We start from the raw sequence: 113,039 nt of genomic DNA, 5'->3' as shown, positions 1-113,039 counted from the left end.
GCCTCGACCGCGTTGCGCCCAAGCCCGCTGGTGGCCCCCGTCACCAGGTACTTCATGGCAGCAGCACCATACCGGCGAGCGTTAATCCCGCGGCCGTGCCGACCAGCATTATCGGCTCGCCCGGCTTCACACGCCCGGTGGTAAACGCCTCGTGGAGCGCGGTGGGAATCGACGCCGCCACCTGGTTGCCGTGCTGGCGGTAGATATCCACCAGCACCTGCGGCTTCACTTTCAGGCGTTTGCGCATATGCTCGAGCGACAAATGGCTCGCCTGGTGCGGCACCACGGTGGCGATGTCATCAAGCGTTAGTCCCGCGGCGTCAAGCAGTCGCTGCCAGAACCCGTCAATCAGCAGCGAAGCCTGGCGGAACAGCGCTTTGCCCTGCATATGGAACAGAAAGTCGCTCTCTTCCATCCCGGCGCGGGGGTTTTTACGCGTGCCGCCGGCGCGGATCTCGCACAGCTCACTGCCCTGCGGGTAAGTTTCCGCTTTCATCGCCAGAATGCCAGAGCGACCGTCACCCGCCTCAACAATGGCGCAGGCGGCCCCGTCGCCGAAAATAAGCGACGACTCTTCATGCTGCCAGTCGATCCCGCGCGAGGCGATATCCGCCGACACAATGGCGATACGGCGATAAGCGCCGTTCGTTAACAGCGCCGACGCTACCTGCATGGCGCTGATAAAACTCACGCAACTGCTGTTGATGTCAAATCCCGCCGTGCCTGCCGGTAAGCCTGCGGCTTTCATCACGTGCACCGCTGAACAGGGCAGCGCCTGAACGGCAATGGCCGAGGCGGAGATCAGCAGGTCGATGGAGTCGGGGTTAATCGCGTGACGCTGGCAGGCGTCATGCAGCGCGGCGGCGGCGAGCGCAGCCTGGCTGTCATCATTCGCGGCATGGTAGCGGTGCAGAATGCCTGAGCGGCGCTCCACATACCCCTCGCGCTTGCCGAGGCGGCTATCAAGTTCGGCGGACGTAATAAGGTGTTCCGGCAGCGCCTTGCCGGTCGCGATGAGTTTCAGCCGTGAAGCGGGCGGGGTGTGAGGTGTAAAGGCCATAAAGCTCTGTCCCTAAGCTTAACGTCCCTGCCGGACAGGGACGCAAAGTATGATGATATCTGACGTTATTATGCGTGCTGCGCACGATAACACGTCAGCAGGGACAAAAAAATTGTCGCTACCTTTTCCTGGTGTGGTGCGTTTATTCCTCTTCGTCGTCTTCAAAACGCGCGACGATGCGATCGCCCTGATGGGTGGCGCGGATCTCCTGCGCCACCTGTGCGATGGCTTCGCCGCTGCTCATGCCCTGCGACATCAGCTCCTGAATACGTTCAACCGCTTGCTGTTGCTGTTCATGGGTGAGAGAAGGTAAACCTGCAAACATCGCTGACTCCTGTTACATTGATGCGTTCAATTATTCCACGCCGTGCGTGCGAGCGCCAGACGCCCTGCGCCGTTGTTAATTGTCGTCCTGATGAATACGAACCTGACTCCTGAACTGATCTCCCTGCCCTGGCGCGCCGATGCGCTGCAACAGACCTTTTCTGCGCTACAACATCAGCCGTGGGCGATGCTGCTGCACTCGGGTTTTGCCGAGCACGCCCACAACCGCTTCGACATTCTGGTGGCCGACCCGCGCGTCACGCTGACCACGCGGGGGGCGCTCACTATGACGCAAGACGCAGAGGGTTGCCAGCAGAGCGACGACGATCCGCTGCGTCTGCTGCATGCGGCGCTGGCGCGTTTTGCATTTTCACCCGCACCAGATGAGGATTTTCCCTTCCAGGGCGGCGCGCTCGGGCTGTTTGGCTACGATCTCGGGCGGCGCTTCGAGCGGCTGCCCTCACAGGCCAGCGCCGATCTCAACACGCCGGATATGGCGGTCGGCATCTATGACTGGGCGCTGATAGCCGATCACCATCGCGAGCGCCTGACGCTGCTCTGCTACGGTGATGCCAGCGCGCGTCTCGCCTGGCTTAACGCACAACTGCCGGTTGAGACCGCACCGTTTCGCTTAACCGCGCCGTGGCGTTCAAACATGACGCGCGAAGAATATGGCGAGAAATTCCGCCAGGTGCAGGCGTATTTGCGAAGCGGCGACTGCTATCAGGTCAATCTGGCGCAACGGTTTTGCGCGCGCTATGAAGGCAGCGAATGGCAGGCGTTTTTAAGGCTCAATGCCGCTAACCGCGCCCCGTTCAGCGCCTTTCTTCGCCTGCCGGATCAGGCGATTTTAAGCCTGTCGCCGGAGCGGTTTATCCGTCTGCATAACGGCGCTATTGAAACGCGCCCCATTAAAGGCACGCTGCCGCGTTTGTCCGATCCTGAGGAAGATGCGCGCCAGGCTTTACGGCTCGCGCAATCACCCAAAGATCGCGCCGAAAACCTGATGATTGTCGATCTGCTGCGTAACGACATTGGCCGCGTGGCGACGCCCGGCAGCGTGAAAGTGCCGGAGCTGTTTGTCGTTGAGCCGTTTCCGGCGGTGCATCATCTCGTCAGCACCATTACCGCGACGCTGCCGCCATCGCTTCACGCCACCGATCTGCTGCGCGCGAGTTTTCCTGGCGGCTCTATCACCGGCGCGCCCAAAGTGCGGGCGATGGAAATTATCGAAGAGCTGGAGCCGCAGCGGCGCAACGCCTGGTGCGGGAGCATCGGTTATCTCAGCTTCTGCGGCGCGATGGACACCAGCATTACCATCCGCACGCTGACGGCGGAAAACGGCGCGCTTTACTGCTCAGCGGGCGGCGGCATCGTGGCTGACAGCGAAGAAGCGGCGGAATATCAGGAAACTTTTGATAAAGTTAACCGTATCCTGCACGCATTAGAGAGGTGACGATGGAGAATAGCCCGCTGACGCTTGACCGGTTTTTATCGCGTTTCCAGCTTCTGCGCCCGCAGATGAGCCGTTCCAGTCTGAATCAGCGCCAGGCCGCCGTGCTGGTGCCTGTGGTGCGCCGCCCGGAGCCGGGCCTGCTCTTGACGAAGCGCGCCGCCACGCTTCGCAAACACGCGGGCCAGGTGGCCTTCCCCGGCGGGGCCGTGGATGACACCGATGCGTCGCTGATTGCCGCGGCGCTGCGTGAAGCGCAGGAAGAAGTGGCTATCCCGCCCGAGGCGGTGGACGTTATCGGCGTGCTCCCGCCGGTCGACAGCGTGACCGGTTTTCAGGTGACGCCCGTGGTGGGCATTATCCCGCCAGATCTGCCGTATCACGCCAGTGAAGATGAAGTGGCGGCGGTCTTTGAGATGCCGCTTGCCGAAGCGCTGCGGCTCGGACGCTATCACCCGCTTGACATCCACCGGCGCGGCAATCATCACCGCGTCTGGCTCTCCTGGTATCAGCACTATTTTGTCTGGGGCATGACCGCAGGCATTATTCGTGAGCTGGCGCTACAAATCGGCGAGAAACCCTGACTATTATTGTGGGTGAAAAGTGCGATCCGCAGCACTTTATTAGGCGGCCTCGCCTTATTCATTAGTTTAATTCATGTGAATAGTTAACTGCGCAGCACAATAACCTTTTACACTATGCGCTGTTTTCACACCGTCATTTGCAGAGCAGATGACTCTGTCAGGAGTTACCACGTGATTAGTATATTCGACATGTTTAAGGTGGGCATTGGCCCCTCCTCTTCCCATACGGTAGGTCCGATGAAGGCCGGGAAGCAGTTCGTCGATGACCTGGTCGAAAAAGGATTATTGCAGGACGTGACCCGCGTCGCGGTGGACGTCTACGGCTCGCTCTCATTGACCGGCAAAGGCCACCATACCGATATCGCTATTATTATGGGTCTGGCAGGTAATGAACCCGCCACGGTCGATATCGACGCCATACCTGCATTTATCCGTGATGTTGAAACCCGCGGTCGCCTGCTGCTCGCGCAGGGCGCTCACGAAGTGGATTTCCCGAAAGATAACGGGATGCGTTTTCAGAGCGACAACCTGCCGCTGCATGAAAACGGCATGACCATCCACGCTTATAGCGGCGAGAAAGAGATCTACAGCAAAACCTATTACTCCATCGGCGGCGGCTTTATCGTCGATGAAGAGCATTTCGGCAAAACCGCCAGCAATGAAGTGAGCGTGCCGTATCCGTTCCACTCTGCTAAAGATCTGCTGGCGCATTGCAAAGAAACCGGCCTGTCGCTCTCCGGCCTGGTGATGAAAAACGAACTGGCGCTGCACAGCAAAAAAGAGATTGAAGACTATTTTGCAGACGTCTGGCAGACCATGCGCGCCTGTATCGATCGCGGTATGAATACCGAAGGCGTGCTCCCTGGCCCGCTGCGCGTACCGCGTCGCGCCTCCGCACTGCGCCGTATGCTGGTTTCCAGCGATAAACTCTCCAACGATCCGATGATCGTGGTCGACTGGGTGAATATGTTTGCGCTCGCCGTCAACGAAGAGAACGCGGCGGGCGGCCGTGTTGTCACCGCGCCGACTAACGGCGCATGCGGCATCGTACCGGCAGTTCTGGCCTACTATGACCACTTTATTGAATCGGTCAGTCCGGATATCTACATCCGCTACTTCCTTGCCGCGGGCGCTATCGGCGCGCTGTATAAAATGAACGCGTCTATCTCCGGTGCCGAAGTGGGTTGCCAGGGCGAAGTGGGCGTCGCTTGCTCCATGGCGGCGGCAGGGCTTGCAGAGCTGCTGGGCGCGAGCCCGGAACAGGTTTGCGTGGCAGCCGAAATCGGTATGGAACATAACCTCGGCCTGACCTGCGATCCGGTCGCGGGCCAGGTACAGGTGCCGTGCATCGAGCGTAACGCGATTGCCTCCGTGAAGGCGATTAACGCCGCGCGTATGGCGATGCGCCGCACCAGCGAGCCGCGCGTCTCGCTCGATAAAGTCATCGAGACGATGTATGAAACCGGCAAAGATATGAACGCCAAATACCGTGAAACGTCACGTGGCGGCCTGGCCATCAAGGTTCAGTGCGATTAATGCCCTAAAGCGCCGCACCCGCGGCGCTTTTTTTATCCCCGCTCGCCTTTTATTCCTCCCGTCGCGTCAACGCCCACTACACTCTTAACATTCCGTCTTAATAACTCAGATGAGTCTGAGAGATAGAGCCTATGCAAAAAGCGCAGCGTATTATCCGGGCTTACCGCCGTCGGCGGCTGATTCTCTGTATTGCCCTCGCCCTGCTGGCGTTAATCGTCACGCTGGGAATACGCTATCTGTCCGACCGCAAACAGTACCAGCACGAAACCACGCGCTACGCCGCCCATGCGGTGGAAACCCTGGAAGAGTTGCTGGTGCCGCTGGATGCCGCACGCACTGCGCTGCTGCCGCTTATCGGTATGCCGTGCCAGCAGGTGCATCGCCAGTTGCGCGAAATGGCCGCCAGCCTCCAGACGGTGCGGACCATTGCGCTGGTGAGCGACGGTACGCTTTATTGCTCAAGTATTTTTGGCGAACGCAACGTGCCGGTGCATCAGTTGCAACCCCATTTACCTGCGGCAAAACCCCTGATGCGGCTCTCTCGTGACAGCTCGTTGATTAAGGGAAGTCCAATACTTTTGCTTTGGACACCGTCCCTCGACAACGGCCAGTCTGGCGTCTTGCAGTCGGTTAACATTGAATTTATCGCCAGCCTTCTGCTGGCACCGGATCCGCCCGTCATTGAGCATGTGCTGTTTGATGTCGCAGGCGCGCATCTGGAGTACGGGCGCGGTCTGACGGCAATGCCGCCTGCCCTCGACGGGCTGACGCAATATCAGCAAACGTCCAGCCAGTACCCGTTCTCAGTGACACTGCTTGGCCCTTCGGCAAACGCACTGGCGCTGAAAAATATCCCCGTGCAGTTGCCGCTCGCGGTGCTGCTGAGCCTGCTGATCGGCTATATCGCCTGGCTTGCGACCGCCAGACGTATGAGCTTCTCCTGGGAAATTAATCTCGGCATCGCCAACAATGAGTTTGAAGTATATTGCCAGCCGCTGGTGAGCGGTAAAACCGGCGAATGCACGGGCGTGGAGTTGCTGCTGCGCTGGAACAATCCGCGCCTCGGGCCGATTGCACCGGACGTGTTTATACCGCTTGCCGAACAGCTCAGGATGATTAACGCGTTGACGCGCTATGTGCTGACGAAAACCGCGGCGCAGCGCCACTATTTTCCGGCATCTGCGGATTTTCATATCGGGGTGAATATCGCCGCGAGCCACTTTCATGACGGCGTGATTATTGACGATCTGAAGCGCTACTGGTATCCGCACTGCCCCGTACAGACGCTCTTTCTGGAGCTCACGGAGCGCGATGCGCTGCCGGAGGTGGATTATCGCGTGGCGCATGATTTGCGCAAACTAGGCGTCAGGCTTGCGATTGATGATTTTGGCACGGGCCAGAGCTCGCTCTCTTATCTCGAAACACTCAGCCCGGACGTGCTGAAAATGGACAAACGCTTCACCGCCGCTATCGGCACCGACGCGGTCAATTCGACCGTAACGGACATTATTATCGCGATGGCGAGAAGGCTGAAAATTGAACTGGTGGCGGAAGGCGTGGAAACCGAAGAACAGGCCGCGTATTTATGCCGCCTCGGCGTGCCGGTGTTGCAGGGATATCTGTTCGCACATCCGATGCCGCTCAGCGCGTTGCCGCAGTGGCTGGAACAACGGCGCACCCATCCGGGTACGCCGTTCTGGCGCCGACAACATCCGGCGCCGATGGTCTGACCGTTACTCTTCTTCGTCGTGCGCTGGCGTGTCTTTCACCACGCGCACAAGATCGACACGGTAGGCGTTCGCCTCAACAATCGTGATACGCAGCGGCGGCATCGCCAGCTCGTCGCCCACGCGCGGGATCTGCCCGTTAATGGCGATGACCAGCCCGGCGACCGTCGCGATGTCCTCTTCGTCATTGACCAGTGACGGAAGGTCCAGCGTCTGTTGCAGCGCGTGGAGATCGGTCGAGCCTTTCACCAGCCAGCCGTCGCCGTCGTGAACGATTTCCGGCGTTTCGTCGGCATCCGGGAATTCTCCGGCAATCGCCTCCAGTACGTCCAGCGGCGTGACGAGCCCCTGCACCACGCCAAACTCGTTATTGACGATAACAAAGCTGCCGCGCGCGCGGCGCAGCACGCCGAGCAGGTTGATCGGGTCCAGCGTTTCCGGCACCACAATCACCGGGGTCGCCGAGGCAATAGCCGCGACGTCAACGCCCTCTTCCAGCGCCATCAGCAGTTCTTTCGCGCGCACCACGCCGATGATTTCATCAAGCTCACCGCGACACACCGGAAACAGGCTGTGCGGCGACGATAATAACTGCTCGCGAATTTCATCCACGCTGCGGTTGGCGTCCACCCAGCTTATCTCGCCACGCGGCGTCATGATGCTGCGAAGCGAGCGGGACGCCAGCGTCAGCACGCCGTTAATCATGTACCGCTCTTCTTCGGCAAACGCCTCGTCATGCACCGGCACCACGGTGTGATGCTCGGTTTCTCTGACCGGGGCCGGGCGACGACGATTGCCCATCAGACGCAGAATCGCCTCCGCTGTGCGTGCGCGCAGCGGCAGATTCGACTGGTGCTTCAGGAAGTTGCGGCGCGCCACCTGGTTGAAGAACTCAATGATGATAGAGAAGCCAATCGCCGCGTAGAGGTAGCCTTTCGGAATATGGAAACCGAAACCTTCCGCCACCAGGCTCAGGCCGATCATGAGCAGGAAGCTCAGACAGAGCACCACAACCGTCGGATGCGCGTTAACGAAGTTGGTCAGCGGCTTCGAGGCGAGGAGCATCACGCCCATGGCAATCACCACCGCGGCCATCATCACCGGCAGATGGTTCACCATGCCTACCGCCGTGATCACGGCATCCAGCGAGAAGACGGCGTCCAGCACCACAATCTGCGCCACCACGACCCAGAAGCTGGCGTAGCCTTTACCGTGACTGTCATTATGCTGGCGGTTTTCCAGCCGCTCATGGAGCTCTGTCGTCGCCTTAAACAAGAGAAACAGACCACCAAACAGCATGATCAGATCGCGGCCGGAGAAACTTAACTCCCACACGCTGAAAAGCGGACGGGTGAGCGTCACCATCCACGAGATCAATGACAACAGCCCCAGACGCATTACCAGCGCCAGAGATAAACCTATCAGACGTGCTTTATCGCGCTGCTTTGGCGGCAGTTTGTCCGCGAGAATGGCGATAAACACCAGGTTGTCGATGCCAAGAACAATCTCCAGCACCACAAGCGTTGCTAAGCCCACCCAAATCGAGGGGTCCATTAAGAATTCCATAACAGGCTCCTGCGCAAGGAATGACTAAACGGCACCCCAACGATGTCGGGCGCTTTGACATTATTTATCAGAGAGTTAAGGCGAAAGCCTTGTGAGATGACGGCTGATGAAAGCCTGGTAAAGAAAAGACGTCGGTGACGGTCCATACGGTGGGCTGCTGCCCGCTACTCCTGTTAGTTAATCGGAAATCTACATTAACAAAGCGTAATAGCCTTTGGCAAAGATTTACCAGAATTTGCAATCGGTCTGACATGAAAAACGCGCATATTTTGCGCATACGCCGAATGCCTTGTTTTGATGGCAAAATTACTGACGCTCATCACATACATTATTTTTTCGCCTTCTAAAATAAATCGTGCTTAGGTTCTGAAAGCTTACAAATCCTTATCTGAATCGATTCGATAAGCGAATCACTGTTAGCGGTGCCTGTAAGGGCATTGACAATAACCACGGAGGTAGCAAGTGACCATTGCTATTGTCATAGGCACGCATGGCTGGGCGGCCGAACAACTGCTCAAAACAGCGGAAATGCTGTTGGGTGAGCAGGAGAATGTCGGTTGGATCGATTTCGTTCCCGGCGAAAATGCGGAAACCTTGATCGAAAAATATAACGCACAGCTCGAAAAACTGGACACCAGCAAAGGCGTTGTCTTTCTGGTTGATACCTGGGGCGGCAGTCCGTTCAACGCGGCGAGCCGCATTGTCGTGGATAAGCCCCACTATGAAGTCGTCGCCGGGGTGAATATCCCGATGCTCGTCGAAACCTTAATGGCGCGCGATGACGATCCTGCTTTCGATGAGCTGGTCGCGATTGCCGTTGAAACGGGCCGCGAAGGCGTAAAAGCCCTGAAAGCCAAACCCGCCGAAAAAGCGGCACCCGCTGCACCTGCCGCGAAAGCGGCGGCGCCTGTTAAACCCATGGGCCCGAACGACTATATGGTCATCGGCCTTGCCCGTATCGACGACCGTCTGATCCACGGCCAGGTCGCCACCCGCTGGACCAAAGAGACCAACGTTTCGCGCATTATCGTGGTGAGCGATGAAGTCGCCGCCGACAACGTGCGCAAAACGCTGCTCACTCAGGTGGCTCCGCCTGGCGTCACCGCGCATGTGGTGGATGTCGCCAAAATGATCCGCGTTTACAACAACCCGAAATATGCGGGCGAACGCGTGATGCTGCTGTTTACCAACCCAACCGATGTTGAGCGCATCGTGGAAGGCGGCGTCAAAATCACCTCTGTCAATATTGGTGGGATGGCCTATCGCCAGGGCAAAACCCAGGTGAACAACGCGGTGTCTGTCGATGAGAAAGATATTGAGGCCTTTAAGAAACTTAACGCGCGCGGTATTGAGCTGGAAGTGCGTAAAGTCTCAAACGATCCCCGTTTAAAAATGATGGATTTAATCAGCAAAGCCACGAAATAACGGCATTGCAGCTTAACGATTACTCAGTTTTTACACGTAAGTTTGATATCACAGGAGAAGTACAATGGAGATTACCACTCTTCAGATTGTGCTGGTGTTCATCGTCGCCTGTATCGCGGGTATGGAATCGGTGCTCGATGAATTTCAGTTCCACCGCCCGCTGGTAGCCTGTACCCTGGTCGGGGCCGTACTGGGGGATATGAAAACCGGTATTATCATCGGCGGTACGCTGGAAATGATAGCGCTCGGCTGGATGAACATCGGTGCCGCCGTGGCGCCTGACGCCGCGCTGGCGTCGATTATCTCAACCATTCTGGTTATCGCCGGGCACCAGAGCATTGGCGCCGGTATTGCGCTGGCTATCCCGCTGGCTGCGGCAGGCCAGGTACTGACCATTATCGTGCGTACTATTACCGTCGGCTTCCAGCACGCGGCGGATAAGGCGGCGCAAAACGGCAACCTCACCGCGCTATCCTGGATCCACGTCTCGTCGTTGTTCTTACAGGCAATGCGTATCGCTATTCCGGCCGTCATCGTGGCGATTTCCGTCGGCACCAGCGAAGTGCAGAGTATGCTTAGCGCTATCCCGGAAGTCGTGACCGGCGGCCTTAACATCGCGGGCGGCATGATTGTGGTGGTCGGTTACGCGATGGTCATCAACATGATGCGCGCGGGCTACCTGATGCCGTTCTTCTACCTCGGTTTCGTTACCGCCGCGTTCACCAACTTCAACCTCGTGGCGCTGGGCGTTATCGGGGCTGTTATGGCGGTGCTCTATATCCAGCTGAGCCCGAAATATAACCGCTCCGCAGCGGCACCCGCGCAAACTGCTGGCGCGAACGATCTTGATAACGAACTGGATTAACAGGTGAGCGACATGGTTGATATGACGAAAACAACTGGTGAGAAAAAACTGACCCCGGGCGATGTTCGCGGCGTGTTTATCCGCTCTAACCTCTTCCAGGGATCGTGGAACTTTGAACGTATGCAGGCGCTTGGCTTCTGCTTCTCAATGGTGCCGGCGATCCGTCGCCTTTATCCGGAGAATAACGAAGCGCGTCGCCAGGCGATTAAACGCCATCTGGAGTTTTTTAACACGCATCCCTATGTGGCAGCGCCAGTGCTCGGCGTGACGCTGGCGATGGAAGAGCAACGCGCGAACGGCGCGGAGATCGACGACGGCGCGATTAACGGTATCAAAGTGGGCCTGATGGGGCCGCTCGCGGGCGTCGGCGACCCGATTTTCTGGGGCACCGTGCGACCGGTATTCGCTGCACTTGGCGCGGGCATCGCCATGAGCGGCAGCCTGCTCGGCCCGCTGCTGTTCTTTGTGCTGTTTAACCTGGTGCGTCTTGCCACACGTTACTACGGCGTGGCGTATGGCTACCGCAAAGGCGTCGATATCGTGAAAGATATGGGCGGCGGCTTCCTGCAAAAACTGACCGAGGGGGCGTCCATTCTCGGCCTGTTTGTGATGGGGGCGCTGGTTAACAAATGGACGCACGTAAACATTCCGCTCGTGGTATCGCGTGTTACCGACCAGAACGGCGCGGTGAAAGTCACGACAGTGCAGACGATCCTTGATCAGTTGATGCCGGGCCTGGTGCCGCTGCTGCTGACCTTCGCCTGCATGTGGTTGCTGCGTAAAAAAGTGAACCCGTTGTGGATTATCGTGGGGTTCTTTGTGATTGGTATCGCCGGTTACGCGGTCGGCCTGCTCGGCCAGTAACGGTTAATATCATGCGCCGGGGGCCAGCGGCTCCCGGCTTTTTTATTTAAGGGAGACGGCATGACGTTGACTGATGGAGTTCTGGTCATTTTTATTATCGCGCTGCTGGGATGGGCCATTTATGACCAGTGGGGCACTGAACGTCGACACGGGAAAACGCTGCTGCGTGTGCCCTTGCTCAAACGCGGACGTGCTGACAGCCTGATTTTCACCGGTCTGGTCGCCATCCTTATCTGGCAGAATGTGGCATCGCACGGTGCCCTGCTCACGACCTGGCTGTTGGGCGCGCTGGGATTACTCGCCATTTATCTTTTCTGGATCAGAGAGCCGCAAATACGCTTCAAGCGTGAAGGCTTTTTCTTTGCTGGCGGCTGGGTGAAATATAACCACATTAAAGCGATGAATTTATCGGAAGACGGCGTGCTGGTGATGCAATTAGATAAACGTCGCTTGCTTATCCGGGTAAAGAATATCGACGATCTGGAGAGAATCTATCATTTTATTGTTAATAATCAATAAATTAAAAATATAGCACAGGCTATTTTTGCGAATAAAAAACAACCATGCTTATAGCCCGTGCTATATTTTTGCCCGGTTCCTTTCCTTAATTCTTAACAAGATCTTCACGTCCTGCCATTAAGCGAAAACCATTCTCATTTATAACCAAAAGGTTATTCTCCAGTTATTGTCTTTGCCGTCTGGAATATGGTAAGGTTGCGCCCGTCATTGGGGAGTAGCCAATTTCCTTAAGGAAATGTACGCATCAACATACTCGTTGCAAAACGTGGTGCGTACGGACTGAAGCCCTTTCAGTCAGGCGAGACCATAGGCACGCGGCCGCTTTTTACTGGGGGCGGACGGCGTGTATATGGTGATCCCGGTCAGGACTGTGCAATGAATCTTTCCGCAACTCTGCTTCTCGCCTTCGGCATGTCCATGGACGCATTCGCGGCTTCCATCGGCAAAGGCGCCACACTCCATAAACCCAAATTTTCTGAAGCGCTGCGCACGGGGCTGATCTTTGGCGTTATCGAAGCGATTACACCACTGGTTGGCTGGTTGCTCGGCCTTCTCGCTACACAGTTTGTGCTGACCTGGAACCACTGGATAGCGTTTGTACTGCTGGTGTTTCTTGGGGGCAGAATGATTATTGAAGGCGTGCGCGGCTGTGAGGAAGCATCCGAGAAAATTCGCCGTCACAGCTTCTGGTTGCTGGTGACTACCGCATTTGCCACCAGCCTTGACGCGATGGCAGTTGGCGTCGGACTCGCCTTTCTGCAGGTGGATATTATTAAAACCGCGCTCGCCATCGGCTGCGCCACGCTGATCATGTCAACGCTCGGTATGATGGTAGGCCGCTTTATCGGCCCGCTGCTTGGCAAGCGGGCGGAAATTCTGGGCGGTGTCGTGCTTATCGGTATCGGCTGCCAGATCCTCTGGAGCCATTTCGCGGGTTAAGCCTCGCGCTGCCAGACGCGCAGGCAAAAATCGGTTTCACAGTCAAACGCCGTTTGTTCTTTTAGCGCCGCCCATACTTCCGGGCGGGCGCGCCAGGCGAAAGGCGTCATCTGTAAAAGCGTCGTCGCCTCTTCGCCATTCAGGCACATCTCATAACGTAATGCCTGTTCTTCGGCGAGCGTAAAGCCGGGCAGCGATTCTTCATTCGGCGCATGCAGCCGCACTTCATCATAAATAAGCCCTTTGAGCTGGATAAGATGACGCGGGCCAGGCGTGACGGTCACCACCACGCCACCGGGTTTGACCACACGCGCCAGCTCTTCGGCCTTGCAGGGCGCGTAAATGCGTACCACCGCATCGAAAAAGGCATCCGCAAACGGCAACCGGTGGCTGGAGGCGACGCAAAACGAGATATCCGTATAACGCTTCGCGGCAAAACGGATGGCGCTTTTTGATACATCAAGCCCAAAACTCTGCCCGCCGTGGGTGGTCGTGAGCGCGGCAAACGCGCTGGTGTAATACCCTTCTCCGCAGCCAATATCCAGCAGCGTGGCACCGCTTTTCGGCAGGCGCTCATTCAACAATTGTGTGGTTCTCTCGCGAAGCGGCGCGTAGTGACCGGCATCGAGAAACGCGCGGCGCGCCTGCATCATTTCGATACTGTCGCCCGGATCCCGCGAGCGCTTATGCTGCACCGCAAGAAGATTCACGTACCCTTCCTTTGCAATATCGAACTGATGATGACTGGCACAGCGAAAGCTGTTGGCCTGCGGCTCCAGCGGCAAATGGCAAAGGGGGCAGATAAAAGACATGCGGACTCCGAAACAGCGCAAAACGCGAAGTGTAACGTGAATCGGCAGTCGGGGAAACGCTGATGCGCCTCAGACATGAAAAAGCCCCGCCAGTGGGCGGGGCTTTAAAATAGCTGGCCGGTGAAACAAGGCACCGGGTCAGTTTAAGTGCGATTAGATAGCAACTACGTTAACAGCTGCCGGACCTTTCTGGCCGTCCTGAATCTCGAACTCAACGTTCTGGCCTTCGGCCAGAGTTTTGAAACCATTACCCTGGATTGCAGAGAAGTGTACGAACACATCTTTGCTGCCGTCAGCAGGAGTAATGAAGCCAAAACCTTTAGATTCGTTGAACCACTTAACTTGACCTTTAATCTTTGCCATTTCGCAAATTCCTTCAATTGTTTTGTTCGCCCGCGGGCGCTGACTTAGATAAAACTGAGACATTACTGCTTGAGGCACTAAAATAAGGTTCGGCAGAGAAGCGGTATTCAACGACAACGTGTTTACTCAGGACTTCTTTACTGAAAATGCCACACATAAACAGAACTGTACCTCGTTTAACCCAAAACTTGTTATCACACACAACGTAAACAATGGCAAGCCATTTTTATACGCTGCACGATCTGCCGCACAGATTCCTCAACAGAACGCTATGTCCCTGACAATAAAGCACAGAATGGACCCGCGAAGCCCTGTAAGGGTTAACTCGCCGCCCGGTTCTGGTATAAAGCCAGAATGCACTTTTTAACAGTAGCTCAATAACTTCGGTTCGTCCAGGCGACGCGGGAAAGCACAGGCATTATTTTTCGCGCTGTTATTATTTCTGCAAAAGCTTATTCATAAATGTGGTTAAACTTCATTTTAACGAGGCTTTATTACAGCCTGAAGGCAGTAAATAATGTACAAATCAAAAGAAATTGTACAAGCCAATTTTCCCCTGCACCAAAATAATGACATTTTAATGAAAGTTGCCTCAAAAAGAGGCAGCGGGAATAAGCAAAGCGTTTAATAAATCATCCTGACAGAAGCAAATATAACCAGTCAGATATATTCTTAATCAGCGTTTATTTGCAGCCAGCGATAAATATTGCCCAATACGGCGCGGCGCAAACATATCCGCTTGTTCGCCACGTTCAGCAAGCGCGTTTATCAGCTCGGCAGGCGGCGTATCCAGCGATTCATCAGCCAGTTCAAAAACGCCCCAATGTATAGGAATGGCAAGAGGGCGACCTGTATCCTGCCAGAGTCCGACCGCCTGTTGCGGATCCATATGATGCGGCGCCATAAACCAGCGCGGCGCGTAGGCACCAATGGGAATGGCCGCGCCCGTGAGCGGCCCGAGGCGGCGCGGGATTTCAAGCAGTTCAGGCGTATAACCGCTGTCACCGCTAAACCAGAAACGCTGCGTAGCGCTTTCAATCACCCAGCCGCACCATAGCGAGCGGTTTCGGTCCCACGGTGTGCGCATGCTCCAGTGCTGTGCCGGAACGGCAGTGATGTTCAGCCCTTCCAGCGACTGAGTGCCCCACCAGTCAAGTTCTGTGACGTTGCGGATGCCGCGTTTCACAAACCACGCCTTCAGCCCCAATGGCACAAAAAACGCCGCATCAGGAAAACGTTTCGCAAGGCGGCGGACCGTGCTGTTGTCCAGATGATCGTAATGATTATGGGAAATTAGCACCGCGTCGATGCGCGGCAGGCGGGCAAGCTCCAGCGGTAGCGGCGTTTTACGAACGGGGCCATAGAAATTCACTGGCGAAGCCCGGCGGGAGAAAAGCGGATCGGTGAGCAAATAGCGACCGTTAAGACGCAGCAGCAGCGTGGCATGGCCGAGCCACCAGACACCGTCTTCGTCGCCGTCAATAACTGCAGGCTGCCACCACTGGCGGATAAACGCGTCGTACCCGCCAGCAGGCGGATGCGGCAGCCCCTCGGCTTTACGTTCGTTCTGCCAGCGGCGCAAATCGCCGGGCTGATGCCCGACTTCACGCGTGTTGCAAAACCCGTCCGGGCGGTGATGCGCTTTTGTAGGGTCGTACCAGGGGTTCTTCCAGACCATGCCCATCACCTCCGGGGCGTTGATGGTTAACGTTCAGCCACAAGGCGGACGAAACCGTCATCGTCATCCTGTGTTGCGTCAGCAGATGCGGCAGGCGTCTGCGCCTCCGGCTCGTTCGCCTCACACAGGCGACGCAACAGTGCGGTCTGACGCTTTTCCTGTTCAAGCAGCGCTTCCAGCAGTTCGACCTGCTGGTTTGCGCGCACGCTTGCACGATTGATAAAGAACCAGGCCACCAGCGCCACGATGGCACCAAAGAGAGAAATCGCCAGGGCGGCGAAATTTAAAGCACCAGAATTGATAATGTCGTTCATGCTAACCACCTCAGGGAAACGCGCTATCTTACCACCGCGGCGGCGCAAGGGCATCGCCTGAGTGACGCGTTACCAGGGAATGAACTTATTGATAGTACAAATGCCGCTGAAAAACTGAACGTCCTGATCGCACATCACATTGAGCGTCTGCATCCACAACAATAAACAGGCCACCAGCACGGCCAGCAAAATAGCCCATCTGAATTTTTTCACTACCTTCTCCGTTACGGCATCTACGGGGCCAAATTATCACGGAAACCTTAAACCAAATATCACTGTAACGTTAACTCACGGAATACGGAATCCTCTCCTTGTAACGCAGCGGCAGCCACGGCAGGCTGTATGCCTGAACGTTAACAAACGGAGCCGTAATGCGCTATTTGATTCGTATTGCCGCACTTTTAGTGGTGGCCTGGGTTGCGCTGCTTTTCAGCGGTTATGGGATATTAATTGGTAGCCACGAGAACGCTGCAGGACTGGGATTACAGTGTCGCTACCTGACGGCAAGACAGGTAGTGAGCACACAGTTCATTCATTCTGACAGCGGACTTATCGGCATTACCGCCTGTCCGGTACTGCGCAAAAGCGAAACCGTCGTGGACAACGGTTAATCAGACGCAGTAAAAAGCCGCAGGCTCGCTGCGGCTTTTTCATCAGAACGAGTCTGTCAGAACGGATAGTTGTTATACCCCATCTGTGCGGAAATTTTCCGCGCGGCGGTATGCAGGATCTCAACATACTCGTGCAAGCGTTCTTCGGAGAAACGCAGCGTCGGGAAAGAGATACTCAGCCCCGCGATAACCACGCCAAAACGGTCGAATACCGGCACCGCGATGCAGCGCAGCCCTTCTTCCTGCTCTTCGTTATCTTCGCCGTATCCCTGCTCGCGAACCTGATCCAGTACCGGCAGCAGCGCGTCGGTAGAGACAATAGTGCGATCGGTACTGCGCTTATACTCGACGCCTTCGAGGATCTGTCGAACTTCATCGCGATCGCGCCAGGCCAGCAGCACTTTACCGATAGCGGTACTGTAGAGCGGGTTACGACGACCGATGCGCGAATACATGCGCAGGTTATACATGGAGTCGATTTTATGGATGTAGACAATGCTGTCTTCATCCAGCGCGCCCAGGTGAATGGTCTCTTTTGTCAGACGCGACAGTTCGCGCATCTGGATATCTGCGCTACGAATAAGGTCGACATTCTGCAATGCGCGCGCGCTAAGCTCAAAGAGCTTGAGCGTCAGAGAATATTTTTCCGACTCGCCTTCCTGAGCCACATAACCCAGTGATTTCATCGTCTGCAAAAAGCGGTAAACGGTGCTTTTTGACATCATGACGCGCTGCGACAATTCGGTGATACCAATTTCGCGCTCTTCACCCAACGCCTGCAAGATACCAAAGACCTTGAGCACCGAAGAGACGGAGTCAGGCTGTTTATCTAATTCTGCGATTGCCATTGATCACCTCGATCGCATTTGTTTTATAAAAATCAGAACCGGTTTTTATTATAAATTCCGCGCGACGGTGCCGCAATGAATCTGTGCGCGCACATGATAAATCTGCGACATCCAACCGCATTGGGCTGCAGGATATCTCTTTCGCACCAGATCAAACGCTTAAGATGAATGTACCACTCGAAAGCGCCCTGCCCGCACCGACAAAAAAAAGCGCGCCACGAGGCGCGCTTTCGTCTTCTATCGCTTACGCGATTATTTCAGGTATTCGCCGCTACGCAGCGCTTCGATACGTTTATCGAGTGGCGGGTGCGTCATGAACAGTTCACTCAGCGATTTTGATTTACCATTGATGCAGAACGCCATCATGCTGCTCGCTTCCTGCGGCTCATAGCTGGTTTTCAGGCGCTGGAGTGCGGCGATCATTTTCTCGCGTCCCACCAGTTTCGCGGAGCCTGCGTCAGCGTGGAATTCGCGGTAGCGCGAGAACCACATGGTAATAATGCTCGCCAGAATGCCGAAGACCAGTTCCAGCACGGTCGCGACCGCGAAGTAAATCAGCGGGTTGCCGTTGCTCTCTTCGCCTTCATCGCGGTTGCCGCCGAGGAAACCGGCCGCCACCTGCGCAATGATGCGCGAAATGAAAATCACAAAGGTGTTTACCACGCCCTGAATCAAAGTCATGGTGACCATGTCGCCATTGGCGATATGGCTAATCTCGTGCGCGATAACCGCTTCCGCTTCATCGCGGCTCATGTTCTGCAACAGGCCGGTACTTACCGCTACCAGCGAGGCATCACGGCGCGCGCCTGTCGCGAAGGCGTTGATATCCGGCGCGTGATAGATAGCCACCTGCGGCATCGCGATACCCGCCTGGCGCGACTGCTGCGCCACGGTATCCATCAGCCAGCGTTCTGTTTCATTACGCGGCGCTTCGATAACTTCACCACCCACCGATTTCAGCGCCATCCATTTGGACATCAGCAGCGAAACGATCGAGCCGCCAAAACCAAACAGCAGCGCCATGATCAGAAGGCCCGTCACGCTGCTTGACTGGATCCCTGTCAGGCTGAGCACCAGACCGAACACCACCATGACGGCCAGGTTAGTCAACAGGAAAAGCGCAATTCGCATCATAATTTTCTTTTTACCTCGGTTTCACAATACGCATTATGCGATTACACACATCGTAGGGGCGCGCGCGCCGTTTTCAAGCATCAACGGCTGGCAAGTCCCTAAAAATACGAAACTTTACATTTTGTAGCATTTCACTGACGGGGGATTAACACGACATAAAAAACCGGCGCCTCAGAGGACGCCGGTTGGGGATTTTACTTCTGAGAGTCAGCGGGCTGCACCGTTTTCTCTTTGGTCATCTTCGCCAGGTCAAGAGCGATATGCACCGTTTCATCGAGATACGGATCGGGCTCCTGATAATCCTTCGGCAGATCCTCGAGCTTCGCCAGCGGCGGTTTGCCGGCACGCTTCAGACGGTCGTTAATACGCGCCAGTCGGGTTGCGTCATCCTCATGGTTCTCTTTTTCACGCTGAGCAAGGTTAAGCGACACAATGTTGCGCTTATCTTTCATCGCGTTATAACGAGCAATATCCTTGATGATGTACTGGAACTCCGGATCTTTCGCGATACGGTCGTTGTGATCTTTCAAAAGCTCAGGGCCGAACGGCTTCAGGTCGCCAGACTTTTCATACGTGGCGGCGTTGATGCTATCCCACGGCAGCGCGTTATCCTCGAATTTCTCGCCGGTTTCCGTCTCTTCATTGCCGGTTGGCATGATGATATCCGGCGTGACCCCTTTACGCTGGGTACTGCCGCCATTGACGCGGTAGAATTTCTGGATGGTGTACTGCACGGAACCCAGCGCTGGCCATTCAGGGCGCAGCATCTGATCGTAAATACGGTTCAGTGAACGGTACTGCTGCACGGTGCCTTTCCCGAAGGTTGGCTCGCCGACAATCAGCGCACGGCCGTAATCCTGCATGGCGGCGGCGAAAATCTCAGACGCCGAGGCGCTGAAACGGTCGACCATCACCACCAGCGGGCCTTTGTAATAGACCACACCGTCGGTATCGCGATCTTCACGGACCTTGCCGTTGTTATCACGCACCTGCACGACCGGGCCGGACGGAATAAACAGACCGGAGAGCGATACCGCTTCCGTCAACGCACCGCCGCCGTTGGAGCGCAGATCGATAATCACACCCGCGACATTTTGTTTCTCAAGCTTCTGGAGCTGCACTTTCACGTCATCGGTCAGGCCAACGTAGAAGCCAGGAATATCCAGCACACCGATTTTTTCTTTACCGACATTTTTCACCGACATCTTCACGGCGCGATCTTCAAGACGAATGCGCTCGCGCGTCAGCGTCACGATGCGGGTTTTGGTACCTTTACCGGCAGGCAAAATTTCAAGCCGCACTTTGCTGCCCTTCGGCCCTTTGATGAGCGCGACGACGTCATCAAGACGCCAGCCGATCACATCCTGCATCTGCTGGCCCACCTGGCCTACGCCGACGATGCGATCGCCAACGCTAATCGCCTTGCTTTTGGCCGCCGGGCCGCCCGCCACCATCGAATTAATGACGGTATAGTCATCATCCATCTGCAGAACGGCACCGATGCCCTCAAGCGAGAGGCTCATTTCGGTGTTGAACTGCTCGGTGCTGCGCGGTGAGAGATAGTTGGTATGCGGGTCAATTTCATGCGCGAAGGCGGTCATCGCCAGCGAGAACACATCTTCGCTGTTGGTTTGCGCCAGGCGGCGAATCGCGAACTTATAACGCTTGGTCAGCGTTTCGCGGATTTCCGCGTCGGTTTTACCGGTCAGCTTCAGGCTCAGCTCGTCATATTTGACTTTGCCGTCCCAGAGTTTATTCAGCTCCGCCTCGCTGGAAGGCCAGGGCGCCTTGCTGCGATCGATATCAAACGTATCGTTACCGGTAAAATCCATCGGTCTTTCCAGCACTTTCAGCGCGTACTGATAACGCTCGAAACGGCGCTGCTGTGCCAGATTATAGAGATCGTAAAACACATCGAGCTTGCCGCTACGCAGTTCATCGCCAATCTCCCCTTTTTTCTTCGCAAATTTCTCGATGTCGCTCGCCAGCAGCACGTTATGGCTGTAATCGAGCAGATTGAGGTAGCGATCGAAGATTTTGGCGGAGAAGGCTTCGTTAAGATCGAACTGACGATAGTGAGAACGGGTGAACCGTGAGGTCACCCGCTCGCTAACGGTGGCATGCTGCGGTTCTTCTTTGAGAACCGGGATCTGGTCAGGACGGGTAATGTCATCCACGGCCAACGCCTGACCCGCCATCAGCAGCAGGCCGGCGACGGCGGTAAGCTTAAAAAAAGTGTTCATGCCCTGGTTGACCTCCGTTTCAGAACACTAAATGTTCTGCGCGTACAATCATCGACATACCAGAAGTCAGCTGTACACGGACGCCATCTTTGGTAATTTCCTGCACGGTGGCGTCCATCGCGTTATTGCCTGCTTTGACCTTGATGGCCTGGCCGACGCTGAGCGCCGTAATGTCAGACACCGGAGTATGGCGCTCTTCGCGCGCAGGGCGCGATGGTTTGGCGGCAGCGGCAGGTTTCGCAGCGCGCGGTTTACGCTCGGCGTTGTCCTTGCGGCGCGGAGCCGGACGCGGCTTACGTTCACGACGCTCTGCGCCGTTCTCTTCGCCTTCAGCGCCTGCCGCTTCGCGTTTTTTCGCCTGCTGTTCAGCGCGCTGCGCCTGGACGCGGGCTTTCGCTTCTTCAAGCTGCTTGCGGGCGTGTTCTACGTGCTGTTCTTCCAGAACGCCGCACGGGTTGCCGTCGAGATCGACACGCGTGGCACCGGGTTTGATGCCGTAAAGATAGCGCCAGCTCGACGTATAAAGACGTAATGCGGAACGAAGTTGCGTTTTGCTGAGGTTCATTTCGCCCTCAACACGCTCTACCAGATCCTGAAAAATGCCGATCTTCAGAGGACGCGCTTCGCCTTCAGCACTGAAACACTGCGGAAAACGTTCGGCCAGAAAGGCGATAACTTCTTTACTGCTATTCAACTTAGGTTGATTTTCCATGAAATTTCCTGATTACAACGGATGTTGCCAACAAGCCGCAGGCATGAACAGGCGTCATTATAATGACGCCATCGGTAAATGCCACGTTATCCGTTGCTTATCATGCGACTGGCGCAAAGAATTTTTTAAAGTCGGTGGCGGCGATAACGGCTTCAAGCTGTTCCACGAGGGTACACAGCCCCTGCTCGTCGTCGGCGTCGAAGCGGTTAAAGACGGTGCTGTCGATATCCAGCACGCCGATAATTTCGCCGTCCGCGCGCAGCGGCAGTACGATTTCGGCGTTGCTGGACGCATCGCAGGCGATATGGCCGTCGAACGCATGCACATCATCCACGCGCTGCACTTCGCCAGTCGCGACCGCCGTACCGCAGACGCCACGGCCATAAGGAATACGCACGCAGGCGATTTTGCCCTGGAACGGCCCCAGCACCAGCGTTTTGTCTTCCAGCAGATAGAAACCTGCCCAGTTCACGCCTTCAAGGCGCTCGAACAACAGCGCGCTGGTATTCGCGAGCGTCGCGAGAAAACTGGTTTCCCCTGCCATAAGGGAGTGAAAATCGCGATTGAGTTCCGCGTAAAATTGTGTTTTGTTCATTAATCCGATCGCTTTGTTGTCTTACTTACTCTGCCAGCCTACTAAAATAAGCATTAAATGCGCTCATGCTCAAGATTAATCATTTCATGAGTTACGATAACAGAATCATATAAAAACATGCTTCGCACATGGCACTCAAAACTCAACAGATTTCTCCTGGCAAAAAACTGAACATTCACGCCATCGGCGAGCCGTTGCCGATGGCACATTATCAGCGTTGTCCGCAATGCGATATCCTTTTTATGCTGCCTGTGGTGAAGTCTAACCAGACCGCGCACTGCCCGCGCTGCGACGCAAAAATTCGCGACGGGCGCGACTGGTCGCTCACCCGGCTGGCGGCGATGGCCATCACCATGCTGCTGCTGATGCCGTTCGCCTATAGCGAACCGCTGCTGCGCCTGTACCTGCTTGGCACACGCATCGACGCCAACCTTTTCCAGGGCATTTGGCAGATGACGCGCCAGGGCGATACGATCACCGCCGCTATGGTGCTCTTTTGCTCGGTAGGTGCGCCCGCGACGCTGGTCGCCGCCATCGCCTATCTCTGGTTTGGCAATATTCTGGGTATGAACCTGCGTCCGGTGCTGCTGATGCTGGAGCGGCTGCGCGAATGGGTGATGCTCGATATCTATCTGGTGGGCATCGGCGTCGCGTCCATCAAAGTACGCGAATACGCCTGGCTTGAGCCGGGCATCGGGCTTCTGGCATTTGTGGCGCTGGTGGTGTTAAGCGTACTGACGCTGATACATCTTAATGTTGAAGAGCTATGGGAGCGCTTTTATCCCCAACGGCCCGCCACGCGCTATCACGAGGATCTGCGCGTCTGTCTTGGTTGTCACTACACCGGTGTACCGGATAACCGCGGGCGCTGTTCGCGCTGCCATATTCCGCTGCGTCGCCGCCGTCGGCAGAGCTTGCAAAAATGCTGGGCGGCGCTCATCGCCTCAATGGTGTTTCTGCTGCCTGCCAACCTGCTGCCTATCTCGATTATCTATATCAACGGTTCGCGCCAGGAAGATACGATCATGTCAGGGATAATCTCGCTGGCACAGAGCAATATCCTGGTGGCGGGGGTCGTGTTCGTTGCAAGTATTCTGGTGCCGTTCACCAAAGTGCTGGTGCTGCTGACGCTGCTGGTCAGTATTCATTTTAAATGTCAGCAGGGGCTGCGCGCGCGCATTCTGATGTTACGTCTGGTGGCCTGGATTGGCCGCTGGTCAATGCTCGATCTGTTTGTGATTTCTCTTACGATGTCGCTGGTCAACCGTGACCAGCTGTTGTCGTTTGTCATGGGGCCGGCGGCGTTTTATTTCGGCGCGTCGGTGATTTTGACTATTCTTGCTGTTGAATGGCTGGACAGCCGCTTACTTTGGGACGCACATGAGTCAGGAAACGCCCGCTTCACAGACTGAAGCGCGAATTAAAACAAAACGTCGCATCTCTCCGTTCTGGATCCTGCCCGTTATCGCATTGCTGATAGCGGGCTGGCTTATCTGGACCACGTATGAAGAGCGAGGCACCACCGTCACTATCGACTTTATGTCCGCTGACGGGATCGTCGCCGGGCGCACGCCGGTGCGCTATCAGGGCGTAGAAGTCGGCACCGTACAGGATATTCGCCTGAGCGAAGATCTGAATAAAATCGAGGTGACGGTCAGTATCAAGAATGACATGAAAGACGCCCTGCGCGACCAGACGCAGTTCTGGCTCGTCACGCCGAAAGCCTCGCTGGCGGGCGTCTCCGGACTGGACGCGCTGGTGGGCGGTAACTATATCGGCATGATGCCGGGCGAAGGCGAGCCGCGCGACCACTTTCGGGCGCTCGATACACAGCCGAAATACCGCCTCAATACCGGCGAGCTGATGATCCATCTGCACGCGCCGGATCTCGGTTCGCTGAACAGCGGGTCGCTGGTCTATTACCGCAAAATCCCGGTTGGCCGGGTGTATGACTACTCTATCAACACCGACAAACAGGGCGTCACCATCGACGTTATCATCGAGCGGCGTTTCACCAATCTGGTGAAAAAAGGCAGCCGCTTCTGGAACGTCTCCGGCGTGAAAACCAACATTGGGCTGAGCGGTGCCAAAGTGGAGCTGGAGAGCCTGGCGGCGCTGGTCAACGGGGCTATCGCCTTTGACTCGCCCGCGGATTCCGCACATGCCGACCAGAACGACACCTTCGGCCTGTATGAAGATCTCGCCCACAGCCAGCGCGGCGTGCTGGTGAAGCTTGATCTGCCCGGTGGTCAGGGGCTCAAAGAGAACTCCACGCCGCTGATGTATCAGGGGCTTGAGGTGGGCACGCTCACCAAACTTAATCTCAATCCTGGCGGCGCCGTCACCGGCGAGCTGACGGTCGATCCAAGCGTCGTGAATCTGCTGCGTGACGGCACACGCATTGAGATGCACAGCCCGAAACTCTCGCTCAATAACCCTGAAATCAGCACGCTGCTGACCGGCAGTACGCTTGAGCTGGTGCCGGGCGAAGGCCAGCCGCGTAACCATTTCGTTGTCCTGCCGGATGACAAAACGCCGTTGCAAAAACCGGGCGTGCTGACGCTGACGCTGAACGCGCCGGAGAGCTACGGCATCGACGCCGGCCAGCCGGTCATTCTGCACGGCATTCAGATAGGCCAGGTGCTGGAGCGCTCGCTTAACGCCAAGGGCGTCAGTTTCGCCGTGGCGATTGACCCGCAGTACCGCGAGCTGCTCAAAGGCGACAGCAAATTCGTCGTCAACAGCCGCGTGGATGTGAAGGTCGGTCTCGACGGCGTTGAGTTTCTCGGTGCCAGCGCCAGCGAATGGCTGAGCGGCGGCATCCGCGTGCTGCCGGGCGATAAAGGCGAGATGAAAAACGAATACCCGCTCTACGCCAACCTGGAAAAAGCGGTGGAAAACAGCTTAAGCGACATGCCGACCACGACGCTGACACTGACCGCCGAAAGCCTGCCAGACGTTCAGGCCGGTTCCGTGGTGCTGTACCGTAAATTTGAAGTGGGTGAAGTCATCACCGTTCGCCCGCGCGCCAACGCGTTTGATATCGAAGTGCATATCAAACCGGAGTATCGCAAGCTGCTTACGCCAAACAGCGTCTTCTGGGCTGAAGGCGGCGCGAAAGTGCAGCTCAACGGTAGCGGGCTGACGGTGCAGGCCTCCCCGCTCTCCCGCGCGCTGAAAGGTGCCATCAGTTTCGATAATCTCAACGGTGCGGGTGCCGGTCTTGGCGAAAAAGACAAGCGCACGCTCTATCCGTCAGAAACCGCCGCCCGCGCGGTAGGCAGCCAGATAACGCTGCACGCGTTTGATGCCGGCAAGCTCGCGCCGGACATGCCGATTCGCTATCTCGGCATTAACATCGGCCAGATCGAATCGCTCAAGCTCATCACCGATCGCAACGAAGTGCAGGCGACGGCGGTGCTCTACCCGGAATATGTGAACACCTTTGCGCGCGCGGGTTCGCGGTTCTCGGTGGTCACGCCGCAGATCTCGGCAGCGGGCGTCGAGAATCTCGACACCATCCTGCAACCCTATATCAACGTGGAGCCGGGGCGCGGACCGGGGCGTCGCAGCTTTGAGCTACAGGAAGCAACTATCACCGATTCCCGTTATCTCGATGGCCTGAGTATTATTGTTGAAGCGCCGGAGGCCGGGTCGCTGAATATCGGCACGCCGGTGCTCTTCCGCGGCATCGAAGTGGGCACAGTGACGGGGATGTCGCTTGGCAGCATGTCCGATCGCGTGATGGTCGCAATGCGTATCAGCAAGCGCTATCAGCATCTGGTGCGTGAGAACTCGGTCTTCTGGCTCGCCTCGGGCTACAGCCTGAACTTCGGCCTGGTGGGCGGCGTGGTGAAAACCGGTACGTTTAACCAGTTCATCCGCGGCGGTATTGCGTTCGCCACGCCACCGGAAACGCCGCTCGCGCCGAAAGCGCAGCCCGGCAAGCACTTCCTGTTGCAGGACAGTGAGCCGAAAGAGTGGCGTCAGTGGGGCACTGCCCTTCCCCGTTAACGCCTGCGCCCCGGTGTCACGCCGGGGCGTTTGTGTTACACTTCGCGCCCTCTTTTTCTGCCCGCTGAGGTGTCGCCGTGGCGCAATTCGGTTCTGTCTGCCTTCCTGAAGCTTTTCTTGATGTTATGCGTGAAGCGATGCCCGCCGGGCTTGCGATGGACGATTTCATCGCCGCCTGCCAGCGCCCGCTGCGTCGCAGCATTCGCGTCAACACGCTGAAAATCAGCGTTGACGCGTTTCTGGCGCAGGTCGCGCCCTACGGCTGGCAGTTAACGCCCGTGCCATGGTGCCCGGAAGGTTTCTGGATCGAGCGCGATGACGAAGACGCGTTGCCGCTTGGCAGCACCGCCGAGCACTTAAGCGGCCAGTTTTATATTCAGGAAGCGAGCTCCATGCTGCCGGTAGCGGCGCTGTTCGCCGATGGCAACACGCCTGCGCGCGTGATGGATGTTGCGGCGGCGCCCGGCTCGAAAACGACCCAGATAGCCGCGCTGATGCAGAACCAGGGCTTTATTCTCGCCAACGAATATTCCGCCAGCCGCGTCAAGGTATTGCACGCGAATATCAGCCGCTGCGGCATTCACAACGTCGGCCTGACTCATTTTGACGGTCGCGTTTTTGGTGCCGCGCTACCGGAACAGTTTGACGCCATTTTGCTGGATGCGCCCTGCTCCGGCGAAGGCGTGGTGAGAAAAGATCCGGATGCGCTGCGCAACTGGTCGCCGCAGAGCAATCAGGAAATTGCCGCCACCCAGCGCGAGCTTATCGACAGCGCTTTTCATGCGCTCGCGCCTGGCGGCACGCTGGTTTACTCCACCTGCACGCTGAACCGCGAAGAAAACCAGGAGACGGTGCGCTGGCTGCTGGCGCGCTACCCGCAGGCGGTAGAAGTGCTCTCGCTTGAAGCCCTCTTCCCCGGTGCCGATGCGGCGCTGACCGAAGAAGGCTTCCTGCATGTCTTTCCGCAGATTTACGACTGCGAAGGCTTTTTTGTCGCGCGTCTGCGTAAAACCGCGAGCGTCGAGCCGCTGCCCGCGCCGACCTACAAAGTGGGCGCCTTCCCGTTTACGCCGCTGAAAACCCGCGAAGCGCAGGCCGTCATCGCCGCCGCCAGAAAAGTCGGCCTCGAATGGGACGAGACGCTTGAGCTGTGGCAACGTGATAAAGAGATCTGGCTTTTCCCACAAGCTTTTACGCCGTTCATCGGCAAAGTGCGGTTCTCCCGTACTGGCATTCGTCTGGCTGAGATCCATAATAAAGGGTACCGCTGGCAGCACGAAGCCGTCGTCGCGCTGGCCGGAAGCGATAATCCGCTCGGCTTTGAGTTGTCTGCCGAAGAGGCTCAGGAGTGGTATCGCGGACGCGATGTCTGGCCGCAGACGGTGCCGGACGCCGATGACGTGATTGTCACTTTCCAGCATCAGCCGCTGGGTCTGGCGAAAAAAGTGGGCAGCCGACTGAAGAACAGTTATCCGCGCGAGCTGGTGCGCGACGGGGTTCTGTTCAGCGCGCCGGTTTAAGGCGTGCAAAAAAACACCAACGCATTTTTTGGCATTTCTTGCGCTTTTGACTACGCTTAACGATGGGGCCTGACTGGTCATACCACCTGTGTACTGTCTGAGGGAGAACGTTATGTCAAAAACCAGCGTAAAAATCGGCACTTTCGAGATAGATGATGCAGAGCTGCACGGCGACTCGCCAGGCGAGCGCAAGCTGAGCATTCCCTGCAAATCAGATCCGGATCTCTGCATGCAGCTTGATGCCTGGGACGCCGAAACCAGCATTCCTGCCGTGCTCAACGGCGAACACTCCGTGCTCTACCGCGAACATTACGACCAACAAGCTGATGCCTGGATCATGCGCCTTGCCTGATTCAAAAAGAACCCGTCGCTGAAGGCGGGTTATTTATTTACACGTCCCGATTCAGAACCTTCGGTTTTCCCTTCCCCCTCGCTTCTCCTACACTTATGACAAACGTTGTCACACAGAGGACGCCATGTTCGCTCTGGTTTTATTTGTTTGTTATCTGGATGGCGGTTGCGATGACATCGTCGTGGATGTGTTTAATACGGAACAGCAATGTCTGAAAGTGATGGATGAACAGCGGATGCGCCACGGGGGCTGCTACCCCGTTGAAGACTTTATCGATGGCTTCTGGCGCCCGGCGCGGGAGTACAGCGATTTCTGATCACTGCACGCGTACCAGCGTAAGCGTATGACCAAAGACCGCGCCGGTATCGATGTAATGCAGGTTCCCGCACGTGAGCGGCTCGCGCAGCGGCGTGTGGCCAAAATAGCACGCGTCCGCGCCCTCAATGTGCTCCGCTTTACCTGCCGATACCCGGTTTACTCTCGCCCGGCTCCACACCACCGCCTGTTCATCGAGAGGCTGACCCCAAACGTAGCGCGACGCCGGATAATCGGCGTGCGCCACCACGATGAGCCTGTCGTGACTTTGTACCTCAATGACCAGCGGCAGTTCACTCACTCTAACGAATTGCGCCTGCGCCTCGTGCTTCTCCTTTTCAGAAAGCCCGAAATACCAGCTTCCGCCGTTCATTGCCCATAACGCGTTGTCGCCGGAATCCAGCGCCTCGACTGCCATCGCCTCATGATTGCCGCGCACCGCGAAAAACCAGCGTTTGCCGATAAGCCGCAGGCAGCCCAGGCTATCCGGACCGCGATCGATTAAATCACCGACAGAAATAAGCGCGTCGACGCGCGGGTCGAAACGCTCGCGCTTCAGCGCGCTGACCAGCGCCTCCAGACAACCGTGCAGATCGCCCACAATAAAGATATGCCGCCACGCCGCGCCGTCGATTCGCTGATACATCGCCTGCCCCTCTGGTTATCAGCCAAGTATAGCGCTGCATGACATAGTGTAATGCGCAGTGCGCCTTGCCAGGCGATGCGCTCGCGTGGGTGTTTGTCAGCAACCATTGTGTCACCCATAAGTATGTTGTAACTAAAAAAGAGATGAATGGCAGCGTTTATCTCGTTAATGCGTAAAGAGACGCTTACCCGGCTAAGGATGTTCTATGCTTAAAGCAAGCAAAGTCGGGAGGTGTCCTGTGACCATTTTTACTCACGAAGCTATCGTCAGTTTTATTGGCTGTGTGGTGGCGGCTATTTTTATGCTCTGGTTGTTTGGCCGCAAACACGATAAATAGGCATGTTTGCGCAGGCCGGTTTACCACAGCCCTATAACGGAAGAGGCGCCGGCCAGTTCACGCAGCGCGTCGAGCGTCAGCAGGAGACCAAAAACATAGATAAACGGATTCATCGGGATTAACTCCTTGTTTTCCTGCTTTTACTATACTTCATCCCTTAGCCTGCTACCGGTTCGCCTTCACAAATCCACCAGATTTAGTGGGAGGAATTTCTGTTCACATAAGGAAGGGATGGTCGGTTCGTTCGCGAAAGAACGGTATGACCTTAATCATCATGAATTCATGATCCAGAGATAATCCTGACTGATATTGAGAAGGGAGCAGAAAGTAACAAGCATAACCAGAGCGTGAATAAACGTTATGCTGAAGGCTTGACGCGAAGTCATTAACTGGCGGCACCCGGTTATAGGATGTCGCCTCAGAAACCCAGTCGAATAATACTATGCGAGTACGCTCATTCAGAGATCGTACTCAGCAATTATTTGTTCTACCTGATGATTTCCCTTATATTTTTTCTTTAGTTGCTCTTGTTGCTGACGCGCCGCTGTACAATATTTATCTACGCCTGCCTCAATTTCCTTTTGGCGGCTTTTAGGTAACGTGCTGTCCCACTCACCAGCAAAGTGCTGGCATTCATCAGCGTTATCCTGAAAAGCTTTCACATCAGGCTGTACGGGTTCAGCCTGTACTGCGGTACATCCTTCTATCAGCAAAAAAGCGACGACCATCATCATTATTTTTTTCATGTTATCTCCCATCAGATGACCAGTGAGGCTTGTCCCGAGCACCGCCATGATATTTTATCACGTTATAATTTCTGCCTACCTGATGGAGTTCTGTATTCATTCCATCTCGCGGCGGTGTCCTGATAATGACAGCGTTATTATCTTTATCGATGATATGCAGATCGCCTGACCACGAAATGTTCATATCAATCGCATTCCCCTCAGTATGACGGCTTTGTAACGCCGGAGCCACATGCAACCCACTCATACCATAGGCCGCGACCATCGCATTCGCTTCACGCAAACTCTTAGCGTCATTGCCATGATCCCATTCAATATCAACGCCAGCCATTGGGGGTACATCGGAAGCTTTGACCAGTCCCCGGCTAATTTTCCAGCACCAGTGCATCAGATAAGCTCTTTCTGGTGGGCGAAGCGTAGCGGCTATAGTTACTACTGCTCCAGCTTGCCGCAAGGCGGCCAAAAATTGTTCAACATTGGTTCTGAATGGATAGCTTAACGTTTCAGTGGAAGCACTACCCTGAAATTTATTAACCCAAGCTGCTCCGCTTAACTCCTTCATTTTATTCTCCTTTTTTGGCACCCCTCTGATAAAAGAAGGCAGTATATGCTAATTAAATCCCCCAGAAATGAACAGCGACTCACCCCCCCTAAAAATAGTACAACCTATTGGATCAAAAAGACTTGAAAACCACTTTCGATCCCTTCAGACCTGTCTGAATCAATAATATTTAAATAAAAGGGTATTTATTAAGGATGATTTAGTTTATTACTTATAAACGAAGGATAAAAAAAGACCGAATACGATTCCTGTATTCGGTCCAGGGAAATGGCTCTTGGGAGAGAGCCGTGCGCTAAAAGTTGGCATTAATGCAGGCTCAGTCGCCTTGCCTTTTAAGAATAGATGACGACACCAGCTTTTCCAGTTTGCGGCTAAAGTCGCAGCAAAAAGCGGTCAGAACGTCATAAAAAAGAAAAACCGCAACGCGCCCTGCCGGGCTGTTGCGGTTTTTTTATGCGTGACGGGAAATTAGCAGAGTTTTTGTGCGCGCTCGATAAACGGTGCCAGGCTCATCTTCTGCCCCGGATGCGCCGGGTCATCAATCTGGATGACCGAGATCGGCTGACCGGTGACTTTGCCCTGCTCCAGCTGTTTTTCAGCCACGTCATTGAGCGGATATTGCATCAGCGTGCTGGGGTTAATCGCAAACAGCGCATCGCCCGGACGGCACGCGAGCATCACTTCTTCACGGTTGAACGCCCATTTGTCTTTGCCGATTTCATAGCGGCTTACCGTAATAATCTGCGGCGCGGCGAGAGCCATGCCGGAACAGGAGAGCATCAGCAGCGCAAGCAGCGATTTCTTCATTATTTTCTCACCAGTTAGAAAGGTTCCCAGGTGGCGAACAGGCTGACGCTTAACAACACCAGCGCACCGAGCGCCACTTCAAGTTTTGTCATCAGGATAAACCGGCGCTGCGCCGTCGCCTGACGTGAAAATTTCGGCACCAGAACATAACGGTTAATCAGCGCGATAGCCACCATCACCGCCACCAGCGCGATTTTCAGCGCCAGCAGACGCACATACCCGCTATGTAACGGCCATGATATGCCGAGGATCAGTACGCTGTTAACGATGCCTGTCGCGATAACACCTGCTACCGCGATGTATCCGTAGCGCGAAAAGCGCATCATGGCGGTAATGGCGTCGGCGCGCCATGTGACCTCTTTCGCCATGCGCATCAGCATCAAGAGCGGTACGAGACCGCCGAACCACCAGGCCGCACACAGCACATGCAGCGCATAGCCAATCCGCTGGAGCGCGCCGGTCAGCCCTTCGTGCATCGCGCCATGCCCGACGCCCGCGAGCAACACGAGCTGCGCGCAAAAGAGTAACAGTAACAGGCCGCCGCGCCGTAATGCCAGCCCGAGACACGGCAGCGTCACCAGCGCCAGCAGGATTTGCCACAGCCACACCGCGCCAAAGCGCGTCGATAACATCGCCTGCCAGATAGCCGGGCGCAGGCTGTCGGCCGCGCCATCGCCCATCAGCCCCGCCTGCACCGCGTAAATCGCCACGGCGCTAATAGCCGTTGCCAGCGCAGCACCGCGCCAGAGCGTACGCAGGCGCTGCGCCAGCGGTTCTGCGATCGCATGAGGCGCAAGACACACGCAGAACAGCGCGCCGCCCGCGCCGGACATCAGCGCGGCGACATGGACAAAACGCAGCGCGACATAAACGCTTTCCAGCACGACGTTACTTCACGCTAAACCGGTAGCTGCCTTTGGTTTTATGGCCATCCACCGACACCACGTGCCACTGCACCTGGTACTCGCCGCTCGCAAGGGGTGCAGCAAGCGGTGCCACCAGCTGTTTGTCATCATTCGGCGCGCGTTTGACCGCGCCGGTAGCCATTTTTTTGCCATTCGGGCCAGTCAGCGTCACGCCGCTGAACGCAGGCTCAATGCCTTCGGAAAAGGTTAAGGTCAGCGCTTCGGGCGAGGCGTCAACCGTCGCGTTCGCGGCAGGCTGCTGGGCTTTCAGATGCGCATGCGCCCAGACGGCAGGCGTGGTCATGACGGCGGCGACCAGCGCCAGCGCACGGCAAAAACGTGCGGTAAACAGTGCCATATCAGTCATTCCTTTTTATTATAAATCAGGCGCAAGAATACCTTCGCGCTGATGGCAAGTCGAGCCGGGAAGGCACATCCCGCCACATAAGGCTTGTCATCCGGCGCGCGGCGCAGTACCTTCACGGCGATTAACAGGAGCACACCATGAACCAGAACCTTGCCCTTCTTCCGCAGGAAGAGATGGATAAAGTGAACGTCGATCTGGCGGCGTCCGGCGTAGCGTTTAAAGAGCGCTACAACATGCCGGTTATCGCCGAAGCCGTTGAGCGCGAACAGCCTGAGCATCTGCGCGACTGGTTTCGCGAGCGTCTTATCGCGCATCGCCTGGCGTCGGTGAATCTCTCCCGCCTGCCTTACGAGCCTAAAATGAAATAATGGCTTTCTGCCTTGCCCGCCGTCCACATCTGACAACGGCGGGCGTCTGTTTTTCCTTCCGGCGGAGCGCATATGCTACGGATTATTGATACCGAAACCTGCGGACTGCAGGGCGGCGTTGTCGAAGTGGCGTCGGTGGACATCATCGACGGCGCGATAGTCAACCCGATGAGCGATCTGGTGCGCCCGGACCGCCCTATCAGCCATCAGGCGATGGCGATACATAAAATTACCGAGGCGATGGTCGCGGATAAACCGTATATCGAAGAGGTGATCCCGCGCTATCACGGTAGCCAATGGTATGTGGCGCATAACGCCAGCTTTGACCGCAAAGTGCTGCCCGAAATGCCGGGCGAGTGGATCTGCACCGTCAAGCTGGCGCGCCGCCTGTGGCCAGGCATTCGCTACAGCAATATGGGGCTGTATAAATCGCTTAAGCTACAGGTGGAAACGCCCGAGGGGTTGCACCATCACCGCGCGCTGTTCGACTGCTACATCACCGCGGCGCTGCTGCTCGAGATAATGAAAGTCTCCGGCTGGACGCCAGAAGAGATGGTGAATATCACCGGCCGCCCGCAGCTTATCGCCACGCTGCCGTTTGGCAAATACCGCGGCGAGCCGGTGGCCGATATCGCCGGGCGCGATCCGGGATATCTGCGCTGGATGCTCAATAACGTCAAACAGCTCAACCCTGATTTACGTCTGACGTTAAAGCACTACCTCGATAACGATTAATCCGCGAGCTGGTCTGGCGGCAGCGTGCCCTGGGCCAGTCCAATCAGAAACGCGTATTCCATCGCCACGCCCTCGTACGATTTAAAACGCCCCGATTTCCCGCCGTGACCAGAATCCATATCGGTACAAAGCAGCAGCAAATTGTCATCGGTTTTAAGCTCACGCAGCTTCGCCACCCATTTTGCCGGTTCCCAGTATTGCACCTGCGAGTCGTGCAGGCCGGTGGTCACCAGCAGGTGCGGATAGCGCTGCGCGCTCACGCAGTCATAAGGGCTGTAGCTTTTCATGTAGAAATAGTATTCCTGGTCCGCCGGGTTGCCCCACTCCTCAAATTCACCGGTGGTCAGTGGAATGGATTCGTCGAGCATGGTGGTGACGACATCGACAAACGGCACCTGCGCAATCACGCCGCGAAAGAGCTCCGGACGCTCGTTAATCGCCGTGCCCATCAGCATCCCGCCCGCGCTGCCGCCCATGCCGAACAGGTACGCCGGATCGCCATAGCCCTGCGCCAGCAGCGCGTCGCACACGTCGAGATAATCGTTGAAGGTATTTTTCTTCTTCAGAAATTTGCCTTCTTCATACCACTGCTGGCCAAGTTCGCCGCCGCCGCGCACATGGGCGATAGCGTAGACGAAGCCGCGATCCAGCAGGCTCAAACGGCTGGCGCTGAAATCGGCATCGATACAGGTGCCATAAGAGCCGTAACCGTACACCAGCAGCGGGTTTTTCCCTTCGCGGAAATGGTCTTTGTGATAAACGAGCGAGACCGGCACTTCGATGCCGTCGCGCGCGGTGATCCACAGGTGTTCACTCCGGTAGTTGGCTGCGTCAAACCCCGCCACTTCCGTTTGCTTCAGCACACGGCGCTCGCCGGTTTCCATGTTCAGTTCAAAGAGCGTGTCCGGCATCGTCATTGACGAGTAGCCGTAACGCAACTTGCAGGTTTCCGGCTCCGGGTTGTAGGCAACCCAGGTGACATATGCCGGATCGTCAAAAGCGATGCCCGTAGATTCATGCGTTTTGCGGTTGATTTGCCGCAGACTGGTGAGGCCACGCTGGCGCTCTTCCACCACCAGCCAGTCGGCAAACAGCGTAAAGCCCTCCAGCATTACGTTCTCGCGTGCCGGGATTATCTCTTCCCAGCGCGCTTCATCGCGCACGCGGCTGCGGTACAGACCGAAGTTTTTCCCGGCGCGGTTGGAGCGGATGTAAAACATATGCTGGAAGTGATCGACGCTGTATTCGTGATCTTTACGGCGCGGCAGAAAGCTTAGCGGCGGCGCGTCCGGGAGATCGGCGTTCACCAGCAGCACTTCTGTCGTGGTGGCGCTGCCGAGGAAAATCAGAATAAAATTCTGCGAGGTGGTTTTGTAGAGGCTGACGTAAAACGTCTCGTCTTTTTCTTCATAAACCAGCTCATCCTGATCGGCGGCGGTGTCGAGAGTGTGCCGCCAGATCTGGTACGGCAGCAGCGTGACCGGATGTTTACGCACGTAATAGAGCGTGCGGGAGTCGTTGGCCCAGACGAAACTCGCCGAGACATTCTCCAGTACTTCCGGGTACCACTGCCCGGTTTCGAGATTGCGAAAGCGCAGCCCGTACTGGCGGCGTGAGAGAAAATCCTCCGCCACCGCCATCACGGTGTTATCTGGCGCAATATCCATCCCACCAAGGGTATAGAATTCGCTGCGGGCGGCGCGTTTATTGCCATCCAGCAGGACTTCCCAGGCTTCCCACTCGCTAAGAACAACCGACTGGCGCTGGTAGATGGCGTATTCGCAGCCGGTGTCGTAAATCTGCCGGTAGCGATAGCCATTTTTGACGTAAGGCGCCGAGACGTCACGTGGCGGAATACGGCTGACCATTTCAGAGAGCAGCCGCTCTTCCAGCGCGCTTTGCGTGGACATCACGCGTCGCCCGTAGTCATTTTCCTGGCGTAAATAATCCAGCACGTCCGGCTGCGAGCGCGTGTCGTCCCGCAGCCAGTAATAGTTGTCGATGCGGGTGTCGCCATGCTGTGTGATGGCGTAGGGGATCTGTTTCGCTTTCGGTGGCATGTCGCTGTTCTTTTTGTTTAACACCCTGTAAGGGTGGCAAAACCCGCGCGCGTTGCAAGCGAAACATGCGTGTTTATGACATTATCTGCTTATCCCGGCAGCGCTTTTTTCTCCTGCTGAATGTCGCGCTCAATCTCCTCACGCACCTCCTGCGGGATTTTCAGGGCGTCGCCAAGCGCCTGCAGATAGCTACGCTCCATAAAGTGATCGATATCGATCGCGGCACAGCTCAGAAAATAGAGCTCCAGCGCTTCTTCTTCGTTTTTCACGTCGGCGGCAAGGCGCATCGGGTCGAGCGGCTGATTAATCGCCTGTTCCACCAGCACGCGCCCCTGTTCTTCAATGCCCGCTTCGCGTAGCTGACGCTCAATGGCCGCACGCTCACTGTCATCAATGTGCCCGTCGCTTTTGGCGGCGAAGACCAGCGCCAGCACAAGACGCTCGGCGCGGCGATCCAGCGGCGTCTGCTGTTGCCCGTATTGCGGCTCATCCTGGTGCGCCGCGCGGATTTTATCTTTGTACTTGTTCCACAGCACCGTGCCCGCCACGGCTCCGCCGCCCACCAGCAGCGCGCCGCCGCCATATTTCGCGAGCAGCTTGCGCGACGATTTGCTGGCCACCAGTAAGCCCGCGAGACCGCCGAGCGCGCCAGGGGTTATCAGGCTGCTCAACCCTTTAGAGCGCAACGCGTCCTGAATACCCGGTTTACCGGATGACATGCCGCCGCTCTGCCCCAGCATCGACTGAAGCTGTGTTAACCAGTTGCTCATTATGTTCCTCTGCGCTGATGAGTAATAACCCAAGCGTAAGCGAGCGGACGTCAAGATGTGTCGGGGAACCGCAAGGAAGGGAAAAGACGCGGCCCCGGAAAGGGCCGCAGAGGATCAGTGCTGGTAATGCGCCTCGCCTGCCGCGCAGTCGACCATGACTTTGTAGTGAATGTCGGTATTTTTACCGCGCACGGTCAGCGGAACAGTCCATTTATCGTCTTTGCCGACGATCTCTTTGCTGTTGATCCAGGCGACCGGATCGGCCTGCCCTAACGTTTTCTGGTCGTCCGCCCATTTCACGATACGGTTTTGCAGATAGTCGCGCTTCACGCTCGCGGCAATGCCTTCCGCCGTCATGCCTTCGCATTTAGGGAAATGCACCTTACGCGGATCGTCAGCGTGTACGGCGCTTGCCGCGCTGAGTAACAGAAAAGAAATCAGGACTCCTGCTGTTTTTTTCATCGTACTTCTCCGAAGACGGGTGATGAAAAAAGCCTGGTACAAAACCAGCGAAGCGCAAGCGAACCACACAAAAGGAAGGGATTAAAAGAAGGAGAACATCAGCAGAAGAGCGAAAAGCGTTGCGTTATATATCCTGGACCGCAGACCGCAGACCGCAGACCGCAGACCGCAGACCGCAGACCGCAGACCGCAGACCGCAGGAAAATATAACAGAGAGGAATTCGCCTGTAGCCACCGCGCCCGCATTTTGCGAACGCAGCACACGCCACTGGTGCGCCAAAGCGGCACCGCAGGAAACCGCAGGAAACCGCAGGAAACCGCAGGAAACCGCAGGAAACCGCACCGCTGGCGAGGTAAACCCGCCAGCGACACAGAGAGAAAGCTATCAGGCCGCTTTGGTGCGTTTACGCGCGCTGTGCAGCGCGACGGTGCCCTCTTCGCTTTCAGCTGATTCTTCAGTCGAAGCCTCGGCTGTGCCGTCAGTCTGCTCGCTGGTTTCCTGCGGCAGACGACCGGTGCGCACGATGGTGCTAAGGTTGTCTTTCTGCTCCGCCATCCACAACGCCAGTTGCTCAACCTGACCTTCCGCAAAACCGACAGGCGCCTGACCCAACCAGCCTTCCAGCGCTTCGGCTAAATCCAGCATTTTGTCCCAGGCGTCAGCTTCCTTCTTACTGGCAAATGACATTTTTTCCACACCCTCACGGATTACGACGTATTTGATTTCTACCGCCATGTTGCAACTCCCATTACTGTATTTATATACAGTATAACGCTGTAAAACGGGAAATGCAAACGGCGCGCGCTGCGCAAGGCAAACGTTTTCGTATATACTGCCGCCAGAATTTCACACAGCAGGAATACCGCTATGGCTATGTTAGGAACCGCACTACGCCCGTCAGCAACCCGCGTGATGCTGCTTGGCTCAGGAGAACTCGGAAAAGAAGTGGCGATCGAATGCCAGCGTCTGGGCATTGAAGTGATCGCCGTCGACCGCTACGCCGATGCGCCCGCCATGCAGGTGGCGCACCGCAGCCACGTCATCAATATGCTCGACGGCGCGGCGCTGAAAAAACTGGTGGCGCAGGAGATGCCGGATTTCATCGTGCCGGAGATTGAAGCCATCGCGACCGACGCGCTTGTGGAGCTTGAACAGCAGGGTCAGCGTGTGGTGCCCACCGCCCGCGCCGCGCGTCTCACCATGAACCGCGAAGGGATTCGCCGTCTCGCCGCTGAAGAGCTTGGCCTGCCGACCTCCGCCTATCGCTTCGCCGAAAACGAAGCGGAATTTCGTGAAGCGGTGGCGGAAATCGGTCTGCCGTGCATCGTCAAACCGGTCATGAGCTCTTCCGGCAAGGGCCAGAGCTTTATCCGCAGCGAAGAGATGCTGGAGAGCGCCTGGCAGTACGCGCAACAGGGCGGACGCGCAGGCGCGGGGAAAGTCATCGTTGAAGGCGTGGTGAAGTTTGATTTTGAAATCACCTTACTGACCATCAGCGCCGTGGACGGCGTGCATTTCTGCGCGCCCATCGGCCACCGCCAGGAAGATGGCGATTACCGCGAATCCTGGCAGCCGCAGCAGATGAGTGATGTGGCGCTCACGCGCGCGCAGGAGATTGCGCAGAAGGTGGTAGAGGCGCTCGGCGGTTATGGCCTGTTTGGCGTGGAGCTGTTTGTCTGCGGCGATGAAGTGATATTCAGTGAAGTGTCGCCGCGCCCGCACGACACCGGGATGGTGACGCTCATTTCGCAGGATCTTTCAGAGTTTGCGCTGCATGTGCGCGCGTTTCTCGGCCTGCCGGTCGGGGGCATTCGCCAGTACGGCCCGGCCGCTTCGGCAGTGATCCTGCCAACGCTGAAAAGTGATGACGTGAAGTTTGGCGAACTCTCCGGGGCGCTGGGCGCCGGTCTGCAACTGCGCCTTTTCGGCAAGCCGGAAATCGACGGTTCACGCCGCCTCGGCGTGGCGCTCGCGACAGGCGAGACGGTCGATGACGCCATCGCGCGCGCGAAGGCCTCCGCCGCCGCCGTGATCGTTAAAGGATAAAAAAACGCGCCGCCCGTGAAGGCGGCGCGCTGCATTTCAGGTCGCGTAAAAAGTTACTGCGCGCCTTCCACCGCTTCGCGGGCAAGTTCGGTAATGCGATCCCAGTCGCCCGCTTCCATCGCGTCCGCCGGCACCAGCCAGGAGCCGCCGATGCACAGCACGCTTTTCAGCGCCAGGTAGTCACGGTAGTTGGCAGGCGAAATGCCGCCGGTCGGGCAGAAACGCACCTGGGAGAACGGCCCTGCGATAGCCTGCAACGCTTTGGTGCCGCCATTGGCTTCCGCCGGGAAGAATTTGAACTCTTTCAGGCCGTAATCCATGCCCAGCATCAGTTCAGACACGGTGCTGATGCCCGGGATCAGCGGAATAGTGCCTTCGGTCGCGGCTTTCAGCAGCGGCTCGGTGAGGCCCGGGCTGATAGCAAACTGCGCGCCAGCCTCGGTGACGTCTTTAAGCTGCTGCGCGTTCAGCACGGTGCCCGCGCCGATGATGGCGTCCGGCACTTCTTTAGCGATAGCGCGGATAGCATCCAGCGCGCACGGCGTGCGCAGGGTCACTTCCAGCACGCGCACACCGCCCGCCAGCAGCGCCTTCGCCATCGGGACCGCGTGCTCCAGCTTGTTAATCACAATCACCGGCACAACCGGACCGCTTTTCAGGATCTGTTCGGCACTCGTTTTCCAGTTTTTCATCTGTGGATCTCTCCCGCCATTTTTAAAAAGGTGTGGTGCGACTGTGCGCACCTGACAGTTAAAATTCGATGCAGGTCGCGCCCTGCTCGGCCCCGGACAGGTTTTCACGCAGCGCGCCGAACAGCTCGCGCCCCGTTCCCACGCGCTGGGCGCTGAGATCCGGATGGTGCGGCTCACGCTGCGCCAGTTCGGCGTCATCCACCAGCAGCGTCAGTTCGCCGGTCTGGCCGTTGACGCGAATAAGGTCGCCGTCGCGCACTTTCGCGAGCAGCCCGCCGTCGTATGCTTCGGGCGTCACGTGGATGGCCGAAGGCACTTTCCCCGACGCGCCGGAAAGGCGACCGTCCGTGACCAATGCAATTTTGAAACAGCGGTCCAATAATACACCAAGCGGCGGCATAAGTTTATGTAATTCTGGCATACCGTTCGCTTTTGGCCCCTGATGGCGTACGACTATCACGCAGTCACGATCCAGCAGACCGGCTTCAAAGGCAGGGAGCACGTCGTGCTGGCTTTCGAACACCACGGCGGGCGCTTCCACCACCTGGTTTTCCACCGGCACCGCAGAGGTTTTCATCACCGCGCGGCCCAGATTGCCGCTCAGCACTTTGGTGCCGCCATGCTTTGAGAACGGTTTATCGATAGTGGCGATGATAGCGTCATCCAGCGAAGCCTGCGCCCCGTCGCGCCAGGCGAGTTCGCCATTATCGAGCCACGGCTCCTGGGTGTAGCGCGTAAGCCCAAAGCCCGCCACGGTGTTGACATCTTCATGCAGCAGCCCGCCTTTCAGCAGCTCGCGCATCAGCACCGGCACGCCGCCCGCGGCCTGGAAATGGTTGATATCCGCCGGACCGTTCGGATAAAGACGCGCCAGCAGCGGCACGACGTCTGAGATCTCAGAGAAGTCGTCCCAGTTGATGATGATGCCCGCCGCGCGCGCCATCGCCACCAGATGCATGGTGTGGTTGGTGGAACCGCCGGTCGCGAGCAGCGCCACGATGCCGTTGACCACCACTTTTTCATCCACCAGTTTGCCAAGCGGCATCCACTCGTTACCGTTGCCGGTAAGGCGCGTCACCTGGCGCGCGGCCGCGGCAGTCAGCGCGTGGCGCAGCGGCGCGTCCGGGTGAACAAACGAGGAGCCCGGCAGCTGCATCCCCATAAATTCAATGACCATCTGGTTGGTGTTGGCGGTGCCGTAAAATGTGCAGGTACCCGGCTCGTGATAGGACGCGGCTTCGGATTCCAGCAGCGCCGCGCGATCCACTTTGCCTTCGGCATAAAGCTGGCGAATACGCACTTTCTCTTTGTTCGGCAGGCCGCTCGACATCGGTCCGGACGGGATAAACACGGCGGGCAGATGCCCGAAAGAGAGCGCCGCCATCACCAGCCCCGGCACGATTTTGTCGCACACGCCGAGATAGAGCGCGCCGTCAAACATATTGTGCGAGAGCCCCACCGCCGCCGACATCGCGATGACTTCACGGCTCAGCAGCGATAGCTCCATACCGTCCTGCCCCTGCGTCACGCCATCGCACATGGCAGGCACGCCGCCCGCCACCTGCGCCACCGCGCCGACGCTGTGCAGCGCCTCGCGGATCTGCTGCGGATAATTTTCGTAAGGCTGATGCGCGGAGAGCATGTCGTTATAGGAAGTAATGATGCCGATATTGTTACGCAGCATGCTTTTCAGCGCCGCTTTGTCATCCGGCTGGCAGGCGGCGAAGCCGTGCGCCAGATTACCGCAGGCGAGGCTGGCGCGATGGACCGTCTGGCTCTTCGCCTGCTCAATGCGGGCAAGATAAGCTTCTCGCGTGGCACGAGAGCGTTCGGCAATACGTTTTGTTACCCGTAACAATTCAGGATGCATAAAAAGTCCTCTCTGTTATGTCTGCCTGAGGCCGCCTTTTCAGGCGTTGCGCAACGCCGCGGGGTTATCACGTATACGCGCCAGCCGCGCCTCACAAGAGCAAAATCGCTTCAGCCAGTGTAATAAAAAAAGCCCCGCTGGTGAATCCAGACGGGGCTTTAAAAAAGAATTTTTTACACAACACCTGTTTCGGATCATGTTACCGGTAAAGTAACACTCCTCCGTACCGGTCGATTATTCGAACTCGTTCCAGGAACGACCGTCGCGGGTAATCATCGCGACCGAGGCGACAGGGCCCCAGGTGCCGGCCTGATACGGTTTTGGCGCGTCGTTGTCCGCCGCCCAGGCTTCGGTGATGGAGTCGACCCATTTCCAGGCCTCTTCCACTTCATCGCGACGCACGAACAGCGCCTGAATACCGCGCATGGTTTCGAGCAGCAGACGCTCGTAGGCATCGGCCAGGTGGCTTTCGTTAAAGGTCTCTGAGTAGCTCAGATCCAGCTTGGTGGTTTGCAGGTTGTGCTTGTGATCAAGCCCCGGCACTTTGTTCAGCACCTGGATATCCACGCCTTCGTCCGGCTGCAGACGGATAGTGAGCTTGTTCTGCGGCAGATCCTGCCAGGAATCTTTAAACAGGTTCAGCTCCGGCGTTTTGAAATAGACCACGACTTCAGAGCATTTGGTCGGAAGACGTTTACCGGTACGCAGGTAGAACGGCACGCCCGCCCAGCGCCAGTTGTCGATATCCACGCGGATAGCCACAAACGTTTCCGTATGGCTGGTTTTGTTGGCGCCCTCTTCTTCCAGATAACCCGGCACTTTTTTGCCCTGCGCGAAACCCGCGGTGTACTGGCCACGCACGGTTTTCTCACGCACGTTGGAGCGGTCGATACGGCGCAGCGAGCGCAGCACTTTCACTTTTTCGTCGCGAATGCTGTCGGCAGTCAGGTCAGACGGCGGCGACATCGCAATCATGCAGAGGATTTGCAGCAGGTGGTTCTGGATCATGTCGCGCATCTGGCCCGCCTGATCGAAATAGCCCCAGCGGCCTTCGATGCCCACTTCTTCGGCCACGGTGATTTCCACGTGATCGATAGTGCGGTTGTCCCAGTTGTTGACGAACAGCGAGTTCGCGAAGCGCAGCGCCAGCAGGTTCAGCACCGTCTCTTTACCGAGGTAGTGGTCGATACGGTAGACCTGGCACTCTTCGAAGAATTTACCGACCTGGTCGTTGATCTCGCGGGAGGTTTCAAGCGAGGTGCCGAGCGGTTTTTCCATTACCACGCGCGCCGGTTTGGCGTTAAGTTTCGCCGCCCCCAGGCCTTCGCAGATCGCGCCAAAAGTGCTTGGCGGCATGGCGAAGTAGTTAATGGTGACGCGGTTTTTCTGATCCAGCATTTTGCCGAGACGAGTAAACGCGGCGGTGTCGTTGACATCCAGATTACAAAAATCGAGACGGCCGCTTAAGGTGTCCCACAGGGCTTCGTCGATTTTTTCTTTCATGAAGGTTTCAAGCGCTTCACGGACGACTTTGGTATAGGCTGCTTTATCCCAGTCCGCGCGGCCTACCCCCAGAATGCGGGTATCCGGATGGATTTGGCCCGCTTTTTCCAGCTGATACAGGGAAGGCAACAGTTTTCGGCGCGCCAGATCGCCTTTGGCGCCGAAAATCACTAAGTCGCACGCCTGCGCTGTTTGCGTTACCGCCATGTCTTTCTCCTCGTTTCGGAATCCCTGTCGGGACAGGTCATCATTGTAATTTTCTTACACTGCACTCTACTGCTTTTAGGTCTTTCAGGATACTCCTAAGCGTCTGGCGTTGATGACTAAAGCATCATGCAACCCGGCGATCGCTCTGAAAGTGGCCCACTGCGCCCGGCTGGCGCTTTTTCCGCCACCGATGCCATAACAAAATCAGACCGTGATCATGTTATGAAAAAAAACAACAACATTGTCTTTTTCAGCCAGCCTGCACCTGTACTATCAGGAGTATATTCTCGATAAAACTCATCGTCGTTTCCCAATCGTGTGAAATGACGCTCTCTGCGGGTCTCATGTTAGCAATGAACATGCTGGAAAAGATCCAGTCGCAACTGGAACATCTGAGTAAATCTGAACGCAAAGTCGCTGAAGTGATTCTGGAATCGCCTGCACAGGCGATGCATTCGAGTATCGCGACGCTTGCAAGCGAAGCGGGCGTCAGCGAGCCGACCGTCAACCGCTTCTGCCGGAGCCTTGAGACCAAAGGCTTTCCTGATTTTAAACTGCATCTGGCCCAGAGTCTCGCCAACGGCACGCCGTATGTGAATCGCAACGTCGATGAAGATGACAGTGTTGAAGCCTATACCACGAAAATTTTTGAATCGGCGATGGCAAGCCTCGATCACGTGCGCCAGTCGCTCGATATGGCGACAGTGAACCGGGCGGTCGATATGCTCACTCAGGCGAAGAAAATCGCGTTTTTTGGCCTGGGATCGTCGGCGGCCGTGGCGCATGACGCGATGAATAAGTTCTTTCGCTTTAATGTGCCTGTCGTCTATTCCGACGATATTGTCGTGCAGCGTATGAGCTGCATGAATGGCGGCGCCGATGACGTGGTGGTGCTGATTTCTCACACCGGGCGCACGAAAAGTCTGGTGGAGCTGGCGCGTCTTGCCCGCGACAACGACGCGCTGGTGCTGGCAATCACTTCTCGTGGGTCGCCGCTTGCCCGGGAAGCGAGTCTCGCTCTGCTGCTGGACGTGCCGGAAGATACCGACATCTATATGCCGATGGTGTCACGGCTTGCGCAGCTGACCGTCATCGATGTGCTGGCGACGGGGTTTACGCTGCGTCGCGGGGCAAAATTCCGGGATAACTTGAAGCGAGTCAAAGAAGCGCTCAAGGAATCGCGTTTTGATAAGAGCTTACTGGTTTCTGACGACCAGTAATCATTTTTATAACAAAGTTGTAACTTACAAAGCCATTCGGTTATGGTTTGTGTCTCTATTCGAAACAGGCCACCGCGCCGAATTTATGTTCACGCAACACCAAAGTTGTTTCAGTCAACGGAGTAATACATGTCCAGACGGCTTCGCAGAACCAAAATCGTGACCACGTTAGGCCCGGCTACTGACCGCGATAATAACCTCGAAAAAATTATCGCCGCTGGCGCGAACGTAGTGCGTATGAACTTCTCGCACGGGACGCCGGAAGATCATCAGCTTCGCGCTGATAAAGTCCGCGAGATCGCGGCCAAACTGGGACGTCACGTCGCTATTCTCGGCGACTTACAGGGGCCGAAAATTCGCGTCTCTACCTTTAAAGAAGGCAAAGTTTTCCTCAACATTGGCGATAAATTCCTGCTCGACGCCAACCTCGGCAAAGGCGAAGGCGATAAAGAAAAAGTCGGTATCGACTATAAAGGCCTGCCGGCGGACGTGGTGCCAGGCGATATCCTCCTGCTGGACGACGGCCGCGTACAGCTGAAAGTCCTTGAAGTCCAGGGCATGAAAGTCTTCACCGAAGTCACCGTCGGCGGCCCGTTGTCGAACAACAAAGGTATCAACAAGCTGGGTGGCGGGCTTTCCGCTGAAGCGCTGACCGAAAAAGATAAAGCCGACATCATCACCGCGGCGAAAATCGGCGTGGATTACCTGGCCGTCTCCTTCCCGCGCTGCGGCGAAGATCTGAACTACGCTCGCCGTCTCGCACGCGACGCGGGCTGTGACGCGAAAATTTGCGCCAAAGTCGAGCGCGCCGAAGCGGTATGCAGCAACGAAGCGATGGATGACATTATTCTGGCGTCTGATGTCGTGATGGTTGCGCGTGGCGACCTGGGCGTTGAAATCGGCGATCCGGAGCTGGTCGGCATCCAGAAAACCCTTATTCGTCGTGCCCGTAAGCTGAATCGTGCCGTCATCACTGCGACCCAGATGATGGAGTCGATGATTACCAACCCGATGCCAACCCGTGCTGAAGTCATGGACGTGGCGAACGCTGTGCTGGATGGCACCGACGCCGTGATGCTGTCGGCGGAAACCGCCGCAGGCCAGTACCCGGCAGAAACCGTTTCAGCGATGGCGCGCGTCTGCCTCGGGGCGGAGAAAATCCCGAGCATCAACGTTTCAAAACACCGCCTGGATGTGGAGTTTGATAACGTTGAAGAAGCGATTGCGATGTCGGCCATGTACGCGGCCAACCACCTGAAAGGCGTAAGCGCGATTATCACCATGACTGAATCAGGTCGCACCGCACTGATGACCTCGCGTATCAGCTCCGGCCTGCCGATTTTCGCGATGTCCCGCCATGAACGCACCCTGAACCTGACCGCGCTTTATCGCGGCGTGACGCCGGTTTATTTCGACAGCGCCAACGACGGCGTGGCGGCGGCGCAGGATGCCGTTAACCTGCTGCGTGACAAAGGCTATCTGGTGACTGGCGATCTGGTTATCGTTACCCAGGGTGACATGATGGGCACCACCGGCAGCACCAACACCACACGCGTGCTGACCGTCGACTAAACGCCATAAAAAAAGGGGCCCATGCCCCTTTTCTCACTATTTAAGCCGCTCGTTCTGAGCGGCTTTTTTATTTCGGATAAAGATCTTTGCGGCGATACGGCTCAGTCTCACCTGCTTTACGCGTTTTCAGAAGCTTAAGGATCCAGGTGTATTGCTCAGGGTGCGGGCCGACGAAATGTTCCACCTCTTCGTTCATACGGCGCGCCAGTGTCACGTCATCGGCGTTTGCGAGATCATCCATTGGCGGACGTATCAGCACATCAAGACGGTGCGTTTTAGCGTTATAAACCGGGAAGAGCGGGATCACTCGCGCGTTACAGACTTTCATCAGGCGACCCACTGCCGGGAGCGTTGCTTTATAGGTTGCGAAGAAATCGACAAATTCGCTCTGCTCCGGTCCGTGATCTTCATCCGGCAGATAGTAACCCCAGTAGCCTTCGCGCACCGATTTAATAAACGGTTTGATGCCGTCCTGGCGGGGATGTAAACGACCGCCAAAACGCCTGCGCACGGTGTTCCAGACATAATCTAACAGCCGGTTACCCTGATGATGGAACATCGCCGCCATGCGCACGCCGCGCGAGGCCAGCAGCATCGCCGGAATATCGACGCCCCAGCCGTGAGGAACGAGCAAAATGACATTTTCTTTGTTCGCCAGCAGCTCGTTAAGAAATGCTTCACCGTGCCAGTCAACGCGGTTTAAGACTTTTTCGGGGCCACGCAGCGCCAGTTCGGCCATAAACACCATCGCCTGCGGCGCGGTGGCGAACATGTTATCGATAATCGCTTCGCGTTGCGCCTCGGAGAGCTCAGGGAAGCAGTAAAACAGGTTGATGCGGGCACGACGACGGGCACTTTTACCGAATTTTCCCGCCAGCCGGCCGAGTTTACCGAGCAGCGGATCGCGAAAAGACGGCGGCGTCAGGGCGAGTGCCGCACAGGCGCCAATTCCGAGCCAGGCGCCCCAGTAGCGCGGGTGCAGGAACGCGCGCTCGAATTCGGGAATGTATTCACTTTTTGTTTTTTTTGTGTCCATGACGGTTCTCAGGCCAGAGCCAGGTAATCAAAAGAGAAAATAATGAAGGAGTTTAGCGGCGGCAGGACCGCCAGACAAAATAAAAAGCCGGCGCGCGAAGGCACCGGCTGTGAATTGCCGCGCTTTTAATCAAGCGTCAGTTGCGGCACCACTTCTTTGACCTTCGCCAGGAAGTCGCTGCGATCGGAGCCGGTCAGGCCTTCAGAGCGCGGCAGCTTGGCGGTCAGCGGGTTAACGGCCTGCTGGTTGATCCAGATTTCATAATGGAGATGCGGGCCGGTGGAACGCCCGGTGTTACCGGAAAGCGCGATGCGATCGCCGCGTTTCACTTTCTGGCCCGGTTTCACCAGCAGCTTTTTCAGGTGCATATAGCGGGTGGTATAGGTGCGGCCGTGACGGATAGCGACATAATAGCCCGCCGCCCCGCTACGCTTGGCCATCACCACTTCTCCATCGCCCACCGCCAGTACCGGCGTACCCTGCGGCATCGCGAAATCGACACCTTTATGCGGCGCCACGCGCCCCGTTACCGGGTTCAGACGGCGCGGGTTGAAATTCGATGAGACGCGGAACTGACGCGACGTCGGGAAGCGCATAAAGCCTTTGGCAAGCCCCGAGCCGTTGCGGTCGTAGAATTTGCCGTCTTCGGCGCGGATCGCATAATAATCTTTGCCGGAGGAACGCAGGCGAACGCCGAGCAACTGGCTCTGCTCACGCTTGCCGTCGAGCATTTCGCGCGACATCAGCACCGAGAACTCATCGCCTTTTTTCAGCTTACGGAAGTCCATCTGCCACTGCATCGCTTTGATGACGGCGCTGATTTCCGCGCTGGTGAGGCCCGCCTCTTTGGCGCTGGCAACAAAGCTGCCGCCCACGGTGCCTTTCAGCACGTTGTTCACCCAGTCGCCCTGCTGCACTTCGCTACTCATTTTGAAGCCGCCTGCAGGCGTGCGGTCATAGGTGCGGGTTTCACGGCGCGACATCTCCCAGGTCAGGCGCTGTAATTCGCCGCTGTCGGTGAGCGTCCAGGAGATTTGCTGGCCGATTTTCAGATTACGCAGGTCTTTATCGACCGACGCGAGCTGGCTGATATCTCCCATGTCGATACCGTACTGGTTCAGTACGCTGCTTAAGGTATCGCCAGTGGAAACCACATATTCATGCACCCCGGCTTCACCGGCGGTTTTATCGTCAAGCTCATCCTGCGGGATAGCTTCGTCATCTTCTGGCGCTGCCTGATCGATAGGTTCGCTCGCCTCCGGCAGCAGAGAGCGGATCTCGCTCTTGCGCAGTTCGATGGTTTTTACGACGGGCGCTGATTCCGATTCGGGGTGGTAAATGTACGGCCGCCAGACGGCGACCGCGAGTGTGAGAACTGTAAGAGACCCCAGCATAACGCGATGGGGTCGTGGCAGGTTGTTAAATGCCAGGGCGACAGAGCGGGCTATCTGTTGCACGTATCCACTTCCTCGTTAATCTCCTTTCAGGCAGCTGGCATATTGGTTAGATAACTGAGTCAGAAACTGCATGTAGCTGTCCTTACCCAGGCTGACAGACGTTCCCAGCGGGTCGAGCGTTCCCATTCGAACTTTCGTACCCCTGGCAACGGCTTCAATCACCGCCGGCCTGAACTGTGGCTCAGCAAAAACGCACTCGGCTTTTTGCTCAACCAACTCTGTTCTTATTTCATGTAAACGCTGCGCACCGGGCTGGATTTCGGGATTCACGGTAAAATGGCCGAGCGATGTCAGGCCGTAATGTTTTTCGTAATAGCCGTAAGCGTCATGAAAAACGAAGTATCCTTTCCCTTTCAGCGGTGCCAGCTCGTTCGCCACCTGTTTGTCTGTCCGGGCCAGTTCGGCCTCGAAGCGCTGGAGGTTGGCGTCCAGTTTGGCTTTGCTTTGCGGCATAAGTTCCACTAATTTTTCGTGGATTGCAACCGCCGACGCCCGGGCGATTTCCGGCGACAGCCAGATGTGCATGTTATAATCGCCATGATGGTGATGTTCGTCACTTTCTGCACCCTGATGCGCATGTTTGTCATGATCATCATCGTCATCATCAACGCCTTTCATCAGAAGCGGTTTCACAGACGCAAGCTCGCTTAGCGCCAGATTTTTTTGCGCCGGCAACGCCTTCACGGATTTATCCATAAAGGCTTCCATATCGGGCCCGATCCAGACCACTAAATCCGCTTTCTGTAAGCGTTTAACATCGGAAGGACGCAGCGCATAATCATGCTCTGAAGCACCGTCTGGCAGCAGAACTTCGGTAGGCGTGACGCCATCTGCGATGGCGGAAGCGATAAAGCCCACCGGCTTAAGCGAAGCGACTACGGCGGCCTGAGCGCTGCTGGCTGCACCACCCAGGATTGCTGCACTGAGTGCAGTGCAAAGAAGCGTATTTTTATGTAACATAATGCGACTTATCATCGTTATGAATGTTGGAAGTGTGATATTATAACATTCGAAAACTTCTGCAATCACTAAATTGCCATGACTAATCTTGTATCGCTTCAGAAGGTTAGCGTCTCCTTCGGGCAACGCCGCGTTTTATCTGACATTTCTTTAACCCTCACCGGCGGGCGCATCCTGACGCTGCTTGGCCCGAATGGTGCCGGAAAATCGACGCTGGTCAGAGTGGTTCTTGGCCTGGTAGCACCCGATGAAGGGGTTATCAAGCGCGAGCGCCAGCTGCGCATCGGTTATGTGCCGCAAAAGTTGCATCTCGACGCCACGCTGCCGCTCACGGTCAGTCGTTTCATGCGTCTGCGCCCCGGCACACGTAAAGCGGATATCCTGCCTGCGCTCAAGCGCGTCCAGGCCGGGCATCTTATCGACGCGCCGATGCAAAAACTCTCCGGCGGTGAAACCCAGCGCGTGCTGCTGGCGCGCGCGCTGCTGAATGCGCCGCAATTGCTGGTGCTTGATGAACCCACCCAGGGCGTGGACGTCAACGGCCAGGTGGCGCTGTATGATTTAATCAACCAGTTGCGTAATGAACTCAATTGCGGCGTGCTGATGGTGTCGCACGATTTGCATCTGGTGATGGCCAAAACAGATGAAGTGTTGTGTCTGAATCATCACATCTGCTGCTCCGGCACGCCGGAAGTGGTTTCCATGCACCCCGAATTTATCTCGATGTTTGGCCCGCGCGGCGCAGAACAGCTGGGAATTTACCGTCATCACCATAACCACCGTCACGATTTGCAGGGACGGATTATTCTGCGCAAGGGAAATGGCTCGTTATGATTGAACTTCTGCTTCCCGGCTGGATGGCTGGTATGCTGCTGGCCTGCGCCGCAGGCCCGCTGGGCTCGTTCGTGGTCTGGCGTCGGATGTCTTATTTTGGCGATACGCTGGCGCATGCCTCGCTCCTCGGCGTCGCTTTCGGGCTTCTGCTGGATGTCAACCCGTTCTACGCGGTGATTGTGGTCACGCTGCTGCTGGCGGGCGGGCTGGTCTGGCTTGAGAAGCGCCCGCATCTGGCGATAGACACGCTGCTTGGCATTATGGCGCACAGCGCGCTGTCGCTCGGTCTTGTTGTGGTGAGCCTGATGGGCAATATCCGCGTCGATTTAATGGCCTACCTGTTCGGCGATCTGCTGGCGGTGACGCCTGCCGATCTGCTCTCCGTCGGGCTGGGTGTCGCCGTCGTGCTCGGCGTGATGTGCTGGCAGTGGCGGAATTTACTCTCCATGACCATCAGCCCCGATCTCGCCTTTGTGGACGGCGTGCCGTTACAGCGCGTCAAAATTCTGCTGATGATGGTGACGGCGCTGACGATTGGCGTGGCGATGAAGTTTGTCGGGGCGCTGATTATCACGTCACTGTTGATTATCCCGGCGGCAACCGCGCGCCGTTTTGCCCGTACGCCTGAGCAGATGGCGGGCATTGCGGTCGGACTTGGTATGGTGGCGGTCACGGGCGGTCTGACGTTCTCCGCCTTTTACGACACGCCTGCTGGCCCTTCAGTGGTGCTGTGCGCCGCGCTGCTGTTTATTTTCAGCATGGCGAAGCGTCCGCCAGCCTGACGCGGGCTGCGCGGTGAAAATGGTTAACAAAAAAGCGCCCTGAGGGCGCTTTTTTGTACATAGCTTTCACTGACATCAGTGTTGTCACGGCATTTGCGGCGGCGTGATGCCGAAATGGTTCCATGCGCGGGTGGTTGCCATTCTTCCGCGCGGCGTGCGCTGCAAAAAGCCCTGTTGAATGAGGAAGGGCTCCAGCACATCTTCGATGGTTTCGCGCTCTTCGCCGATAGCGGCCGCCAGGTTGTCGAGCCCCACCGGGCCGCCAAAGAATTTGTCGATTACCGCCAGCAGCAGCTTGCGGTCCATATAGTCAAAGCCTTCGGCATCGACATTAAGCATATCCAGCGCCTGAGACGCTACGTGCTGATTGATAACGCCGTCGTGGCGCACTTCGGCGAAATCGCGCACGCGACGCAGCAGGCGGTTAGCGATACGCGGCGTGCCGCGCGAACGCTTCGCCACTTCCAGCGAGGCTTCGTCATTCATCTCAAGCCCCATATGGCGCGCGCTGCGGCTGACAATATGCTGTAAATCGGCGACCTGATAGAACTCCAGGCGCTGCACGATACCGAAGCGGTCGCGCAGCGGCGAAGTAAGCGAGCCGGCGCGTGTCGTCGCGCCAATCAGCGTAAACGGCGGTAAATCGATTTTGATCGAGCGCGCCGCCGGGCCTTCGCCAATCATGATATCGAGCTGATAATCTTCCATCGCCGGATAGAGCACCTCTTCGACCACGGGCGAGAGACGATGGATTTCATCGATAAACAGAACGTCGTGCGGCTCAAGGTTAGTGAGCATCGCCGCCAGATCGCCCGCCTTTTCCAGCACCGGCCCGGAGGTGGTGCGCAGGTTGACGCCCATTTCGTTGGCGACGATATTGGCGAGCGTGGTTTTCCCAAGCCCCGGCGGGCCGAAAATCAGCAGATGATCGAGCGCATCGCCGCGCAGCTTCGCCGCCTGGATAAAAATCTCCATCTGGGAACGCACCTGCGGCTGGCCGATGTACTCTTCGAGTAATTTGGGGCGAATGGCGCGATCGGCCACCTCTTCCGCCACGATGCTGCCCGGCGCCACCAGGCGGTCTGCTTCAATCATCCTCTACCTCACAATGCCGCGCGCAGCGCTTCGCGAATCAGCGTTTCGCTGCTCGCATCCGCCTGTGCGACTTTACTGACCATACGGCTGGCTTCCTGAGGTTTATAACCCAGCGACACCAGCGCGGCAACGGCTTCCGCCTCAGCGTCATCCACCGCTGGGCTTGCAGGCGACGTCAGCACCAGATCCGCCCCTGGCGTGAAGAGATCGCCATGCAGGCCTTTGAAGCGGTCTTTCATCTCCACCACTAGACGTTCGGCGGTTTTCTTGCCGATGCCCGGCAGTTTGACCAGCGCGGCAGGCTCTTCGCGCTCAACCGCGTTCACGAACTGCTGGGCCGACATACCGGAGAGGATCGCCAGCGCCAGTTTCGGGCCGACGCCGTTGACCTTGATCAGCTCGCGAAAAAGCGTGCGCTCTTGTTTGTTATTAAAGCCGAACAGTAACTGCGCGTCTTCACGCACGACAAAATGGGTGAAGACCACCGCCTCTTTACCGGTTTCCGGCAATTCATAAAAGCAGGTCATCGGCATATGGACTTCATAACCGACGCCGCCCGCCTCCAGTAACACCAGCGGGGGCTGTTTTTCCAGTACGATGCCTCTGAGTCTGCCTATCACGTTGCGCTCCTGCGTGGGGCTTAAGAAAGTTGTTGGCTATAATATAAAAAAAGCTGGACAGATATCCAGTCGAGAAATCGCCGTGGCGATGAGAGAACTGACAGTTGCGAGACGCCTCGCAAAGGAACGGTAACGTCAGTTACCGTTAACGAAGCCGCCCGCGCGCCAGGTTCAGGCGCGATTCGCTGACCTGCGTCGCGTTCTGGCTGACGTGACAATGGGTAATAGCGATAGCGAGCGCATCCGCCGCATCCGCCTGCGGGTTGGCGGAAAGTTTCAGCAGCGTGCGCACCATATGCTGCACCTGGCTTTTTTCAGCGCTGCCGATGCCCACTACCGTTTGCTTCACCTGTCGCGCCGCGTATTCAAACACCGGCAGATCGTGATTCACCGCCGCGACAATCGCCGCGCCGCGGGCCTGCCCGAGTTTTAACGCCGAATCGGCGTTTTTCGCCATAAAGACCTGTTCGATGGCGAAATAGTCAGGACGAAACTGCGTGATAATTTCGCTGACGCCCGCGTAGATAAGCTTCAGGCGTGAAGGCAAATCCGTGACGCTGGTGCGGATACAGCCGCTGCCAAGATAGGTCAGCTGACGTCCGGTCTGGCGAATCACGCCGTAACCGGTGACGCGCGACCCCGGGTCGATGCCCAGAATAATACTCATGGCGCGTCTCCTGAGAAAAAGCCTGCGGGAATACAAGAAGATATCAGACTGCGGACGTGGCCGCCCGCAGTCTGAAACATGGCGGGTATCACAGGGTCGCCGCAACCTCGTCGGAGATCTCACCGTTGTGGTAAACCTCCTGCACGTCGTCGCAGTCTTCCAGCATGTCGATAAGACGCAGCAGTTTCGGCGCGGTTTCCGCATCCATATCCGCTTTGGTGGACGGGATCATAGAGACTTCCGCGTTGTCGGCTTTAAGCCCTGCCGCTTCCAGCGCGTCACGTACCGCGCCCATCTCTTCCCAGGCGGTGTAGACGTCGATAGCGCCATCATCATAGGTCACGACATCTTCAGCGCCCGCTTCCAGCGCGGCTTCCATAATGGTGTCTTCGTCGCCCGCTTCGAAGGAGATAACGCCTTTTTTGCTGAACAGGTACGCCACGGAACCATCGGTACCGAGGTTACCGCCGCATTTGCTGAAGGCGTGACGCACTTCGGCAACGGTACGGTTACGGTTATCAGAGAGACATTCCACCATCACCGCGGTGCCGCCAGGGCCGTAACCTTCATAAATGATGGTTTCCATGTTCGCGTCTTCGTCACCGCCAACGCCGCGCGCGATAGCGCGGTTCAGTGTGTCGCGCGTCATGTTATTGGACAGCGCTTTATCGATAGCCGCGCGCAGACGCGGGTTAGAGCCCGGATCGCCGCCGCCCAGACGCGCCGCGGTCACCAGTTCGCGAATAATTTTAGTGAAGATTTTACCGCGTTTGGCATCCTGTGCCGCTTTGCGGTGTTTGGTGTTGGCCCATTTACTATGACCTGCCATAAAAATATCTCCAGAAAGCGCGCCTTTTCAGGCGGCGTTAATAACAAATTCTTCAATCGCCTGCCGGTTGCTCCAGGACTTGGTGAGCGCGGCCGCCTCGGGGGCGTCCACCCAGCGGTAGGTCAGGTGTTCAGTGAACACGATCTCCCGCTCCGTCGGCAGCGCCAGACAGAACCAGGACTCCGTATTACGCATAATCCCCGGCGCATAGCGATGACGTAAATGACTGAAAATTTCAAACTCCACCGTGCGCTGACAGTCCATCAAGGTCAGTTGCTCTGAAGCAACGTCAATGGAGACCTCTTCCTTTACTTCGCGCGCGGCGGCCTGCGGCGCGGTTTCCCCCTCTTCCAGGCTGCCGGTGACCGACTGCCAGAAATCAGGATCGTCGCGCCGCTGCAACATGAGCACCCGTTTCGTGTCCTCGGCGTAAATCACCACCAGCACAGAAACAGGGCGCTTATAATGCATATTACTTATTCTCCGGCGACGCTTTTTTCACGACCTCGATGCCCAGCTCAGCCAGCGCTGTCGGGTTTGCGAAGCTCGGCGCTTCGGTCATCAGACAGGCAGCCGCCGTGGTTTTCGGGAAGGCGATGACATCGCGGATGTTATCCGTGCCGGTCAGCAGCATGGTCAGACGGTCAAGACCAAACGCCAGGCCCGCGTGCGGCGGCGTACCGAATTTCAGCGCGTCCAGCAGGAAGCCGAACTTCTCGCGCTGCTCGTGCTCGTTGATGCCCAGAATGCCGAACACGGTCTGCTGCATTTCGCCACGGTGGATACGCACCGAGCCGCCGCCCACTTCATAACCGTTGATAACCATATCGTAGGCGTTCGCCACCGCGTCTTCCGGTGCCGCTTTAAGCTCTTCCGCTGTCATGTCTTTCGGCGCGGTAAACGGATGGTGCATCGCGCTCAGGCCGCCTTCGCCGTCGTCTTCAAACATCGGGAAGTCGATAACCCACAGCGGCGCCCATTTGGCTTCGTCGGTCAGGCTCAGGTCTTTACCAAGCTTCAGGCGCAGCGCGCCCAGCGCGTCGGCCACCACTTTTTTGTGGTCAGCGCCGAAGAAAATCATGTCGCCATCCTGCGCGCCGGTGCGCTCAAGAATGGCTTCAACGATCTCCGCGTTCAGGAATTTAGCGACCGGGCTGTTGATGCCGTCGAGGCCCTTCGCGCGCTCGTTGACTTTGATATACGCAAGTCCTTTAGCCCCGTAAATTTTGACGAAGTTGCCGTAGTCGTCAATCTGCTTGCGGCTGAGCTGGGCACCGCCCGGTACGCGCAGCGCGGCGACGCGGCCTTTCGGATCGTTAGCCGGGCCCGCGAAGACCGCGAACTCTACGCTTTTCAGCAGATCGGCCACGTCCACCAGCTCCATCGGGTTACGCAGGTCCGGTTTATCGGAGCCGTAGCGGCGCTCGGCTTCGGCGAAGGTCATAACCGGGAACTCGCCCAGATCCACGCCTTTCACATCAAGCCACAGCTGACGGATCAGTTTTTCCATCACTTCACGCACCTGCGGCGCGGTCATGAAGGAGGTTTCGACGTCGATCTGGGTAAATTCAGGCTGACGGTCAGCGCGCAGGTCTTCGTCGCGGAAGCATTTAACGATCTGATAGTAGCGATCGAAGCCGGACATCATCAGCAGCTGTTTGAAAAGCTGCGGAGACTGCGGCAGCGCGTAGAACTTGCCTTTATGCACGCGAGACGGCACGAGATAGTCGCGCGCGCCTTCCGGCGTGGCTTTGGTCAGCATCGGGGTTTCGATGTCGAGGAAGCCGTGGTCATCCATAAAGCGGCGCACGAAGCTTGTGATTTTCGCGCGGGTTTTCAGGCGCTGGGCCATTTCCGGGCGACGCAGGTCGAGATAGCGGTATTTCAGACGCGCTTCTTCGCTGTTGACCTGATTGGAGTCTAGCGGCAGCGGCTCGGCGCGGTTGATGATGGTCAGTTCGGTGGCGAACACTTCCACTTCGCCGGTCGCCATATCACGGTTGACGTTTTTCTCGTCGCGCGCGCGAACGGTCCCGGTGATTTGAATGCAGAACTCATTACGCAGTTCAGAGGCGAGGCTGAAGGCGTCGGCGCGATCCGGGTCGAAAAACACCTGAACGATGCCTTCACGATCGCGCATGTCGATAAAAATCAGACTGCCGAGATCGCGACGACGGTTGACCCAACCACACAGAGTCACTTGCTGTCCGACGTGGGACAGATTGAGCTGCCCGCAATATTCTGTACGCATGAGATATCCCTTAATTTAGCCGCAGGCCGTTTGTCGCCTGCCCTGCAGGCACCACTGTCGCAGCTTTGGCTGAATGTCACTACTGGATGAAAAAAGGGGGCTATTATACTGGAAATTCCGCGCCGCGATAAGCCCGAAGCCGCGCGCCCGCGCGATTGCTGTGCGTAAACTGGCGCTTCTCACAAAATTTAACAAAAATAGACAACCGTCCGGCTCACGACGCCAGTAAGGTACTCATCCAAAACCAACAATCAAGGGGAGTCTCTATGTTAACGCTTAATCCCGCGACGACCGCGCTGGTGGTCATTGATTTACAGGAAGGGATCCTGCCCTTTGCCGGCGGCCCGCACAGCGCCGACGACGTTGTGGCCCGCGCCGCAAGGCTTGCGGAGAAATGCCGCGCGGTCGGCGCGCCGGTCGTCATGGTGCGTGTCGGCTGGTCGAAAGATTTCAGTGAAGCGTTGAAGCAGCCCGTCGACGCGCCGATTGCCGGGCATACGTTGCCGGACGAGTGGTGGCACTATCCGGTGGCGCTTGGCAAACGCGACACCGACATCGAAGTGACCAAACGCCAGTGGGGCGCCTTCTACGGCACCGATCTGGAGCTACAATTACGTCGTCGCGGCATCACGACGATTATTCTGTGCGGCATCTCCACCAACATCGGCGTGGAATCCACCGCGCGCAACGCCTGGGAGATGGGCTTTGAGTTGGTGGTCGCCGAAGACGCCTGCTCCGCCGCCGACGCCGACCAGCACAACGGCAGCATGACGCATATTTTCCCGCGCCTCGGACGGGTGCGTTCCACTGAGGAGATCCTCGCAGCCCTATGATTTATCTTGGTCTGCCGCAATGGTCGCACCCGAAATGGGTGCGGCTTGGCATTACATCGCTTGAGGATTACGCCCGCCACTTTAACTGTGTCGAAGGCAACACCACGCTGTACGCGCTGCCGAAAGCGGAGATCGTCGAGCGTTGGTACGCGCAGACCCACGATGATTTCCGCTTCTGTTTTAAATTCCCGGCCACCATTTCGCATAACGCCGCGCTGCGCCACTGCGACGATTTAACCGCCGAGTTTTTCGCGCGCATGGCGCCGCTGGAAGGCCGTATCGGCCAGTACTGGCTGCAGCTGCCCGCCGCGTTCGGCCCGCGCGATCTGCCTGCGTTATGGGCGTTTCTCGACGCTCTGCCGGGTAACTTTACGTATGGCGTTGAAGTGCGCCACCCCGATTTCTTCGCCAAAGGCGAGGCGGAGCTTTCGCTCAACCGCGGGCTTATCGCGCGCGGCGTTAACCGCGTGATGCTCGACAGCCGTCCGGTACATGCCGCCCTTCCGCACAGCCCGGCGGTCATCGACGCGCAGCGGAAAAAACCCAAAGTGCCGGTGCATGCGCTCGTCACGGCGCAGCATCCAATGGTGCGGTTTATCGGCAGCGACGATATGGCGCAAAACGCAGAATTTTTCGCGGTCTGGCTTGCCAAACTCGCGCAGTGGCAGCAGACCACGACGCCTTACCTCTTTCTTCACACGCCGGATATCGAGCATGCGCCGGAGCTGGTACACACGCTCTGGCCCGCGCTTCGCGAGGCGCTGCCGACGCTTGGCGACGAACCCGCCATCCCGCATCAGGACACCCTCTTTTAGGGCAGCGACAACCGGGCCGCGCCACGCTATCATAAAGGCGCCATTAACAGCGTTAAACGGAGTTTCTATGGTAAGCGCGCTTTATGCGGTTCTGGGTGCGTTGTTGTTGATGAAGTTCTCTTTCGATGTGGTTCGTCTGCGCATGCAGTACCGCGTCGCCTATGGCGATGGCGGTTTCAGCGAGCTGCAAAGCGCTATCCGCATTCACGGCAACGCGGTGGAGTATCTGCCCATCGGCCTGTTACTGCTGCTGTTTATGGAGATGAACGGCGCGCAGAACTGGATGCTGCATGTCTGCGGCCTGTTGCTGCTGGTTGGTCGTCTGATGCATTACTACGGCTATCATCATCGCCTGTTGCGCTGGCGGCGTAGCGGCATGAGCGCGACCTATATCGCCCTGCTGATGATGGTGCTGGCCAACATCTGGTATATGCCCTGGGAGTTGGTTTTCTCGTTTCATTAGCGCAAAATACGCCCCTTTCGTTTTCCCCAGGATTTACGCTATGTCAAATCGCGACACGCTGTTCTCCGCGCCCATCGCCCGTCTGGGCGACTGGACTTTCGATGAGCGGGTGGCTGAAGTCTTCCCTGATATGATCCAGCGTTCCGTACCGGGCTACTCCAATATCATCTCTATGATTGGCATGCTGGCGGAGCGCTTTGTCCAGCCCGCAAGCCAGGTTTACGACCTCGGCTGTTCGCTCGGCGCCGCCACGCTCTCGGTGCGCCGCAACGTGCATCACGACGGCTGCAAAATCATCGCGGTGGATAATTCGCCCGCCATGGTGGAGCGCTGCCGCCGCCATATTGACGCCTTCAAAGCGCAAACGCCGGTCGAGGTGATTGAGGACGATATCCGCAATATCACCATTGAGAACGCCTCTATGGTGGTGCTGAACTTCACGCTCCAGTTCCTGAACCCGGACGATCGCCAGCTGCTGCTCAATAAAATCTTTCAGGGCCTGAATCCTGGCGGCGCGCTGGTGCTGTCGGAGAAATTCAGCTTTGAAGACAGCGTGGTGGGCGAACTGCTGTTCAATATGCATCACGATTTCAAACGCGCGAACGGCTACAGCGAGCTGGAGATCAGCCAGAAGCGCAGCATGCTGGAAAACGTCATGCTTACCGATTCCGTGGAAACCCACAAAGCGCGCCTGCGTAAGGCCGGGTTTGAACACAGCGAGCTGTGGTTCCAGTGCTTTAACTTCGGCTCGCTGGTGGCGGTGAAAGGCGGGAGCGCGACATGATCGATTTCGGCAAATTTTATCAGCAGATCGCCTGCGGGCCGCTTGCGCACTGGCTGGAAACGCTGCCCGCTCAGGTCGCCGCCTGGCAGCGTGACGCCCTGCACGGCCAGTTTAAACAGTGGAAGAATTCCCTCGATAATCTGCCTGCGCTGGTGCCGGATCAGCTTGATCTGCTGCACAGCGTCAGCGCGCAGAGCGCCGAGCCGCTCAGCGATGGCCAGCGCAAGCGCATCGAACAGCTGCTGCGCACGCTGATGCCGTGGCGTAAAGGGCCGTTCTCGCTCTACGGTATCGACATCGACACCGAGTGGCGCTCCGATCTCAAATGGGACCGCGTGCTGCCGCATATCACGCCGCTTGCCGGGCGCACCATTCTGGATGTCGGCTGCGGCAGCGGTTATCACCTGTGGCGTATGGTCGGCGCGGGCGCGCAGCTCGCGGTCGGCATCGACCCGACGCAGCTTTTCCTGTGCCAGTTTGAGGCGGTGCGTAAGCTTTTAGGCGGTGACAATCGCGCCCATGTGCTGCCGCTTGGCATTGAGCAGATGCCCGCGCTGAACGCGTTCGACACCGTCTTTTCGATGGGCGTGCTTTACCACCGCCGCTCACCGCTGGATCACCTCTGGCAGCTTAAAGATCAGCTGGTGAAAGACGGCGAACTGGTGCTGGAAACGCTGGTGGTGGAAGGCGATGAAAACACCGTGCTGGTGCCGGGCGAGCGCTACGCGCAGATGCGCAACGTCTACTTTATTCCCTCCGCGGCCGCGCTGAAAAACTGGCTGGAGAAGTGCGGTTTTGTGGATGTGAAAATCGCCGATTTCTCGGTCACGACGGTGGAAGAGCAGCGCCGCACCGCCTGGATGGAAACGGAGTCGCTGGCGGATTTCCTCGATCCCCATGACGCCACCAAAACCCGCGAAGGCTACCCCGCCCCGCTGCGCGCCGTGCTGGTTGCACGCAAACCCTGATGTTTTCTCCCGCACCTGACGTGCGGGAGACGTTTTTTACTTCGGAATACGCAACACCTGGCCCGGATAGATTTTTTCCGGGCTGGTCAGCATTGGTTTATTGGCTTCAAAGATTTTAGGGTATTGATTCGCGTCGCCATAAACTTCTTTCGAGATAGCGCTGAGGGTGTCGCCTTTTTTCACCGTGTAGAACTGGCTTTCCGGTGCCGGGGTCGCCACCGCGACGTTGTCATCGACATGCCCGATGCCCGCGATATTGCCGACAGCCACCAGGATTTTCTCTTTCGCTTCCTGGCTTAAGCCCTGCCCGGTCACGGTCGCTTTGCCGTCATCCACCTGCACCTGTACTTTATCGGCGTCCGGGATACCGGTTTTCTTGAGGTGTTCCTGCACTTTGGCGTTCTGTGCCGCCGCGTCGTTATGGCCGGAAACGCTGTCCCAGATTTTCTCGCCCGCTTCTTTTACAAAATTCAGTAAGCCCATAGTTCCTCCTCAACATAAACAATTACCTGAGAAGTCTGGCAAATAAATCGCAAAATAAGCCAGGCGGCAGCGCGCCGGTTGCCTGAAAAGCGAACAGCCCGGCGAGGCCGGGCTATCGCAGCGCAGGTCGTTTTGAGTGTCACGCTTGCAACAACGCGCGCACGCCGGTGACGATGGCGAAAAACAGCAGCGCCAGCAGGACAAACTTCAGGCGTCCGCCGCGCAGAGGCGCACGTTTCTGGCGAAACCGCCGCAGCGCGCCGGGATAACGCCAGAGATCGGTCCAGGCCAGCAGCAGCGTCACGACCACGAAAATCCACATCGCCAGCCTGCCGCAGACCAGCGCGATCACGACGCTCACGACGCAAAACGGGATCACATGCGCGAACAGCCGCCAGCGTTTGCGCCGCGGGGAGTAGATAAACCGCGGCAGCAACCGCTCGCTCAGCGCTGCGTCTCTGTCCGAGAAGGGCCGGGCCAGTCCCCGCCATAAAACCAGCGGGAAAATACCCACCACCATCGCCACCACGGGCGCCACCAGCACACGGAGCACCACGCCCAACGGAGTGATAGTGCCGTCATACACTGCGGGCAGCATCCAGCCAAACGTCGCCATCATCATGCCGACCAGCCAGAGACTACGCATCATCGGTCCGTGCGCTTCATTAAGTTTGTGGTACGTCTGTTGCCACGCGTGGATATCCGCGCCCGCAAAGCGCGGGATGAGCGCCGGATGGCCAATTTCCAGCTGGTCGGTCAGCCTGCCGCAGGCCTGCCAGTCTTCATCGGTGTAGTCGAGCCCGGCCAGCATACGAGCGTCTTCATCCTGCACGCGCAATACCATCTGCGCCGCCCGGTGCGCCGGGCTGTCCTCTGCCGCGTCGCGCTTTGCCGTAAGCTCAACAAAAAGCGCTTCTTCTTCGTCGCGGGCGATAACCTGCGCCCACAAGTCCGGCAGATCCGGGCGCTCGCCGCGCGTTTCATCCCAGTGAAACAGCCTGCAAAGTGCGGCAAAGCGCTCTGGCGACCACTCAGGCTGCGCGTCCAGCAGCGACAGCGCAAGGCGCTGTAACTGGCGCTGTCCGTCATAGCTTTGCAGCCACGGGGAATTCGCCAGCGCGCGCAGGCAGGCCAGATAGCGGGCATCGTTCCCCTCTTCCAGCGCCGCCCGCATCTCTTCGGCGTAAGGGGTGAGCAGCACATGGCGTAACCGGTTCTGCTGCGATTCGTCAGTCGCCACGCGCTGGCCCGGCGTCAGCCACTCAAAGCGCGCCTGCGCCTGTGCGACGAAGGCGTATTCGTCAGGCGCGAGATGCCACAGACAGCGCGTCAGTACCGCCTCTTCAAACTCGCGCGACTCCCCCATCGCGCGCGCCTCCAGCCAGCGGACGTTGAGATTTTCCTCGTTTAACCCGTCGAGCAACGCCGTCGTGCGTGGCGGCGTGTACAACGGTGCGGGAGGTGCTGGCGCGCTTTCCGCTGGCACAGGTTCGGGCTCGTTTACAGGCTGCGCCTGTAGCGGGTCATCAATTTGTCTGTACGCGTCTGGCGCGACTGCCGCCATGTCGGTGTCGTCATCGTGCTCATCGTCATCGCCGAATGCGTCGTCATCGCCGTCCGCCACGCCGCGACGCGCCTGTTCCAGCGCCGTTTCGTAGGCATCTCGCAGTTGCTGAAAGCCTTGCGGATCGTCATCCGGGCGACACCCTTTCAGAAGCCTGGCGTAGGCACGTTTGATGGCGCGCTCGTCCGCGCCGGGCTCAAGCCCGAGGATCTCCAGTGCGCGCATCAGAAAAGCCACATCCCGGCTTCGATTGCGTCCGCCTGCTGCGTTATTTCCTGACGGGATTTATCGATGCGCGCGTCGTCCTGGCTCTCCAGCGCCTGCTGGAAGCGTGCCCCGAGATAGCTAATCTCCTCGCGCATCTCGCCAGTAGTCTCCTGATACAGTCGGTCGAGACGCGCCATCAGATGCGTGTTGGGCTGGCGTTCGCGCGGGTGAATTTTCAGCGCGCTCAGTTGCGCCAGCCGTTCGGCAATCTCTTGTGGCGTTAGCATGCCAGGGTTGTTTTCAATAATGAGCTGATGGCGCTCGCCGGTGAGCGGTACCGTGACTTCGGCTTCCAGAATACCGTTGATGTCATAGGTGAACCGCACATCCAGCGACACCTCGCCCGCCGGTCTCGGCGGCACCGGTACGCGCATTTTGCCAAGCGCAATGTTGTCTTTCACCAGACGGCTTTCGCCCTGGTAAAGCGTAAACTCTACCATCGTCTGATTATCGGCAAGCGTACAGACTGTTTTTACCCGGCTCACCGGCACCACCACGTTGCGCTCAATCACCGGCAGATAGTGACCGTCGTCAAGATGGCGGCCAAAGGCTTTGACGGTTTCAATGCCAAGCGTATAAGGGCAGACATCCGTCAGCACCACTTCTTCCAGCGCCGCGTCGCGTTTTTTCAGCGCCGCCTGCACGGCCGCACCAAGCGCGACCGCCTCGTCAGGATTTATCGACACCGACGGGAAGCGGCCAAACAGCCCGGCGGCCAGGCGGCGTACCAGAGGCATACGGCTCGCACCGCCGACCAGCAGGATCTCGTCGAGATCCGCAACGCGAATGCGGGCATCGCGCAGCGCGCGCTCAATGGGCAGGCGCAGGCGGGTAAGGAGCGGCGCGAAAATATCGTTCAGCTCGCCCTGATGAAAGTCCTGGCTCCAGGTCTGGTCTTCAGCACGCAGCGTAAAAGTGGCGACAGGATGATCGCCAAGCGCATGGCGCACCCGCTCGGCCTCGCGACGCAGGGCATGCGTGTGCGCCGCCGGGTCGGGCAGGCCGCCTGCCACCATCTGGCGCGCCACGAAGGCGTCAATCAGCGCCTGATCGAAATCTTCGCCGCCGAGAAAGTTATCGCCGGCGCTGGCGCGTACTTCCATCACGCCTTCGAACAGCTCCAGCACCGAAACGTCAAACGTGCCGCCGCCGAGATCGAACACCAGAAAGGTGCCCTCTTCTGCGCCGCGATGCAGGCCGTAAGCCAGCGCCGCCGCGGTCGGTTCATTAATCAGTTTTTCAACGTGAAGCCCGGCCAGTTCGCCCGCGACACGCGTGGCTTTACGCTGGGCATCGCTGAAATACGCCGGCACGCTTATCACCGCTTCGGTGACCGTCTCGCCGCAGGCGCGCTCGATATCTTCTTTCAGGCTTTTTAAAACCAGCGCCGAGAGTTCTTCAGCGCGGAACAGTTTGCCCCCGAGCCGGACGGTCCAGGCGGTGCCCATATGCCGTTTGAAAAGTGCGGTGGTGAGATGCGGATGCGTGTGCAGACGCTCGCGGGCGGCTTTGCCGACCAGCACGCGCCCTTCGTCATCAAGGCCGACGACGCTCGGCGTGAGACATTCGCCCAGCGCGTTAGCGATAAGCCGCGGATTGCCCTCCTGCCAGACGGCAGCGAGGCTATTGGTGGTACCGAGATCGATGCCGACGATCATCCTGCTCTCCCTTTACAGGTCTGCGAAAGACGCTGACGATGCGTGGCATCTTCTCTGAGCGGCCCGGTAAAGACAAGACAGTGACCAGATTTGGTAGGAGCGCGTGGGCATAAAAAAAGCCCCGGCAAAAGACCGGGGCCTGGTACGAGCAAGCATCATATTGGGCGACATGATGCGCGGTAAAAACTGAGGGCAAAAATCATTGCACTGACGAAAGCGCCGCCTTCATGGCGGCTACCGCGTCGCCATCCACCTGGTAACGGGAGTATTCGTCAACGCTTGCGTCCGATGACATCGAGACGCCGGTATTGCGATAACGCATGGGAGAGGCTACATGGATGCCCGCCGAGCTGTGTAGCTCGTCTATCCCCTGCGCCAGAAACAGGTTGAGGTTACTGAGCCGTACCCCTGCACCGGCCATAATGATTGGAGCACGGGATTTCTGTTTTAGTTCCGTAATTAATGAAATTCCTTTTGCCGCGCTCGCCTGCTGGCCCGAAGTGAGGATGCGCGCCACGCCGAGATCGGTTAATTCTTCCAGCGCTTTCAATGGGCTGGCGCACATGTCGAAGGCGCGATGAAATGTCACCGCCATGCCGTCGGCGGCGCGCATTATTTTATGCATTCGGGCCAGATCCACCCCGCCGTCCTCATTCAGCACACCGGTCACAAGCCCCGGAAAGCCCAGTTCACGGATAAACGCGATATCGTCCAGCATTGCCGCAAACTCGCTCTCGTTGTAGCAAAAATCGCCGCCGCGAGGACGCACGATAGGATGAACGGGGATCGTTATCTGCGCACGCACACCTTTGAGCACGCCCGCTGACGGCGTCAGGCCGCCCTCGTTAACCGCCGAACACAGCTCAATGCGGTCCGCGCCCGCCGCCTGTGCGGTCACTGCGCAGGCCTGGCTGTAACAGCAGATTTCCAGTAACGCCATGGGTAACTCCCTGTAAATGAAAGTAGTGGTCAGCTGTGGGCAAACGTCTTAGTCTGAAAACCCCTTAGCCGCAGGACAACGTATCATGGCATTCAATTTCGACGAAGAGATCAACCGCCGTCACAGCGACAGCATTAAATGGAACGCCCATGACGAATCGGTATTGCCGATGTGGGTGGCCGACACCGATTTTCGCTCGCCCGCCTGTATTACGGATGCGCTGACAGCGCGCGTCCAGCACGGCGTGTTTGGCTACGGCGCGCATCCGCAGGGGCTGGCTGAAGCCTTTATTGAATGGTGCCAGCGTCGCTACCAGTGGCGCGTTGAACCGGAGTGGCTGGTCTTTTTGCCAGGGATTGTGGCGGGGCTGAATCTCTCGGTGCGCGCGTTTACCTCGCCGGAAGAAACCACGCTTGCGCCGACGCCCATCTACCCGCCGTTTCGCAAATCCGCCGCCCTTGCCGGACGCGCGCAACTTAACGCGCCGTTGCAGCCGCGCGGCGAACGACTGGTGCTGGATCTGGAAAGCCTGCGCCCGCAGCTTACCGGGCGCGAAAAGCTCCTGATGCTCTGTAACCCGCAAAATCCTGGCGGCACCGCGTATCGACGCGACGAGCTGGAGGCGCAGCTCGCGTTTGCGCAGGAGCATGACCTTATCGTCTGTTCTGATGAAATCCACTGCGATCTGATCCTCACGCCCGGCGTGCAGCATATCCCGTTCGCCTCGCTTAGCGAGGACGCCGCGCGGCGCTCCATCACGCTCATGTCACCGTCGAAAACGTTTAATATCGCCGGGCTTGGCGCGTCGGTGGCGGTGATCCCGGATGCCGCGCTGCGCCAGCGTTTTTGCGCCGCGCGTGAAGGCATTGTGCCGCATGTGGACGTACTGGCGCTGACGGCCGCCGAAGCGGCATGGCGCGGCGGTGAGCCGTGGCTTACTGAGCAAATTGCGTATCTGCGCCGCAACCGCGACCGGCTATACGCCGCCATTAGCGGGCTGCCGGGGCTTGGGATGGTAGTGCCGGAGGCGACGTATCTGGCGTGGGTGGATGCGTCCGGGCTTGGCGTTGAGAACCCGACGCGCTTCTTTAAGCGCCAGGGGCTCGGCTTCTCCCCCGGCGCGGATTTCGGCGCGCCGCAACACGTGCGGATTAATTTCGGCTGTACCGCCGCCACGCTGGAGACGGCCATTGCGCGTCTGACACAGGCGGTCAGTGCGGCGAACGTCAGGGCTTAAACACCGCCCGCACGCAGCCGTCCTCTTTATTTTTAAACATTTCATAGCCACGCGGCGCGTCTTCCAGCGAGAAGCGGTGCGTGGCGAGGAAATCGGTGCGCAGTTCGCCGCGCGAGGCGTGATCCAGCAGGCGTTTCATGTAAGTCTGGCCGTGCTGCTGGGCGGTGCGGATGGTTAAGCCTTTATTCATCGCCACGCCGAGCGGGAATTTATCCATCATGCCGTAAACGCCGAGAATGGCGAGCGTGCCGCCTTTACGGCAGGCGCGGATCGCCTGACGCAGCGCGGCACCAATATCAGTGTGCATCTTGAGCGCCTGTTTGGTGCGGTCATAGGCATATTCCAGCCCTTCGCCGTGCGCCTCCATCCCGACCGCGTCAATGCAGCTGTCCGGGCCGCGACCGCCGGTTATCTCAAGCAACGCTTCGTAAATATCCACGTTCGTGTAATCCAGCGGAATAGCACCCACGATGTCGCGCGCCATCGCCAGCCGCTCCGGGAAACGGTCAATGGCAATGACTCTTTCAGCGCCCAGCAGGAACGCGCTCTGGGCCGCCATCAGCCCGACACCGCCGCAGCCCCATACCGCCACCGTGTCGCCGGGGTGAATATTGCAAAAATCCGCGCCCATATAGCCTGTCGGCGCGGCGTCCGAGAGAAACAGCGCCTGCTCGTCAGAGACATTTTCCGGCACGATAAAGCAGTCGTTATCGGCGAACGGCACACGCACATATTCGGCGTGCGACCCGGCATAGCCGCCGAACGCATGGCTGTAGGCGTAAATTCCTGCCGTCGGGTAGCCGAGGATTTTTTCCTGCAGATGCGCGTTCGGGTTGGTGTTATCGCAACACGAAGTCAGGCCGTGGTTGCAGTACCAGCAGGAGCCGCACGAGATAAACGACGGCACCACGACGCGGTCGCCGCGGCGGATGTTTTTGACCTCCGGGCCCACTTCCACCACTTCGCCCATAAATTCATGGCCGAGGATATCGCCCTCTTCCATGCTCGGAATAAGTCCGTCGATGACGTGTAAATCGGAGCCGCAGGTCGTGGTCAGGCCTACTTTAAGGATGACATCATGCGGATTGACGATTGTCGGATCGCCCACGGTCTCGACGCGCAGATCGTTGACGCCGTTCCAGCAGAGTGCTCGCATCGGTTATTCCTCCACCTTGTCCATACCGTCGTGACGGCCCGCCGGTTGCGGTTTATTGGTCGCGATTTCGCCCGTCTCGGCGAGGCTTTTAAAACGCCGCAGCGCCTGGCTTAGCATCGCCTCCGGCACCAGATCGATTTTTTTCGACAGCCACTCGCCAAAAAAGCCGCCGGGAGGATCGAAGTGCAGCGAAAGCGTCACTTCCGTGCCGCGCTCCTCCGAAATATGACGAAACGTCAGCCTGCCGGCGTTAGGCACCGTGGCCTTTTTCTCAGACGCCCAGCTGATGTAGTGGCCGCGCTCTTCATCGGTGATATAGGCATCCCACTCAACGGTTTTGCCAAGCGGCATTCGCACGGCCCAGTGGGACGCGGTGTTGCTGAGAATGGTAATGTGGGCGAAATGTCCCATGATGCGTGGCAGGGTGGACGGCGCGCGCCATAAATCAAACAGCTCCTCGGCGGAGCGATGGATAAGCAGGGAGCGGCGCAGCCCCGGCTCATCGCGGTTAATCCAGAGATCGGTACGTTTTACGGTTTGTTGCATGAGTCTCTCCCATCGGGTCGAAAACAGGCGTCGGGTCTCTCCTTACTCTTTTCATGCGGGGGCGTGCGGGAAATGGTCCCCTGAATACTATAGACAAAAAAAGGGGCCAGACTTTGCGCCAGTCTGGCCCCGTGTGTGACAGCGAACCGTTACTGCTGCTCGCTTGCGACGATCTCTTCGATGGAATACGGATGGAATTTGATGGTGACGATGCGGTCGGTGACGGCGAGCGTCGGGTTCGGCAGCCGCTCATGCTCACCTGCGGGTGAACTGGTTTTCACCGAAATATCCGGTGCCATCAGCCCTTCGTCGCCCAGCAGCGCCAGCGCGCGCTGGTTGAGTGATTCCGGCGCGCCGGGCAGCACGATTTCAATATGTTCCCAGCCTTCATGCGGGTAGCGTTTTTCGCCAGGCCACGGCAGTTCGACAATCGTAAAGCGCCACGGCCCGACGCAGACCGGCTCATCAAGGCGAAAAAGGCAGATGGGGCGGCCATTAATGATGTTTTCGCTAAGCAGCGTGCCGCACTGCTCAAACCCTTTACGCCAGCGCTCGGCGGTCGCGTTCTGGTGGCAGCGCAGCGAAATATGATCGGCGTGCAGGCCGTTAATGTTGAGCGCGAGACGCCCGGCGAGCGTCTGTAACGCCGCTTCAAAGCGCGGCAGATCCGCGCGGATATCCTGGAGTTCTTCTGGTGTGTGCCAGTGGGTCATTGGCTTTTCCCGTACGGTGACAAAGGCGCTAATCTACCCTGTTTGACGCCCGCGCTCCAGCACGTACCGCCCTGCCCGCCGGTGCTGACGCCGCCGCCTAAATGCAGTATACTTTTGCCCTCTTTTTTCTTAAGACCGCACGCTGCCGCCTTCGACTGGCAGCGTTATTAACGTAAGGTATCCCGGTGAATATTCAGGCTCTTCTCTCAGAAAAAGTCAGTCAGGCGCTGATTGCCGCAGGTGCGCCTGCGGATTGCGAACCGCAGGTTCGTCAGTCAGCCAAAGCGCAGTTCGGCGACTATCAGGCTAACGGCGTGATGGCTATCGCGAAAAAACTGGGCATGCCGCCGCGACAATTCGCCGAGCAGGCACTGGCCCATCTGGATCTCACCGGGATCGCCGCGAAGACCGAAATCGCAGGCCCTGGCTTTATCAATATTTTCCTCGACCCGGCATTCCTTGCGAAAAACATCGAGGCGGCTGTCGCCTCCGATCGCGCGGGCGTGGAGAAAGTCAGCGCGCCGCAGACCATCGTGGTGGATTACTCCGCCCCAAACGTTGCTAAAGAGATGCACGTGGGCCACGTTCGCTCCACCATTATCGGCGATGCGTCCGTTCGTACCCTGGAGTTTCTCGGCCACAAAGTTATTCGCGCCAACCACGTCGGCGACTGGGGAACCCAGTTCGGTATGCTGATTGCTTATCTTGAGAAACAGCAGCAGGAAAACGCCGGCGAGATGGCGCTCTCGGATCTCGAAGGGTTCTATCGCGAAGCCAAAAAGCATTACGACGAAGATGAAGCGTTCGCCGAGCGCGCGCGCAGCTACGTGGTGAAACTGCAGGGCGGCGATGAATATTGCCGCGAGATGTGGCGCAAGCTCGTTGACATCACCATGACGCAGAATCAGATAACCTATCAGCGTCTTAATGTCACCCTGACGCGCGACGACGTGATGGGCGAGAGCCTTTACAACCCGATGCTGCCTGGCATTGTCGCCGATCTGAAAGCTAAAGGTCTGGCGGTGGAGAGCGAAGGCGCTACCGTGGTCTTCCTGGACGAGTTCAAAAATAAAGAAGGCGAGCCGATGGGCGTCATCATCCAGAAAAAGGATGGCGGCTACCTCTACACCACAACCGATATCGCCTGCGCGAAGTACCGCTACGAAACGCTGCATGCCGACCGCGTGCTCTACTACATCGACTCCCGCCAGCACCAGCATCTGATGCAGGCGTGGACCATCGTGCGTAAAGCGGGCTACGTGCCGGAATCCGTCCCGCTGGAACACCACATGTTCGGCATGATGCTTGGCAAAGATGGCAAACCGTTTAAAACCCGCGCGGGCGGCACCATTAAGCTGTCCGAACTGCTGGACGAAGCGCTGGATCGCGCACGTCGCCTGGTTGCCGGCAAAAACCCGGATATGCCGGCCGACGAGCTTGAGAAACTGGCGAATGCCGTCGGCATCGGCGCGGTGAAATATGCGGATCTCTCGAAGAGCCGCACCACCGATTACATTTTCGACTGGGATAACATGCTGGCCTTCGAAGGCAACACTGCGCCGTATATGCAGTACGCCTATACCCGCGTGCTGTCGGTGTTCCGCAAAGCGGGCGTTAAAGAGAGCGAACTGACGGCACCGGTGGTGATTCAGGACGACCGCGAAGCGCAGCTCGCCGCGCGCCTGTTGCAGTTCGAAGAGACGCTGGGCGTGGTGGCTCGTGACGGTACGCCGCACGTTATGTGCGCGTATCTCTACGATCTGGCGGGTCTGTTCTCCGGCTTCTACGAGCACTGCCCTATTCTCACCGCTGAAACCGACGCGCTGCGCCAGAGCCGCCTGAAGCTGGCGCTGCTGACCGCGAAAACGCTGAAGCTCGGTCTGGATACGCTTGGCATCGAAACCGTCGAACGTATGTAAACGCTGCGCTCAGGCATAAAAAAGGCCCGTCACTGACGGGCCTTTTTATTGGCATTCTCTGGCGGCTTAATATTTTTGCGGGAGCTTGCCGATGGTGATCAAGCGGCCACGCTGGATTTCGATATACCCGCCTTTGCGTAACTCCTGAATGACTTTCATCACGTAGCTTTTTGATAAATTGGTGGTACTGGTAATGTACTGGCTTGCGTTTATATTGATGCGCGACTCCAGCGGCATTTCGCCAAGCGTAATGAGTGATTTCCGCACCAGCATATACGAGTCGGCGGCGTAGAAATGGTAATTCTTCCAGAGCAGAACATGATAATAAAACGAGATAACATGGCTCAGTTCCTTCCAGAGTTTTTGCTCTTCAATAACAGCAAGAAAATCAGCACGGCTGATCCTTTTTACAAGACTGTCTTCTTTTATTATTAATCGAAAATGTTCAAACCGGGCATTATTAGATTGCAATGAAATACCAAAAATATTCGGTCGATTCGTTTCAAAGAAAATGAGATTATCCCAATCCCGCGTCAGAGCAAGGCTGCCTGACAACAGAATATTTACAGACTCTTCATTTTGCGCCAGGCATGAGCCGCGCGGATATTCTTTAATCGTACCGTGACAATGAAAGGCGTTAATCAGCGCATTAATCTGAGCGTCCGGCCGTGGGGGTAAAGGATAGTGGTTCATTTATATGATCCATCAGAATTAACGGCTTCGCAGATCGGTGATCCCTGCCGGCAGCACTCCGGAATTCAGGCAGATATGCGAATGCATTATCAATTGTGCAACCGCGTAGCCAGACGAAACCGTACCTTCATGTCTGATTAATACCTTAGAGACATTAAGGCGACAGAACGACATGTCGCGTAATGCATTTATAAAATACATCCGAAATAATACTCTTTGCGCATAGCAAAGAATCACGGCGTCATAGCAGCGACATTGCTGGATTTACCTGGTTATTGTTACTGTAAAAAATAAACCAACAATAATGGCAGTGCGGCTGGCATTTTAAAGACTGACAACAAAGAAACAAGATACAATGAATTACTTTTTTGGAGGAATTTAATATTGAAAATATAATATTAGCTGGATAAGCGCGGTATTAATATTATCAGAGCCATAACAAGAGGCATACTGTATAAATAAGCTAATACTAATAGCTTAAATGCTTTCCGGCTAATACGATAAGCGTGATGAGCGGGACGGTGCGGAATTAAACATTTTAAGCAGTGTAAGAACAATCAAATGTACGCCGCGTGACGGCATTTGGCACGCGGCGCATATCGTTACAGATAAGTGCGCAGGTATTCCGTCAGACACAGAATAGCCATTGCCTGACCATAAGGCATCGACGTAAGCGGGATCTGCCGGTAAAAGTCGAGATCGCTTCCCATGCCGGTGCCGAACGATACCTGCAACAGCTCGCCCTGCGGCGAAACGTTCGCCACTACGCCTTTGATAGCCTTCTCCGCCACCAGGCCGTACTCCTTGCCGATATAGCGCTTGCGCACCGCCTTCAGCAGGCCGCAGGCGAACCCGGCCGTGGCGGACGCTTCCAGGTAGGAACTGGGATCGTCAAGAAGGGTGTGCCACAAGCCGCTCTCATCCTGACACTCTGCCAGCGCCGCCGCCTGGCGCGCCAGCACCTGCGTCAGATAGCGGCGCACCGGATGCTGCTCCGGCCAGTCCATCAGCTCAAGAAAATCGGGGATAACAATCGTCACCCAGCTATTGCCGCGCGCCCAGCGAGCGTTCGCAAAATTATGGCAACCTTCGTAATTCCAGCCGTGGAACCACAGCCCGGTTTTCCGGTCCATCAGGTTCTGCATATGCAGCAGGAACTGATAGATCGCCTCATCAACGTACGCCTGACGCCCGAGCAGCTTGCCGATTTTAGCGAGCGGCAGAACCGTCATCATCAGCGTGTCGTCCCACATCTGCTGATGATTCTCTTCAGCGAGCGTGATGTGCTGCATCCCGCCCTGGTCGGTGCGCGGCATTTCATACATGGCCCATTCGGCCCAGGTTTCAAGCCAGGGTAACAGCGCGGGGTCGCGCGTCTCTTCATAGCGGTACGCCAGCGTCAGGAACGGGGCCATCGTGTTGACGTTTTTGGTGGTGGCGCCTTCGGCAAAGCGCGCCGCGAACCAGTCGTCAATCACCGCGCGCATCCGCTCATCACCGGTCTGGCGGTAATATTGATAAATGCCGTACAGCCCTACCCCGTGCGTCCACTCCCAGCCTGCCCAGCCTTTGGTATCAATCACGCGCCCGTCATCGAGGCGCAGGAGGAACTGCCCGGTTTCATCTTTAATGTTGATCAGGTTGTCGGTAATTTTGTGGATCATCGCCTTCAGTTCATCACGGGCAATGAAACGCTCCGGCTGACGCAGCAGCGGACTGTGTTTTACGGGCCAGACAATCATTAACTTAACCTCTGTGTCGTATCAAATTCGGGAGTGACCGTTTTCAGCGGGGGTGCCGCTGGCTTATTGCGGTTCAGATAGCCAATGTTGTTATTCCCCCACAGGCTTTCATAAGGCATGCCCGCCAGCATCTCGACCGTCGCGCGGTTCGCGGGGCTGATGCTCTCCGGCATCACACGGCCGCTGGCGCGCATCTTCGCGGTCTCTTCACGCAGAATGCTGTGGGTTTTCAGGTTGAGCTTAAAGCGCAGGGAAATCAGGAAACCGCAGGCCAGCACGGCTATCGTGCCGACGCTTAAAATGGTCAGAATGGTATGGCTCACCGCGGGTGCCTGGGTGCTCTGGCCGGAGACAAACCCGGACATCTGCATCACAATTCCCACCAGCATCACCGCGCCCGCCTGCGAGGCTTTACGGGTGAGCGTCATGATCCCCGCAAAAATGCCCTCGCGGCGCTGCCCGGTGACCACTTCATCGACATCGGCGATATAGGTGTAGGTATTCCACGGCACATAGTTAATGCCGCCGCGCCCGAGGCCCGCCAGTGCCGAGACCAACAACAGCAGCGAGTAAATATCGCTCATGTCGGTGTAATAGAGCAGCGCGTAAGAGAGCGAGCTCAGGCCAAACAGCACCACCACCATGCGGTAAGACGGCGCAGGCCCGAAGCGGATGCAAAGCGGGATCATCGCGATAACGGCGATAAACTGGAAAACCGCCATCGTGCCGAGCAGATTAGAGGCGACAGACGCTTCCTGCATCAGCACAAACACCACGTAGTAAGTAAACACCGCGTTGAAGACGTCCTGGGCGATATAGCCGCCGAGATACATGCCAAGATGCTGGCGGAAAATACGGATACGCAGCGTGGAGGAGAGTTCAACCACCAGACGGCGCAGGCTCTGGCCGAGCGTCAGGTGTTTCTTCTCTTCTTCGGCGCGCAGCGCGGCCTGTGACCATTCTTCGCGCGGGCGCTCCCAGGTGAAGATCCACACCAGCGTCAGCATAATCGCGCAGAGCACCGAGAAGACCAGGCTTGCATAGAAGAAGGAGACTGCATTGTCTTTACCGAAGTGCGTCAGCAGCACGCCCGGCAGGAACGACGCCAGAATGGCGGACATCTGGGCCATCGAAATACGCGCGCCGGAGAATTTGGTTTTCTGTTTGAAATCATCGGTCATTTCCGGCACCAGCGTCTCGTAAGGCACCAGAATCATGGTGTAGACGATATCAAACAGCAGGTAGGTGAGCAGGTAGTACCAGAATCCCATATCTCCCACCCACATCAGCGAGTAGCTAAAGACACAGGGAATGCCGAGCAGGATAAAGAATTTCCGGCGGCCAAACCGGCGGCCGAGCCAGGTGGTGCCGAAGTTGTCAGTAAGAAAGCCCATCAGCGGGCTGACCACCGCATCGGCGACCCTCGCCGCCGCGAAAATAAAGGTCGCCTCAATCGGGCTTAAGCCACAGAAGGTCGTGTAGAAATAGAGAAGCCACGCTGCCGTGAGGGCGGTCGTTCCTGCGCCGAGGAAGTCTCCTGACCCGTAGGCAAGGTAATTTGCCAGTCCTGGTTTACGCGTTTTCATCGCCGTCACCCTGTGTGTTTTTATGTGGAGTCCTGCGGCCAGGCGCAGAGCTATCAGGGCTAAAGTAAAAGTATGGCGGGTGGGAAACCTTTCCTTTTCTGCCACCTGAAACGCAATACTGGCAAAAATACAAAGAGCGCCGCCACCGGCTTCACTGATTTATAAAACAGCGTTTCGAAGTGTTCAAAGCGGGAGTTCAGAACTGCGAGCCAGCCGCCAAAAATCGGGCGGCTGGAGAAGGGAAACGCGCGGCGGCGCGTGTTACAGAAGAGCGTTAACGATAATTGACGATGACCTGACTGCTGCGCACTTCCAGCGCCGGCCACAGCCTGCCGCCGCCCGGCACTTCAAAGATAAAGCGCAGCGGCTCGGCGGCGGAAACGTTGGTAAAGGCGCGCGTGGTGCCGGTCTGGTCGTCCACGTCCACACAGCGGGTCTGCGAGCAGAGCCGCGCCACCATGCCTGCGGGCGTCGGGCCTGCCAGCTCATAGCGCCAGACGACGACCGTCATCACGCCCTGCGGCGGCGGGGAATCCGGTGCCAGCAACGGTGACGAGGCCGCCATGCCGCGCTGGCTCACTACCGGCCCCATCGCGCTCGCCTGCCAGGCGCCCTCTCCTGCGGCGTTCGCCAGTACAGGCAGCGTCAGTAACGCCATTAACAAGCGCGCGCGCATTATTTACCTCCGATGCTGGACGTCATGCGGATATTGCGGTTATCGGACAGCTCAAGGTTCGAGAGCACCACCAGCTGCGGCAGATTGCGGCGCAGGAAACGCGCGAGCAGCGGACGCAACGCGTGGTTCACCAGCAGTACCGGCGGCGCGCCGAGCATCTCCTGGCGCGACAGCGCCTCTTGCGCCTGCTCAAGCAGACGGTCCGCAAGGCCAGGCTCCAGGCCACCGCCGCCCTGCAACGCCTGCAGCAGCAGACGCTCAAGCGACGTATCAAGCCCAATGACCTGCACTTCGTCGTTGCCAGGGAACCACTGCTGGGTAATCGCGCGGCCCAGCGCCACACGCACCACGGCGGTCAGTTCGTTTGGATCGTTCTGAACCGGCGCGTGCTCGGCAAGCGTTTCCAGAATGGTGCGCATATCGCGGATTGGCACTTTCTCGGCAAGCAGGTTTTGCAGCACTTTATGCAGCGTGGTGAGCGTCACGACGCCCGGCACCAGATCTTCTGTCAGTTTCGGCAGCTCTTTGCTCACGCGATCGAGAAGCTGCTGCGCTTCCTGACGGCCAAACAGCTCAGCGGAGTATTGCGCGATCAGATGGTTCAGGTGCGTTGCCACCACGGTGCTGGCCTCAACCACCGTAAAGCCCTGGATTTGCGCCTGCTCTTTCAGCGCGCTTTCAATCCAGATAGCGGCCAGACCAAACGCCGGATCGACCGTCGGCTCGCCCGGCAGAGAGCCTGCGGCGGTGCCGGGGTTAATCGCCAGCCAGCGGCCCGGATAGGCTTCACCGCTGCCGATTTCCACGCCTTTCATCAGAATGCGATAGCGGGCGGGCGGCAGATCCATGTTATCGCGGATATGAACCACCGGCGGCAGGAAGCCGAGATCCTGCGCGAATTTCTTACGGATACTGCGGATGCGGCCCAGCAGTTCGCCGTCCTGCTGCATATCCACCATCGGGATCAGGCGGTAGCCCACTTCCATCCCGAGCGAATCTTCCAGCTGCACGTCGTTCCAAGTCGCTTCCACGGCCTGCGGATTATCCTGCTGGATAACCGGCGCGGGCGCGGCTGGCGCCTGCTGTTCGCGGCCACGCATCCACCAGGCGAGACCCAGCAGCGCGGCGGTAAACAGCAGGAACACAAAGTTAGGCATCCCCGGTACCATACCGAGCAGGCCGAGGACGGCGGCACTCAGCACCATCACACGCGGGTTATTGAACAGCTGGCCGACCATCTGCTCGCCAACGTCCTGATCGGTGGCGACGCGGGTCACGATAACGCCCGCCGCGGTCGAAATCACCAGCGCCGGGATCTGGGCCACCAGGCCGTCACCGATGGTCAAAAGCGTATAGCTCTCCGCCGCCTGGCCGACCGGCATACCGTGCTGCACCACACCCACCAGCAGGCCGCCGATAATGTTGATAGCCATAATCAGCAGGCCCGCGACGGCGTCACCGCGCACGAACTTACTCGCACCGTCCATCGAGCCGTAAAAGTCGGCTTCCTGGGTCACTTCAGTACGACGTTTTTTCGCTTCCTCTTCACCGATAAGCCCGGCGTTAAGGTCGGCGTCGATAGCCATCTGTTTGCCTGGCATCCCGTCAAGGACAAAGCGCGCGCCCACTTCCGCGATACGCCCCGCCCCCTTGGTGATAACCATGAAGTTAATGATGACGAGAATGATGAACACCACGATACCGATGGCGAAGTTGCCGCCGACCAGGAAGTGGCCGAACGCCTCCACCACTTTCCCCGCCGCCGCCGCACCCGTGTGGCCGTCCATCAGAATGATACGCGTGGACGCAATGTTCAGCGCCAGACGCAGCAACGTGGTAAACAGCAGAATGGTCGGGAACGCCGCGAACTCCAGCGTGCGCTGGGTGAACATCGCCACCAGCAGCACCATAATGGAAAGCGCGATGTTAAAGGTGAACAGCAAATCCAGGATGAAGGCCGGTAATGGCAGCACCATCATCGACAGGATCATCAGGATAATAACCGGCCCGGCGAGTATCTGCCATTGGGTCGATTTCAAATTGCCAGGCAGGCGCAGCATTGCCACCAGATTAGCCATCAGTGTCCTTCTCGTTCAAAAAATCCAGCGCCTCAGGCACCGGAAGGTTTTCAGGTTTCTTCGGAATCAAGCCGCCAGCCAGACGCCAGCGCTTGAGTTGCCATACCCATGCCAGCACTTCCGCGACGGCAGCGTAAAGCTGTCCTGGGATCTGCTGACCGATTTCCGCGTGCCGGTATAACGCGCGCGCCAGCGGCGGCGCTTCCAGCATCGGAATTCGATGTTCATTACCAATTTCGCGAATACGCAGCGCCACCAGCCCTGCGCCTTTGGCCACCACTTTCGGGGCGCTCATCTTGTTCTCGTCATACTGCAACGCTACCGAGTAGTGCGTCGGGTTGTTGACGATAACGTCGGCTTTCGGTATGTCCGCCATCATGCGGCGACGGGCGGCTTCGCGCTGCTGCTGGCGAATGCGCCCTTTCACGTGCGGATCGCCTTCCTGGTTCTTGAATTCATCGCGAATATCCTGGCGCGACATGCGTAATTTTTTTGTGTGGCTGACTATCTGCCAGAACACGTCAAAGCCCACCATCGGCACCAGGCCCATCACGATAAGAATGCAGCACAGCGCGACCAGATTCAGGGCGTTGCGCATGGCGGCTATCGGCGATTCGCTGATAAGACGCATAATGTCTGGCCAGTTGTACCAGAGGAAAACCCCGGTCACGATGCCCACCAGGACCGACTTCAGAATGGCTTTCAGCAACTCCGCCAGCGACTGCGATGAAAAAATGCGTTTGATGCCCGGCAACGGGTTCAGTTTTTCTGGCTTAAACGCCACCGCTTTCGGGTTAAACAGCAGGCCACCTAACAGCATCGGGGCAAACAGCGCCACAATCACCACGCCCATAATCAGCGGAACCAGCGCCATCAGCGCCTGCTTTATCAAAAAACTGATCTGCCCGACCACAAGTTTAGGGTCGTTAATAATGCTGTGATCGAAATGGAGGCCGTGAGAGAGCATGGCCGCCAGCTGACGTGCCAGCAGCGAACCACCGACCCAAATCACCGCGACGCCGACCAGCAGCATCAGCATGGAGGTCAGTTCACGGGAACGGGGGATCTGCCCTTCTTCTCGCGCCTTTTCTCGTCGGTGGGGTGTGGGGGCTTCTGTTTTGTCGTCGCTATCGTCTGACACGATTCGATTCTCGCAGCTACTATTACGCAGCTAGCATGCCAGAGGCGGGAAAAGCTAATGGGAAGAGAAAAGCGCAAAACCGGTGGTTGTTTCGCGCTTTACTGCCCTCCCCGAAGGGAGGGTTAGCGGGGATCAGAACCCCAGGCTGTCGAGCAGGTCGTCGACCTGATCCTGGCTTGCCACGACGCCTGCGGCGGTGGCGTCCAGCTGCGGGCCGTTGAGCAGGCTGTCGTTCGGGCGCTTGGCGCGCGCGTTCGGCTCCGGCATGTTCTCCAGCAGCACCATCAGAAGCTGGCGCTCAATCTCCTGGATAACATCCATCATGCGCTTGATCACCTGACCGGTCAGATCCTGGAAATCCTGTGCCATCATGATTTCCAGAAGCTGGGCGTTGGTGAAGCTCGTATGGTCCGGCACCTCGGCCAGATACTGGCGGGTGTCGGTCACGAGTTCGCGCGCGTCGCTCAGTTCGATAGGGTTCTCAAACCACTCGTCCCAGCGGCCGCTTAACGCTTTCGCGTCGCTTTCCAGTTTGTTCTGGTGAGGCTGCGAAGCCTCGACGCAGTTCAGGGCGCGTTCGGCGGCCTGCGCTGTCATCTGCACCACGTAATCCAGACGGTCGCGCGCGTCCGGGATAGCTTCCGCCGCTTCCGCAATCGCCTGATCAAGCCCCAGCTCGCGCAGACTGTCACGCAGCATGCGGGTAAGACTGCCGATACGGACAATAATGTCGCCAGTCGAATGCTCGTCAGTCGGTTTTATCGATGCCGTCATCTGCCTGTCCTCACATGCCGAGTTTTTCGAAAATCTTGCTCAGTTTTTCTTCAAGCGTCGCCGCCGTGAACGGTTTCACCACGTAGCCGCTGGCGCCTGCCTGCGCTGCCGCGATGATGTTCTCTTTCTTGGCTTCCGCCGTCACCATCAGTACCGGCATGGACGCCATAGCACCGTCGGCGCGAATGGTTTTGAGCAGCTCAAGACCATCCATGTTGGGCATGTTCCAGTCGGAAATCACGAAACCGAAACCACCGGTCTGCAGTTTGTTGAGGGCATCCACACCATCTTCCGCTTCTTCTACGTTGTTAAAACCCAGCTCTTTGAGCAGGTTACGTACAATGCGGCGCATGGTGGAGAAATCATCCACAACCAGAAACTTGAGATCTTTATCCGCCATAAAAACTGTACTCCTCGTTAAATACGTATTGCCTGTCCGGCACTGATTTTCGCCAGCATCTGCTGGCTGACCTGGCTTAGATCGACGACTTCGCTGACGCCACCCATATTGATGGCCTCACGCGGCATGCCGAACACCACACAACTCGCTTCGTTTTGGGCGATGGTCCAGGCGCCCGCCTGGTGCATCGCCAGCATTCCCGCCGCGCCATCGTTGCCCATCCCGGTGAGGATCACGCCCACCGCGTTGCGCCCCGCATGTTTGGCTACGGAGTGAAACAACACATCCACGGCCGGACGGTGCCGGTTAACCGGCGGCCCGTCGTGGATTTTTATCTGGTAGTTAGCGCCGCTGCGCGCGAGCTCCATATGCTTATCGCCTGGCGCGATATAGGCATGGCCCGGCAGCACGCGCTCGCCGTCTTCGGCTTCTTTCACGCTAATCTGGCACAGCTTGTTCAGTCGCTCGGCGAAAGAACGGGTAAATCCAGGCGGCATGTGCTGGGTAATCAGTACCGCCGGGCTTGAGAGCGGCAGCGGCTGGAGCACATGGCGAATCGCTTCGGTGCCGCCCGTGGAGGCACCAATGGCAATCAGTTTTTCCGAACTCAACAGCGGGCCTGCTTTCAGCGTTTTCGGCACCGCGTCCGGCAGGCGGGCGGAAATCCGCGCACGCGAGGCGGTACGCACTTTATCGGCAATCAGTTCGCTGTACGCCAGCATCCCTTCACGAATGCCAAGCTGCGGCTTGGTCACGAAATCCACCGCGCCCAGCTCCAGCGCGCGCAGCGTCACTTCAGAGCCTTTTCCCGTCAGCGAAGAGACCATGACCACCGGCATCGGACGCAGACGCATCAGTTTTTCCAGGAAATCGAGGCCATCCATGCGCGGCATTTCAACATCCAGCGTTAAGACATCCGGGTTGAACTGCTTAATCAGATCGCGCGCCACCAGCGGGTCCGGCGCCGTCGCCACCATCTCCATATCGCTGTGGCTGTTGATAATTTCGGTCATGATTTGACGCATCAGCGCCGAATCATCTACTGACAACACTCTGATTTTACTCATTCTTTTTCCTTACTCAGGGCATACACCGTCTGACCGCGCAGCGAGAACTCCCGACTGAGGTTACTGAAGTTTTCCGAGTGGCCTGCAAACAGCAGACCGCCTGGCTTCAGCAGCGGAACAAAGCGTTTGAGGATCTCCTGCTGTGTTTCTTTATCGAAATAAATCATCACGTTGCGGCAGAAAATCGCGTCAAATGGCCCCGGTACGTTGTACTGCTTATCAAGCAGGTTCAGCGAGGCGAACTCAATCTGGTTCGCCAGTTCGTTACGCACGCGCACCAGCCCCTGGTGAGGCCCAGTGCCGCGCATAAAATAGCGTTGCATCTGCTGCGGCGAGAGGGTTTTCAGCTCCTCCTGCCGGTAAATTCCGCTCTGTGCTTTTTGCAGCACTTCGGTATCGATATCCGTGCCGTAGACTTTCCAGCGGCCAGGCGCGGTGCCGAGCGTATCGGCAAGCGTAATGGCGATGGAGTAAGGCTCCTCGCCCGTCGACGCCGCGGCGCTCCAGACGCGGTACTCGCCCGAACGCTTACGCGCGTGCTCCGCCAGCACCGGGAAGTGGTGCGCCTCGCGGAAAAACGCCGTCAGGTTGGTGGTCAGCGAGTTGATAAACGCCTGCCACTCGGCGCTGTTGGCATTGGCCTCCAGCATGCTGAGATAGCGTCCAAAATCATCCAGCCCAAGCGTGCGCAGACGTCGAACCAGACGGTTGTAGACCATGTCCCGCTTATGTTCAGCCAGCACGATCCCGGCGCGCTGGTATATCAATTGACATATCCGACGGAAGTGGGTGTCGGACAGCGCGAGGCGCTGTGTCATCTGTACTAATAATGACGTTTGCCCAGCAGGCATGGATGATGTCATGTTGCCTTCTTCTTCACAGTCAGAGTGTTACTGGCACCACTCAGGGTGGTGCGGCCATCTTGTTACGCTTACAAAAGCCGTGTTCAAGGTTTAAGACTGAAACTTTTTTCTTTTCAGACGCGCCGTGGAGCACGCATCCGATTCTGTTCGTTTGCATGGACGAGCTGTGCAGTACGTCCCATGCTTTCGCGTCGCGCGCTTTTTCCCAAAAACCTTCCGACAGCGTTTTCCTTTGGTACAACATGCCTGCTTCCTTAGCCGGTCATACGCCGGAATCTGTTCAGAATGTTTCCCAGTTATCCTGGCTTGCAACGGCCGGTTGACTTGCCGCTACGGGCGTCAGGCTGGCGCTCACCGGCGCGGCCGTCTGGACGCTGCGCGGGGCGCTGGCACGCGATGCCGCGAGACGGAAGGCGGCGACCGCCTGCGACAGGCGGCTTGCCTGGTCTTCCAGCGCGCTCGCGGCAGCGGCGGACTGCTGCACCAGCGAGGCGTTTTGCTGCGTCACGCGATCCATTTCGGAGACCGCCAGCGCCACCTGATCGATGCCGCGGCTCTGTTCATCGGACGCAGAGGCTATCTCGCCCATAATGTCGGTGACGCGCGTGACTGCCCCGACAATCTCCTGCATCGTTTCGCCCGCGCTTTCTACCAGCACGGAGCCGGAATCGACGCGCGAAACGGAATCTTCAATCAGCGCCTTAATCTCTTTGGCCGCCTGAGCGCTGCGGCTTGCGAGGTTGCGCACTTCGCCTGCCACCACCGCGAACCCGCGGCCCTGCTCCCCTGCCCGCGCCGCTTCCACGGCGGCGTTCAGCGCCAGAATGTTGGTCTGGAAGGCGATGCCATCAATGACGCTGGTAATGTCTGAAATCTTTTTCGAGCTGGCGGCGATGTCATGCATGGTGTTAACCACGCCATCCACCACTTTGCCGCCGCGCTGCGCGGTTTCCGACGCACTCAGAGCCAGCTGTGATGCCTGACGGGCGTTTTCGGCGTTCTGTTTCACCGTCGCGGTCAGTTCTTCCATGCTGGCAGCGGTCTGCTCCAGCGCGGACGCCTGCTCTTCGGTACGTGAAGAGAGATCGGTATTACCCGCGGCGATTTCGCTGGTGCCGCTGTAAATCGCATCGGTGCCTTCACGCACGGTGCTTACCGTCTGGATCAGCGCCTGTTGCATATGCTGAACGCTCGCGGAAAGCTCCGTCATCTCGTTACGCCCGGTAACCGTAATGGTTTCGGTCAGGTTGCCGCCCGCAATCTCGCGAATATGGTGGATAACCCCTGCCAGCGGTTTGAGCAGAACGTGACGGATGCCGTACCACACCAGCGCGATAACCAGCACCACCAGAACCGCCAGAATGCCGGTCTGCCACTGGGCCACACGGAAATCGCTGCGGCTCTCGTCCCAGGCCTGCTGTGCCAGACGCACGTTGACGTCGTCATAGCGCATAACGGCTTTTTCCAGCGCGTTCTGTTTGCCCTGCGTCGCCTGCGCGAAGTAGGCGTCCATGTTGCCGGTTTCCAGGTACTGCACCAGTTCGCTCAGCGCCTGGTAGTAATCGCGATAGCTCTGCTCGACGTCGCCCGCGGCGGCGTTAATCTCCGGTACATCCACCGTCACGGCTTTAAAGGCGTTAAAGTGGGTATCCGCTTCAGCCAGCACTTTTTTCGCCGTGTTGAGCAGATCGGTTTTCGCGCTGCTCTGCTGGTTGTTCGCATTCATCATCATCCGCGCCGCTGAGCGGCTTAAGTTGATGCGGGTCTGCAGCAGCAGGTTCCACGACTGGTTGAGCTGCGCCTGTTGCAGTCGCAACTGGTGCGACGCGGCGAAACTTTGCTGGTTTTCATTCAGTGACGAAAAAAACATCCCACCGGAAATGAATTGCAGCAGTGCGAAGACCACCAGCACCATCATCAACAGTGAGACAACGCGGATACGATTCAACATGCGACACCTTCCTTCTGGTTCCTGAAGGGGTTATCGGCATGGCCTGGGGGAACTTTATCGTTGTGTAAAGGAAATTTGCGTTAGTCGGCGGCGGACTCAGAACGCCACGTCCACCACCAGCGTATCGGTGTAACTGCCTGCGGGCGGCGTGTTCTGGGTCGCAAGGATACGCGCCGTGTATTGATAGGATTTCAGCCGGCCATCGCTGCTGACCTGCGTGGGCGTGTCGCTGGCCCAGCGCTCGGTGCCGCTGACGCCCCAGCGGTTCGCGGTGCTGCCTTTATAAATCTCATAGCTGAGACGGTTGGTCCCGCTCGCCATATTGCGCACGCTGCCTACGGCATAGTTGCCGTTATTGATGCCAACGGTATAGGTGCTGCCTTTGGTGCAGGTGATGGCGATAGTTTGCGAGACTGGCGCGAAGTCTTTCACCAGCGGCGCGCTGGCGAAATTCAGATTCGGCGCGGTGATCGTACTGCAATCGTTGGTGACGGTGAGCGTCACCAGGCTTGTGAAGGTTGACGTGCCGTTCTGCGGCGTCAGGCAGACCGCAATACCGACCGCGCAGATGCTGTAGTTCACGCTGAAATTGAGCGTCACCTGATAGGCACCCGCCGCGACGTTCTGCCCTTGTAACGTGCGGATATAGATCGGGAAGGTGTAACGTTTACTGGTTAAGAGATTCAGAAGCGACTGCCCGGTCCAGCGGTAGCTGCCGTTAATGGCAAGCTCACTGCCGGACGGGCAGCCGCTCTGGGCGCAAACCTGAACGGGAATGCGGTCGGTGGTATCACCGCTACGCCCGAGCGTGGCGCGGGTGCCGGCGGTTGTGGTGGCACCGGTCAGCGTCAGGGTCACGAAGTCATTATTGAGCACGTTCAACACCGAGTCGCAGTCCAGCGTCAGCGTCGCCGTCGTGGTCTGGACGGTGCTGTTAATCACAAATGACGTCTGGCTGCCGTAGGCCGCGCCGGTGCCGCTGACGCGACAATCCGCCAGCGCAGGCAGGCTTGCCACAACAAGGAGAATCATCAGCAGCAGACGAATCATGGCGTACCCTCGCGACAAATGAGCGGACCATAGGTTTCCAGACGATGCGAGCGTGACGAGCTCACCGTCAGCGTGACGCGGCAAGTGCTGCCATCGGGTTTTGTGACGCGCAGCGGATTCACCCCGCCAATATCCTCAAGCCAGGCGATACCGTCGTACCCCACCACCGCAGTGGGGCGATCATCACGAAACACCTGGCTTGATACCGGCAGCGGCTGGTCGTTTTCGTCATGCAAAATTACGCTCGCCACCCGCTCCTGCTCCATCGGGAAGGTCACCAGATAACCGCTGTTACGCCGCAGCGCGATGCGCCGTTCGGTATCACGGATGCGGGTATCGGCAGGCAGATTCAGCGCGTCGATGCTGTAGGTGGCCGGGTAATAGGACGTTACGCCGCTGACCAGCAGATAGCCTTCCTCGTCGGTCTCCCCGACCGGCTGGTTTTCAAAGTTCACCGTTACACCCGGCTGGCCGTCAGTGCTGACCACCGCGAAGGCGTCGTTGATCTGGTTTGCCGCAAACAGTTCACCGTCCATCGTCACCACAGACCCGGTGGCCTCGGCCCAGCGCGTGAGGTTTTTCGTCTGGCCGTAGATCCCGCCCTGCGTCTCAATGTGGTTGTTGCGCCAGCCGAGCGTCACCTGCTGATAGTTGTCATCGCGCGACTGCCTGGCGTAAGCGAGGTTCCAGCTGAATCCGCCGTCGCTTGGCATCGCCTGGTTGAAGTTAACGCGCTGGGTTGAGCCGCTCTCCGGCGTGGTCTCGGCACTGAGCGCCACCGAGCTCTGCTCGCCGAGCGGGATTTGCAGCGAGAGCGCGAACGTCCAGTCGCGCTCTTCATAATCGTGGCTCGCGGCCAGATAAAGGCTGCTATTCCACAGCGTTTTATTCCACGAGAGGTTCAGCAGCCGGGTGTGGTCGCGGTTAAAGGACTGCACGTCAATCCAGGCCGCGCCGACGCTGCCCGCCGCGCCCATATTAAGCGTCAGCGCATACTGGGCGCTGGAGCGGCTTAAGGTGATGATAGGCTCCTGATACTGATCGTAGCGCACGGGCTGATCGTAGAGCGCCAGGTTGCCGAACCCGCGCGTGCGGCGGGTCTGCTGGGTAGAGATGCTGAAACCCGCCGTGTTGTACTGATAGCCCCAGTTCCACTGCTGGCCGCTGTAATCGCGCATCTTGCTCCAGCTTCCCGCGCCGTTGATCACACCGAAGCGGCCGAGCTTCACCAGCGACCCGACGCCGCCGAGCTTAAGCTTTTCCGCCGCTTCGCCGTGGGTTTCCAGCGTCCAGAAATCCGTCACCCCGTAGCGCCAGGAGCCGCTTGCCGCCGCCGGACCGTAATCGAAATTTTTCACGCCGTAGTTGCGGCGAAGCGCGCCCGCGCTGAACGAGCCATCGCTTAAGCCTGGTTTCAGCAGCTCGCTTGCCACGTAAAACGGCAGCGTAGTGGAGACCTGGCGGCCCAGGGCGTCGGTGGTGACCAGCACCGCGTCACCCGAGCCGTTAATATAAGGCAGATTGGTGAGCGTAAAGGGGCCAGGGGCGAGATCGGTCGAGCCGGAGCGGTAGCCGTTGATAAACACGTCTACCGTGGTGGGCACCGCCGCCTCGCCGGAGAACGCGGGCAGTGGATAGGTGATGAGATCGGGACGCAGCGAGAAGTCGCGACCGACCGAAATGCCGCCCATGCGCACGCTGTTGCTCCAGCTCAGGCTGTCGCTGATAACATCGCCCAGCGACCAGCTCCAGGCGCTGTCATCGTTGGTGCTGTTAAACACGGTGTCGTAGCGCATATAGCCTTCATCCTGCCCCGGATAACCGCGGAACACTTCCCGTAACGCCCCGGTCGTGGAAAACGAGGCCGCATTGCCAAACAGACGCATCTCGTGCCATAGCGACGCCTGACGCAAACCGTGATTGGTGTCGCTGGCGTAAAAATCATAATTGAGCACCGCCCCGTTGCTGGCGCGCGGGCGCACCCGTCGCTCCTGTTCGCCGAGCGCCACGGTGCGCGCGGGCACCCAGTCGGTCGGTACCGTCAGCAACAAACGCTGACCCGTGCTGTCGTAGCGGCTTTTCACCTGCGGAAGCGCATCAACGTTAACCTCGCCCTGCGGGAGTTTATCGCCCGGCAGCCCGGCGCGCTGCAAATCGGCCGACGAGACCCACATCGCGCCGCCGCGCCGCGTTACCGGCACCACCAGCCCTGTATCGTAATAGTTGACCACCAGCGACAGATGAAACACCGCCTGGCGGTCAATGGCCTGCGCGTCCGGCGGCGGCGGCAGCGCGTCGTCGCCTTCCAGCGCATAAACGGCGGGAGAGACGACACACAGCAGGCTGATTATCCCCCCCCGACGACTCACCGGGCGGCGGCCTGCCATGTCCCCTCGCGGGCGTTGACGGAGGCGCTAAGCTGCGTCGGCTGCGACACGCCCGCTGGCAGCGGAAAGATGCGCGTCTGGCCTGGCAACACATAACCCAGCAATCCTTCCGCCAGCACGCGGGATTTGCCGCCCTGCTGTACCGTCACTTTGCTGATGCGCGCGTGGATCTGATCCCGGTTGGCAATTTCAATCGCGGGCTGGCCGTTATCTCTGACGACCCGCCAGGAAAGATTTTCCGGCTGTAAATAAGCGTGATGCGTGCCCGCACGCTCGGTGGCGACGCCCTGGCCGTACGCGAAAAGCGGAATCGAATAGCGCATTTGCAGTTTCAGGCCGAGCTGCGGTTTGCCAGGCTCGGTGGGCTGCGGGATCTCATCCACCACGATACGGTACGCCTGCTCGACGCCCGTCGGGATCTGCGCCTGGCTTATCAGGCGGATGAGCTGCTTTTTACCGCCGTCGATACGTACAATCGGTGGGCTTGCCACCACATCCTGCTGCTGCTGGTAGCGCTCGTTGCCGCCCTCCTGCCGCCAGCGCACAATGCGCACCTGCATGGTCATCGGCGTGGCGCCCTGATTCTGAATCCACAACTCCGCCGCGTTGTCGCCGGGCGCGAGGTAAGGATCGATGGGCCAGATAAGCATATTGCCGGCCGACCAGGCGCTGCCTGTGGTCAGCCAAAACGCGGCGGCCAGTCCGAGCCGCCTGAGAGACGTTGCGCACTGCATCATGTCTGCTCTCCCTGTATCACCATGATAATGTCACCGTCAGCGTGTCGGTATAGCTGCCGGCGGGGCTAAAGCCCGTGAGCTGCGCTGCGCCAAAGAGAGGCAGCGAAATGTTATTGCTGTTGCTGTAGGCGATGGAAACCGCCTGGTTGACGCCGATTTCACTCGCCGCATTGAGCGAGCTCGACGTATAGAGACGATACGGCACCCGTTCGGTACCGCCGCCGCGCACCATGTTGCGCACCGATGAGCCGTAGTTCTGGCCGCCGTTGATGCTCATGCTGAGCGCCACGCCTGGCGTACAGGCGAGCAATAACGAGGAAGACGGCACAAAACTGGTGCTGACGCGCGTGCTTTCGACGCCGGTATGGGTGCCGAAGTTGAGCGATCCCATGACGCCGCCCGTGCCGGTCGTGACCGAACACCCGGCGGCGACAGTGGCGCTTACCTGAAACGACTGCGTCGTGACGGCCTGCGCGTTGCCGCTCACCGCTAACAGGCCAGCCGTCCCCCACAGAATGCGCCGCACAGCGCTCCCCAGGGGCAACCGCTGACGGTTGCCCTTCATCCTCATCGCGGCCCTGCTGACGCTTAGTAGGTGACGCTGACGTTAATGGTGTCGGTGTAGGTGCCCGGTACGACGGTCACGCTGTTACCGCCGCCCTGAATACGGCCATAGATGGTGTAGTTACTCACGCCACCGGTCGTCGACGCGGCCGGAATGGAGGCGTTGTTCGCGATCACGTTCTGGAAGGCGCTGTCGCTGTAGAGGCTGTACGCCACGCCCTGCGCGGTGTTTGTGGTATTGACCAGATAACGCCCCGGCGTGCCCGGCGTGCCAACAACGGTACCCGGCGCCTGGTTGGTACTGCCTGTTATCTGCACGGTGTATTCCGGCGTGGTGCACTGAATGGAGAAGGTGTTGCCGCCGCCCGCGCCCGTTAACTGGGTGGTCAGCGTGGAGAATGTCGCCGGGCTGGTCCCGAAGTTCAGCGTACCGAAGTTGATCCCGTTCTGGCTTGGGGAGCCGTTGATCAGGCAACCATTAGTCAGCGTTAAGGTTGCGCCGATGGTCCCGCTGCTGGTGACCGCATAACTTGCCGGCGCGCTCAGCATGACACCGGCACCGAAGATAACCGCTAACAGACGTGTTTTCATCGTGGATCCCCTCAAACTCAAAACGGAAGTGACGCGCTGGCAGGCCGGGCAAGTGGCCTTAGCCATAAAGCGCAGCGCGTCAGACGAGACGCTAATCTGAAATTTAGTTTATGTTTCAAAACATCACAGAAGTTGTTAAAAACATCAACGAGGCGTCCGAGGAGAAGGGAAAAACCTTTTATTACAGTGATTTAGATTTTATTGAACGTTTCAGAATGTAAACGGTAAATGATATATTAATTGGTATGTGATTTACGTCACATTATAAGCCCCCCTGCTTAGCGGGTAGTGCGGCTCTTTTCTCTGTCGGTGCGATGTCGTCAGGCTCCTCCTTCGCCTGTGAACAGGCGAAAAAAAGGGGCGCTTTCGCGCCCCGTGCCACTGCTTTTCTTGTTGTCACGCCACGCGGGCGGTTGCGCTGTCAATCAGCTCCATCTCTTCGCTGTTGAGCAGCTTCTCAATGTGTACCAGAATCAGCATGCGTTCGCCAATAGCGCCGAGGCCTGTCAGGTATTCTGTGGAGAGCGTCACAGCGAATTCCGGCGCCGGGCGGATCTGCTCGGCCGTGAGAGACAGCACGTCAGAGACGCCATCCACCACGATGCCGACCACGCGCTGGCCGAAGTTCAGTACGATAACCACGGTGTTTTCATTATATTCCACATCGCCCTGCTCAAACTTCACGCGCAGGTCAACGATAGGCACGATAACACCGCGCAGGTTGGTGACACCTTTAATGAAAGACGGCGTGTTGGCGATACGGGTTACCTGATCGTAACCGCGGATCTCCTGCACTTTCAGAATATCGATACCATATTCTTCGTCGCCCAGGGTGAATACCAGGAACTCCTGGCCAGACGGCTCGCCGGCCAGTTTAGTGACGTTGCTCATACCGGTCATATTACTTACCTTTTCTACGATAGTGGCTTCAGGCGGCGGTCGGCGCCAGACGTTGCTCACGGTTTAAACTTTGCAGCGCGGATACATCAACAATCAGCGCCACGCTACCATCGCCCAGGATCGTGGCGGCCGAAATACCCGGCACCTTGCGATAGTTACTCTCAAGGTTTTTCACGACGACCTGGTGCTGACCAATCAGCTGATCGACCAGCAGTGCATAACGGCGACCGGCGCTTTGCAGGATAACGACAATGCCCTGCGTCGCTTCGGTTTTCGCCCCTTGCACATCAAAGACTTTCCACAACTCCACCAGCGGCAGATATTCGCCACGCACTTCCAGTACGCGCTCGCCGCCTGCCAGCGGATGCAGATCTTCTTCACGCGGCTGCAGCGACTCCATGACCGCGTTCAACGGCAGAATAAAGACTTCTTCGTTTACCTTAACCGACATGCCATCGAGGATAGCCAGCGTCAGCGGCAGCAGGATACGAATCGTCGTGCCCTGGCCCTGACGGGAGGCGATTTCAACATGGCCGCCCATCTCCTGAATGTTACGTTTCACCACGTCCATGCCGACGCCGCGACCGGAAACATCGGTCACCTGCTCTGCCGTGGAGAAGCCTGGCGCGAAGATGAGCATGCCCACTTCGTCATCGGTCATGCTTTCACTGACGGCCATGCCCTGAGACATCGCTTTCGCAAGGATACGCTCGCGGTTGAGGCCAGCGCCGTCGTCGGTCACTTCAATGCAAATGTTGCCGCCCTGATGTTCTGCGGAGAGGATCAGGTTGCCCACCGGGGATTTACCCGCAGCGGCGCGTTTTTCCGGCGATTCGATACCGTGGTCGAGGCTGTTACGCACCAGGTGCGTTAACGGGTCGATAATGCGTTCAATCAGGCTCTTGTCGAGTTCGGTGGAGCTGCCCTGCAGGGTCAATTCAACCTGCTTGCCAAGTTTGCTCGCCAGATCGCGCACCAGACGCGGGAAGCGGCTGAAGACGTATTCCATTGGCATCATACGGATGGACATCACCGATTCCTGCAGATCGCGGGCGTTACGTTGTAACTGACTCATGCTGGTGATCAGGTCGCCGTGGGTGACCGGGTCAAGCTCATTGGAGCGCTGCTGGAGCATCGACTGGGTAATAACCAGCTCGCCCACCAGGTTTATCAGCTGGTCAACTTTCTCCACCGCTACACGAATACTGGTGTTTTCTTTTTCGCGGGCCGGTTTGTTCTGCTCGGCGCGTGGGGCGCTGGCGGCAGGCGCTTTCGTGACCGGTGCGGCGACCACAGGCGCAGGCGCGGCTTCAACCACTGGCGCGGCCGCGACAGCAGGCGCTTCATCAGCGGCAGGCAGCGGCAGGAACTCAATCTGATCGCCTTCGATGACAAAGCAGAGCACCGCGGTGATGTCATCTGCGCTGGCGCTGGTTTCAAGAGTGGCGATCAGGTGATCGGCGCCCTTTTCAATCTGGCTTAAGGCGCCGAGATTACCGAGCTCTTCCTGCAGGAGTTCGATTTCATTGCCTTTGAGTTTGCCAAGCTTTATGCGCAGCTTGCCGCCATCCGTGGGTGCACTGGCCGCAGGTGCCGCGGTTTCTGTTTCAACAACAGAGAGTTTCGCCGCCGCCGCAGGCGCTTCGCCTTTGGCTTCGAGCGCCAGTTGGCGCAGTGCCTGACAGATGTATTCAAAGCTGGCTGCGTCCGGCTCCGAAGAGCTTTTATAAGCGTCAAGCTGTTCCTGCATAATATCTTTGGTTTCCAAAAACAGGTTGATAATGTCGGTGTTGAGTTGCATTTCACCCCGACGTGCTTCATCCAGCAGGTTTTCCATCAGATGGGTGGTTTCCTGCAGGATGGTGAAGCCAAAGGTCCCCGCGCCACCCTTGATAGAGTGCGCGGCGCGGAATATGGCATTTAGCTGTTCGGCATCGGGCGCTTCGGGCACCAGATCGAGCAAATGCTGCTCCATGTCAGCCAACAGTTCGTCAGCCTCATCGAAAAATGTCTGATAAAAATCGCTAATATCCATACTCACGCTATCACCTCGTAACCGGTTGGGACGGTGTTGGGTTTGAGGCCGGGGGGACGGCGCCCGGTTGTTGTAATACGCTCAGTGACTCATTTTCGCTTTCGGCGTTTTCATGCACGATGGCATCTTCCGACTGCTTGTTGAGTACCAGCAAACTTATGCGGCGGTTCAGAGCTTCATTCGCGCCTTTCTCCGCCAGGCGCATCGTGGCGGCCATGCCCACCACGCGCAGAACTTTGCCATCATCAAGCCCGCCGATAACCAGCTCGCGACGCGACGCGTTGGCGCGGTCTGCCGAGAGTTCCCAGTTGCTGTAGCCGCGTTCGCCGTTAGCGTACGGGAAGTCATCGGTGTGGCCTGACAGGCTCACTTTATTCGGTATCCCGTTCAGCACCGGCGCGATGGCGCGCAGAATGTCGCGCATATACGGCTCGACTTCGGCACTGCCGGTTTTAAACATCGGGCGATTCTGGCTGTCGATAATCTGAATACGCAGCCCTTCCTGCACGAGATCGATGCGCAGATGCGGGCGCAGCGCACGCAGTTTCGGGTCCGCTTCGATAAGCTGATCCAGATCGCCACGCAGTTTTTGCAGGCGGTTACGCTCCATGCGTTTTTTCAGCTCGTCGATATTCGGCTCTTGTTTTTTCACTTCGCCCTGCGACTGCGTGACATCATCTCCACCCCCCGGAATCGGGCTTTCGCTATCGGCGATGCGATGCCCGCCGGTGATGGCGGCTGACAGCGGCGTGCGGAAATATTCCGCAATCTGCGTCAGCTCCTTCGGGCTGGAGATGGAGATAAGCCACATCACCAGGAAGAAGGCCATCATGGCTGTCATAAAGTCGGCGTAAGCGATTTTCCACGAGCCGTGCGAACCGCCGCCGTGGCCTTTATGCTTGCGCTTTTTTACGATAACGACGGGGTGGTTGCTGTTTTTCATGCGTCTTCTGTCACCTGCTGCTGGTTAGGCGATTTCACCGCGCGAACGTGTTCATCCAGCTCAGTGAAGGACGGACGCTCGCTGGAGTAGAGCGTCTTACGACCAAACTCTACGGCGATAGGCGGCGCGTAACCGTTAAGGCTCGACAGCAGCGTCACTTTCACGCACTGCATCATTTTGGTGGTTTCGGCGCTCTTCTGGCGCAGCACGGTTGCAAGCGGCGACACGAAGCCGTAAGCCAGCAGGATGCCGAGGAATGTCCCTACCATCGCGTGCGCGATAAGCGCGCCGAGCTCTGCCGCCGGACGGTCAGCCGACGCCAGCGCGTGCACCACGCCCATCACCGCCGCCACGATCCCGAACGCCGGGAGCGAGTCGCCCATCAGCGCCAGGCTGTTGGCCGGGACTTCCGCCTCGCTTTCGTGCGTTTCGATCTCTTCGTCCATCAGCGCTTCAATCTCAAAGGTGTTCATGTTGCCGCTGATGATGAGACGCAGATAATCGGTGATGAACTCCAGCATGGTGTTGTCCGCCAGAATGCGCGGGTAGCTGGTGAAGATCTCGCTCTCTTTCGGGTTCTCAATATCACGCTCCAGCGAGAACATGCCCTGCTGGCGCGATTTGGTCATCAGGCGATACAGCAGCGCCATCAGATCCATGTACATACTTTTGGTGTATTTCGAACGGCGAAACAGCAGCGGCAGCGCCTTCAGCGTGCCTTTGATGGCTTTCCCGTTGTTACCGACGATAAACGCACCCACACCCGCCCCGCCGATAATGATTAATTCAGCAGGTTGATAGAGTGCACCAAGCTCTCCTCCGGTAATCATGTAACCACCGAAGACCGTTCCCAGAATGACCAGGTAACCTATTAAAATCAGCACGACATCATCCTTCCGCTGTTGGCTATGGCGAGGATGTTCAGGTGAGCAGAAAACGTTGCCGGTTTCAGTTAGGAAAAAAAAAGCAGCGGCCTTTTGGGCCGCTGCTGGAGTGGTTTTCCACACCTATCCGGTTAAACGGCCTGTTCGACCTGTTCATCCAGCAGTTGTGGAATAATATCGGCAGCATCTCGCGAAAGTTTACGTCTTTTTACGGCGCGAGACGGTGGCTGGCACAGGCTGCATGCGAAGCTGCCAACCGGCTGGTGTGCATGAGTAACAAAATTACCGCCGCAGCTGTTGCAGCGCGATAATTCAAGCATTCCGCTGTCCACGAAACGGACCAGCGTCCAGGCGCGGGTCAGCGCCAGCAGCGGGCCTTCTTCGTTTTCTTGCGGGCATTGCTCCAGGTACAGACGGTACGCTTTGATAACCGCGTCAACGCCTGAACACAACCCGGTGCGTAGCAGATACTGCCAGGCGTTACAGAACATCGATGCGTGGATGTTCTGCTCCCAGGTCATGAACCAGTCCGTGGAAAAGGGCAACATACCTTTTGGCGGCGGGCTGCCCCGCAGCTCTTTATAAAGTTTGATGAGTCTACCGCGGCTAAGTTGCGTTTCACTTTCCAGCATCTGTAAACGTGCGCCAAGGGTAATGAGTTCCATGGCGAGCTGGATATCACGGGCTTCCTGAACAATGCTCTTGTCGGTCATACGTTATGCCCTTTTCTTCCTGGCGACGTCTTCGGTGCCGCTGGCTTCGTTGAGCAGACGCGTAGAGAGCAGAATACCGGTGTGGATCTGTTGCAGATCGTCAACGCGTGATTCTTGTGTTAAACGCGTGATCGACTGATGATCCTGAAAACGGAACTGACAGACAAGCTGGTTCGTTTCAGCCAGTTTCACCATTTGCGGCAGAGTCAGGTCGCCCAGTGTGGACGCCATCTCTTCGCTAATTCCCAGGCGAAACATCGCAGACGCTTTATCCTGACTGATCAGACGCTGTGCAAGTAACAGATATGACAGGTTGATGTCGTAGATATGTTTCAGCAACTCGGATGTATGCATTTTTCCCATCCAATAACAAACTATTATTTTAACGCGGCGAAGCCGCACCCCGTGATGTCGCCGGGCAAATCCCGGTAAAAAAATAAATCGTTACGGCCAAAATGCATCGGTGAAACCAGACTTGTCGGTGAACAGTGTTCCCGTCAAATTCGATTGTCCCTGGCAGGCTCCGTGCACGCCTTTCATCATTTCCTTACACTTGCTTAAGATTTTTCCTAAATCGAGCAAATCGTACTCGGCGGACACCGTTCACACAACGTGCTTGTGAAAAGATTTTGGAAAAAGTGTGACGAGTATCACATATTTTCGGAAAAAGTCACTAAAAAACCATCAGGATTGCTTTTCTTTTGTATAAAAATTAACCAAACAGACGCCTGGCAATGCGTAAAATTCCGAATATTCATTCACCCTTAACTACGGTGTAGCAGTCGGCCATACTTTACATTTGCAACTATTTAACATCACGTGATCACGGGTGGTCACTATAAAAGAAACAGTACTATCCGGGGAGTACTTAAATCAACTTACCGATTTAAAACAGTGAGTTACGTCAAATAATAAGAAGCATGCTAATGATGCATTTTTGAACGAAAAGGGGATAAAGCGGTGTCAGGATGCATCCTGCGCTTATGTTACAAGATGTTACAGAACGGAAATAATGGTTAAATTATTCCTTTGATAAGAATAGCTAATGTATTCAAAAGCCGTGTTTCACCGTTATTAAAGCGGCTTCACATTCTTTCGGGGCGTGTACGTCGTACTATTTCATTATGGCTGCTTCCTGCAGTTCTCTCTGGCGAAAGGACATCACTATGAGCTATTCCCATGTACTCGTTGCCGTGGCGGTGACACCAGAAAGCTACCGGCTTATCACCCGCGCGGTCTCTATCGTTAAACCCGTTAACGGCAAAATCTCTCTTATTACTATCGCCACGGATCCGGAACTCTTTAATCAAATGTCAGCGCCAATGCTCGAAAATTTGCGCGACATCATGTTTGAAGAGACGAAAACGTTTCTGGAAGACCTGAAAAGCAAGGCCGGATATCCGATTAATAAAACCATAATCGCTACCGGAGAGCCTGGAGAATATATTCGCGATATATGTGAAAAAGATGACATCGATCTCGTGATCTGCGGCAATCACAATCACAACCTGTTCAGTAAAGCGGTCTGTTTGTCGAAAAAAATTGTCGCCACCAGCAAAACCGATCTTCTGCTGGTGGCGCTTGATTAGGATGACATTCCCGGGCGGGTGCCCGGGAAGCGCAGACGGCGTATCACGCCAGTTTCGGGAAGGTCGCCACCTTGTTTTGCAGCTCGCGTTCAGGGCTGCGTGGCGTTACCTGCTTTAGATCTTTAATAAAGGCCTCCTGCCAGTGATTGATGTCGTTTTTACGGACAATCTCCAGCATCTCGCTGTGGCGCGCGATACGCTCCGCGAGCGGCATTTTCAGCGCCCGGTCAAGGGCAGCCGCCACATCGTCGCGATCGTAAGGGTTAACCAGCAGCGCGGCGGTCAGTTCATTGGCAGCGCCCGCAAACTGTGAAAGCACCAGCACGCCCGGGTTTTTCGGGTCCTGCGCGGCGACATACTCTTTCGCCACCAGGTTCATCCCGTCACGCAGCGGCGTCACCAGGCCCACGTCAGAGTAGCGGAAGACCTTCATCAGCAGCTTACGGTCGAAGTGCTGGTTGAGGTAATAGAGCGGCGTCCAGCCGAGCTGGCCATATTTCCCGTTAATACGCCCTGCCTCCGTTTCCAGCTGATGACGTATATCCTGATAAGCCTGGACATCGCCACGCGACGTCGGCGCTATCTGGGTATAACGAATTTTGCCGTGGTGCTCCGGGTATTTCTCCAGCAGCGTCTCGAACGCCTGGAAACGCTCCGGCAGCCCTTTCGAGTAGTCGAGGCGCTCCACAGAGAAGATATTCTTCACGCTGGCAAGCTCAGCCTTAAGCTGCGCCAGTTTCGGCGGCAGCGGGCCTGCGGAGGCCTGCGCAATCTCTTCAGGCTCAATACCAATCGGATAGACTTCCGTACGGAAGGTTTTACCGTACGCGGTATACTCCCCGTCGCTGCTGGTAGAAAGATGCGTCTGCATCGCCAGGCAGTCCAGGAACGCGGTGCGGTCGTTTTCCGTCTGGAAGCCCAGCAGATCGTAATCGCATAGCTGCTCCAGAAGTTCAGTGTTGGTGGGCAGCGCGTTAAAGATTTCCGGCGTCGGGAACGGAATATGCAGGAAGAAACCGATGCGGTTATTCACGCCGCGCTTACGCAGTTCGCTTGCGAACGGCAGCAGGTGGTAATCGTGGATCCACAGATTATCGTCTGGCTCAATCAGCGGTTTGAGTTTATCCGCCAGCAGGCTGTTAACGCGCAGATAGCCTTCCCACGCTTCGCGCTGGAAGTTCACCAGATCCAGACGGTAGTGGAACGCGGGCCACAGTACGCCGTTGGAGAACTGGTTGTAATACTGGTCGTGATCCTGCTCGCTTAAGTTGAATGACGCCCAGGTGATATTGTCACGAGTGACTTTTTTAAGCGGGGCATCCTCATTGCCGATTTCACCGCTCCAGCCAAACCACAGGCCGCCTGCTGCTTTCAGCGCTCCCAGTATCCCTACCGCGAGGCCCCCGGCGCTGCTTTTTTTATCATCCGGCGGGGCGATACGATTAGATACTACGACTAAGCGACTCATAGCCTTCTCTCCTTTTATTTGACGTTTTTTTTTCTTGTTCTTGAACTAGTTGCTCCAGCCACGCGTGGACGGCCGGGACATCGGCGAGTTGCCACTTCGCCTGGGTATCCCCCTGCCCGACCTTGACGCTAATGCCATTGAGCTGGTTTACAGCGTAAAATCCGGCTTCGTCGGTGAGATCGTCACCCACAAAAACCGGTACGCGGCCTGCGAACGGCGCTTCTTTCATGAATGCCTCGATAGCCGCGCCTTTATTAATGCCCAGCGGTTTTAACTCCACTACGCATTTGCCCGGTTGCAGCCCCAGCTGCTTATGCTCGCTGGCGATGCCTTCCGCCAGCGCCAAAATCTGGTCTTCATACTCCGGCGCGCCGCGATAGTGCAGCGCGAACGCCATGCCTTTCGCCTCAAGCTCTGTGCCAGGCATCTGCGCAAGCGCCGCTTCCAGTTGCTGATGCAGATGTGCGACCAGCGATTCCGGCAGCGACACGACATGGTTCTGACCACGGATATCACGACGCTCGGCCCCGTGGACCCCGGCCAGCGGAAAGCGATGCGGCGCGGCAAGCTGGTCCAGCTCCGTCATGGAACGTCCTGAAATCAATGCCAGAGCTCCGTCATTCATGTCGGCGAGTTTTTGCAGCAGGCGACGAACATCGGAGGGAATGAACACTTGATCGGGGTGCGGCTTGATGTCGGCAAGCGTGCCGTCAAGGTCGAAAAAAAAGGCCAGATTTTCGCGGGTTACGGGCGGTACAGCTAACACTTCGGCCACCAGTGTTTCCTCCTTCCTTACGGGTTAAACAGCTAACCCTGAGGTTATCTGATAGTTTTAATGACCGTGTAAGTATAGACAGTGTGACGAGTGTCGCCATTCGGCAACGCCTTCCGCCTGTCTGAAAAAACAGGCCGGAAGGCGTTTTTAGAGGGAATTACGCGGGAGAAAATGCGTTACGCAACGCGTTTCGCTTTCTGTTTGTAACGGTCGAAAATCACCGCCGCAAGCAGGATCAGGCCACGCACCACGTACTGTGCGAACGGGGAGATATTCAATAAATTCATCGCGTTTTCAACGGTGCCGAGGATAAGGATACCCGCCACCACATACGAGATTTTTCCTATGCCGCCTTTCAGAGAAACGCCACCCAGCACGCACGCGGAAATCACGATCAGCTCATAACCGATGGAGGTCATCGGCTGGCCGCTGGTCATGCGCGAGGCGAGGATGATACCCGCTGCGGCGGAGACCAGGCCTGAGAGCACAAAGATAATAATCTTGGTGCGCACCACCGGCACCCCCGCCAGACGCGCGGCCTCCTCGTTACCGCCAATCGCCAGTGTGTTACGCCCGAAGGTGGTTTTATTGAGCAGGAAGCCGAACACGATAAGACAGGCGACCGTCAGCCAGATAGGTGCCGGCAGGCCGAGCCAGTTGGCGTAGCCGAGGGTGAAAAAGCTTTCGTCTTCGATGCCCACCGCTTTACCGTCGGAGATGATATACGCGAGGCCGCGCACAATCTGCATGGTGGCAAGCGTGGTGATCAGCGCGTTAATTTTAAGCTTCGCGATAACAAAGCCGTTGACCAGCCCGCTGACAATGCCGAGCAGCAGGCCCGCCGCGACGCCGAGCCACAGGCTTTCGGTCATGTTAATGACCACCGCCGTGGTAACGCCCGCACAGGCGATGACAGACGCCACCGAGAGGTCGAAATCCCCTGAGGCAAGGCAGAACAACATGCCGCAGGCCACCATCCCGGACATCGAGATAGCCAGCCCAAGGCCTTTCATATTGATAAAGGTGGCGAAGTTCGGCACGAAGATAGCGCAGGCGAGGAACAGCACGGCGAAGACCACCAGCATGCCGTACTGATCCCAGATGCGACCCACGGAGAATGAGGACTTCGGCGCACCGGATGTGGTTAGTGATGACATAATTTCTCCTTACTTAAGCGACAGCCTGGCTGGTTTTGGGCATAGCGAGGCTGAGCGCCGTTGATTCGCTGGCCTCCTCGTGCAGTAATTCACCGGCGATTTCGCCTTCACGCATGACAACAATGCGGTCGGCCACGCCGAGGACTTCCGGCAGATCGCTGGAGGCGAAAAGCACCGCCACCCCCTGCGCCGCCAGCGCGTAAATCACGTTGTAGATTTCATGTTTCGCCCCAACGTCAATCCCGCGGGTCGGCTCATCGAGCAGAATCACTTTCATCTTTTCCGACAGCCAGCGGCCGAGAATCGCCTTCTGCTGGTTGCCGCCGGAGAGATTCATAATCAGCTGTTCCGCGCCGGGGGTTTTGATATTCAGCGAGCGAATATGATGGCGGGCGTTCTCCTGCTCCCAGCCGTTATTGATAAGACAGCCCGCGCTGATGTGCTTGCGCCGCGCGCTGATGTTGATGTTGTCCTGCACGGAATGTACCGGAATGATGCCGTCGGCTTTGCGGTCTTCCGGGCAGAGCATCATGCCCGCGCGGATGGCGTCGCCCGGCGCGCGGATAGCGACCGGCTCGCCGTCAATCAGCACCTGGCCGCTGGTAATGCGCGTGCCGCCGAACAGGCCTTTCATTAATTCGCTGCGCCCGGCGCCCACCAGCCCAAACAGGCCGACGATTTCGCCGCTCTTCACGCTCAGGCTCACCGGCGCGCGCACGCCCGGCGCTTTTACGGCGTCGAGACGCAGCCGCTCCGGGCCATAGCTGCGCGGCTGCCAGCCGTAGATATCGCCCAGATCGCGCCCGACCATCGCCTGCACCAGGCTGTCGTGGTTCACCTGCTGCATATCGCTGAAGGTGCGCACGTAGCGGCCATCTTTAAACACCGTGATGGCGTCGCTTAACGCGAAGATCTCTTCCATACGGTGCGAGACATAGAGAATGACGCGCCCTTCTTTGCGCAGCTCGCGGATAACGCGGAACAGGTGTTCAATCTCACGCGCTGAGAGCGAGCTGGTCGGCTCGTCAAAGGCGATGATTTTGGCGTTGCGCGCCAGCGCTTTGGCGATTTCCACCATCTGCCACTGGCCGATGGAGAGATATTTCAGCGGGGTCTGCGGGTCGATATCCAGCCCCAGATGCTCCAGTTGCAGCTTCGCCTCATAGTTGAGCAGCGAGCGGTTGACTATCCCGGCCTTGTGGGGGATCTGGCCCAGATAGATGTTTTCCGCCACGCTCATCTCCGGCACCAGATGCAGCTCCTGGTAGATGATGGCGACGCCCGCGTTGAGCGCCGCCGTGGTGTCGTTAAAGGTGACGTCTTCGCCTTTAATGGCGATTGTGCCGGTGGTCGGCGCGTAGTTGCCGCTGAGAATTTTTAAAAGCGTCGATTTACCGGCGCCGTTTTCGCCCATCAGCGCATGAACCTGGCCTGCGTGGCAGTCAAAGCTGATATCCGAAAGCGCCTTCACACCGGGAAAGGTTTTCCCGATGCCGCGAAACGAAAGATAAGGTGACGATGTCTGCATGTTACCTCCGGGCCACTCAAAAAGCGGGCGCGCAGGCGCGCCCGAACCGCGATAAATCGCCCTTACTTGCCGCCAAGACCTTTCTTCGCCAGCTCTTCTTTGAAGTTGTCGCGGGTGATCAGCACCACGTCGGTCACTTCGGTGAATTTCGGCGGCTCTGCCCCTTTGGTCACCCAGTTGTAGAGCATTTCGCTGGATTTATAGCCGTGTACGTCCGGGCTTGGCAGCAGCGAACCGTAGAAGCCGGTGGCCTGCGCTTTGGAAAGCTCGCTCACCGCATCCACGCCGTTGATGCCGATGCCGATAACGTCAGCCGCTTTAAAGCCCTGCCCTTCGGTGGCGCGCACGCCGCCCAGCACGGTGTTGTCGTTCATGCCGACCACCAGCCAGTGTTTCACTTCCGGATGCTGAACCAGCATGGAGTTGGCGGCGTCAAACGCGCCGGGGATATCGTTGGATTTGGTCGGGACTTTATAGATCTGTTTTTCCGGGAAGCCTGCGGCTTTCAGCGCGTCCATGGAGCCGGTGGTGCGGCGGCGCGCGGTGTCGAGCTCGTCAGCGGTAATCGCCATCACAGCCGTTTCTTTTACATCCCAGCCGCGTTTTTGCATCTCTTTATAGAGTTCCTGGCCCTGGCGCTCGCCGATTTTGGTCGCGGCCATCATCACCAGCGGCACGGTTTCCATCGGTTTGCCTTTAGCGGTCACGAACTGGTCATCCACGGCGATGACTTTCATGTCGTAGCCACGCGCTTTCGCGACAATCGCCGAGCCAAGTTTCGGGTCTGGCGTACAGATGACAAAACCCTTCGCCCCGCTCGCCGCCAGGCTGTCGATGGCGTTCAGGGTTTTCTCGCCATCCGGCACCGCAATTTTGATGACTTCAAAACCCAGGTCTTTGCCCGCTTTGTCGGCGAATTTCCATTCGGTCTGAAACCACGGCTCTTCAGGCTGTTTCACCAGAAAACCGAGCTTCATGGTTTCTGCGATAGCGGATTGTGACATAACGGCGGCGAGCCCGATGGCTGCCAGCGCTTTAGTAAATTTGTGCATGGTTATCTCCAGCTTTAGCTTTCTTTTATGCAGGGTAAAAACCTGAAAGGTTCTTTTAATCGGACAGAAAACAACGTATTAGCCGTCCCCTCCCGGAAGCGGCGAACGCTGGAGATAGTTTTAGCGGGAAATTAATTCTCCATAGGAGAGCGAAATCACATCATGGAATTACAGTGATTGCGTACATAAATACAGCAATATCGGGCATAAATCTGGCCAGATATGTATGATGATTAAACGAGGGTTTAGCAGATATATCCATAAGCCCAGCCAGAGAATCCCTGACCGTTACCAGAGGGTGACAAGACCGCCTTCTGTGCCATAGAGCGGATCGCGCCCGGGCGTTGCCACTTGCGCCACATTTTTACGCGTTTGCGCCAGTTGCGCGGGTTCATCCAGAAATTTATCGGGCGACAGCCCTTCCGGGTACGCGCCCACCGCCATGAAATTGGCGCTGGCGTCGATTTGCTTATGCCCGACACCTGCCGGGATCAGCACCGCGTCGCCCATGCGAAGCGTGACAACGGGCCCGTCTTCACCGCCTAACTGGATCTGCGCCTCGCCCGCATAGATACCGAGCACTTCGTGCGTGTTGGTATGAAAGTGGGTGTAAGTGAAAACCGGGTAGCGCCAGCGTGCCGGCCACTGATGCTGCCCGAAGCGCTGTTCAAACCAGACCGCCGCGTCGTCAGCGTCTTCGGGCAACACATGGCGATAAAGCAGCACTGGCAGCACGTTATTCGGCACGCCGCCGCAAGGCTCACGCAGATACAGCGTTTCACAGGCGTTAGTCATACTCTCCTCCTTGTCGCGAACAAAGGTTAAGTATAGCCCGCCGCGCCATGCCGCTTTACCACGGGTAACAGAGGTGATCGGCGTGTTCGCGCGCGGCGGGTTCATCGTAATGTTTAGCCACCATAATATATCGACAGGCACAATGCGCCTCCCTCACCCCCTGTCGTCAGCAACAACGCGCTTTTTCATTGCTTTTTGCTTAAACGAGAATAAAACGTATCCGCTGCGTCAGGCGTACCGACAACGAAGGTCGCCCCGGAAGCATTCCAGCGCTGCGTCACGTTTTAAGAAAGAATCGGTTGGACTGGCAAATAGCCACAGTTATACCAGGCTTAATACATCAGGGAGCGATGATGCTTACGTTTTATAACGGCTGACACGTGGCCACCCGCCAGGACCTGACGGGCAAGCGTACACGCGTCGCGGTCAACGACCGTTTCCCTTAACCCTGTCAATAAGGATATTTATATGGCTCCCCTCGGCGTGGTGCAGAAACTCAATGCACAAATGAATCAGGAATTTTACGCATCCAACCTGTGCCTCTATTACAGCGACTGGTGCGCGCAGCAGAGCCTGAACGGCAGCGCGACGGTACTGCGCCAACAGGCGCAGCACAACGTAACCCAGATGATGCGATTGTTCGATTACCTTAAACAGACCGGCGCGAACCCGGTGGTCGGCGCGCTGAAATCGGTGAAACCCGACTGCTCAAGCCTGGAAGCGATTTTCCACCAGATGCAGGATGAGCTTGGCGGACGCCATGCGGCGCTGGCGCGTCTGATGAGCGAAGCGCAGGCGGCGCGTGATGACGCGATGCTCGCCATGCTTGGCGAGTTTGAACAGGAGCTGCGCCAGGACGAAGCGCTGCTCGCGACCATTCTTAACGAACTCACTCAGGCGCGTCAGGCTGGCTTGTGTGCCGAAGAAGCGGACCAGCGTCTGCTTGTCATGATGGAACAGACCCCCTGATTTTTATCCCCCGCGCCCTCACCTGAGGGCGCTAATGTTTTCCTTCGTTTTTCCTTCCCTTTCTTTTCGCTCAACGTTATCGATACGTTAACAATGTATTGTTTTTGTTAGGTTTTTATAAATACGATCTGGCTCCCGTTGATTAACCCTGCATTCTGTAATGCTTCTGCGATTCAACGCATGTTACGTGGCAGGAGCCTTATGATTACTCTCGAATTTATCGTCATTATTTTGTGTTTGCTGGCAGGCACCCGCTTCGGCGGGATGGGGCTTGGCCTCATCAGCGGCATCGGACTGTTTCTCTTAACCTTTATCTTTGGGCTGGAACCGGGCAAGCCGCCGGTGGACGTGATGCTGACCATCCTTGCGGTGATAGGCTGCGCCGCCACGCTGCAAACCGCGGGCGGCCTGAACGTGATGATGCAGTTCGCAGAACGCCTGCTGCGCCGTCACCCACAGCACATCACGCTGCTGGCACCGCTCACCACCTGGACGCTGACGTTCCTGTGCGGCACCGGGCATGTGGTTTACACCATGTTCCCGATTATTGCCGACATCGCGCTGAAGAAAGACATACGCCCGGAACGCCCGATGGCCGTGGCGTCCGTCGCCTCGCAGATGGCGATCACCGCCTCGCCGGTGTCGGTCGCCGTGGTATCTCTGGTGTCGATTCTTGGCGCGCAGCACGGCGTCGGCGAGGCGTGGAGTATTCTGGAGATCCTCGCCGTTTCCGTCCCGGCGTCGCTCTTCGGCGTGCTGGTCGCCGCGCTCTGGAGCCTGCGGCGCGGTAAAGATTTAAAAGACGACGAGGCGTTCCAGGCGCGGCTGCGCGATCCGAAACAGCGCGACTACATCTATGGCGGCAGCGAAACGCTGATGAATCAGCGCTTTGATAAACACGCCTGGTGGTCAACCTGGATTTTCTTCGCCGCCATTGCGCTGGTGGTGCTGCTCGGCGCACTGCCCGCGCTGCGTCCGGCATTTGAGGTGAAAGGCAACATCGCCCCGCTCTCCATGAATCTGGTTATCCAGATGATGATGCTGATTGCAGGCGCGGTGATGCTCGTCGTCTGCAAAGTGAACGCGGCGTCCATTTCCAGCGGTGCGGTGTTTAAAGCCGGGATGGTGGCGATTTTCTCGGTGTTTGGCGTGGCGTGGATGAGCGACACCTTTTTCCAGGCGCATTTAAACGAGCTGAAACTGGCGCTGGAAGGCGTGGTGAAAAGCCACCCCTGGACCTACGCGATCGTGCTGTTTCTGGTTTCTAAACTGGTGAACAGCCAGGCGGCGGCGCTGACCGCCGTCGCGCCAATGGGGCTGATGCTGGGCGTCGAGCCGAAAATGCTGGTGGCGTTTTTCCCGGCCTCTTATGGCTATTTCGTGCTGCCGACCTACCCAAGCGATCTCGCCTGCATCGGTTTTGACCGCTCAGGCACCACGCGCATCGGCAAATTCATTTTAAACCACAGCTTTATCCTGCCGGGGCTGATTGGCGTCAGCTGCGCCTGCGCTGCCAGCTATCTGCTGGTGCAACTCTTCTTCTGATGCGTCTCAAACAGGGCGGTCTGCGGGCCGCCTGCACAAATCTTCCAGACTTTTGTTAAAGACTCGTTATGCTAGAGTTTCCTTTCACAGGAGACGCTATGGCTAAAGACTGGATTGAATTACGTCAGCACGCTGACACCGGCATCGAAACCATCCGCGCCCATTTTGAAGGCCACGCTTACGATCCGCACTGGCACGACAGCTATCTGGTGGGCATGACGCTCGCCGGTACCCAGCAGTTTCACTGTCGCCGTGAGCGTCACCAGAGCACGCCGGGTGCGGCGTTTCTGCTGGAGCCCGGCGAAACCCATGACGGCGACGCGCCGCTGGCGGGCGGCTTTACCTATCTCACGTTTTATCTCGATGAACGCTGGCTGCGGGAAACGCTCGGCGGGCTGTACGCCACCGTGCCGGACAGCTACGAGCTACACTTCGCCCGCACCATCGCCCGTGAGCCCGCGCTGGTACAGGCGATTGCCTCGACATTCACCGCGCTGCATCACGATGAAATGCGCATTGTGCAGCAGGGCGTGATGGATAACCTGTTAAGCCAGCTCACGCACCAGTGCCAGTGGCGCAAACGGCTGCCAGGTGAAATTCGCGACGCGCAGATGGCGCAGCGCGCCCGTGATTATCTGTATGCGCATCTCGGTGAGAATATCGGGCTGGCGGAACTGGCACAGGCGCTCGGCACCGACCGCTTTACGCTGTCGCGCACGTTCAAGCACGCCTTTGGTATGGCGCCCCACGCCTGGCTGGTGCAACTGCGCCTCGCCCGCGCCAGAGCGATGCTTGCGCGCGGCATGACGCCTGTGGACGTGGCGGCGGCGCTCGGTTTCGCCGATCAAAGCCATCTGGGGCGCTGGTTCCAGCGCGCCTATCGGCTATCGCCCGCCCACTACCGCAAACTCTGCACGAATCTTCCAGACGCCAGCGCCTGAGTCACGCAGGATAAAGGCTCAGACAACGGGAGATGCTATGAGCCTGCTTACACAACAACTGCCCTTTTTATTCTTCGCTTTTGTGGCCTCGATTACGCCGGGGCCGACCAACATTTTGATTCTCTCCAACAGCCAGCGTTACGGCACCCGCGCGACGCTGCCCGCGGTTGTCGGCGCGTGCCTGGCCTCCAGCGCTATTGTGCTGATGTGCGGCGTCGGGCCGGGTGAAGCGCTGCGCCACGCCCCCTGGCTTGCGCGTCTGATGGCGCTCGCTGGCGCGCTGTGGCTGACGTGGATGAGCTGGCAGCTGTTCCGTTCACCCGCGGTCTCGCTCTCGGGCGAGGCGAGCAAACCGTTTGGCGCTGGCGCGGCGGCGGCATTACAGCTGATTAACCCGAAAACCTGGATGATGGCGATGGCGGTGGTGACGGTCTTCGCGCCGCACAGCGGCCGCGCGCTCACCATACTTTCGTTTCAGGCGCTGGGCTTTCTTGTGATTTCGCTGCTGTGCCTCGCCGCCTGGGCCTGGCTTGGCAGCGGTGTGCAGCGGGTATTTCGCAGCGACAAAGCGCTGGTGCGCTTTCAGCGGCTGATGGCGCTGTGGCTGTTCGCCTGCGCCTGGATGGGATTTTTTAACTGAAAACGGCCCCGCGGGGCCGTTTTGCTTAGTGCGCTTCGTTCTGCGGGGTGAAGCGCAGCTCAATTAGCGCCACCGCTTTCTGAATGGCGCGCAGCGTCACCGGATCGGCGGAGGGATGGCCGGAGAAATCGATGCTTTTCAGCTGGCTCGCCATTTTGTCGCGCACTTCTACCGGCGCGATGACGTCGATAACGTCCAGGATCTGTTTAATCACCAACTGGCAGGCGACGACGTCGGAAACCAGTTCATCTTCGGCAGTGAGGGATTGGGACATTGCATTCTCCTTAGCGTCAAGGCGCACATAGTAGCGGCAAAGCCCGGCAATTGCGAACCTGGTACACTGGAGGGTTTAAAATGAACCATCATTTCATAAATCAGCACTAAGGGTTTCAGAACGAGGCAATGGCGGGTATAACAAGAAATGCGGACATAAAAAAACCTGCCAGCGGCAGGTTTTTTATCAGAACATCCCGGCTGGCGGAACGTCTTTGAAGGTTTTGCAGTAATTTTCAAACATGCTTTTAAGGATTTTAGGGAGCGGGTATGGGGCAGAACATGGCGAAAGCCAGCGCAGGCGGCGTCTCTCCCGCCGCGCTGCTGGTGGCGGGCGCGTTCTTTATGGAGTTCCTCGACGGTACGGTGATAGCGACTGCCCTGCCGACGATGGCGCACACCTTCGGTGTCGAAGCGGTCGCGCTGAATATTGGCATCAGCGCTTATCTGCTGACGCTCGCGGTCTTGATCCCGGCAAGTGGCTGGATTGCCGACCGTTTCGGCGCGCGTAAGGTGTTTACGCTGGCGCTGGGGATTTTTACCGGCGCGTCGGTGCTGTGCGGGCTCGCTAACTCGCTTGAAATGTTTGTGCTGATGCGCGTATTGCAGGGCGCGGGCGGCGCGCTGATGGTGCCGGTCGGCCGTCTCGCGGTGCTGCGCGTCACGCCCAAACACCAGTTGATTACGGCTATCGCCACGCTGACCTGGCCCGCGCTGGTGGCGCCCATTATCGGGCCGCCGCTTGGCGGGTTTATCACCAGTTATGCAAACTGGCGCTGGATTTTCTTTATTAATTTGCCCGCCGGGCTTGTCGCGATGGCGCTCGCCTGGCGTCTTATTCCTGATAATCACGATGACGTTCGCCGCCCGTTTGATACGCCCGGTTTTCTCGCCACCGCGCTGGCGATGGTGGCGCTGGTGTGCGCGATGGAGATGCTGGCCGCGCGCGAATCAAACGGCCTGCTTGCAGGCGCGCTGCTGCTGGCGGGGTGCGGGGCGCTGGTCTTCGCGCTGCGCCATTTTCGCCGCGCGCCGTTCCCGATGATCCGCCTTGATGCGATGGCCGTGCCGACCTTTCGCGTCACGATGTATGGCGGTTCGCTGTTTCGTGCGTCGATCAGCGCCGTGCCGTTTCTGTTGCCGCTGCTGTTTCAGGTGGGCTTCGGCATGGACGCGTTTCACTCCGGGCTGCTGGTGCTGGCGGTTTTCGCGGGTAACCTGACGATAAAACCTGCCACAACACCGCTTATCCGCTGGCTCGGGTTTAAAAAACTGCTGCTGATTAACGGCCTGCTGAACGTGCTGGCGCTGCTCGCCTGCGCGCTGCTGACGCCGCAGACCCCGGTGTGGCTGATTCTGCTGATTCTTTTTCTGGGCGGCGTGTTTCGCTCCATTCAGTTTACCGGCATCAGCACGCTGGCGTTTGCGGATGTACCTTCGGGCGAAATGAGTTACGCCAATACGCTGTTCAGCACCGCCACGCAGCTCGCCGTGGGGCTTGGCGTGACGCTGGGCGCTATCGGCATCCGGCTGGGCGAGGTGATAAACGCCTCTTTTTTAAGCGCCGATATTCCGGGCGCGAGCTTTCGGCTGGCGTTTGTGGTGATTGCCCTGATAAGCCTGGCAGGGATGTTTGATACGCTGCGCCTCGCCGCGCACGCGGGCCATAGCGTTTCCGGCAAAAAGGCATAAAAAAGCCAGCCCGCGGGCTGGCTGTTTCATCAGGCATTATCAGCCAAGGATTTCACGCACGAAACCTTCGATCGATTTATCCTGGCAGTTATCAAAGAAGCACTGCTGGAAGCGCTCGCCGGAAACGGCGGTTTTCACCAGTTCAGGATCGATGGCGCGCAGGGTATCGAGATAGTTCTCTTTCACCACCGCAGCTTTGACCTGGTTCAGAATGCCCGCGTTGCGCACCTGCGGCTCTTTACGCTCCGGCGGATAGCCCTCGCCTTTGCGTCCGGTAAACGCTTTTTCAAAAATGAAGCGCACGTTCAGTTCCGCGCCCCAGCCAAAGCCTTTCGCGAACGGCAGCGCCAGCGCGTTACCGTTGTTAATTTGCGCGAACAGGAACGCGTCCGCCGGATCGATGCAGTAGCCGCACACCACGCCCGGATGAATATTCAGGGACATCAGCGCGCCCTGCCCGGTGCCGCAGCCGGTGACCACAAAATCCACCGCTCTGGAATTCAGCAGGATGCTCGCCATGATCCCGAGGTGAATGTAGGTGAGATGATGATCGTTCTCATCACTCATGCCGACGTTATACACCGGGAACGCTTTTTCATCCGCCACCGCTTTCAGCTCTTTATAGATGATCGCGTTTTTGGCCGCCTGACTGTTTTCCATCATCAGTGCAATTTTCATTGGGTTCTCTCCTGAAAAGGCTATGAATAGCAAACTGTGAGTCAACCATACTATTCACCAAACAAACTTTCAAATTAAATGAAATATTGTTTTAAAAAATAGAGTGGTGCTCACAGTTTTCTTTCATGCCCGTTTTGTCAGAAGGTTTCCCAGTTGGTTTCTGTGGCTGTTGCCTTTGGCGCGGCACTGCCGGCCAGCGCGGGCCGCACGAGCGGCGCTGCAGCGGCAGGCGTCGCGCGTGCCGTCTGTCCGCGCAGGCGGAACAGGCCAACCACTTCGGTCAGGTGCGTGGCCTGGCGCTCCAGATCGTTTGACGCCAGCACGGACTGCTGCACCAGTTGTACGTTCTGCTGGGTGACAGCATCCATCTCTTTTACTGCGATGCCCACCTGACTGATACCGTCGCTCTGCTCGCCGGACGCGCTGGCGATTTCACCCATAATATCGTTCACCTGGCGCACGGCAGTCAGAATTTCATCCATCGCCTCGCCCGCTTTCTTCACCTGGCCGGAGCCGGTCTGAATATTGCTGACCGATTCGTTAAGCAGCGTTTCTATCTCTTTCGCCGCCTGCGCGCTGCGGCTCGCGAGATTGCGCACTTCGCCCGCGACAACAGCAAAACCGCGTCCCTGTTCACCCGCCCGCGCCGCTTCCACGGCGGCGTTGAGCGCCAGAATATTGGTCTGGAAGGCGATGCTGTTGATAACGGTGGTGATATCGACAATTTTGCTGGAGCTGCTGGAGATGCGCGACATGGTTTCCATCACCTGTTTCACGGAGTCTCCGCCGGCTTGCGCCGTGCGCGTGGCGTTACCGGAAAGCTTGCTGGCATGGCTCGCGTTTTCGGCGTTGAGTTTTACCGTGCTGCTGAGTTGCTGCATGCTTGAGCTGGTTTGCTCCAGCGCCGCCGCCTGCTCTTCCGAACGCGTGGAAAGCTCGGTATTCACGCCCGAGACCTCACCCGAATGGCTGCGAATGGTTTCCGCACTGGTGCGAATGGCGCTGACGGTTTTCTCCCAGTTATCCTGCATGCGCTGGATATACGGCACCATCAGCCCGACACAGTTGCGGCCAAGATCCTGAAGTTTGACCTCAAGGTTACCGTCTGCCAGCACGTGCAGGTGCCCGCGAATGATCTCAACGGGGCGCACCAGACAGAAGTAGAGGTAGCGCTCCATCAGAATGGTGAGGGTAATACTGCCCACGACGGAGAGACTCAACAGCCATTGCGCGGTGTTGACCCAGCCCGCCTGTTCAGCATTCAGCGTAAGACTATTTTCCAGGTGATGAAGAAACCAGAGCGTCGCTCCGGAAACCCCCACCCAGGCGATTGTGGATAAGAGCAAGACCCATACCACCATCGCACGGATTTTAACATTGCGAATAAAATTCATAGGTTGATTCCTGGTGTGAAGAAGCCATCCCTGCGCAGACATGACGGTACCCATCCCTGCCTTTTCTGCATTTCTTTACGTCACAGATAAAGACTGACCGTATCGTAGTTGTCGGCCTGCGCGCGCAGAACTTAAGCATTGCAACAATAAACTTAAGTGATTATTTAAAGTAACGGTGCGTGAGCAGTTTGCTAAAGCGCGGGATACGGGGTGATCCGGGGGCTTTTCAGGCGATTGCGACAGGCTATGGCGTGGCATGATGTTATGAAGGCAAACTTTGTGAGAACACCGATGCGCAAGGTCATTTTCATTACCGCGCTGCTCGCGCTGAGCGGTTGCACCATTACTAAAACGCCGGAAGTGGTTGGCGGCAGTAAAGTTACCGGCACCGTGAGACTCGGTATCAGCGAACAACCGCTGCAACATGCGAAAGTCGATAACTACGTCGCGCAGTCTATGGCGAACCGCCAGTGCCAGGACTGGGGCTATGCCGTGGCGGAAGCCTACGGTGCGCCGGTCAAAACGTGTTCAGTTATCACCGGCACGCAATGCATGACGGAATCTATCGTGCTGGAGTATCAGTGCCGGGGTTTTACCATCAATAACCGCGCGGTCAGCGGCTGGTAAACCGGCGTTACAGCTGCCGCCGCCTGGCGGTGGCTGTGTGTACGCTTCTCTTTTCTTCCCTCTGTTATTTTCCTTCTTACGTTTATTCTTACCGTCTTATTTATTTCTTTTTTTCGCAATAATAATTCTCATTTAATTAATGAATGACTTTAATTCCTATTTGCATTATTAACGCCACGTTTTTTTAATTTTATCTTTTGCAAACAGTTTAATAACAAATTATAGTGCGGCGATAATTACCCCTGTTATCGCGGAGAATAATATGCTGAAGCCAGATATGATTGAAAAACTTAATGAGCAGATGAATCTTGAACTCTATTCTTCTCTGCTTTACCAACAGATGAGCGCCTGGTGCAGCTATCATAGCTTTGAAGGGGCGGCGGCGTTTTTAAGCCGCCACGCGCAGGAAGAGATGACGCATATGCAGCGTCTCTTTAACTATCTGACAGATACTGGCAGTTTCCCGCGCATTAACGCTGTGCCGTCGCCGTTTGCCGAGTATGCGTCTCTTGATGCGCTCTTTCAGGCGACGTACGAACATGAGCAGCTGATCACCCGCCAGATTAATGCACTGGCGCACGTGGCGATGACCACGCAGGATTATCCCACTTTTAATTTCCTGCAATGGTATGTGGCCGAACAGCATGAAGAAGAAAAACTGTTTAAATCCGTGCTGGATAAACTGAGCCTCGCAGGTAAAAGCGGTGAAGGGCTTTATTTCATCGATAAAGAGCTGGCGACGCTCGACGCTCAGCCCTGATATTTTTCCGGTAATGGCACTGTCATTACCGGTTTTTATTCCCGCCTTTTAATGCTCTCCGCCTTTCATTTCCTCTATTTTGTGACGCTGCTAACAGCGGCTGAAGCAGATCTTCCTGCACACCCAGACGTAAACAAATAATTACACCCTACGTAACGTCAGTTTGACGACGTGAACAGAATTCTTTACCCTGCGCAGCATAAATTTCCAGTTGATGATTGCAGGACAGTACACCGCGTGAAGAACCGCACTTTT

Annotated in this window: 115 protein-coding genes and 1 riboswitch (2 of these 116 cut by a window edge); of the genes, 38 read left to right on the top strand and 77 right to left on the bottom strand. The window is 57.4% G+C overall.

What is annotated here, in order from left to right; all coding sequences use genetic code 11:
* The 3 genes from G6041_RS03470 to G6041_RS03460 form a co-directional block, all read right to left on the bottom strand.
* A protein-coding gene (locus G6041_RS03470) for an NAD-dependent epimerase/dehydratase family protein (protein WP_012124499.1) crosses the window boundary here: on the bottom strand, positions 1 to 56 show its beginning. 949 nt of this gene lie to the left of the window's left edge; 56 of the gene's 1,005 nt are visible here — the first part of the coding sequence; the start codon lies at positions 54 to 56; its stop codon lies off the left edge, out of view.
* Entirely contained in the window at positions 53 to 1,060 is a 1,008-nt protein-coding gene (locus G6041_RS03465; protein ID WP_012124498.1) for a 3-oxoacyl-[acyl-carrier-protein] synthase III C-terminal domain-containing protein, read from the bottom strand. Before G6041_RS03465 ends, G6041_RS03470 begins: the two co-directional genes overlap by 4 nt.
* 142 nt (positions 1,061 to 1,202) lie before the next feature.
* Positions 1,203 to 1,385, bottom strand: a complete 183-nt coding sequence (locus G6041_RS03460) for a YoaH family protein (protein ID WP_012124497.1) — start codon at positions 1,383 to 1,385, stop codon at positions 1,203 to 1,205.
* Between the two features lie 90 nt (positions 1,386 to 1,475).
* Here G6041_RS03460 and pabB point away from each other — a divergent pair, with 90 nt between their 5' ends.
* From pabB to G6041_RS03440, 4 genes are all read left to right on the top strand, one after another.
* The gene (pabB, locus tag G6041_RS03455) at positions 1,476 to 2,840 is read left to right on the top strand and encodes an aminodeoxychorismate synthase component 1 (protein WP_012124496.1); all 1,365 of its coding nucleotides are present in this window, start codon (positions 1,476 to 1,478) and stop codon (positions 2,838 to 2,840) included.
* A 2-nt stretch (positions 2,841 to 2,842) separates the two neighbouring features.
* Complete coding sequence (locus G6041_RS03450; RefSeq protein ID WP_004387271.1) at positions 2,843 to 3,421, top strand: CoA pyrophosphatase; 579 nt, start codon at positions 2,843 to 2,845, stop codon at positions 3,419 to 3,421.
* Positions 3,422 to 3,592: 171 nt separating this feature from the next.
* Complete coding sequence (gene sdaA, locus G6041_RS03445) at positions 3,593 to 4,957, top strand: L-serine ammonia-lyase (protein ID WP_004387270.1); 1,365 nt, start codon at positions 3,593 to 3,595, stop codon at positions 4,955 to 4,957.
* A 131-nt stretch (positions 4,958 to 5,088) separates the two neighbouring features.
* Positions 5,089 to 6,687 (top strand): EAL domain-containing protein, encoded by a 1,599-nt coding sequence (locus tag G6041_RS03440; protein ID WP_012124494.1) that lies wholly within the window; start codon positions 5,089 to 5,091, stop codon positions 6,685 to 6,687.
* A 3-nt stretch (positions 6,688 to 6,690) separates the two neighbouring features.
* Here G6041_RS03440 and yoaE read toward each other — a convergent pair whose 3' ends face one another.
* Entirely contained in the window at positions 6,691 to 8,250 is a 1,560-nt protein-coding gene (yoaE, locus tag G6041_RS03435) for a CNNM family cation transport protein YoaE (RefSeq protein WP_012124493.1), read from the bottom strand.
* A gap of 462 nt (positions 8,251 to 8,712) precedes the next feature.
* Between yoaE and manX the strand changes: the two genes are divergently transcribed.
* The 5 genes from manX (at position 8,713) to mntP (ending at position 12,862) form a co-directional block, all read left to right on the top strand.
* Positions 8,713 to 9,675: a PTS mannose transporter subunit IIAB gene (manX, locus tag G6041_RS03430; protein WP_004386695.1), complete on the top strand. Its 963-nt coding sequence runs from the start codon at positions 8,713 to 8,715 to the stop codon at positions 9,673 to 9,675.
* Positions 9,676 to 9,739: 64 nt separating this feature from the next.
* Complete coding sequence (locus G6041_RS03425; protein ID WP_004386694.1) at positions 9,740 to 10,540, top strand: PTS mannose/fructose/sorbose transporter subunit IIC; 801 nt, start codon at positions 9,740 to 9,742, stop codon at positions 10,538 to 10,540.
* Between the two features lie 12 nt (positions 10,541 to 10,552).
* Complete coding sequence (locus tag G6041_RS03420) at positions 10,553 to 11,404, top strand: PTS mannose transporter subunit IID (RefSeq protein ID WP_007850784.1); 852 nt, start codon at positions 10,553 to 10,555, stop codon at positions 11,402 to 11,404.
* 60 nt (positions 11,405 to 11,464) lie between these two features.
* Complete coding sequence (locus G6041_RS03415; protein WP_012124491.1) at positions 11,465 to 11,923, top strand: DUF986 family protein; 459 nt, start codon at positions 11,465 to 11,467, stop codon at positions 11,921 to 11,923.
* Positions 11,924 to 12,120: 197 nt separating this feature from the next.
* A riboswitch (yybP-ykoY riboswitch) is annotated at positions 12,121 to 12,293 on the top strand.
* A gap of 5 nt (positions 12,294 to 12,298) precedes the next feature.
* A complete protein-coding gene (gene mntP / locus G6041_RS03410) occupies positions 12,299 to 12,862 on the top strand; it encodes a manganese efflux pump MntP (protein ID WP_012124489.1) in 564 nt (187 codons plus the stop codon).
* Here mntP and rlmA read toward each other — a convergent pair.
* The 6 genes from rlmA to mgrB all read right to left on the bottom strand — a co-directional run bounded on the left by rlmA (position 12,859) and on the right by mgrB (position 16,242).
* Positions 12,859 to 13,674 (bottom strand): 23S rRNA (guanine(745)-N(1))-methyltransferase, encoded by an 816-nt coding sequence (rlmA, locus tag G6041_RS03405; protein ID WP_012124488.1) that lies wholly within the window; start codon positions 13,672 to 13,674, stop codon positions 12,859 to 12,861. The two genes, mntP and rlmA, sit on opposite strands and share 4 nt — an antisense overlap.
* Positions 13,675 to 13,827: 153 nt before the next feature.
* Positions 13,828 to 14,037 (bottom strand): transcription antiterminator/RNA stability regulator CspE, encoded by a 210-nt coding sequence (cspE, locus tag G6041_RS03400; protein ID WP_004386688.1) that lies wholly within the window; start codon positions 14,035 to 14,037, stop codon positions 13,828 to 13,830.
* A 13-nt stretch (positions 14,038 to 14,050) separates the two neighbouring features.
* Entirely contained in the window at positions 14,051 to 14,194 is a 144-nt protein-coding gene (locus G6041_RS03395; RefSeq protein ID WP_007698789.1) for a DUF2627 domain-containing protein, read from the bottom strand.
* A 519-nt stretch (positions 14,195 to 14,713) separates the two neighbouring features.
* A complete protein-coding gene (locus tag G6041_RS03390; protein ID WP_012124486.1) occupies positions 14,714 to 15,721 on the bottom strand; it encodes an MBL fold metallo-hydrolase in 1,008 nt (335 codons plus the stop codon).
* 20 nt (positions 15,722 to 15,741) lie between these two features.
* Positions 15,742 to 16,029 (bottom strand): YebO family protein, encoded by a 288-nt coding sequence (locus tag G6041_RS03385; protein WP_004386686.1) that lies wholly within the window; start codon positions 16,027 to 16,029, stop codon positions 15,742 to 15,744.
* 69 nt (positions 16,030 to 16,098) lie between these two features.
* The gene (gene mgrB, locus G6041_RS03380) at positions 16,099 to 16,242 is read right to left on the bottom strand and encodes a PhoP/PhoQ regulator MgrB (RefSeq protein WP_004386685.1); all 144 of its coding nucleotides are present in this window, start codon (positions 16,240 to 16,242) and stop codon (positions 16,099 to 16,101) included.
* Positions 16,243 to 16,400: 158 nt separating this feature from the next.
* Here mgrB and G6041_RS03375 point away from each other — a divergent pair, with 158 nt between their 5' ends.
* A complete protein-coding gene (locus G6041_RS03375) occupies positions 16,401 to 16,640 on the top strand; it encodes a YobH family protein (protein WP_004386684.1) in 240 nt (79 codons plus the stop codon).
* A gap of 56 nt (positions 16,641 to 16,696) precedes the next feature.
* Here G6041_RS03375 and kdgR read toward each other — a convergent pair whose 3' ends face one another.
* From kdgR to G6041_RS03350, 5 genes are all read right to left on the bottom strand, one after another.
* The gene (gene kdgR / locus G6041_RS03370; protein ID WP_012124484.1) at positions 16,697 to 17,488 is read right to left on the bottom strand and encodes a DNA-binding transcriptional regulator KdgR; all 792 of its coding nucleotides are present in this window, start codon (positions 17,486 to 17,488) and stop codon (positions 16,697 to 16,699) included.
* Positions 17,489 to 17,740: 252 nt separating this feature from the next.
* Positions 17,741 to 18,622, bottom strand: coding sequence for a protease HtpX (gene htpX, locus G6041_RS03365; RefSeq protein ID WP_004386682.1), 882 nt, complete (start codon positions 18,620 to 18,622; stop codon positions 17,741 to 17,743).
* A 194-nt stretch (positions 18,623 to 18,816) separates the two neighbouring features.
* Positions 18,817 to 20,865, bottom strand: coding sequence for a carboxy terminal-processing peptidase (prc, locus tag G6041_RS03360; RefSeq protein ID WP_012124482.1), 2,049 nt, complete (start codon positions 20,863 to 20,865; stop codon positions 18,817 to 18,819).
* A 19-nt stretch (positions 20,866 to 20,884) separates the two neighbouring features.
* Entirely contained in the window at positions 20,885 to 21,577 is a 693-nt protein-coding gene (proQ, locus tag G6041_RS03355; RefSeq protein WP_004386681.1) for an RNA chaperone ProQ, read from the bottom strand.
* A gap of 100 nt (positions 21,578 to 21,677) precedes the next feature.
* Positions 21,678 to 22,172: a GAF domain-containing protein gene (locus tag G6041_RS03350; protein ID WP_012124481.1), complete on the bottom strand. Its 495-nt coding sequence runs from the start codon at positions 22,170 to 22,172 to the stop codon at positions 21,678 to 21,680.
* A gap of 128 nt (positions 22,173 to 22,300) precedes the next feature.
* Here G6041_RS03350 and yebS point away from each other — a divergent pair, with 128 nt between their 5' ends.
* From yebS to G6041_RS03325, 5 genes are all read left to right on the top strand, one after another.
* On the top strand, positions 22,301 to 23,584 hold the full coding sequence (yebS, locus tag G6041_RS03345; protein ID WP_004386679.1) for a membrane integrity lipid transport subunit YebS: 1,284 nt from the start codon (positions 22,301 to 22,303) through the stop codon (positions 23,582 to 23,584).
* Positions 23,553 to 26,186 carry a PqiB family protein gene (locus G6041_RS03340; RefSeq protein ID WP_007868599.1) on the top strand — a complete coding sequence of 878 codons (2,634 nt, stop codon included), beginning with the start codon at positions 23,553 to 23,555 and terminating at the stop codon, positions 26,184 to 26,186. The genes yebS and G6041_RS03340 overlap by 32 nt, the downstream gene beginning before the upstream one ends.
* Positions 26,187 to 26,311: 125 nt before the next feature.
* Positions 26,312 to 27,706 (top strand): 16S rRNA (cytosine(1407)-C(5))-methyltransferase RsmF, encoded by a 1,395-nt coding sequence (gene rsmF / locus G6041_RS03335; RefSeq protein WP_208089869.1) that lies wholly within the window; start codon positions 26,312 to 26,314, stop codon positions 27,704 to 27,706.
* Positions 27,707 to 27,818: 112 nt separating this feature from the next.
* The gene (locus G6041_RS03330; RefSeq protein WP_004386676.1) at positions 27,819 to 28,058 is read left to right on the top strand and encodes a YebV family protein; all 240 of its coding nucleotides are present in this window, start codon (positions 27,819 to 27,821) and stop codon (positions 28,056 to 28,058) included.
* 124 nt (positions 28,059 to 28,182) lie between these two features.
* Positions 28,183 to 28,374, top strand: coding sequence for a YebW family protein (locus G6041_RS03325; RefSeq protein ID WP_004386675.1), 192 nt, complete (start codon positions 28,183 to 28,185; stop codon positions 28,372 to 28,374).
* Here the strand turns inward: G6041_RS03325 and G6041_RS03320 are convergent, their stop codons facing one another.
* From G6041_RS03320 to yobA, 7 genes are all read right to left on the bottom strand, one after another.
* Positions 28,375 to 29,019 carry a metallophosphoesterase gene (locus tag G6041_RS03320; RefSeq protein WP_012124478.1) on the bottom strand — a complete coding sequence of 215 codons (645 nt, stop codon included), beginning with the start codon at positions 29,017 to 29,019 and terminating at the stop codon, positions 28,375 to 28,377.
* Between the two features lie 357 nt (positions 29,020 to 29,376).
* Positions 29,377 to 29,469, bottom strand: coding sequence for a KPN_01571 family protein (locus G6041_RS21350; RefSeq protein ID WP_012124476.1), 93 nt, complete (start codon positions 29,467 to 29,469; stop codon positions 29,377 to 29,379).
* A 345-nt stretch (positions 29,470 to 29,814) separates the two neighbouring features.
* Positions 29,815 to 30,150 carry a hypothetical protein gene (locus tag G6041_RS03315; RefSeq protein ID WP_007868609.1) on the bottom strand — a complete coding sequence of 112 codons (336 nt, stop codon included), beginning with the start codon at positions 30,148 to 30,150 and terminating at the stop codon, positions 29,815 to 29,817.
* On the bottom strand, positions 30,104 to 30,664 hold the full coding sequence (locus G6041_RS03310; RefSeq protein ID WP_032968251.1) for a hypothetical protein: 561 nt from the start codon (positions 30,662 to 30,664) through the stop codon (positions 30,104 to 30,106). The genes G6041_RS03315 and G6041_RS03310 overlap by 47 nt, the downstream gene beginning before the upstream one ends.
* A 468-nt stretch (positions 30,665 to 31,132) precedes the next feature.
* A complete protein-coding gene (locus G6041_RS03305; RefSeq protein ID WP_012124470.1) occupies positions 31,133 to 31,471 on the bottom strand; it encodes a YebY family protein in 339 nt (112 codons plus the stop codon).
* A 14-nt stretch (positions 31,472 to 31,485) separates the two neighbouring features.
* Entirely contained in the window at positions 31,486 to 32,355 is an 870-nt protein-coding gene (gene copD / locus G6041_RS03300; RefSeq protein ID WP_012124469.1) for a copper homeostasis membrane protein CopD, read from the bottom strand.
* A gap of 4 nt (positions 32,356 to 32,359) precedes the next feature.
* Complete coding sequence (yobA, locus tag G6041_RS03295) at positions 32,360 to 32,734, bottom strand: CopC domain-containing protein YobA (RefSeq protein WP_007900668.1); 375 nt, start codon at positions 32,732 to 32,734, stop codon at positions 32,360 to 32,362.
* 146 nt (positions 32,735 to 32,880) lie between these two features.
* On the opposite strand from yobA, the gene G6041_RS03290 reads away from it, so the two are divergent.
* Positions 32,881 to 33,111, top strand: coding sequence for a DNA polymerase III subunit theta (locus tag G6041_RS03290; RefSeq protein ID WP_007698883.1), 231 nt, complete (start codon positions 32,881 to 32,883; stop codon positions 33,109 to 33,111).
* Between the two features lie 72 nt (positions 33,112 to 33,183).
* A complete protein-coding gene (gene exoX, locus G6041_RS03285; RefSeq protein WP_007775901.1) occupies positions 33,184 to 33,846 on the top strand; it encodes an exodeoxyribonuclease X in 663 nt (220 codons plus the stop codon).
* Here exoX and ptrB read toward each other — a convergent pair.
* From ptrB to G6041_RS03265, 4 genes are all read right to left on the bottom strand, one after another.
* Entirely contained in the window at positions 33,843 to 35,906 is a 2,064-nt protein-coding gene (gene ptrB, locus G6041_RS03280; protein WP_012124467.1) for an oligopeptidase B, read from the bottom strand. The genes exoX and ptrB overlap by 4 nt on opposite strands.
* A gap of 89 nt (positions 35,907 to 35,995) precedes the next feature.
* Positions 35,996 to 36,676 carry a tellurite resistance TerB family protein gene (locus tag G6041_RS03275; RefSeq protein ID WP_012124466.1) on the bottom strand — a complete coding sequence of 227 codons (681 nt, stop codon included), beginning with the start codon at positions 36,674 to 36,676 and terminating at the stop codon, positions 35,996 to 35,998.
* Positions 36,677 to 36,790: 114 nt separating this feature from the next.
* Positions 36,791 to 37,138: a protein YebF gene (gene yebF, locus G6041_RS03270; protein ID WP_012124465.1), complete on the bottom strand. Its 348-nt coding sequence runs from the start codon at positions 37,136 to 37,138 to the stop codon at positions 36,791 to 36,793.
* A 385-nt stretch (positions 37,139 to 37,523) separates the two neighbouring features.
* A complete protein-coding gene (locus G6041_RS03265) occupies positions 37,524 to 37,874 on the bottom strand; it encodes a YebG family protein (RefSeq protein WP_004386660.1) in 351 nt (116 codons plus the stop codon).
* A 132-nt stretch (positions 37,875 to 38,006) separates the two neighbouring features.
* Here G6041_RS03265 and purT point away from each other — a divergent pair, with 132 nt between their 5' ends.
* Positions 38,007 to 39,185, top strand: coding sequence for a formate-dependent phosphoribosylglycinamide formyltransferase (gene purT / locus G6041_RS03260; RefSeq protein WP_041460474.1), 1,179 nt, complete (start codon positions 38,007 to 38,009; stop codon positions 39,183 to 39,185).
* A 53-nt stretch (positions 39,186 to 39,238) separates the two neighbouring features.
* Here the strand turns inward: purT and G6041_RS03255 are convergent, their stop codons facing one another.
* The 3 genes from G6041_RS03255 to zwf all read right to left on the bottom strand — a co-directional run bounded on the left by G6041_RS03255 (position 39,239) and on the right by zwf (position 43,457).
* Complete coding sequence (locus G6041_RS03255; RefSeq protein ID WP_007775914.1) at positions 39,239 to 39,877, bottom strand: bifunctional 4-hydroxy-2-oxoglutarate aldolase/2-dehydro-3-deoxy-phosphogluconate aldolase; 639 nt, start codon at positions 39,875 to 39,877, stop codon at positions 39,239 to 39,241.
* A 58-nt stretch (positions 39,878 to 39,935) separates the two neighbouring features.
* Positions 39,936 to 41,747: a phosphogluconate dehydratase gene (gene edd, locus G6041_RS03250; protein WP_007868644.1), complete on the bottom strand. Its 1,812-nt coding sequence runs from the start codon at positions 41,745 to 41,747 to the stop codon at positions 39,936 to 39,938.
* 234 nt (positions 41,748 to 41,981) lie between these two features.
* On the bottom strand, positions 41,982 to 43,457 hold the full coding sequence (zwf, locus tag G6041_RS03245; RefSeq protein ID WP_004384833.1) for a glucose-6-phosphate dehydrogenase: 1,476 nt from the start codon (positions 43,455 to 43,457) through the stop codon (positions 41,982 to 41,984).
* Between the two features lie 353 nt (positions 43,458 to 43,810).
* Between zwf and G6041_RS03240 the strand changes: the two genes are divergently transcribed.
* Together G6041_RS03240 and pyk are read left to right on the top strand one after the other, a co-directional pair.
* A complete protein-coding gene (locus G6041_RS03240) occupies positions 43,811 to 44,677 on the top strand; it encodes a MurR/RpiR family transcriptional regulator (protein ID WP_004384831.1) in 867 nt (288 codons plus the stop codon).
* Positions 44,678 to 44,806: 129 nt separating this feature from the next.
* A complete protein-coding gene (gene pyk / locus G6041_RS03235; RefSeq protein WP_007868646.1) occupies positions 44,807 to 46,249 on the top strand; it encodes a pyruvate kinase in 1,443 nt (480 codons plus the stop codon).
* Between the two features lie 67 nt (positions 46,250 to 46,316).
* Here the strand turns inward: pyk and lpxM are convergent, their stop codons facing one another.
* The 3 genes from lpxM to znuA form a co-directional block, all read right to left on the bottom strand.
* Entirely contained in the window at positions 46,317 to 47,285 is a 969-nt protein-coding gene (lpxM, locus tag G6041_RS03230; protein WP_004384829.1) for a lauroyl-Kdo(2)-lipid IV(A) myristoyltransferase, read from the bottom strand.
* A gap of 125 nt (positions 47,286 to 47,410) precedes the next feature.
* Complete coding sequence (gene mepM, locus G6041_RS03225; protein ID WP_007850827.1) at positions 47,411 to 48,742, bottom strand: murein DD-endopeptidase MepM; 1,332 nt, start codon at positions 48,740 to 48,742, stop codon at positions 47,411 to 47,413.
* 15 nt (positions 48,743 to 48,757) lie between these two features.
* The gene (gene znuA, locus G6041_RS03220; RefSeq protein WP_041460473.1) at positions 48,758 to 49,702 is read right to left on the bottom strand and encodes a zinc ABC transporter substrate-binding protein ZnuA; all 945 of its coding nucleotides are present in this window, start codon (positions 49,700 to 49,702) and stop codon (positions 48,758 to 48,760) included.
* Between the two features lie 78 nt (positions 49,703 to 49,780).
* On the opposite strand from znuA, the gene znuC reads away from it, so the two are divergent.
* Positions 49,781 to 50,536, top strand: a complete 756-nt coding sequence (gene znuC, locus G6041_RS03215; protein WP_084999274.1) for a zinc ABC transporter ATP-binding protein ZnuC — start codon at positions 49,781 to 49,783, stop codon at positions 50,534 to 50,536.
* On the top strand, positions 50,533 to 51,318 hold the full coding sequence (gene znuB, locus G6041_RS03210) for a zinc ABC transporter permease subunit ZnuB (protein ID WP_012124460.1): 786 nt from the start codon (positions 50,533 to 50,535) through the stop codon (positions 51,316 to 51,318). Before znuC ends, znuB begins: the two co-directional genes overlap by 4 nt.
* An 84-nt stretch (positions 51,319 to 51,402) precedes the next feature.
* Here the strand turns inward: znuB and ruvB are convergent, their stop codons facing one another.
* From ruvB to aspS, 6 genes are all read right to left on the bottom strand, one after another.
* Entirely contained in the window at positions 51,403 to 52,413 is a 1,011-nt protein-coding gene (gene ruvB / locus G6041_RS03205) for a Holliday junction branch migration DNA helicase RuvB (RefSeq protein ID WP_007794420.1), read from the bottom strand.
* Positions 52,414 to 52,421: 8 nt separating this feature from the next.
* On the bottom strand, positions 52,422 to 53,033 hold the full coding sequence (ruvA, locus tag G6041_RS03200) for a Holliday junction branch migration protein RuvA (protein WP_084999275.1): 612 nt from the start codon (positions 53,031 to 53,033) through the stop codon (positions 52,422 to 52,424).
* Positions 53,034 to 53,178: 145 nt separating this feature from the next.
* Positions 53,179 to 53,700, bottom strand: coding sequence for a crossover junction endodeoxyribonuclease RuvC (gene ruvC / locus G6041_RS03195; RefSeq protein WP_007900724.1), 522 nt, complete (start codon positions 53,698 to 53,700; stop codon positions 53,179 to 53,181).
* A gap of 88 nt (positions 53,701 to 53,788) precedes the next feature.
* Positions 53,789 to 54,529 (bottom strand): YebC/PmpR family DNA-binding transcriptional regulator, encoded by a 741-nt coding sequence (locus tag G6041_RS03190; protein ID WP_004384823.1) that lies wholly within the window; start codon positions 54,527 to 54,529, stop codon positions 53,789 to 53,791.
* Between the two features lie 27 nt (positions 54,530 to 54,556).
* A complete protein-coding gene (nudB, locus tag G6041_RS03185; RefSeq protein ID WP_007900726.1) occupies positions 54,557 to 55,000 on the bottom strand; it encodes a dihydroneopterin triphosphate diphosphatase in 444 nt (147 codons plus the stop codon).
* Between the two features lies 1 nt (position 55,001).
* Positions 55,002 to 56,780 carry an aspartate--tRNA ligase gene (gene aspS, locus G6041_RS03180; protein ID WP_012124459.1) on the bottom strand — a complete coding sequence of 593 codons (1,779 nt, stop codon included), beginning with the start codon at positions 56,778 to 56,780 and terminating at the stop codon, positions 55,002 to 55,004.
* A 266-nt stretch (positions 56,781 to 57,046) separates the two neighbouring features.
* Between aspS and G6041_RS03175 the strand changes: the two genes are divergently transcribed.
* The 5 genes from G6041_RS03175 (at position 57,047) to cmoB (ending at position 60,643) form a co-directional block, all read left to right on the top strand.
* Entirely contained in the window at positions 57,047 to 57,613 is a 567-nt protein-coding gene (locus G6041_RS03175; protein WP_004386303.1) for a hydrolase, read from the top strand.
* A complete protein-coding gene (locus G6041_RS03170; protein WP_012124457.1) occupies positions 57,610 to 58,428 on the top strand; it encodes a DUF72 domain-containing protein in 819 nt (272 codons plus the stop codon). Before G6041_RS03175 ends, G6041_RS03170 begins: the two co-directional genes overlap by 4 nt.
* 67 nt (positions 58,429 to 58,495) lie before the next feature.
* Positions 58,496 to 58,891, top strand: coding sequence for an MAPEG family protein (locus G6041_RS03165; RefSeq protein ID WP_004386301.1), 396 nt, complete (start codon positions 58,496 to 58,498; stop codon positions 58,889 to 58,891).
* 40 nt (positions 58,892 to 58,931) lie between these two features.
* Complete coding sequence (cmoA, locus tag G6041_RS03160; RefSeq protein WP_012124456.1) at positions 58,932 to 59,675, top strand: carboxy-S-adenosyl-L-methionine synthase CmoA; 744 nt, start codon at positions 58,932 to 58,934, stop codon at positions 59,673 to 59,675.
* Entirely contained in the window at positions 59,672 to 60,643 is a 972-nt protein-coding gene (cmoB, locus tag G6041_RS03155) for a tRNA 5-methoxyuridine(34)/uridine 5-oxyacetic acid(34) synthase CmoB (RefSeq protein WP_012124455.1), read from the top strand. The genes cmoA and cmoB overlap by 4 nt, the downstream gene beginning before the upstream one ends.
* A 36-nt stretch (positions 60,644 to 60,679) precedes the next feature.
* On the opposite strand, the gene lysM is transcribed toward cmoB, so the two are convergent.
* The 4 genes from lysM to cutC form a co-directional block, all read right to left on the bottom strand.
* Entirely contained in the window at positions 60,680 to 61,126 is a 447-nt protein-coding gene (gene lysM / locus G6041_RS03150) for a peptidoglycan-binding protein LysM (protein WP_004386298.1), read from the bottom strand.
* 139 nt (positions 61,127 to 61,265) lie between these two features.
* Entirely contained in the window at positions 61,266 to 62,915 is a 1,650-nt protein-coding gene (locus G6041_RS03145) for a hypothetical protein (protein WP_012124454.1), read from the bottom strand.
* A complete protein-coding gene (locus G6041_RS03140) occupies positions 62,915 to 64,615 on the bottom strand; it encodes an Hsp70 family protein (RefSeq protein ID WP_041460472.1) in 1,701 nt (566 codons plus the stop codon). Before G6041_RS03140 ends, G6041_RS03145 begins: the two co-directional genes overlap by 1 nt.
* A gap of 199 nt (positions 64,616 to 64,814) precedes the next feature.
* Positions 64,815 to 65,555, bottom strand: a complete 741-nt coding sequence (gene cutC / locus G6041_RS03135) for a copper homeostasis protein CutC (protein ID WP_054628558.1) — start codon at positions 65,553 to 65,555, stop codon at positions 64,815 to 64,817.
* An 85-nt stretch (positions 65,556 to 65,640) separates the two neighbouring features.
* Between cutC and G6041_RS03130 the strand changes: the two genes are divergently transcribed.
* Entirely contained in the window at positions 65,641 to 66,792 is a 1,152-nt protein-coding gene (locus tag G6041_RS03130; RefSeq protein WP_054628559.1) for a MalY/PatB family protein, read from the top strand.
* Here the strand turns inward: G6041_RS03130 and G6041_RS03125 are convergent.
* The 3 genes from G6041_RS03125 to G6041_RS03115 form a co-directional block, all read right to left on the bottom strand.
* Positions 66,782 to 67,948, bottom strand: coding sequence for a zinc-dependent alcohol dehydrogenase (locus G6041_RS03125; protein ID WP_012124450.1), 1,167 nt, complete (start codon positions 67,946 to 67,948; stop codon positions 66,782 to 66,784). The genes G6041_RS03130 and G6041_RS03125 overlap by 11 nt on opposite strands.
* Positions 67,949 to 67,951: 3 nt before the next feature.
* On the bottom strand, positions 67,952 to 68,494 hold the full coding sequence (locus G6041_RS03120; RefSeq protein WP_004387404.1) for an SRPBCC family protein: 543 nt from the start codon (positions 68,492 to 68,494) through the stop codon (positions 67,952 to 67,954).
* Between the two features lie 149 nt (positions 68,495 to 68,643).
* Entirely contained in the window at positions 68,644 to 69,207 is a 564-nt protein-coding gene (locus tag G6041_RS03115; RefSeq protein WP_012124449.1) for a VOC family protein, read from the bottom strand.
* A 185-nt stretch (positions 69,208 to 69,392) separates the two neighbouring features.
* On the opposite strand from G6041_RS03115, the gene argS reads away from it, so the two are divergent.
* Positions 69,393 to 71,126 (top strand): arginine--tRNA ligase, encoded by a 1,734-nt coding sequence (argS, locus tag G6041_RS03110; RefSeq protein WP_004387403.1) that lies wholly within the window; start codon positions 69,393 to 69,395, stop codon positions 71,124 to 71,126.
* A gap of 66 nt (positions 71,127 to 71,192) precedes the next feature.
* Here the strand turns inward: argS and G6041_RS03105 are convergent, their stop codons facing one another.
* The 22 genes from G6041_RS03105 to flhD form a co-directional block, all read right to left on the bottom strand.
* A complete protein-coding gene (locus G6041_RS03105; RefSeq protein WP_007868721.1) occupies positions 71,193 to 71,819 on the bottom strand; it encodes a helix-turn-helix domain-containing protein in 627 nt (208 codons plus the stop codon).
* A 602-nt stretch (positions 71,820 to 72,421) separates the two neighbouring features.
* Positions 72,422 to 73,561, bottom strand: a complete 1,140-nt coding sequence (gene bglB / locus G6041_RS03100) for a beta-galactosidase BglB (protein WP_012124448.1) — start codon at positions 73,559 to 73,561, stop codon at positions 72,422 to 72,424.
* Complete coding sequence (locus G6041_RS03095) at positions 73,561 to 75,147, bottom strand: MFS transporter (RefSeq protein ID WP_041460471.1); 1,587 nt, start codon at positions 75,145 to 75,147, stop codon at positions 73,561 to 73,563. Before G6041_RS03095 ends, bglB begins: the two co-directional genes overlap by 1 nt.
* Positions 75,148 to 75,421: 274 nt before the next feature.
* A complete protein-coding gene (gene flhE, locus G6041_RS03090) occupies positions 75,422 to 75,823 on the bottom strand; it encodes a flagellar protein FlhE (protein ID WP_007900770.1) in 402 nt (133 codons plus the stop codon).
* The gene (gene flhA, locus G6041_RS03085) at positions 75,823 to 77,901 is read right to left on the bottom strand and encodes a flagellar biosynthesis protein FlhA (RefSeq protein WP_004387398.1); all 2,079 of its coding nucleotides are present in this window, start codon (positions 77,899 to 77,901) and stop codon (positions 75,823 to 75,825) included. The genes flhE and flhA overlap by 1 nt, the downstream gene beginning before the upstream one ends.
* Positions 77,894 to 79,042: a flagellar biosynthesis protein FlhB gene (gene flhB, locus G6041_RS03080; RefSeq protein WP_041460470.1), complete on the bottom strand. Its 1,149-nt coding sequence runs from the start codon at positions 79,040 to 79,042 to the stop codon at positions 77,894 to 77,896. The genes flhA and flhB overlap by 8 nt, the downstream gene beginning before the upstream one ends.
* A gap of 132 nt (positions 79,043 to 79,174) precedes the next feature.
* Complete coding sequence (gene cheZ, locus G6041_RS03075) at positions 79,175 to 79,816, bottom strand: protein phosphatase CheZ (protein ID WP_004388327.1); 642 nt, start codon at positions 79,814 to 79,816, stop codon at positions 79,175 to 79,177.
* 10 nt (positions 79,817 to 79,826) lie between these two features.
* Positions 79,827 to 80,216 carry a chemotaxis response regulator CheY gene (gene cheY, locus G6041_RS03070; protein ID WP_004388326.1) on the bottom strand — a complete coding sequence of 130 codons (390 nt, stop codon included), beginning with the start codon at positions 80,214 to 80,216 and terminating at the stop codon, positions 79,827 to 79,829.
* A 17-nt stretch (positions 80,217 to 80,233) separates the two neighbouring features.
* Positions 80,234 to 81,283, bottom strand: a complete 1,050-nt coding sequence (locus tag G6041_RS03065; protein WP_004388325.1) for a protein-glutamate methylesterase/protein-glutamine glutaminase — start codon at positions 81,281 to 81,283, stop codon at positions 80,234 to 80,236.
* A complete protein-coding gene (gene cheR / locus G6041_RS03060; protein ID WP_004388324.1) occupies positions 81,280 to 82,146 on the bottom strand; it encodes a protein-glutamate O-methyltransferase CheR in 867 nt (288 codons plus the stop codon). The genes G6041_RS03065 and cheR overlap by 4 nt, the downstream gene beginning before the upstream one ends.
* A gap of 280 nt (positions 82,147 to 82,426) precedes the next feature.
* On the bottom strand, positions 82,427 to 84,097 hold the full coding sequence (gene tar / locus G6041_RS03055) for a methyl-accepting chemotaxis protein II (protein WP_012124444.1): 1,671 nt from the start codon (positions 84,095 to 84,097) through the stop codon (positions 82,427 to 82,429).
* 96 nt (positions 84,098 to 84,193) lie between these two features.
* Positions 84,194 to 85,147 (bottom strand): Csu type fimbrial protein, encoded by a 954-nt coding sequence (locus G6041_RS03050; protein ID WP_084999257.1) that lies wholly within the window; start codon positions 85,145 to 85,147, stop codon positions 84,194 to 84,196.
* Positions 85,144 to 87,534, bottom strand: a complete 2,391-nt coding sequence (locus G6041_RS03045; protein WP_084999260.1) for a fimbria/pilus outer membrane usher protein — start codon at positions 87,532 to 87,534, stop codon at positions 85,144 to 85,146. Before G6041_RS03045 ends, G6041_RS03050 begins: the two co-directional genes overlap by 4 nt.
* On the bottom strand, positions 87,513 to 88,271 hold the full coding sequence (locus G6041_RS03040; RefSeq protein WP_007850878.1) for a fimbrial biogenesis chaperone: 759 nt from the start codon (positions 88,269 to 88,271) through the stop codon (positions 87,513 to 87,515). The genes G6041_RS03045 and G6041_RS03040 overlap by 22 nt, the downstream gene beginning before the upstream one ends.
* A gap of 16 nt (positions 88,272 to 88,287) precedes the next feature.
* Positions 88,288 to 88,797 (bottom strand): Csu type fimbrial protein, encoded by a 510-nt coding sequence (locus G6041_RS03035; RefSeq protein WP_007900802.1) that lies wholly within the window; start codon positions 88,795 to 88,797, stop codon positions 88,288 to 88,290.
* A gap of 62 nt (positions 88,798 to 88,859) precedes the next feature.
* The gene (locus G6041_RS03030; RefSeq protein ID WP_004384892.1) at positions 88,860 to 89,426 is read right to left on the bottom strand and encodes a Csu type fimbrial protein; all 567 of its coding nucleotides are present in this window, start codon (positions 89,424 to 89,426) and stop codon (positions 88,860 to 88,862) included.
* 396 nt (positions 89,427 to 89,822) lie between these two features.
* Positions 89,823 to 90,326 (bottom strand): chemotaxis protein CheW, encoded by a 504-nt coding sequence (gene cheW / locus G6041_RS03025; RefSeq protein ID WP_004384891.1) that lies wholly within the window; start codon positions 90,324 to 90,326, stop codon positions 89,823 to 89,825.
* Between the two features lie 28 nt (positions 90,327 to 90,354).
* Positions 90,355 to 92,361 (bottom strand): chemotaxis protein CheA, encoded by a 2,007-nt coding sequence (gene cheA, locus G6041_RS03020; RefSeq protein ID WP_012124441.1) that lies wholly within the window; start codon positions 92,359 to 92,361, stop codon positions 90,355 to 90,357.
* 10 nt (positions 92,362 to 92,371) lie between these two features.
* Entirely contained in the window at positions 92,372 to 93,304 is a 933-nt protein-coding gene (gene motB, locus G6041_RS03015) for a flagellar motor protein MotB (RefSeq protein WP_007776016.1), read from the bottom strand.
* A complete protein-coding gene (gene motA / locus G6041_RS03010) occupies positions 93,301 to 94,188 on the bottom strand; it encodes a flagellar motor stator protein MotA (protein WP_004384888.1) in 888 nt (295 codons plus the stop codon). Before motA ends, motB begins: the two co-directional genes overlap by 4 nt.
* Before the next feature lie 131 nt (positions 94,189 to 94,319).
* Positions 94,320 to 94,901 (bottom strand): flagellar transcriptional regulator FlhC, encoded by a 582-nt coding sequence (gene flhC, locus G6041_RS03005; RefSeq protein ID WP_004384887.1) that lies wholly within the window; start codon positions 94,899 to 94,901, stop codon positions 94,320 to 94,322.
* A gap of 3 nt (positions 94,902 to 94,904) precedes the next feature.
* Positions 94,905 to 95,255 carry a flagellar transcriptional regulator FlhD gene (gene flhD / locus G6041_RS03000; RefSeq protein WP_004384886.1) on the bottom strand — a complete coding sequence of 117 codons (351 nt, stop codon included), beginning with the start codon at positions 95,253 to 95,255 and terminating at the stop codon, positions 94,905 to 94,907.
* A gap of 812 nt (positions 95,256 to 96,067) precedes the next feature.
* Between flhD and uspC the strand changes: the two genes are divergently transcribed.
* A complete protein-coding gene (gene uspC / locus G6041_RS02995) occupies positions 96,068 to 96,490 on the top strand; it encodes a universal stress protein UspC (protein ID WP_007868796.1) in 423 nt (140 codons plus the stop codon).
* 43 nt (positions 96,491 to 96,533) lie between these two features.
* Here the strand turns inward: uspC and otsA are convergent, their stop codons facing one another.
* The 6 genes from otsA to G6041_RS02965 all read right to left on the bottom strand — a co-directional run bounded on the left by otsA (position 96,534) and on the right by G6041_RS02965 (position 103,265).
* Positions 96,534 to 97,958, bottom strand: coding sequence for an alpha,alpha-trehalose-phosphate synthase (gene otsA / locus G6041_RS02990; RefSeq protein WP_012124438.1), 1,425 nt, complete (start codon positions 97,956 to 97,958; stop codon positions 96,534 to 96,536).
* Positions 97,933 to 98,733, bottom strand: a complete 801-nt coding sequence (otsB, locus tag G6041_RS02985; protein ID WP_007850904.1) for a trehalose-phosphatase — start codon at positions 98,731 to 98,733, stop codon at positions 97,933 to 97,935. Before otsB ends, otsA begins: the two co-directional genes overlap by 26 nt.
* Before the next feature lie 176 nt (positions 98,734 to 98,909).
* Positions 98,910 to 99,893 (bottom strand): arabinose ABC transporter permease AraH, encoded by a 984-nt coding sequence (gene araH / locus G6041_RS02980; protein ID WP_029039203.1) that lies wholly within the window; start codon positions 99,891 to 99,893, stop codon positions 98,910 to 98,912.
* A 10-nt stretch (positions 99,894 to 99,903) separates the two neighbouring features.
* Positions 99,904 to 101,418, bottom strand: coding sequence for an L-arabinose ABC transporter ATP-binding protein AraG (gene araG / locus G6041_RS02975; protein ID WP_012124436.1), 1,515 nt, complete (start codon positions 101,416 to 101,418; stop codon positions 99,904 to 99,906).
* A 62-nt stretch (positions 101,419 to 101,480) separates the two neighbouring features.
* On the bottom strand, positions 101,481 to 102,470 hold the full coding sequence (araF, locus tag G6041_RS02970; protein WP_004384880.1) for an arabinose ABC transporter substrate-binding protein AraF: 990 nt from the start codon (positions 102,468 to 102,470) through the stop codon (positions 101,481 to 101,483).
* Between the two features lie 288 nt (positions 102,471 to 102,758).
* Complete coding sequence (locus G6041_RS02965; RefSeq protein ID WP_041460469.1) at positions 102,759 to 103,265, bottom strand: cupin; 507 nt, start codon at positions 103,263 to 103,265, stop codon at positions 102,759 to 102,761.
* 468 nt (positions 103,266 to 103,733) lie between these two features.
* Here G6041_RS02965 and G6041_RS02960 point away from each other — a divergent pair, with 468 nt between their 5' ends.
* The 4 genes from G6041_RS02960 to G6041_RS02945 all read left to right on the top strand — a co-directional run bounded on the left by G6041_RS02960 (position 103,734) and on the right by G6041_RS02945 (position 107,360).
* Positions 103,734 to 104,234 carry a non-heme ferritin-like protein gene (locus G6041_RS02960; protein WP_004384878.1) on the top strand — a complete coding sequence of 167 codons (501 nt, stop codon included), beginning with the start codon at positions 103,734 to 103,736 and terminating at the stop codon, positions 104,232 to 104,234.
* A 201-nt stretch (positions 104,235 to 104,435) separates the two neighbouring features.
* Complete coding sequence (locus tag G6041_RS02955; protein ID WP_012124433.1) at positions 104,436 to 105,779, top strand: anaerobic C4-dicarboxylate transporter; 1,344 nt, start codon at positions 104,436 to 104,438, stop codon at positions 105,777 to 105,779.
* Between the two features lie 98 nt (positions 105,780 to 105,877).
* Positions 105,878 to 106,720 (top strand): AraC family transcriptional regulator, encoded by an 843-nt coding sequence (locus tag G6041_RS02950; RefSeq protein ID WP_032988418.1) that lies wholly within the window; start codon positions 105,878 to 105,880, stop codon positions 106,718 to 106,720.
* Between the two features lie 37 nt (positions 106,721 to 106,757).
* A complete protein-coding gene (locus tag G6041_RS02945; protein ID WP_012124431.1) occupies positions 106,758 to 107,360 on the top strand; it encodes a LysE family translocator in 603 nt (200 codons plus the stop codon).
* A 25-nt stretch (positions 107,361 to 107,385) separates the two neighbouring features.
* Here the strand turns inward: G6041_RS02945 and G6041_RS02940 are convergent, their stop codons facing one another.
* Together G6041_RS02940 and azuC are read right to left on the bottom strand one after the other, a co-directional pair.
* Positions 107,386 to 107,634 carry a DUF2766 family protein gene (locus tag G6041_RS02940; RefSeq protein WP_004387991.1) on the bottom strand — a complete coding sequence of 83 codons (249 nt, stop codon included), beginning with the start codon at positions 107,632 to 107,634 and terminating at the stop codon, positions 107,386 to 107,388.
* 186 nt (positions 107,635 to 107,820) lie between these two features.
* Positions 107,821 to 107,889, bottom strand: coding sequence for a stress response protein AzuC (gene azuC, locus G6041_RS02935; RefSeq protein ID WP_228370874.1), 69 nt, complete (start codon positions 107,887 to 107,889; stop codon positions 107,821 to 107,823).
* 14 nt (positions 107,890 to 107,903) lie between these two features.
* Between azuC and G6041_RS02930 the strand changes: the two genes are divergently transcribed.
* The gene (locus G6041_RS02930) at positions 107,904 to 109,325 is read left to right on the top strand and encodes an MFS transporter (RefSeq protein WP_012124429.1); all 1,422 of its coding nucleotides are present in this window, start codon (positions 107,904 to 107,906) and stop codon (positions 109,323 to 109,325) included.
* Between the two features lie 39 nt (positions 109,326 to 109,364).
* Here G6041_RS02930 and G6041_RS02925 read toward each other — a convergent pair whose 3' ends face one another.
* Complete coding sequence (locus tag G6041_RS02925) at positions 109,365 to 110,003, bottom strand: RpiB/LacA/LacB family sugar-phosphate isomerase (RefSeq protein WP_004387990.1); 639 nt, start codon at positions 110,001 to 110,003, stop codon at positions 109,365 to 109,367.
* 137 nt (positions 110,004 to 110,140) lie between these two features.
* Complete coding sequence (locus G6041_RS02920) at positions 110,141 to 111,397, bottom strand: methyl-accepting chemotaxis protein (RefSeq protein WP_041460468.1); 1,257 nt, start codon at positions 111,395 to 111,397, stop codon at positions 110,141 to 110,143.
* A 279-nt stretch (positions 111,398 to 111,676) separates the two neighbouring features.
* Between G6041_RS02920 and yecR the strand changes: the two genes are divergently transcribed.
* The 3 genes from yecR to tyrP all read left to right on the top strand — a co-directional run.
* The gene (gene yecR, locus G6041_RS02915; protein WP_007868822.1) at positions 111,677 to 112,024 is read left to right on the top strand and encodes a YecR family lipoprotein; all 348 of its coding nucleotides are present in this window, start codon (positions 111,677 to 111,679) and stop codon (positions 112,022 to 112,024) included.
* A 262-nt stretch (positions 112,025 to 112,286) separates the two neighbouring features.
* Positions 112,287 to 112,784, top strand: a complete 498-nt coding sequence (gene ftnA / locus G6041_RS02910) for a non-heme ferritin (RefSeq protein ID WP_004387987.1) — start codon at positions 112,287 to 112,289, stop codon at positions 112,782 to 112,784.
* Positions 112,785 to 113,021: 237 nt separating this feature from the next.
* Positions 113,022 to 113,039: the start of a tyrosine transporter TyrP gene (tyrP, locus tag G6041_RS02905; RefSeq protein ID WP_012124426.1), read on the top strand. The gene runs 1,191 nt beyond the window's last position; the window shows 18 of its 1,209 coding nt (coding positions 1–18); it begins with the start codon at positions 113,022 to 113,024; the stop codon falls past the right edge of the window.

Origin of the sequence: Cronobacter sp. HA18003 (assembly GCF_011605905.1) — a bacterium.
Classification (GTDB): Bacteria; Pseudomonadota; Gammaproteobacteria; order Enterobacterales; family Enterobacteriaceae; genus Cronobacter; species Cronobacter sakazakii.
This window is presented reverse-complemented; position numbering and strand designations above follow the sequence as displayed.

Coding starts and splice junctions, on each gene's coding strand:
- G6041_RS02965 (WP_041460469.1), bottom strand. CDS start 103,265: ATGACTAACGCCTGTGAAACGCTGTATCTGCGTGAGCCTTGCGGCGGC.
- G6041_RS03420 (WP_007850784.1), top strand. CDS start 10,553: ATGGTTGATATGACGAAAACAACTGGTGAGAAAAAACTGACCCCGGGC.
- G6041_RS03140 (WP_041460472.1), bottom strand. CDS start 64,615: ATGATCGTCGGCATCGATCTCGGTACCACCAATAGCCTCGCTGCCGTC.
- G6041_RS03415 (WP_012124491.1), top strand. CDS start 11,465: ATGACGTTGACTGATGGAGTTCTGGTCATTTTTATTATCGCGCTGCTG.
- G6041_RS03045 (WP_084999260.1), bottom strand. CDS start 87,534: ATGGCAGGCCGCCGCCCGGTGAGTCGTCGGGGGGGGATAATCAGCCTG.
- G6041_RS03465 (WP_012124498.1), bottom strand. CDS start 1,060: ATGGCCTTTACACCTCACACCCCGCCCGCTTCACGGCTGAAACTCATC.
- flhC (WP_004384887.1), bottom strand. CDS start 94,901: ATGACCGACAAGAGCATTGTTCAGGAAGCCCGTGATATCCAGCTCGCC.
- G6041_RS03315 (WP_007868609.1), bottom strand. CDS start 30,150: ATGGCGGTGCTCGGGACAAGCCTCACTGGTCATCTGATGGGAGATAAC.
- G6041_RS03145 (WP_012124454.1), bottom strand. CDS start 62,915: ATGCGCGCACTGGAGATCCTCGGGCTTGAGCCCGGCGCGGACGAGCGC.
- purT (WP_041460474.1), top strand. CDS start 38,007: ATGGCTATGTTAGGAACCGCACTACGCCCGTCAGCAACCCGCGTGATG.
- G6041_RS03330 (WP_004386676.1), top strand. CDS start 27,819: ATGTCAAAAACCAGCGTAAAAATCGGCACTTTCGAGATAGATGATGCA.
- bglB (WP_012124448.1), bottom strand. CDS start 73,561: ATGATTGTCTGGCCCGTAAAACACAGTCCGCTGCTGCGTCAGCCGGAG.
- ftnA (WP_004387987.1), top strand. CDS start 112,287: ATGCTGAAGCCAGATATGATTGAAAAACTTAATGAGCAGATGAATCTT.
- araG (WP_012124436.1), bottom strand. CDS start 101,418: ATGCAGACATCGTCACCTTATCTTTCGTTTCGCGGCATCGGGAAAACC.
- pabB (WP_012124496.1), top strand. CDS start 1,476: ATGAATACGAACCTGACTCCTGAACTGATCTCCCTGCCCTGGCGCGCC.
- araF (WP_004384880.1), bottom strand. CDS start 102,470: ATGCACAAATTTACTAAAGCGCTGGCAGCCATCGGGCTCGCCGCCGTT.
- G6041_RS03120 (WP_004387404.1), bottom strand. CDS start 68,494: ATGCAACAAACCGTAAAACGTACCGATCTCTGGATTAACCGCGATGAG.
- G6041_RS03125 (WP_012124450.1), bottom strand. CDS start 67,948: ATGCGAGCACTCTGCTGGAACGGCGTCAACGATCTGCGCGTCGAGACC.
- ptrB (WP_012124467.1), bottom strand. CDS start 35,906: ATGCCACCGAAAGCGAAACAGATCCCCTACGCCATCACACAGCATGGC.
- flhD (WP_004384886.1), bottom strand. CDS start 95,255: ATGCATACATCCGAGTTGCTGAAACATATCTACGACATCAACCTGTCA.
- prc (WP_012124482.1), bottom strand. CDS start 20,865: ATGAACACTTTTTTTAAGCTTACCGCCGTCGCCGGCCTGCTGCTGATG.
- G6041_RS02930 (WP_012124429.1), top strand. CDS start 107,904: ATGGGGCAGAACATGGCGAAAGCCAGCGCAGGCGGCGTCTCTCCCGCC.
- G6041_RS03310 (WP_032968251.1), bottom strand. CDS start 30,664: ATGAAGGAGTTAAGCGGAGCAGCTTGGGTTAATAAATTTCAGGGTAGT.
- cspE (WP_004386688.1), bottom strand. CDS start 14,037: ATGGCAAAGATTAAAGGTCAAGTTAAGTGGTTCAACGAATCTAAAGGT.
- yebS (WP_004386679.1), top strand. CDS start 22,301: ATGGCACTCAAAACTCAACAGATTTCTCCTGGCAAAAAACTGAACATT.
- yobA (WP_007900668.1), bottom strand. CDS start 32,734: ATGGCACTGTTTACCGCACGTTTTTGCCGTGCGCTGGCGCTGGTCGCC.
- G6041_RS03440 (WP_012124494.1), top strand. CDS start 5,089: ATGCAAAAAGCGCAGCGTATTATCCGGGCTTACCGCCGTCGGCGGCTG.
- G6041_RS02925 (WP_004387990.1), bottom strand. CDS start 110,003: ATGAAAATTGCACTGATGATGGAAAACAGTCAGGCGGCCAAAAACGCG.
- G6041_RS03095 (WP_041460471.1), bottom strand. CDS start 75,147: ATGAAAACGCGTAAACCAGGACTGGCAAATTACCTTGCCTACGGGTCA.
- G6041_RS03340 (WP_007868599.1), top strand. CDS start 23,553: ATGAGTCAGGAAACGCCCGCTTCACAGACTGAAGCGCGAATTAAAACA.
- flhA (WP_004387398.1), bottom strand. CDS start 77,901: ATGGCTAATCTGGTGGCAATGCTGCGCCTGCCTGGCAATTTGAAATCG.
- znuB (WP_012124460.1), top strand. CDS start 50,533: ATGATTGAACTTCTGCTTCCCGGCTGGATGGCTGGTATGCTGCTGGCC.
- zwf (WP_004384833.1), bottom strand. CDS start 43,457: ATGGCGGTAACGCAAACAGCGCAGGCGTGCGACTTAGTGATTTTCGGC.
- yoaE (WP_012124493.1), bottom strand. CDS start 8,250: ATGGAATTCTTAATGGACCCCTCGATTTGGGTGGGCTTAGCAACGCTT.
- cheY (WP_004388326.1), bottom strand. CDS start 80,216: ATGGCGGATAAAGATCTCAAGTTTCTGGTTGTGGATGATTTCTCCACC.
- G6041_RS03115 (WP_012124449.1), bottom strand. CDS start 69,207: ATGACCCACTGGCACACACCAGAAGAACTCCAGGATATCCGCGCGGAT.
- G6041_RS02940 (WP_004387991.1), bottom strand. CDS start 107,634: ATGTCCCAATCCCTCACTGCCGAAGATGAACTGGTTTCCGACGTCGTC.
- cmoA (WP_012124456.1), top strand. CDS start 58,932: ATGTCAAATCGCGACACGCTGTTCTCCGCGCCCATCGCCCGTCTGGGC.
- G6041_RS03375 (WP_004386684.1), top strand. CDS start 16,401: ATGCGCTATTTGATTCGTATTGCCGCACTTTTAGTGGTGGCCTGGGTT.
- flhE (WP_007900770.1), bottom strand. CDS start 75,823: ATGCGCGCGCGCTTGTTAATGGCGTTACTGACGCTGCCTGTACTGGCG.
- kdgR (WP_012124484.1), bottom strand. CDS start 17,488: ATGGCAATCGCAGAATTAGATAAACAGCCTGACTCCGTCTCTTCGGTG.
- rlmA (WP_012124488.1), bottom strand. CDS start 13,674: ATGTCTTTTATCTGCCCCCTTTGCCATTTGCCGCTGGAGCCGCAGGCC.
- cheZ (WP_004388327.1), bottom strand. CDS start 79,816: ATGACGGCATCGATAAAACCGACTGACGAGCATTCGACTGGCGACATT.
- yebF (WP_012124465.1), bottom strand. CDS start 37,138: ATGAAAAAAACAGCAGGAGTCCTGATTTCTTTTCTGTTACTCAGCGCG.
- uspC (WP_007868796.1), top strand. CDS start 96,068: ATGAGCTATTCCCATGTACTCGTTGCCGTGGCGGTGACACCAGAAAGC.
- ruvB (WP_007794420.1), bottom strand. CDS start 52,413: ATGATTGAAGCAGACCGCCTGGTGGCGCCGGGCAGCATCGTGGCGGAA.
- G6041_RS03040 (WP_007850878.1), bottom strand. CDS start 88,271: ATGATGCAGTGCGCAACGTCTCTCAGGCGGCTCGGACTGGCCGCCGCG.
- G6041_RS03105 (WP_007868721.1), bottom strand. CDS start 71,819: ATGAACCACTATCCTTTACCCCCACGGCCGGACGCTCAGATTAATGCG.
- G6041_RS03350 (WP_012124481.1), bottom strand. CDS start 22,172: ATGAACAAAACACAATTTTACGCGGAACTCAATCGCGATTTTCACTCC.
- G6041_RS03320 (WP_012124478.1), bottom strand. CDS start 29,019: ATGTATCAGCGAATCGACGGCGCGGCGTGGCGGCATATCTTTATTGTG.
- G6041_RS03050 (WP_084999257.1), bottom strand. CDS start 85,147: ATGATTCGTCTGCTGCTGATGATTCTCCTTGTTGTGGCAAGCCTGCCT.
- G6041_RS03065 (WP_004388325.1), bottom strand. CDS start 81,283: ATGAGTAAAATCAGAGTGTTGTCAGTAGATGATTCGGCGCTGATGCGT.
- pyk (WP_007868646.1), top strand. CDS start 44,807: ATGTCCAGACGGCTTCGCAGAACCAAAATCGTGACCACGTTAGGCCCG.
- cheW (WP_004384891.1), bottom strand. CDS start 90,326: ATGACCGGTATGAGCAACGTCACTAAACTGGCCGGCGAGCCGTCTGGC.
- cmoB (WP_012124455.1), top strand. CDS start 59,672: ATGATCGATTTCGGCAAATTTTATCAGCAGATCGCCTGCGGGCCGCTT.
- lpxM (WP_004384829.1), bottom strand. CDS start 47,285: ATGGACACAAAAAAAACAAAAAGTGAATACATTCCCGAATTCGAGCGC.
- G6041_RS03030 (WP_004384892.1), bottom strand. CDS start 89,426: ATGAAAACACGTCTGTTAGCGGTTATCTTCGGTGCCGGTGTCATGCTG.
- G6041_RS03255 (WP_007775914.1), bottom strand. CDS start 39,877: ATGAAAAACTGGAAAACGAGTGCCGAACAGATCCTGAAAAGCGGTCCG.
- G6041_RS02960 (WP_004384878.1), top strand. CDS start 103,734: ATGGCTCCCCTCGGCGTGGTGCAGAAACTCAATGCACAAATGAATCAG.
- G6041_RS03175 (WP_004386303.1), top strand. CDS start 57,047: ATGTTAACGCTTAATCCCGCGACGACCGCGCTGGTGGTCATTGATTTA.
- htpX (WP_004386682.1), bottom strand. CDS start 18,622: ATGATGCGAATTGCGCTTTTCCTGTTGACTAACCTGGCCGTCATGGTG.
- G6041_RS03450 (WP_004387271.1), top strand. CDS start 2,843: ATGGAGAATAGCCCGCTGACGCTTGACCGGTTTTTATCGCGTTTCCAG.
- G6041_RS03130 (WP_054628559.1), top strand. CDS start 65,641: ATGGCATTCAATTTCGACGAAGAGATCAACCGCCGTCACAGCGACAGC.
- G6041_RS03425 (WP_004386694.1), top strand. CDS start 9,740: ATGGAGATTACCACTCTTCAGATTGTGCTGGTGTTCATCGTCGCCTGT.
- G6041_RS02920 (WP_041460468.1), bottom strand. CDS start 111,397: ATGAATTTTATTCGCAATGTTAAAATCCGTGCGATGGTGGTATGGGTC.
- exoX (WP_007775901.1), top strand. CDS start 33,184: ATGCTACGGATTATTGATACCGAAACCTGCGGACTGCAGGGCGGCGTT.
- mntP (WP_012124489.1), top strand. CDS start 12,299: ATGAATCTTTCCGCAACTCTGCTTCTCGCCTTCGGCATGTCCATGGAC.
- G6041_RS03275 (WP_012124466.1), bottom strand. CDS start 36,676: ATGAGCAACTGGTTAACACAGCTTCAGTCGATGCTGGGGCAGAGCGGC.
- ruvC (WP_007900724.1), bottom strand. CDS start 53,700: ATGAGTATTATTCTGGGCATCGACCCGGGGTCGCGCGTCACCGGTTAC.
- G6041_RS03265 (WP_004386660.1), bottom strand. CDS start 37,874: ATGGCGGTAGAAATCAAATACGTCGTAATCCGTGAGGGTGTGGAAAAA.
- G6041_RS03290 (WP_007698883.1), top strand. CDS start 32,881: ATGAACCAGAACCTTGCCCTTCTTCCGCAGGAAGAGATGGATAAAGTG.
- lysM (WP_004386298.1), bottom strand. CDS start 61,126: ATGGGCTTACTGAATTTTGTAAAAGAAGCGGGCGAGAAAATCTGGGAC.
- proQ (WP_004386681.1), bottom strand. CDS start 21,577: ATGGAAAATCAACCTAAGTTGAATAGCAGTAAAGAAGTTATCGCCTTT.
- otsA (WP_012124438.1), bottom strand. CDS start 97,958: ATGAGTCGCTTAGTCGTAGTATCTAATCGTATCGCCCCGCCGGATGAT.
- G6041_RS03325 (WP_004386675.1), top strand. CDS start 28,183: ATGTTCGCTCTGGTTTTATTTGTTTGTTATCTGGATGGCGGTTGCGAT.
- G6041_RS03165 (WP_004386301.1), top strand. CDS start 58,496: ATGGTAAGCGCGCTTTATGCGGTTCTGGGTGCGTTGTTGTTGATGAAG.
- G6041_RS03240 (WP_004384831.1), top strand. CDS start 43,811: ATGAACATGCTGGAAAAGATCCAGTCGCAACTGGAACATCTGAGTAAA.
- cheA (WP_012124441.1), bottom strand. CDS start 92,361: ATGGATATTAGCGATTTTTATCAGACATTTTTCGATGAGGCTGACGAA.
- G6041_RS02950 (WP_032988418.1), top strand. CDS start 105,878: ATGGCTAAAGACTGGATTGAATTACGTCAGCACGCTGACACCGGCATC.
- cheR (WP_004388324.1), bottom strand. CDS start 82,146: ATGACATCATCCATGCCTGCTGGGCAAACGTCATTATTAGTACAGATG.
- tar (WP_012124444.1), bottom strand. CDS start 84,097: ATGTTGAATCGTATCCGCGTTGTCTCACTGTTGATGATGGTGCTGGTG.
- G6041_RS03190 (WP_004384823.1), bottom strand. CDS start 54,529: ATGGCAGGTCATAGTAAATGGGCCAACACCAAACACCGCAAAGCGGCA.
- edd (WP_007868644.1), bottom strand. CDS start 41,747: ATGCATCCTGAATTGTTACGGGTAACAAAACGTATTGCCGAACGCTCT.
- G6041_RS02945 (WP_012124431.1), top strand. CDS start 106,758: ATGAGCCTGCTTACACAACAACTGCCCTTTTTATTCTTCGCTTTTGTG.
- nudB (WP_007900726.1), bottom strand. CDS start 55,000: ATGCATTATAAGCGCCCTGTTTCTGTGCTGGTGGTGATTTACGCCGAG.
- rsmF (WP_208089869.1), top strand. CDS start 26,312: ATGCGTGAAGCGATGCCCGCCGGGCTTGCGATGGACGATTTCATCGCC.
- G6041_RS03395 (WP_007698789.1), bottom strand. CDS start 14,194: ATGTGTGGCATTTTCAGTAAAGAAGTCCTGAGTAAACACGTTGTCGTT.
- G6041_RS21350 (WP_012124476.1), bottom strand. CDS start 29,469: ATGAATCCGTTTATCTATGTTTTTGGTCTCCTGCTGACGCTCGACGCG.
- G6041_RS03170 (WP_012124457.1), top strand. CDS start 57,610: ATGATTTATCTTGGTCTGCCGCAATGGTCGCACCCGAAATGGGTGCGG.
- G6041_RS03305 (WP_012124470.1), bottom strand. CDS start 31,471: ATGAAGAAATCGCTGCTTGCGCTGCTGATGCTCTCCTGTTCCGGCATG.
- motB (WP_007776016.1), bottom strand. CDS start 93,304: ATGAAAAACAGCAACCACCCCGTCGTTATCGTAAAAAAGCGCAAGCAT.
- G6041_RS03385 (WP_004386686.1), bottom strand. CDS start 16,029: ATGAACGACATTATCAATTCTGGTGCTTTAAATTTCGCCGCCCTGGCG.
- G6041_RS02955 (WP_012124433.1), top strand. CDS start 104,436: ATGATTACTCTCGAATTTATCGTCATTATTTTGTGTTTGCTGGCAGGC.
- cutC (WP_054628558.1), bottom strand. CDS start 65,555: ATGGCGTTACTGGAAATCTGCTGTTACAGCCAGGCCTGCGCAGTGACC.
- G6041_RS03460 (WP_012124497.1), bottom strand. CDS start 1,385: ATGTTTGCAGGTTTACCTTCTCTCACCCATGAACAGCAACAGCAAGCG.
- aspS (WP_012124459.1), bottom strand. CDS start 56,780: ATGCGTACAGAATATTGCGGGCAGCTCAATCTGTCCCACGTCGGACAG.
- G6041_RS03390 (WP_012124486.1), bottom strand. CDS start 15,721: ATGGGCATGGTCTGGAAGAACCCCTGGTACGACCCTACAAAAGCGCAT.
- znuC (WP_084999274.1), top strand. CDS start 49,781: ATGACTAATCTTGTATCGCTTCAGAAGGTTAGCGTCTCCTTCGGGCAA.
- znuA (WP_041460473.1), bottom strand. CDS start 49,702: ATGTTACATAAAAATACGCTTCTTTGCACTGCACTCAGTGCAGCAATC.